This window comes from Streptomyces sp. BPTC-684, from assembly GCF_030028635.1.
GTDB classification, from domain to species: Bacteria; Actinomycetota; Actinomycetes; order Streptomycetales; family Streptomycetaceae; genus Streptomyces; species Streptomyces noboritoensis.
This window is the reverse complement of record NZ_CP124863.1, coordinates 4,309,288-4,424,630: the sequence shown is the minus strand read 5'-3', so window position 1 is coordinate 4,424,630 and position 115,343 is coordinate 4,309,288. Positions and strand designations below refer to the sequence as shown.

Sequence of the window (115,343 nt, the reverse complement as noted above, 5' to 3'; positions counted from 1 at the left end):
TTGCGCTCGCGCTCGCCCAGCGTGGACAGCACCGCCTCCAGGTGCTCGCGCAGGAGCAGGAAGGCCGCGGACTCCACGGGGGACGCCGCGTCGCCGTCCTCGATCAGGTCGCCGAGCGCGACGTCGTCCTCCTCGCCCACGGGCGCGTGCAGCGAGACCGGCTCCTGGGCGAGCCGCAGCACCTCGCTCACGCGCTCCGGCGCCAGGTCGAGGTGTGCGGCCACTTCCTCCGGCGTCGGCTCGTAGCCGCGCTCCTGGAGCATCCGGCGCTGCACCCGGACGACCCGGCTGATCAGCTCCACCACGTGGACGGGGACGCGGATCGTCCGGCCTGGTCGGCCAGCGCGCGGGACATGGCCTGGCGGATCCACCACGTCGCGTACGTGGAGAACTTGTAGCCGCGGGCGTAGTCGAACTTCTCACCGCGCGGATCAGTCCGAGGTTTCCTCCTGGACCAGGTCGAGCATGGTCAGCCCTCGCCCGACGTACCGTTTGGCGACGGAGACGACCAGGCGCAGGTTCGCCTCGATGAGGCGGCGCTTCGCCATCCGGCCCATGACCACCAATTTGTCGAGGTCCACGGCGAGTTGGGAGTCCAGGTCCGGGGTGTTGCTCAGTTTCTCCTCGGCGAACAGGCCCGCCTCGACGCGGCGGGCGAGCTCGACCTCCTCGGCGGCGGTGAGCAGCGGGATGCGGCCGATCTCGCGCAGATACTGCCGGAAGAGGTCGGACGACGGGCCGCCGGTGTCCACCCCCCGGCACCCGTTCGGGCGGCTCCGGCACGTCCACCACGTCGTCGACGAGCTCGACGGGGGCACTTCGGCCTCGGGGTGGAGCGCGGCCCGGGTCTGCGGTGGCACGGTGGCCACGACGTCGTTGTCGGTCAGGGTCTGGGTCTGCACGGGGGCGACCTCCAGGGTGATCGCTGCCGGATCGGGGCGTGCGGCAGCGGGACGGGGCGGCCGGGCCGCTGTCCGTCCCGTACACGATGAGCGGATCCGCGGGGGTGAGGTACCCACCTTCGGTGGGCCGGCCGCGCTCCGAGGACTCAGGCACCGCACCCCAGTGTGGGGTAAGACACATCTCCGCCACGAGGGGCGTGCGGTGATTTTTGAAGCCGGTCTGTGACCGGGCGGTTAACCGTGCGGCAGCGGTGGGGGCCGCGCTGGTACCGGTACCGGGCGGCCCGGCCAGGCCTCAGAGTGCTTCCGCGCCCCGGTTGCGCAGCGCCTGACCGTACTGCTGGAGGACCCACAACTCGTTCTGCACGGCGGCCAGTCGCTCCGGGTCGCCGTTCTGCCCGAGGCGCGCCAAGGTGCCCTGGATGTCGAGGAGGCGGCGGTCGACGGCGCGCCGGCGCACCGCGACGAGCTGCTCGCCCGCGTACGCCTCGTCGACCACGCGCGCGTGGATGGCCTCCACGGCGAGCTCGGTGACGAGCGCGCGGACCGTGTCGTCGGGGGCCGACTCCATGACCGCCGGGAGGTAGTCGGAGGGGGCGTCGGTGGCGCCGCCCGCGTCCATGACGCACTGGCGCACCGCCGCGTCGGCGGGGCCGTGAACTCGTCCACGCCGTACGCGTCGAAGGCCGGGGAGACCAGCTGCGGGTACTGGAGGGCGAGCTTGAGCGCGCTCGGTGCGGTGGGCTGGGCTGCGCAGGTTCAGCGCGGGCGGGCGGGCGGCGGCCGGGGCCTGCACCTCGCCGTACTCGCGGCGGCGGTCCGGGCCGGGCCCTTGCCGCCGCGGTCGCGGGCCCAACGGGCCAGCTGGGCCACGCGCTTGACCACGAACTGGGTGTTCAGGATGCCGAGGATGCCGGCCAGCTGGACGGCCACCTCGTGCTGGGAGGCGATGTTCTTGATGCGGGCGACGATCGGGGCGGCCTCGTCGAGGGCGGCCGCGCGGCCCGCCGGGGTCTCCAGGTCGTACCGCTGCACGATCTGGCGGATGGCGAACTCGAAGAGCGGGGTGCGGGGCTGGACCAGGTCCGCGACCGCCTCGTTGCCCTTGGCAAGCCGCAGCTCGCAGGGGTCCATGCCGTCGGGGGCGATGGCGATGTAGGTCTCGGCGGCGAACTTCTGGTCGTCCTCGAAGGCGCGCAGGGCGGCCTTCTGGCCCGCCGCGTCGCCGTCGAAGGTGAAGATCACGCGGGCGCTGCCGTTGTCCATCAGGAGGCGGCGCAGGATCTTGATGTGGTCACCGCCGAAGGCCGTGCCGCAGGTGGCGATGGCGGTGGTGACCCCGGCGAGGTGACAGGCCATCACATCGGTGTAGCCCTCGACGACCACCGCGCGGCTGGACTTGGCGATGTCCTTCTTGGCCAGGTCGATCTCGTACAGGACCTGCGACTTCTTGTAGATCGCGGTCTCGGGGGTGTTGAGGTACTTGGGGCCGTTGTCGTCGTCGCGGAGCTTGCGGGCGCCGAAGCCGACCACTTCGCCGGAGACGTCGCGGATCGGCCACATCAGCCGGCCGCGGAAGCGGTCGATGGGGCCGCGGCGGCCCTCCTGGGAGAGCCCGGAGAGGGTGAGCTCCTTGTCGCTGAAGCCCTTGCCGCGCAGGAAGCGGGTGAGGTGGTCCCAGCCCGCCGGGCTGTAGCCGACGCCGAAGTGGGCGGCGGCGGCCTGGTCGAAGCCGCGCTCGGCGAGGAACTTGCGGCCGACCTCGGCCTCGGGGCTGGTGCCCAGCTGCTCGATGTAGAACTGCGCGGCGATCTTGTGCGCCTCGACCAGGCGGATGCGCTCACCGCGCTGGTGGGAGGGTTGTAGCCGCCCTCCTCGTAGCGCAGGGTGATGCCCGCGGTGGCGGCCAGGCGCTCGACGGCCTCGGAGAACGACAGGTGGTCGATCTTCCGGACGAAGGCGATCGTGTCGCCGCCTTCCTGGCAGCCGAAGCAGTGGAAGAGACCCTTGCTGGGGCTGACCTGGAAGGACGGGGACTTCTCGTCGTGGAACGGGCAGAGGCCCTTGAGGTTGCCGCCGCCCGCGTTGCGCAGCTGGAGGTACTCGGACACGACGGCGTCGATCGGGACCGCGTCCCGTACCGCCTTCACGTCGTCATCGTTGATCCTGCCCGCCACGCGGCAAGTCTACGGGGAGGCGGTGACAGTCAGGACTGGTCGGGCAGCAGGTCTCCCAGGGGCACCGTGGGGTCCGCGAGCCGGTCGGGGTCCACCTGGACGCCCTTGGTTCCGCCTTGATCAGGTCCTGGATCGCCGCTGTGACGTCCCACACATTCACGTTCATCCCCGCCAGGACCCGCCGCTCCTTCAGCCAGAAGGCGATGAACTCGCGCTTGCCCGCGTCGCCCCTGAGCACCACCTGGTCGTAACTGCCGGGGGCGCCCAGCCCGAGTACTCCAGGCCCAGGTCGTACTGGTCGGAGAAGAAGTACGGCACGCGGTCGTACGAGACGTCCTGGCCCAGCATCGCGCGCGCGGCGGCCGGGCCGCCGTTGAGGGCGTTGGCCCAGTGCTCCACGCGCAGGCGGGTGTCGAGCAGCGGAGTGCCCCAGAGGGAAAGGGAGTGGCGGCCACGTCGCCGGCCGCGTAGATGTCCGGGTCGGAGGTGCGCAGCGAGGCGTCGACGGCGACGCCGCCGCCGTCGGCGCGGTCCACGAGGCGAGCCCGGCGTTCTCGGCGAGCACGGTGCGCGGGGCGGCGCCGATCGCGGCGAGCACGTCGTGCGCCGGGTGCTCCTCGCCGTCGTCGGTGCGGGCGGCGAGGACCATGCCGTCCTGGCCGGTGATCTCGGTGAGCTTGGCGCCGAAGTGGAAGCGGACGCCGTGCTCGGCGTGCAGATCGGTGAAGATCTGGCCCAGCTCGGGGCCGATGACCTGGTGCAGCGGGGTCGCCTCGGGCTCCACGACGGTGACCTCCGCCCCGTAGCCGCGCGCGGCGGCGGCGACCTCCAGGCCGATCCAGCCGGCCCCGGCGATCACCAGGTGGCCGTTGTCGCGGCCGAGTGCCTTGAGCATGCTGCGCAGCCGCTCGGAGTGGGCGAGGCGGCGCAGGTGGTGGACGCCCGCGAGGTCGGTGCCGGGGATGTCGAGGCGGCGGGGCTCGGAGCCGGTGGCGAGCAGCAGCTTGTCGTAGCCGATGAGGGTGCCGTCGCCGAGGCGGACGGTCCTGGCCTCGCGGTCGATGGCGGTGACGGTCTGGCCGAGGTGGAGCTCCACGTCGTTCTGCGCGTACCAGGCGGGCTCGTGGACGAAGACGCTGTCGCGCTCCTCCTTGCCGGAGAGGAACCCCTTGGACAGGGGAGGCCGTTCGTACGGGTGCTCCCGCTCGTCGCCGATGAGGATCACCCGGCCGTTGAACCCCTCGGCGCGCAGGGTCTCGGCGGCCTTGGCCCCGGCCAGTCCTCCACCGACAATGACAAATGTCCGGTCTGCGTCGACCACTTGATGCCTCCTCGTTGCTCAACCGCCATCTGCGAGCGTCCCGCACGGAGCGTGATGGGGGAAGGGGCTTGCTCCGTTGGGGGCGTCGAGTGGCCGGGCTTCATCGGTGCGTCATAGGCGTGTCATACGTGCGTCGTACGGGGTCGTACAGGTGCGAAAGCGCCTTCCACCGTGCCTCATCCGCGCCGGGCGGTGAGTCTGGCGTGCAGGGACAGGGCCGCCGCGTCGGTCAAGGACGCGATCTGGTCGACGATGACCCGTTTGCGGGCGCGGTCGTCGAGGGCGGTCGCGAAGAGCGCGCGGAACTGCGGGTCGAGCCCCTCGGCGGGGGCGCGCGCGGTGAGCGCTTCGGCCAGTTCGGCCAGAATGATGCGCTGGTCGGCGCGGAGCCGCTCCTGCTCGTCGCGCTGCATCACATAGCGGTCGGCCACCGCCTTGAGCACCGCGCACTCGTTGCGCGTCGCGCGCGGCACGACCAGCTCCGCCGCGTACCTGCTCAGCCGCCCTGTCCCGTGGCGCCCTCGGGTCGCCCCCTCGGCCGCCAGGCAGAACCGGCCGATGAGCTGGCTGGTGGCGTCCTTGAGGCGGGCCTGGGCGACCGCCGAGCCGTCGTACCCGTGCGGCCACCACTCCTCGTCGATCAGCCGGTCCAGCGCGTCCGCGAGCTCCTGCGGATCGGTGTCCGACGGCACGTACCGCCCGATCGCCACGCGCCAGATGTCCTGGCGCTCGGGCTCGGAGAAGAGCAGGTTGGGGTCGATGTGGCCGGCGTGCAGCCCGTCCTCGAAGTCGTGGACCGAGTACGCCACGTCGTCCGACCAGTCCATGACCTGGGCCTCGAAGCACTTGCGGTGCGGCTCGGCGCCCTGGCGCACCCAGTCGAAGACCGGCAGGTCGTCCTCGTAGACCTCGAACTTCACGGACTGCGGGTCGGTGGGGTGTCCGCCGCGCGCCCAGGGGTACTTGTTGGCCGCGTCCAGGGCGGCCGGGTGAGGTTGAGGCCGACGCTGACGGGCTCGCCGGTGTACTCGCCGCGCACGAAGCGCTTCGGTTCCAGGCGGGTCAGCAGGCGCAGCGACTGCGCGTTGCCCTCGAAGCCGCCGCAGTCCTTGGCGAAATCGTTGAGCGCCTGCTCGCCGTTGTGCCCGAAGGGCGGGTGGCCCATGTCGTGCGAGAGGCAGGCCGCCTCGACGAGGTCAGGGTCGCAGCCGAGGGCGGCGCCGAGCTCGCGGCCGACCTGGGCGCACTCCAGGGAGTGGGTGAGCCGGGTGCGCGGGCTCGCGTCCCACAACTGCCCGGTCACGCCGGGCGTCACGACCTGCGTCTTGCCCGCGAGGCGGCGCAGCGCCCTGGAGTGCAGCACGCGCGCGCGGTCGCGCTGGAAGGCGGTCCGCCCTGGCCGTTTGTCGGGCTCGGCGGCCCACCGCTCGACGTCGGACGGGTCGTACCCGGGGTGCTGTACCGCGATGCCTTCCATGCACCGACAGTAAACGCAAGCACTGACAAGCGGGGCAGGACGGACGATCAGGCCGTGGCGAGTTCGCGGTGTGGTGTGGCGAACGGCGCGGCGGCGAGCGCCTGGTCGTAGCGGTGGAGGACGAGGCGGGCGACGGCCGGGTGGGCGCCGAGCGGGGCCGCCGCGACACCGCGCGCGTGGGCGGCGCTCTGGGTGGCGAACCGGCCGGGCGCGGTGAAGTACGACGCGATCGCGACCCGGTGGCGGCCGCGCGCGGCGAGCACCCGCAGCGCCTCGGGGACGGTGGGGGGGCGGCCGAGGCGTAGGCGGGGACCACCGGCACCCCGCCGAGGCGCTCGCTCAGCATCGCGGCGGTGCGGCGGGTGTCGGCGGCCGACTCGGGGTCGCGCGACCCGGCCCCGGCGAGCACGACTCCCCGGCGCCACGCGCGTGGAGCGTCGTCCCACCCGGCCTCGACGAGCCGCTCGTACAGCGCCTCGACGAGCAGCGGTGCGGCCGGCCGCGCGACGCGGGTGCGCAGCCGGGGGCGTCGGCGACGGCGGCCGGGATGTCCTGCTTGACGTGGTAGCCGCGGCTCAGCAGCAGCGGTACGAGGACGGCCCGGCCCGCGCCGAGCTCCGCGAGCGCGGCGGGCAGCGCGGCTCGTCGATCTCGATGTGGCCGAGCCGACGTCGAGCCCGGGGGCAGGTCGCGGACCAGGTCGAGCAGGGCGGTGACGGTGCGCGGGCCAGGGTCGCGGCTGCCGTGCGCGACGGCGACCAGGGCGGGCCGGTCGGGGGCGGCCGGGCGGTCGTGGGCATCGGCTTGCGGCTCCGGTTCAGTCGTACGTGGCTGAGCTGGCTGCCCAGTTGGGCGGCGATGCGGATGACGAGTTCGGCCGTGCTGTCGAGCGGCAGCGACTGGTGGGCGGACGAGAACTGCGACTGAGTCTCCGGTTCCATCTCCGTCATGGACCGATCCTGCCGGGCCACATTGCCATGTCGTTGCGCCGTGGTGACGAGTGTTTTCCGCCGCCTCACGGGGGCGGGGCGGGCGCGGGGATCGCGGAGGACCCGCAGGAAGCGGGGCAGAACCGTCCGCCGCTCCCCTGCGTCCGATCACTCGAACACCGTCGAACCCAGGGGGACCCTCATGCGCCTGCCGCGCACTCGCGTACGGATCGGGCTGCCGCGCACCCGCACAGGGCAGCGCCGGACCGTGCAGGCGCTCGCGGCCGTGTGCACCCTCGCGCTGGCGCCGCCGCCTGGATGTTCACGGCCGCCGAGGGCAAGGTCGGGACCGTGGCACAGGCGCCCGCGTCCGGGGTCGCCGTGGTGTTCGGGGCCGGGCTGTGGGACGGCGAGCCGTCGCCGTACCTGGCGCACCGCCTCGACGCGGCGGTCGAGCTGTACCGGGCCGGGAAGGTGAAGGCGGTCCTGGTGACCGGGGACAACGGGCGGGCCGAGTACGACGAGCCGGACGCGATGCGCACGTACCTGGTGAAACACGGGGTCCCGGACCGGAAGGTCGTCAGCGACTTCGCCGGGTTCGACACCTGGGACTCGTGCGTACGGGCCAGGAAGATCTTCGGCGTGGAGCGGGCGGTGCTGGTCAGCCAGGACTTCCACATCCGGCGGGCCGTCGCGCTGTGCGAGGCCGCCGGGGTCGACTCTGCGGGTCGCGGTCGACGCCGTGCACGACGCCACCTGGTACTACGGCTCCACCCGCGAGGTGTTCGCGGCGGGCAAGGCCGCCCTGGACGCCGCCTTCAAGCCCGATCCGCGTTTCCTGGGACCGAAGGAGAGCGGGGTGGCGCAGGCGCTGGCCGACGGGCGGTGAGCCAGTCGCCGTCGGGCAGCGGTGTGCCGTGCGCCCGCAGCTCCGGCCAGCGGGGCCGCCGCCAGATAGACCCAGGCGCGGGCGGTGCCCCCGCCCGGCAGCTCGACGGTCCGCGCCACCCGGTCGTACAGGTTGCGGGGATCGCCCGGCCGTAGCACTCCTCCAACTGGTCGAGCACCCGCAGGACTTCGCCGTACGCCTCGGGGAGCGGCGCGATGAGCGTGCCGGTGACGATCCCGTCCCCCTCCGTCGCGTACGGATAGCCGGGCCCCTCGTACAGCACCGCCCCCGGCAGTCGCGCGGGCGCCTCGGAGGCGGTGCGGCCGGTCAGCAGGCGCAGGTGGTAGCGCTCGCCGGGGCGCAGGGTGCCGTAGACGAAGAACGGGAGGCCGACGTCTTCGGGCGGTCCGTCGGCCGGTGTCACAGGCGCTCTCCCTCGGGGTGCCTAGAGGCCTCGGCCTGGCCGAAAGTCCCTGTTCGGACGGCTGGTGCCAGGCGTACGCACAGCTGTTACACAGTGTCCCGGGTTCCGTGATGATCCGGTTCTACCGTTGATTGTCGCGGCCGGCGGATCCGGCCGGTCCTCCGCCCCCGCCCTCTGCCGCCAGGCCGTCCCGCCATGATCCTGAGCCTCCGCGCCACCGCGACCGTCGCCGTGCTCGCCGTCTGCGCCCTCGCGGTGAGCGGGTGCGGCGCGCCCACCAGGCTCGCCGACGGCAGCGCCGCGCCGCCCGCGGCCGCGCAGCCCACGCCGCAGCCGCTGTGGCCCAACTGGTCCCAGGGCGCCCGCAAGCGGCCCGCCGGCGACCCGGCCGGGAAGCAGCCGCCGCCGGCGCCGCTGGCCGACGGGCCCGAGGTGCCTGAGGCGGGGCTCGCTGCGGTCGACCCGTACGAGGTGCTGCGGGCCGATCCCCGTACCAAGCCGTTCGGCAAGCGCGAGAAGATCCACCGGCCGGGGCAGCCCGGCATCCGTCCGCCCGTCCTGCGCGATCTGACCGGCGACGGCTCGCCGAGCTGATCCTCTCCGCCGATCTGGAGAGCGGCCGCACCGTGATGGCGGTCTACACGGCCCGCGACGGCAAGGTGGTCCCCGTCCTCTACACCGTGGGCAAGCGGCTCGCGGTCGAGACCGTCGGCACCGATCTGGTGGTCCGCAGCGCCGCGGACGACGGCGCCGAGCAGGCCGTCCGCTACCGGTGGGACGGGGCGCGGCTTGAGTCGGTGAGCGACATCAAGACGTACAAGAGGGACGAGAGCGGCACCGTGGCGCCGGAGGACGGGCCGTGAGGGCCGCGCTGCCCGCCGAGGGCTGGTTCCGCGCGCCAGGGCCGTCGGCTCCGGGCCGCCCGCCGGACCCTCGCGTCGCGCCCCCGCGCGGCTCGCCGGTCGGCGTGGGCGGGCACGCGCGCCCTCGTCCGGCGCGTCCGCGCCTTCTCCCAGGGGCTCAGCCTGCGCTGGAAGATCGCCGCGGCGCTGGCCGGCGGGTGCGCGCTCGTGGCCGTCACCATCGGGCTCCTGATCCATCAGGCGCGGGCCGCGCAACTGGTGACGACGGCCCGCGAGTCGGCGACGGCGCAGCTGGTACGGGTGCGCCAGCTGTACGAGCTGACCGGCCAGGTCGACCAGAGCGACGCCGACGCGGCGGTGGACGACGGGCTGCCGTCCGCGCTGCGCGAGGCGGCGCTGGCGGCCGCCGCGGCACCTTCGTCGAGCTGGACGGGCCCGACCGCCGTGTGGGCGGCTCGGCCGATCGGCGGCCAGGTGCTGTCGGTACGGCTGCCGCTGGCGGCGACGGGCCGATCTGCGGAGTTCGACCGGGAGTTGGTCGCCGGGGGCGCTCGTGGTGGCGCTCGCGGCGCTCGGCGGGGCGGGTCCGAGCCGCCTCAGCCGGGCTGCGGCCGCGGCCACCGCGCGCCGGATCTCCAGGGGCGAACTCGACGCCCGGATCGGCCAGTCGGGGCCGCACACCGCCCGCAACGAGGTGGCGGAGCTGGCCGCGCGGTCGACACGATGGCCGCGTCGCTCCAGCGGCGCCTTGAGGCGGAACAGCGGTTCACGGCCGATGTGGCGCACGAGCTGCGTACGCCGCTGACGGGGCTGCACACCGCGGCCGAGCTGCTGCCGCCGAGCCGCCCCACCGAGCTGGTGCGCGACCGGGTCGCCGCGCTGCGCACGCTCACGGAGGACCTCCTGGAGGTGGCCCGGCTCGACGCGCGCGTGGAGCAGCCCGCGCTGGAGGTGCGGCCGTTGGGGGCGCTGGTCGAGGGGATCTTGCGGCGGTGTGGGTCGGCGGTGGCGCTGGCGGACGGGGGTGGTCGCGAGTCCACGCTGGTACGGACGGATCCGCGCCGTCTGGAGCGGATCGTGGCCAACCTGGTGGCCAACGCGCGCCGCCACGGGGCGGAGCCGGTCGAGGTCACGGTCCGCGGGACGACCGTGACAGTCCGGGACCATGGTCCTGGATTCCCCGCGGACGTCTTGCGTGACGGGCCGCAGCGGTTCGTCACGGGGTCGCGGGAGCGGGGCGGGGGTCTGGGCTGGGGTTGACGATCACACTGGGGCAGGCGGGGGTTATTGGGGCTCAGGTGACGCTGGGGAACGCGGAGTCGGGCGGGGCGGTGGCGACGGTGTCGCTGCCGCGCGGGTAGCCGTCGGGGCTGCGCCCCGAACCCCGCTGTTTGCCTGCGGACCGTGCTGGGCTGGTCGCGCAGTTCCCCGCGCCCTGAGATGCGCCCCTCGGGGCGCCCAGGGATGCCGCGCAGCGGCATTTTAAGGGGCGCGGGGAACTGCGCGAGCAACCACCCACCACCCGCAGACGAACCCCGACCCTATGGACACCACCTGTCATGTACCCCAAAACTGAGGCGGCATCAGCTTTACCCGAGCCGACCCCCATGACCGAGGAGCCCGATGAGACCGACACGGAACGCATCGCGCCTCACCACCGCCGGATAGCCGTCGCGGCCGGTGCCATGCTCGCCGCCGCGCCCCGTCTCCGCCGTGGCCGAACCCCGGCCGCAGGTTCCCTCCCGCGACACCGCCGTCCGCGACGCGAACAGCGCCGTCGCCGCGCACGCGGCCGCGCTCGCCGTGACCGCCGCCCAGGGCACGTCCGTACGGGACGTGATCGTGGACCCAGACGGCAGCCGGCACGTGCGCTACGACCGCACGTACCGCGGACTGCCCGTGCTCGGCGGCGACTTCGTCGTCCACCTCTCCCCCGCCGGGGCCTACCGCGGCGCCGACCGGGCCGTGGCGAACGACCTCGCCGTGCCCAGCATCACCCCCGCGCTCTCCGCGCCCCGCGCCGCCGGCCTCGCCTCCGCCGAGCTGCGCGCGGCCCACAAGGGAGTCAAGGCCTGACCGCCAAGCCCCAGCTCGTCGTGGACGCCTTGCACGGCGCGCCCAAGCTGGCCTGGCGCACCCAGACCGCCGCCCGGGACTCGCTGGGCAACCCGTCGCGCGCGTGGTCCTCACCGACGCCCGCACCGGCGCCCGCATCGACGCCTGGGACTCCATCGAGACCGCGTCCGGCGACGGCAAGTCCCTGTACAGCGGCACCGTGCCCCTGGAGACCACGCTGTCCGGGTCCTCGTACCAGCTCAAGGACCCCACCCGCGGCAACACGTACACCGGCGACGCGCAGAACCAGACCGACTTCTGCATCTTCGGCATCTGCCTGTGGCGCGCGCCCGCGAACCTCTTCACCGACGCCGACAACCACTGGGGCAGCGGCGCCAGCACCGACCGCGCCACGGCCGCCGTGGACGCCCAGTACGGCACCAACACGACCTGGGACTACTACAAGAACGTCCACGGCCGCAGCGGCATCGCCGGTGACGGGAAGAACTCGTACAACCGCGTCCACTACGGCAGCAACTACAACAACGCCTTCTGGGACGACAGCTGCTTCTGCATGACGTACGGCGACGGCGACGGCACCACGTTCGGCCGCTCGTCGCCCTCGACGTGGCCGGGCACGAGATGTCGCACGGCGTCACGTCCAAGACCGCGGCCCTCACCTACTCCGGTGAGTCCGGCGGCCTCAACGAGGCCACCAGCGACATCATGGGCACCATGGTCGAGTGGTACGCGGCCAACGCCGGCGACCAGGGCGACTACCTCATCGGCGAGAAGATCGCGAAGCCGGGCTTCGGCAAGCCCGCCCTGCGCTTCATGGACAAGCCCTCGACCGACACCAAGTCGGCGGACTGCTGGTACTCGGGCGTCGGCAACCTCGACGTCCACTACTCCTCCGGAGTGGCCAACCACTTCGCCTGTCTGCTCTCCGAGGGCAGCGGCGCCAAGGTGATCAACGGCGTCCCGTACAACAGCCCCACCTGCAACGGCTCCTCGGTCTCCGGCATCGGCCGCGAGAAGGTCGGCAAGATCTGGTACCGGGCCCTGACCGTCTACATGACGTCCTCCACCAACTACGCGGCCGCCCGCGCGGCGACCCTCAACGCGGCGAAGGACCTGTACGGCAGCGGCAGCGCGGAGCAGAACGCGGTCGCCGCCGCCTGGTCGGCGGTCGCCGTCGGCTGACCCGGCACCCCTCCGTCCGTACGCCGCGGCTCAAGCGGCGTACGGGCGGGTCTCCCTTGGCGTCCCGCAGCGTCCGCCCCCACCAGCCGAGCTGGTCGAGGAGCTGCTTGACGGCCGCCTCCGGCTCGGTGGGCTCGCGCAGCTCGCCGTCGGGCTCGAAGAGGCCGCGGGCGTGGTGGAAGCTGACCGTGTCCGGACCGTGACCGCGTGCAGCTCGGCGAAGACCTGGCGCAGGTGCTCGACGGCCCGCAGACCGCCCGAGATCCCGCCGTAGGACACGAGGCCGACCGGCTTGGCCTGCCACTGGTCGTAGTGCCAGTCGATGAGGTTCTTGATCGAGGCCGGGTAGGAGTGGTTGTACTCGGGGGTGAGGACGATGAAGGCGTCGGCCTGGGCGAGCTTGGGCGTGACGGTGTCCAGGACCGCCTTGACGGGCGGCGTCGGGTCGTACGAGATCGAGGTCGGCAGGGCGGTCTCGGCCAGGTCGATCAGCTCGACCTCGAAGTCGTCGCGCTCGCGCAGCCGGGCGAGCAGCCGCTGACCGACGACCGGGCCGAAGCGGCCCTCGCGGTTGGAGCCGATGATCACGGCGAGGCGGAGCGGGGCGGCGGAGGCGGTGGTGGGCTCCGTGACGGGAGCGGCGGTGATGTCCATGACCAGGAGCTTCGCACCTCAACTTACCTTCAGGTCAACCCCACTCGTACCCCTATTACGGTGGGCCCATGACGACTGCCTACGCCGAGATCAACGGCCGCCCCGCCGACGCGGAGAACCTCCGCATCCCCGCCCTGACCGGCGCGTACGGCCATTTCACCGCGATGCAGGTACGCGGCGGGCGGGTGCGCGGGCTCGCCTTGCACCTGGCGCGGCTCGACGCGGCGACCCGCGAGCTGTTCGGCCCCCCTCGACGGCGAGCGGGTCCGCGCGCTGGTCCGACAGGCCCTCAAAGCGACCGGCGCCGAGGACGCGGCGGTGCGCGTCTACGTGTACGGGCCGGACGAGGACCCCAGCGTCATGGTGACCGTACGGCCGCCGCTGGACATGTCGCCGGAGCCGCAGCGCCTGCTCTCCGTGCCGTACGAGCGGCCGGTCGCCCACGTCAAGCACCTCGGCGGCTTCGGCCAGGCCTACTACGGCCGGGTCGCCGCCCGCGAGGCTACACGGAGGCGCTCCTGACCGGTCCCGGCGGGGAGATCGCCGAGGGGGCGATCACCAACATCGCCTTCTGGGACGGGAGTTCGGTGGTGTGGCCGGACCGCCCGGCGCTGCTCGGCACGACCATGGCGCTGGTCGAGTCCCGGCTGCCGGGGTACGGCACGGCCACGGTCCGCCGCCCGGTCACCCTGGGCGGTCTCGGCGCGTACCGGGCGGCCTTCGTCACCAACTCGCAGGGCATCGCACCGGTGGCCGGGATCGACGACACCGCGTTCGCCGTGGACGCGGAGCTGATGGAGACGGTGTGGCGGCTGTACGCGGAGGTGCCCTGGGACGCGGTCTGAGGGGACGCGGTGCGCGGCGGGCGCGCGAACGGGTGACGCCCGCGCCGCCGCCGTCACCCTTTCGCCCCCGCCGGGGCGCGGGCGGCCGCGCGGGCCACTTACCTCGGAGGGAGAAGCAAGGCACCCCGCTCCCCGGAGGACCCATGCGTACTGCCCGCCTGCTGACCGGTTCCGCGCTCGCGGCCGCCCTGCTGGGCCTCGGCGGCGCACCCGCGTACGCCAACGACTTCGGCGGCGCGGGCCTGCAGGTCTGGCCGTCGTCGGCCGCGCCGGGCGCCACCGTCACCGTGAACACGACCGCGTGCGGCCGCGACGGCCATGCCACCGGGGACGCGCGGGCGGTGGGCGACGGGGAGTTCCCGCTCACCGCCTCCACCCGCAAGGACGTGCTAGCCGGACAGTTCACCGTGCCCCGCACCGCCAAGTCCAGGACCTTCGAACTCACGGTGACCTGCGACAACGGCAAGTCCGCCCGGGGGATCTGACGATCGCGGGCGGCGGCGGGAAGACCGACTGGGACCGGGGCGACCTCCACGACACCGGTGGGCACAGCGAGCCCAAGGGCCATGTGAAGACCGGCCTCGGCGGCAGCGCGACCACCTCCAACCGGACCGAGATCGCGGCCGGTGCGGCCGTCCTGGCCGTCACCGCCGTCACCGGCGGTCTGCTGCTGCGCCGCCGGGTCGACGGCCCGCAGGACCAGGGCTGACCGCTCTTGTCGACGCGCTCGGCCCAGGCGCTGCGGGACGCCCAGGCCGCCCGGCGGCGCAACGGCTGGCTGCTGTGCATCGCCGTGTGCGTCGGGGTCTGGCTGCTGCGGCAGGGCACCGGGACGACCGAGCCGCCGCAGCCGTCGCGGGCGGAGTCGTTCACGAGCACGGAGTCGTTCACGGGCGCGGCGAGCAGCGCCCGCCCTGCCCCGCGCGCGTGGGTGAAGCCCAGGCCGGCGGCGCCCTCGCGGGGGCGCCCTGCCGCCCTCCGAGCCGGTACGCGTGCGGATCCCGGCGATCCGGGTGGACGCGCCGGTGATCCGGCTCGGCCTGGCCCAGGACGGCAGCCTGGAGGTGCCGCCGCCGGGCCGCAGCGGGTCCGCCGGGTGGTACGAGGACGGCACCGCGCCGGGGGCCGACGGCACGGCCGTGATGGCCGGGCACGTCGACGACGCGCGCGGCCTGCCGTCTTCTACGCGCTGGGCGCGCGAAGAAGGGCAGCCGCATCGAGGTGGCCCGCGCGGACCGGCGCACGGCCGTCTTCACCGTCGACGCGGTCGAGGTGTACCCGAACGACGCCTTCCCCGACCGGCGCGTGTACGGCCCGGCCGGGCGCCCCGAGCTGCGCGTGATCACCTGCGGCGGCGGCTTCACCGAGAAGTCGGGCTACCGGGGGAACGTGGTGGTCTTCGCCCATCTGACCGGCGCGGCGTGAAGCGCCGGGGGCGGCCGTCGGCTCACGGCTGCCCCGAGCCCGTCTCCAGAACACTCACAGAGGTCCCTCCGCGGGGCTGAGCGGGCCGTTGCGCCGGGAAACCGGTCAGATCCGACCGGGAAACAGCCGCCTTGCAGGCTGCGGTCATGGGTTCGGACACCGTGACGACAGGCCCTGGCCCCCGCCGCACCCGCTCATCCACGACGGAGGGTTCCCACATGACCACACCCGCGCCCTCGGCCGCGGCCCGCACGATCGTCGTGGTCGGCCACGGCATGGTCGGCCAGCGGTTCCTGGAGGCCCTGGCCGAGAAGGGGGCCACCGACCACGCCCGCGTGGTGGTGCTCGGCGAGGAGCCCCGGCCCGCCTACGACCGGGTCCACCTCACCTCGTACTTCACCGGCACCACACCCGCCGAACTCTCCATGGTGGAGGACGGGTTCATCGAGAAGTACGGCATCGAGCTGCACCTCGGCGACCCGGCGCGGGCGTGGACCGGGCCGCCCGCACGGTCACCGCGCGCTCGGGGCGCGTCTTCGCGTACGACGTCCTGGTGCTCGCCACCGGCTCGTACCCCTTCGTGCCGCCGGTGCCCGGCAAGGACCTGGCGGGCTGTTTCGTCTACCGGACCATCGAGGACCTGCTCGCCATCGAGGAGTACGCCGCACCGCGACCACCGGCGCGGTGGTCGGCAGCAGGCTGCTCGACCTGGAGGCGGCGCGCTCCAGGGGCTCGGACTGGCCACGCACATCGTGGAGTTCGCGCCCCGGCTGATGCCCGCCCAGGTCGACGCCGGCGGCGGCGCGGCCCTCCTTCGCACCATCGAGAACATGGGCCTGTCGGTCCACACCGGCGTCGGCACCCAGGAGATCACCGGCGAGCGGGCCGTGGACGGCATGCTCCTGTCCGACGGCTCCCGCCTCGACACCGACCTCGTCGTCTTCTCGGCCGGGGTGCGCCCGCGCGACCAACTGGCCCGCGACTGCGGTCTGACGGTCGGCGAGCGCGGCGGCATCGTGGTCGACGAGCGGTGCCGCACCTCCGACCCGGCCGTCTACGCGATCGGCGAGTGCGCGCTGGCCTGCGACGGAAAGGTGTACGGCCTGGTCGCGCCCGGATACGAGATGGCGGTGGCGGTCGCCGACACCCTCGCCAGCGGCGGGGAGCGGCCGGAGAAGTCCTTCACCGGCGCCGACATGTCCACCAAGCTGAAGCTGCTCGGCGTGGACGTCGCCTCCTTCGGGGACGCGCACGGCACCGCCGAGGGCAGCCTCGACGTCGTCTACACGGACGCCCGTTCGGGCATCTACAAGAAGCTGGTCGTCTCCCCCGACGGCACCCTGCTCGGCGGCGTCCTGGTGGGCGACGCCGAGATGTACGGCACGCTGCGCCCGCTCACCGGCCACGTCCCGCCGATCCCCGCCGAGCAGCTGGTGCTGCCCGCGGGCCTCGGCGCGCCCGTCGCCCTGGGCCCGGAGGCGCTGCCCGACGACGCGGTGATCTGCTCCTGCCACAACGTCACCAAGGGCGCGATCACCCCGCTCGGCTCGCTGCCCGAGGTCAAGAAGTGCACCAGGGCCGGTACGGGCTGCGGCAGTTGCCTCAAGACCCGAGAGAAGCTGCTGCCGAAGACCGGCGACGGCGGCCTGTGCGACTGCTTCGCCCGCACCCGCCAGGAGCTGTACGAGATCGCGCTCGCGCTGCGGGTCCGCTCGTACCAGCAGCTCCTGGACGAGCACGGGCGCCCGGCCGCGCGCGGCGGCGACGGCTGCGAGATCTGCAAGCCCGCCGTCGCCTCCATCCTGGCGAGCCTCGGCGGCGGCCACATCCTCGACGGCGAGCAGGCCGCGCTCCAGGACACCAACGACCACTTCCTCGCCAACATCCAGCGCAACGGCTCGTACTCGATCGTACCGCGCATCCCCGGCGGCGAGATCACCCCCGACAAGCTGATCGTCATCGGCGAAGTGGCCCGCGACCACGACCTCTACACGAAGATCACCGGCGGCCAGCGCATCGACCTCTTCGGCGCGCGGGTCGACCAGCTCCCGGTGATCTGGGCGCGTCTGGTGGCCGCCGGGTTCGAGTCGGGCCACGCGTACGGCAAGTCGCTGCGCACGGTGAAGTCGTGCGTGGGACGAACCTGGTGCCGCTACGGAGTGCAGGACTCGGTGAAGATGGCGATCGACCTGGAGCTGCGCTACGGGGCCTGCGCTCCCGCACAAGCTGAAGGCGGCGGTCTCGGGGTGCGCCCGCGAGTGCGCGGAGGCCCAGTCCAAGGACTTCGGCGTGATCGCCACGGCCAGCAGCTGGAACCTGTACGTGGGCGGCAACGGCGGGCGACCCGCGCCACGCGGACCTGCTGGCCCAGGACCTGACAGATGACGAACTTGTCCGTCTGATCGACGATTCCTCATGTTCTACATCCGCACCGCCGACCGCCTGGAGCGGACCTCGGTGTGGCTGGAGCAGATCGAGGGCGGCCTCCAGCACGTCAAGGACGTGGTGGTCGACGACTCGCTCGGCATCTGCGACGAGCTGGAGGCGCTGATGGCCGGCCATGTCTCCGCGTACCGCGACGAGTGGGCCGAGACGGTCGAGGACCCCGAGCGCCTCGCCCAGTTCGTCTCCTTCGTCAACGCGCCCGGCACGCCCGACCCCACGGTGCGGTTCGTGCCGGAGCGCGGCCGATCAAGCCCGAACTGCCGGTCCTGGCCCTGGAGGTGGCCGCGCGATGAACGACGCCACGGCGAACGACGGCATCCGGCTCCGGCTGGACGACGGCTGGTTCGAGGTGTGCGAGCGCGCGCGGCTCATCCCGGGCCGGGGGTCGCCGCGCTGCTGCCCGACGGGCGCCAGGCGGCGGTCTTCACCGACCGCACCGGGCGCGCGTACGCGATCGACAACCGCGACCAGTTCACCGGCGCGTACGTCATGTCGCGCGGGCTGCTCGGCTCGGCGCACGGCCGGGCCTTCGTCGTCTCCCCGCTGCTCAAGCAGCGCTTCGACCTGGAGACGGGCCGGTGCCTGGACGACGAAGAGGTCTCCGTCCAGACATCGACCGACCATTCCAGATAGCCGTACTGTCGTCCTCGTGGCCAGGACCAAGGAATTCGATCCGGACGCCGCGCTCCAGTCGGCCATGACGCTGTTCTGGCGGCGCGGCTCCGAGGCGACGTCGATGGCGGACCTCGTCGAGTACCTCGGCATCGGTCGCGCCAGCATCTGCGCGACCTTCGGCAACAAGCACGAGCTGTATCTGAAGGCGCTCGACCGGTACGGCGAGACGTACAGCGCGATCCTGTTCCGCGAGCTGTCGGCGCCCGGCCCGGCGCTGCCCGCGGTGCGCGCCGTGGTCCGCCGCTTCGCCGCCGAGTCGGCGGCGAAGGAAACCCGTCTGACCGGCTGCTTCGTCACCAACACCGCCGCCGAGGTGGGGGCGCACGACACCGCCGCGGCCCGCCTGGTCGAGCACGCCTGGGAGCAGCTGGAGACGCTGCTGCACGCCGCGCTCGTACGGGCCGGGGCCAGGAGAACTGCCGCTGGAGCGCGACCGCGCGCGCTGGCGCGGCTGTTCCTGGCGTTCATGCAGGGCATGCGGGTGATGGGCAAGGTGTCCGACGACCCGGCCAGGCTGCGGGAGGCGGCGGAGGCCGCACTGACGCTGCTGGACTGAAACAAGCCGCTTGTGGGGCGCCCCACGAGGCGGTTTCCCTCATACCTTCATAACAGAACGATTGGTCAAGAAAATGTCTGCTCGCTTCACCGACAAGACCGTTCTCGTCACCGGCGCCGGATCCGGCATAGGCCGGGCGATCGCGCTCGCCTTCGCCGCCGAGGGGGCGCGGGTGGCGGTCGCCGGACGTACCGCTTCCCCCTCGACGAGACCGTGGCGCTGATCGAGGAGGCGGGCAGGGCGGCGGCGGCGTTCACGGCGGACGTGTCCCGCGCCGAGGACGTGCGCGCCCTGGTGGCGTCCGCCGTCGACCGGTTCGGCTCGCTCGACGTCGCCGTCAACAACGCCGGGGTGCTGCGCGGCAAGGGCGGCGCGGCCCTCGCGGACCTGGCGCCCGAGGACTGGCAGGCCATGCTCGACATCAACCTCACCGGCGTCTTCCTCGCCCTCCAGGCCGAGGTCGCCCAGATGCGCACCCAGGAGCACGGCGGCGCGATCGTCAACGTCGGCTCCAACCTCGGCGCCTACAAGCGGATCCCGGGCGCGGCCGGGTACCCCCAGGCCGCGGTCTCCGCGCCGACCGGGCCGCCGCCCTCGACCACATCCAGGACGGCATCCGCATCAACGCCGTCAGCCCCGGCGCCTCCGCCACCACGATGTCGCTGCGCGCGGGCGGGGCGGAGGCCGAGCGCGTGGTGCGGATGAAGACGGAGTCGCCGCTGGGCCGGGTCTCGACCACCGCCGAGATCGCGGCGGCGGTCCTCTATCTGGCCTCGGACGACGCGGCGTCGGCGGTGGGCACGGACCTGGTGATCGACGGCGGCTCGGCGGCCTGACCCCTAGGGTCTGTGGCCCCCTGCTGTCCGGACCTACCGGACGGTACGGTGGGCCGCATGACTCAGGGCTGGAGCGCGAGGACATCCCCGACCAGAGCGGCCGTACGGCGGTCGTCACCGGGGCGAACAGCGGCATCGGACTCGTCACGGCACGCGAACTGGCCCGCAAGGGCGCGCACGTGATCCTGGCGTGCCGGAGCGAGGCGCGGGGCAAGGAGGCGGAGGCGCTGATCAGCCGTCAGGTATACGGAGCGAACGTGGAGTCGCACCACTGGACCTGGCAGACCTGTCCTCGATACGCGGCTTCGCCGAATCGTTTCAGCACGCCCACCTGGACCTGCTGATCAACAACGCGGGCGTGATGGCGCTGCCGTACGGCAAGACGGCGGACGGCTTCGAGCGGCAGTTCGGGGTGAACCACCTGGGCCACTTCGCGCTGACGGGCCTGCTCCTGTCCCGGCTGCGGGCGGCTCCGGCGGCGCGGGTGGTCTCGGTCTCCAGCGGTCTGCACGCCCTCTCCAACATCGACCTCACCGACCTCAACAGCGAGCGCCGCTGCCGCCGCTGGATCGCGTACGCCCGCTCGAAGACGGCCAACCTCCTGTTCGTCCACGAGCTGGCCCGCCAGTTGCGGTCGGCGGGCTCGGCCGTGGTGGCCGCGGCCGCGCACCCCGGTTACGCCTCGACCAACCTCCAGACGGCCGGTGCCCGCATGGAGGGCCGCCGCGCCGCCGAACGCCTGGCGGAACTCGGCAACCGCCTCCGGCCCAGCCGGCCGAGTCCGGCGCCCTCCCCACCCTGTACGCCGCCACGGCCCCGTCCGTCCGCCCCGACTCCTTCACGGGCCCCCGCCTCCAGGGCTGGCGCGGCGCCCCCACGAGATCGGCCCGAGCGAAGTGGACCCTGGACGACGCGACGGGGGAACGCCTGTGGGTGGCATCTGAGCAGCTGACGGGGGTGCGGTACGGGTTGTAATTCCCGGGGTTGCGCCCCCGGATCCCCCGTTTGCCTGCGGACCGTCTGTGGCTGGTCGCGCAGTTCCCCGCGCCCCTAAAGGGGCACGGCAGCTCCAGCCCCGGGCGTTTGAGGAGCTGGTGCGAACCCTCTAGCCCCTCCGGCCCCTGAGGAGCGGAGCTCCCTAAGGGGCGCGGGGAACTGCGCGACCAGCCACAGACGGTCCGCAGACGAACGGGGCCGGGGGGCGTAGCCCTCGGGAGAGCCACCTCCCCCACCCACCCCCGAGGGTTTGGGGAAGGGGCGGGGGGGCTCCTCCCCCGTTAAGACCCCGTATGGAACCCACCCCCACCCGACAAGGCCCCGCCAATAAGCCCGGCAAGCCGGGCAGGCGCGGCGGACGATCAGGGGCATGCTGATCAAGTCGTCGATCCGGGCCGCCGACCCCGCGGCCGAGGAACCCCCGGAGCCGAACCCGGAGCCGACCGCCACCGCCTCACCGCGACCAGGGCCTCGCCGCCCTCTCCCTCGACGCCATGGCCTCCGTCGCGTACGGCCGGGAGGCCATCGTGCTGGTGCTGGCCGCCGCCGGGTCGTACGGGCTCGGATTCACCCTGCCCGTGACGCTCGCCATCGCCGCCTTGCTAGCCGTGCTCGTCGCCTCGTACCGCCAGGTCATCGCCGCGTTCCCGAACGGCGGCGGCTCGCACGCGGTGGCCCGCGCCCACCTCGGCCCCCGCACCGACCTGGTCGCCGCGGCCTCGCTGATCCTCGACTACGTACTGAACGTCGCCGTCTCCGTCACCGCCGGCGTCGCCGCGCTGACCTCCGCCTTCCCCGGCCTCTACGACGACCGGCTCCCCATCTGCCTGGGCGTCCTCGTCCTCGTCACCGCCGTGAACCTGCGCGGCATCGTCGAGTCCGCCAAGGCGTTCCTCGTGCCCACGGTCGTCTTCGTCGGCTCGATCCTGGCGATCGTCGTGGCCGGGCTCTTCCGCGACGGACCGGTCTCCACGGAGGCGGCCGACAGGCACGCCTCGGTGCTGACCGGCAACGCCACCAGCGTCGGCGCGCTGCTCCTGCTCAAGGCGTTCGCCTCCGGCTGCTCGGCGCTGACCGGCGTCGAGGCCGTCGCCAACGCCGTGCCGTCCTTCCGCGCCCCGGCCGCCAAGCGCGCCCAGCGCACCGAGGTCGCCCTCGGCGCCCTGCTCGGCGTGATGCTCATCGGGCTCTCGGTGCTCATCGGGCGCTTCCACCTCCAGCCGGTCGACGGCGTCACCGTCCTCGCCCAGCTCGCGGACGCCTCCCTCGGCCACAACTGGGCGTTCTACGTCGTCCAGTTCGCCACCGTCGTCCTGCTCGCGCTCGCCGCCAACACCTCCTTCGGCGGACTGCCCGTCCTCATGTCGCTGCTCGCCCGCGACAACTACCTGCCGCACGTCTTCGGCCTGAAGGCGGACCGCCAGGTGCACCGCCACGGCGTCCTCGCGCTCGCCACCGTCTCCGGCGCGCTCCTCGTCTTCTCGGGCGGCGACACCAACACCCTCGTACCGCTCTTCGCGATCGGCGTCTTCGTCGGGTTCACCATCTGCCAGACCGGCATGGTGCTGCACTGGCGGCGCGAGCGGTCCGAGCGCTGGCGCGCCAAGGCCGCGCTCAACGGCTTCGGCGCCCTGCTGACCGGGGTGAGCGCGGTCGTCGTCACCGCGACCAAGTTCACCGACGGCGCCTGGCTCGTCGCGATCGCGCTGCCGCTGCTCGTGTTCGTCTTCGAGGCGGTGCACCGGGCGTACGGCAGGATCAGCGAGCGCATCGGCCTCGGCCGCGTCCAGGAGCCGCCGCACCGCGACCGCTCCCTGGTCATCGTGCCGGTGTCCCATCTGTCCCGGCTCACCGGCGACGCGCTGAACGCGGCCGTGTCCCTGGGCGACGAGGTGCGGGCCGTCACCGTCACCCACCCCGACGAGGAGGACCGCCGGGCCACCGAGGCGCTGCGCCGCGACTGGCAACTGTGGAACCCGGGCGTGGAGCTGGTCGAACTGCACTCGCCGCACCGCACGGTGGGCCGCCCGGTCGCCGCGTACGTGGACCGTGTGCACCGCTACCACCCCAACACCCGGGTGACCGTGCTGATACCGGAGGTCGAGCCCGCCCACGTTCGGCAGCGGCTGCTCCAGAACCAGCGCGGCTCGGTCCTCGCGCACGCGGTGCGGCGCGACACGGACGCGGTGATCTGCCGTCTGCGGTTCCGGCTCTGACGGCGGCCCGGGCGGCAGCCGGAACCCACCGAGGACCCGCCGGGGAGCGGTGTTTCCGGCCACCCCCGGAGAGCCCCCGTACGCCCTACATCGTCGCCGGGGCGGGACGCTCCGCCATCACCGGCTGGCCGCCCCGCAGCAGCGCCGTCCCCAGCGGGGTCAGCGTGTGCAGCACCGCGCTCCCGTGCCGCAGGGTCACCAGCAGGCCGGCCTCCCGCAGGACGCCGGCGTGCTGGCTGGCCGAGGCGAGCGACACCCCGCCCGGCGGGCGAGTTCGCTCGTCGTGCAGCCGTGGCCTATCGACTGGAGCACCGCCGAGCGGGTGTGCCCGACGAGGCGGCCGAGGGTGGGCCGGGCGCGGTGCCCGCGCTCTGCCCCTCGTACGGCGTGTGCGTGTGCGTCACCGGATAGACCAGCACCGGCGGCAGCAGCGGGTCCTGGAGCGCCACCGGCGTACGGCGGCAGAAGAAGGACGGCTGCAGCAGCAGTCCGCGGCCCACCAGGTACAGGTCCCGGTCCACCGGGTAGTCCGCCTCCAGGACGGGGGCCCCAGCGCATCATCGGCGGGAGCGAGGCGAGGAGTTCGTCCGCCCCGCCGTCGAGGAGCGCGCGGCCGCGGGCGGCCCGGTCGGCGTCGACGCGGTTGGATGTGCGTCCAGTACGGCGAGATGGCGGCCCGGTGGTAGCTGCGCAGCACGCACAGAGACGATCCATCGGCTCGCTGCCGCCCTCGGCGAGCGCCCGCAGCCATCTGGGCAGCCCCCGGGGCCCCGCGACCCGGAAGAGCTCGTCGTAGAGCCGGTCCTGTCCCGTCTCGCGCACGGCCTCGAGCCCTGACTCGATGGTGTGCGGCCCTTCGGCGGGCGTGAGAAAGTCAGGGAAATAGCCGCGGCCCGGCACCACTGCGGAGAGCAGACGTGTTTCACCGTTCAACCGGGTACGCGTTTCCGTTCGCCATTCACCGAAGACAGGGCGCCCCGACGGTCTCTTAATCGATGAAAGCTGAGAATCGTTTCCCACAGCGCGTCCGGACCAGGCGCCATGCGCACCCCGGCCAGGTCCACGCCAGTGAAATGAATACGCAGCACCGAATCTCCACCTGTCTCGAATGTTGCAACATGTTGCATCGTGTTGCATCCGCAATCGTCCCGCCCCTGAGTATGCCTACCGTCACAGGCCGTGACCACCGGCCTTTCAGCCACGCGTGAAAGGCATCGCGAGCAGCCCGCGCATACCGAAAAGCTGTACGACGTCGGGCACGACACCGGGCCAACCGGAAAGACGTTGTGAGGACCGTGGGGGCTTTGCTTCGTCTGGCGGCGGTCGGCAAGGTGGCGGCTCCGTGCCCGGCGGGGATGACAGAGTGCGGTTCGCGGATGGGGATCCGTGAACCGCACTCTGCATTTAGCCAAGGCGCCGTTAAATGTCCGCACTTCAACAGGAATTAAGCGGACGCACACCCAGAAAACATCTGCGCGCGGCCCTAACAAGGGACGAAGGGCACGCGGACACGCGGAAGGGCGGCACCCCCACAGGGTGCCGCTCCTTCTGTGGATCCGGAGCCGCCACCGGATCGGTGTTGAGGGTCGGGGACCCGGTGGCGGCTCCGGGGTCTTATCGCGAGTCGCTGCCCTTCGACTCGGCCGCCGCGCGGCCCGCCTCCAGGCGCGCCACCGGGATGCGGAACGGGGAGCAGGAGACGTAGTCCAGGCCCACCTCGTGGAAGAAGTGCACCGACTCCGGGTCGCCGCCGTGCTCGCCGCAGACGCCGAGCTTGAGGTCCGGGCGGGTGGCCCGGCCGACCTGGACGGCGGAGCGCACCAGCGAGCCGACGCCGTCCTTGTCGATGGTCTCGAACGGCGAGACCCGAAGATGCCCTTCTCCAGGTACGCGGTGAAGAAGCTCGCCTCCACGTCGTCCCCCGAGAAGCCCCAGACCGTCTGCGTCAGGTCGTTGGTGCCGAAGCTGAAGAACTGGGCCGCCTCGGCGATCTGGCCCGCCGTCAGGGCGGCGCGCGGGAGCTCGATCATCGTGCCGATGGTGAGCTTGAGGTCGGTGCCGGTGGCCGCCTCGACCTCGGCGATGACCTGGTCGGCCTCCTCGCGGACGATCTCCAGCTCCTGGACCGTGCCGACCAGCGGAATCATGATCTCCGCACGCGGGTCGCCCTTGGCGTTGCGGCGCTCGGCCGCGGCCTCCGCGATGGCCCGCACCTGCATGGCGAACAGACCCGGGATGACCAGGCCGAGGCGTACGCCGCGCAGACCCAGCATCGGGTTCTGCTCGTGCAGCTTGTGCACGGCCTGGAGCAGGCGCAGGTCGTTCTCGTTGGCGTCCTTGCGGGACTCGGCGAGCGCGACGCGGACCGACAGCTCGGTGATGTCGGGCAGGAACTCGTGCAGCGGCGGGTCGAGCAGCCGTACCGTCACCGGCAGGCCGTCCATCGCCTCGAAGAGCTCGACGAAGTCCTTCTTCTGGAGCAGCAGCAAGGCGCTGAGTGCCGTCTCGCGCTCCTCGTCGGTGTCGGCGAGAATGAGGCGCTCGACCATCTCGCGGCGCTCGCCGAGGAACATGTGCTCGGTGCGGCACAGGCCGATGCCCTGGGCACCGAACCGCCGCGCCCGCAGGGCGTCTTCGGCGTTGTCGGCGTTGGCCCGTACGCGCAGCCGGCGTACCCGGTCCGCGTACGCCATGATCCAGTGCACGGCCGCGACCAGCTCGTCGGCGTCGTCGGCGCCCGCGTGCATCCGGCCCTCGAAGTACTCGACGACCGGCGACGGCACGACCGGGACCTCACCGAGGTACACCTTGCCGGTGGAGCCGTCGATGGAGACGACGTCGCCCTCCTCGATGACGATCCCGCCCGGGGCCGTCATCCGGCGCCGCTTGGTGTCGACTTCGAGCTCCTCGGCGCCGCACACACAGGTCTTGCCCATGCCGCGCGCCACGACCGCGGCGTGCGAGGTCTTGCCGCCGCGCGAGGTCAGGATGCCCTCGGCGGCGATCATGCCGTCCAGGTCGTCCGGGTTGGTCTCGCGGCGGATCAGGATGACCTTCTCGCCCGAGCGGGACCACTTGATCGCGGTGTACGAGTCGAAGACCGCCTTGCCGACCGCGGCGCCCGGGGACGCGGCGATGCCGCGGCCGAGCTGCTCGACCTTGGCCTGGTCGTCGAAGCGCGGGAACATCAGCTGGGCCAGCTGGGCGCCGTTGACGCGCTGGAGCGCCTCGGCCTCGTCGATCAGGCCCTGGTCCACCAGCTGGGTCGCGATCCGGAAGGCGGCGCCGGCGGTGCGCTTGCCGACCCGGGTCTGGAGCATCCAGAGCTGGCCGCGCTCGATGGTGAACTCGATGTCGCAGAGGTCCTTGTAGTGGGTCTCAAGGGTCTCCATGATCTGCATGAGCTGGTCGTACGACTTCTTGTCGATCGACTCCAGCTCGGCCAGCGGCACGGTGTTGCGGATGCCCGCGACGACGTCCTCGCCCTGGGCGTTCTGCAGGTAGTCGCCGTAGACGCCCTGGTGGCCGGAGGCGGGGTCGCGGGTGAAGGCGACGCCGGTGCCCGAGTCGGGGCCCAGGTTGCCGAACACCATCGAGCAGATGTTGACGGCGGTGCCCAGGTCGCCGGGGATGCGCTCCTGGCGGCGGTAGAGCTTGGCGCGGTCGCCGTTCCACGACTCGAAGACCGCCTTGACCGCGAGGTCCATCTGCTCGCGCGGGTCCTGCGGGAAGTCGCGTCCGACCTCGGTCTTGACGACCTTCTTGAAGTGCTTGACCAGCTTCTTCAGGTCGGCGGCGTCGAGGTCGGTGTCGACGGTGACCTTCTTGGCGGCCTTGGCCTCGTCGAGGGCGTTCTCGAAGAGCTCGCCGTCCACGCCGAGCACGGTCTTGCCGAACATCTGGATGAGGCGGCGGTAGGAGTCCCAGGCGAAGCGCTCGTCGCCGGACTGCTTGGCCAGACCGGTCACCGAGGCGTCCGAGAGCCCGATGTTGAGGACGGTGTCCATCATGCCGGGCATGGAGAACTTGGCGCCCGAGCGCACGGAGACGAGCAGCGGGTCGTCGGCCTGGCCGAGCTTCTTGCCCATCGTCTGCTCAAGGGCGTCGAGGTGTGCGCTGACCTCGTCGCGCAGCGCGGCCGGCCCCTCGCCGCTGTCGAGGTAGACCTTGCACGCCTCGGTGGTGATGGTGAAGCCGGGAGGAACCGGCAGGCCGAGGTTGGTCATCTCGGCGAGGTTCGCGCCCTTTCCACCGAGCAGGTCCTTGAGGTCCCTGTTCCCTTCGGTGAAGTCGTAGACGAACTTCTGGCTGTGCTGGAGGTCTTTGTCTTCCGACACGGGTCTCGACTCCTCGACGACTCGGTGGCTGCCCTGACGGCGAGGAACATACCCAGATCGAAGGTGTCTGGGTACGTCCACTTGCGCGTCATGGGGCCTTAACCACTCGTCCGCCAGCAGATCGAAAGTAACCAGGGTGTAACCGGGGCGATCTTGATGTGTTCACTTCCTGAACTCGGATTGACCAGAAACCCCGATTTTTCGCTCATCCGAGCGTGCATCTGTGCAAGTGAGTTCACTTCTTGAACATAGAATGGGTGGCACTCAGTGCCACCCATTCTAGAGATGCAGTCGCCTTGAAACCGCTCATCTGAGCGCAACCCCTATCAGGGGTGGCGAGAATCACGCCGCCGGACGGGCCGGAATTCCACGATCCGACCCTGGATCACGCCAACGCGAGACGGCGGAACCGCGTCCCGGTTCCGCCGTTTCCGACCAGTTGATACGGTTTTACCCGCCGGAGGTGTCCAGCTCGGCGTCCGCGCTGACGCCCGAGCAGTCGTACGGGTCCTTGAGCCAGCCGTCCGGCAGGACCACCCGGTTGTTGCCCGAGGTGCGCCCGCGCGGGCCGTCCGCGCCGTCCGGCCACGCCTGGTCCAGGTCGAGCTCGCTCAACTGAGCGCTCAGCTCGTCCAGGGACGAGGTGATCGCCAGCCGCTTGCGCATCTCCGAGCCGACCGCGAACCCCTTGAGGTACCAGGCCACGTGCTTGCGGAAGTCGATCACACCGCGCGACTCGTCGCCGATCCACTCGCCGAGCAGCGTCGCGTGCCGCACCATCACGTCCGCGACGGTGCGCAGGGTGGGGCGCGCATAGGAGTCCGTACCCTCGAACGCGGCCACCAGGTCGCCGAAGAGCCAGGGGCGGCCGAGGCAGCCGCGGCCCACGACCACGCCGTCGCAGCCGGTCTCCTTCATCATCCGCAGCGCGTCCTCGGCGGACCAGATGTCGCCGTTGCCGAGCACCGGGATCTCCGGGACGTGCTCCTTCAGACGCGCGATGGCGTCCCAGTCGGCGGTGCCGCCGTAGTGCTGGGCGGCGGTGCGGCCGTGCAGCGCTATCGCGGTGACGCCCTCCTCGACGGCGATGCGCCCGGCGTCCAGATACGTGATGTGGTCGTCGTCGATGCCCTTGCGCATCTTCATGGTGACCGGCAGGTCTCCCGCGTTGGAGACCGCCTCGTTGAGGATGGCGCGCAGCAGCGGCCGCTTGTAGGGCAGGGCCGATCCCCCGCCCTTCCGCGTCACCTTGGGGACCGGGCAGCCGAAGTTCAGGTCGATGTGGTCGGCCAGGTCCTCGTCGACGATCATCCGGACCGCCTTGCCGACGGTGACCGGGTCGACGCCGTACAGCTGGATCGAGCGGGGCGTCTCCGTCTCGTCGAAGTGGATCAGCTGCATGGTCTTCTCGTTGCGCTCGACCAGCGCCCGCGTCGTGATCATCTCGCTCACGAACAGCCCCTTGCCCCCGCTGAACTCGCGGCACAGGGTACGGAACGGGGCATTGGTGATGCCGGCCATGGGCGCCAGCACCACCGGAGGCTGCACGGCATGCGGGCCGATGTTGAGCGTGGTCATTCCGCCATTGTCTCGCATCGCGACGGTCATTAGTTAGCCGTACTACATGGACCAGGTCGTTAGTTAGGCGTACTATCCACGCATGTCCGACCTCAGCCCCCGGCGCCGCATACTCGTGCTGGCGATCTGCTGCATGAGTCTGCTGATCGTCGGCCTCGACAACACGATCCTGAACGTGGCGCTGCCGACCATGCAGCGCGAACTGCACACCACGGTCTCCGGGATGCAGTGGACGATCGACGCGTACACGCTCGTCCTCGCCTCCCTGCTGATGCTCTCCGGCTCGACGGCCGACCGGATCGGCCGCCGCCGGGTCTTCATGGCGGGCCTGATCGTCTTCACCCTCGGCTCGCTGCTCTGCTCGCTCGCCCCGAACCTCTCCTCCCTGGTCGCCTTCCGCACGGTCCAGGCGGTCGGCGGCTCGATGCTCAACCCGGTGGCGATGTCGATCATCACCAACACCTTCACGGACCCGCGCGAACGCGCCCGCGCCATCGGCGTGTGGAGCGGCGTCGTCGGGATCTCCATGGCGGCGGGCCCGATCGTCGGCGGCCTCCTGGTCGACTCGGTCGGCTGGCGCTCGATCTTCTGGATCAACCTGCCGGTGGGCCTGGCCGCGCTCCTGCTGACCTGGCGGTACGTGCCCGAGTCCCGCGCGCCGAAGCCGCGCCGCCCCGACCCCGTGGGCCAGCTCCTGGTCGTGGCGCTGCTCGGCTCCCTGACGTACGCGATCATCGAGGCGCCGAGCGCGGGCTGGACGTCGGCGCGGATCCTGTTCTTCTGCGCGCTCACGGCCGCGGCCCTCACCGGCCTCCTGCTCTACGAGCCCAGGCGCCGCGAACCGCTGATCGACCTGCGGTTCTTCCGCAGCGTGCCGTTCAGCGGGGCGACGGTGATCGCGGTCTCGGCGTTCGCCGCGCTCGGCGGCTTCCTCTTCGTCAACACGCTCTACCTGCAGAACGTACGCGGCCTGGACGCCCTGCACGCCGGGCTCTACATGGTGCCGATGGCGGCCGTCACCCTGGTCGTGGCACCGCTGTCGGGACGCCTGGTCGCGAGCCGGGGGCCACGGCCGTCGCTGCTGATCGCGGGCGTGGCGATGGCCGCGAGCGGGCTGGTGTTCGCGGCGTTCCGGGGCGAGTCGTCGACGCCGCTGCTCTTCACCGGGTACGTCCTGTTCGGCCTCGGCTTCGGCATGGTCAACTCCCCCATCACCAACACGGCGGTCTCCGGAATGCCCCGCGCCCAGGCGGGCGTCGCGGCGGCGGTGGCCTCCACCAGCCGCCAGACGGGCCAGACGCTGGGCGTCGCCGTGATCGGCGCGGTCCTCGCGGGCGGCCTGTCCGGCGCGGCCACGGGCGGCTACGCCGACGCCTTCCCGGACGCGGCCCGCCCGGCCTGGTGGATCATCACCGGCTGCGGCCTGGCCGTCCTCGTCATGGGAGCGGCCACGAGCGGCCGCCGGGCCCGTGAGTCGGCGCGACGGACGGCCGAGCGGTGGGAAGCGGAGACGGAAGTGGTGGGGGTGGGGGCGGGGGCGGGGGTCTCGTAACGGCGACCGCGTCTACGCGCGCGTGGGCGCGGTCGCGGCCCCACGCGCGCGTGGATCCCCTACGCCGGTGCGCCCTCCGGGACGGACATCTCCAGCAGCCGCTCAAGCCCCGCCCTCGATGCGGCGTCCAGCGGGACGTACGTCACCAGGCGCGGGCCCGAGGACGGGCCCAGCCACAGGTTGGTGTGCTCCAGGTGCAGCAGGCCCACATGGGCGTTGCGGATGTACTTCTCGCGGCCGCTCTGGTCGACCACCTCGTGGCGGGCCCAGATCTCGCGGAACTCGGGCGAGCCGTTCTCCAGCCGGTTCAGGAGCGTCTTCCAGGCGGGCTCGGCCAGGTGCTCGGCCATGGAGGCGCGGAACTTGGCGGCCATCATCCGGTTGACGTCCGGCAGGTCGGCGACCGCCGCGCGCCAGTCGTCGTTGGTGAAGGCCAGCCACATGCAGTTGCGGTCCTCGGGCGGCAGCGCGTCCAGGTCGCAGAGCAGCCTGGCGTACGTGCGGTTGTACGCCAGGATGTCGTACCGGCTGTTCTGGATGCAGGCGGGCAGCGGCTCCAGCTGGTCCAGCATCGCGCGCATCGACGGCGTCACCGTCGGGCAGGGCGCGTCGGGGTTCGGGTCGCTCGCACCCGCGAGGGCGAAGAGGTGGGTGCGCTCGCTGCGGTCCATCAGCAGGGCGTGCGCCAGCGCGTCCAGGACCTGTGCGGAGACCTGGATCTCCCGGGCCTGCTCCAGGGAACTGATCACCGCCTAGGACACCATGTATCCGGTGGGGTGCCCTACTCCAACGAACGGGACACCCCTTGGGATACAGGCCGTCCTAGGCCGTTCCCTGGAGCTGCGCCGTGCGTGTCGACCTTCCCACCCAAGCGAGCATGGACAACCCGACCACGTTCCGCACCCGTCCCGCGCCCGCCAAGATCGCCCCCGTCCGCGCTGAGCTGGCGTTCAGCCTCCGACTGTCCCGCGCCTCTGACGAGTCTTCCTCGTTCGACGTCCAGCTACGCGCCTGCCGCCTCAAAGCTGAAGCTCTGGGCTTCGACGAGGAAACGATCGCTCACGCTTCCGCCAACGCCTACGTCGACGATGGGGTGAGTGGCGGGTCCAAGCTGGAATCGCGAAAAAAGGGCATGGCCCGGATCATGGCGGACCGGCCGAAGGTCGTCATCGCGTGGAAAATGGACCGATTCGCCCGCAGTGTCCGGGAGTTCCAGAAACTGATGGACTGGGCAGACGGCAACAGTGTCCGGCTGGTCACGTCCGACAACCTGTTGGACTCCACCGACAAGAGCGGCACAGGACGGCTGATCGCCACGATCATCGCGGCCGTCGCCGAATGGGAACTGGGCATAATAACGGACCGGTCCGAGTCCGCTCACGAGGAACGCCGGACACAGGGCCGGTGGATCTCGGGTAAGGCCCCTTGGCCCTACAGGCTCGAACGGCGCGATGGTAAGGCGTACTTGGCTGAGGATCCCGAGGCGTTTGAGCTGTGCCGCAAGCAGATAGACGCGCTTCTCGCTGGTGGGAAGGGTGGCACGTTGGCCGCCACGTCCAAGCCTCTGCCGATCGGCCGTTACCAGTGGCGGAAGCTCCTTCGCAGTGTGGTCCTGCGTGGCTGGCGGAACCACAACGGGGAGCTGGTCACCGAAGCAGACGGCGTCACACCTGTCCAGTTCGGCCCGGAGGTCATCGACGCGACAAAGGCCCAGCGAGTGAAGGACCGGTTGAAGGAGCTTGAGGCCGGGGAGCGCGCCGAACGCAGTGACGCGCCATGGTTGGCCGGGTTCGTCGGGTGCTACTGCGGCACTAAGTACAACGGCGGGCTCTCCTCCCGGAAGCGACCCCTCTATAAGGGGGCGTGCGGCCACGGATCGATCATGGCCGATCGGGTTGAACCCCTCGTTTACGAGCGATTTCGGGAAGAGCGCGGGGACCAGCCCTTGTACCAAGTGACGTACTCGGGAGGCGTTGACAACAGCGGAGAGCTCGCCGACTTGGCCGAGGCCCGTAAGCGCGTCACGGAAGCACTGGCGAAGGTGAACGGCCCCGCCGTGGAAACCCTCGCGGCCAAACTTAACGAGGTAGAGGCCACGTACGCCCGTCTGAGCGCCGAGCACGATCCCAAGGTGACCGAGACGTGGGTCAAGACGGATACGCAGATGTGGGAGGCATGGGACAGCGCCACGGACGACGAACGGCGCGTGATGCTCGCCAACGCGGGGTGCCGCATCGTCGTGTATCCGGCGAACCATCCTGGCGGGCGGATCTCCATCACGTGGCACAAGACCAACCGGCCTGCCGAGAGTGACGACTTCGAGACCGCTGCATAGCCCCGCACGAGAAGAGCCCTGTTTCTGCCCTGACCGGCGGGAGCAGGGTTTTTTCATGCCCTCATTATTTCAACGGGTTTCGACCTTTCCACGTACTTGGGAGGAGGAAGCAGCAAGGATCCCCCCTGAGAGGAACCCGAGAAATGACCGAAGCAGAAAAGCAGCGCGCCCGCGTAGATGCACTCATTGTGTGGGTTGAGGAACAAATAGAGCTGTTGAACTACTACGGGGTCGGGGCGCTGGCCGCCGACCAACTGATATTTCCCGACCCGCACCGAACGGCCGACGCCCCCGAAAGCACACCGCGACGAGACCGAAACTCCCGTAACACCGCCGCCGCACTCGCATTCCTGGAGAACGACAAGTGACCTTCGACGACAGCTATTGGGTACGACAGCGCGAACTACTCAGCGTTGACCCCGAGGTTCGGCACGTGAACTTTGCGCGGTTCGTCGCCGATCAGTGCGGGCACGAATTGCGGCACGTACAGCACGTCGGTTGGTACCGCTGGAACGGCCGTATCTGGGAAGCGACCGGCGATGACGGGGCGGCCATGCAGGCTGTCACGGACGGCGCAAAGGCCCTCATGCGGCGCGGTGTCGAGAACTCTGCCGACATGGGCTGGGCAGCAGCGGCAGCGAACAAGATGCTCGTCAACCATCAGCGGCGCGCCATGGTCGCTGAAATGGCCGTCCTACCCCAACTCCGCGCGACCGTCGATGAACTCGACTCACAGCAGCATCTACTAACGTTCCAGAATGGCACAGTTGATCTCCGCAGTGGTCAACTCAAGCCTCACAATCCCGCCGACATGCTCACGCAGTGCACCAATGTCGATTACACACCCGACGCCGAATGCCCGCGCTGGCTCCGATTCGTAGAAGAAATCTTCCCCGCCGACGAGGAACTACAGCGGTACTACCAAACCTTTCTCGGAATGGCGATTACCGGCGAAGTCCGTGACCATGCCCTAGGCGTCTGGTACGGCGAACATGGCCGGAACGGCAAGGGCACCACCATTCGCACCATGCAAAAGGTGTTCGGGCACGACGTAGTGCACGAAGTACCATTCACCATCTTTGAGAACATGCGCGGGCAGGCCGTCCACACCGAGCAGATTGCAGCACTACGAGGAAAGCGGCTCGTTGTCGCACAGGAAGGCAACCAGGGTGTGCCAATGAATACGGCGCTACTCAAGAACCTGTCCGGCGGAGACCGAATCAGCACCCGGCACCTTCACGGCAAGGTGTTCTCATTCGACCCCACATTTACGATCGTCCTCGCAACCAACTACCTACCCGAATTCGGCTCGGGCGGTGCTGCACTGTGGGCGCGCACAAAGGCAGTCCTCTTCGGGCAGTCCTTTGCCGACCGGCGCGACCCCGACCTAGAGCCGACCATTCAGGGACCGGAACGGGAAGGCGTAGCCGCATGGATTGTTGCGGGCGCACGCCGCTACTACAGCGAGGGACTACGCGACCCGCTGAGCGTCGTTGCAGCGACCGAGCACCACAAGGACGAGGTAGACCCACTCAAGCCGCTTATCGGGGAGGTCTTCAACTACGACGGAGACAGCGAGGTAAGGCGATCTGACTTCAACCGGGAGCTAAGGGACTGGCGCGAGGATAACGGCGACAAGTCCGCCAAGTTCTCGCCGAGCAATGTCAAGAATCATCTCAAGACGAACGGCGTCACCGAGGTTCAGCGCAAGGGCAAGGGCTGGATGTACAGCGGGATTTACCTGCTTTCTGATCCGCCCTCGCACCTAGCCGAGCCGTATGGCCCCGGCATTCTCGACCAGACGCAGCGCTGACAGCGGAAAGGCTGCTTTAGCAGGTGAGTGGTCATAGATTTCTGTGTCCCTGTAGGTTCTTTCCATATACGTATAGGGGGAATCTACAGGTCACAACAAATCTATGACCCCCTCGCTTGCGCGCTTCCCGCTGTCTGCGGCCCGCCAGACCTGCCAGGGTCGCCATGATCGATGACCGTCCTTCACGCTGCCTGCCAGCGGTAGTCAGACGGCGCCAGAGGAGCGGCCTAGAGGATGGTTGAGTGTTGGAGTGTAGGTAGAAAACACCTCTACACATCTCTATAGAGAACTCTTAAGGATAAGCAGGATCGGGCTTCTTCATCTGCACTCGACACGGGGCGCTGCTTCCGGCGCCGAGGGGGGTTCCGACCTTTCCTCTCACTATGTTGACGGGGGGCCATAAGGGGTTTCCCTCGCATGTGAGCGGGAAGTCCTTTTTGAACCACGCAGATATAGCAATAACCGCTTTCGCTGCTCGTGACGAAGCAACGCGCAAGCTCAAGGCGCTGACCGATGGCGCCATAAGTCGCTCGCTGACTCCGGGCGAACGCAAGCGGGAAAAGGAACTGATTGGTGATATAGCCGAACACGACGCGTCCGCGAAGCGTCACATGATCGCCGCTGCCACTGAGGCATCCGCGATGCGGGCACATTCCCCGCTTGACACTCTGGGCACCACGCGGGGCTCGGGGGCTGCTGAGGACCGTAAGGCCACCCCGGGCGAGCTCATGGCACGCTCGCTGGAAACGGCCCGGGGCATCACGACCACGGGCACGGGTAAAGCATTCTCGCCCGAGCAGACGGCCGCACAGTTCGTTGACCTGCTGGCGCCTCAGTCTGTCGTAATGGAAAGTGGTGTTTCGCGGGTTAACACGGCCAGCGAGACGTATTCGTTCCCAGTGGTGCGCTCGGATTTCTCCGCTGGTTTCATCGGTGAACTCGATGACCTCCCGACGGGCGGTTTCGGTGCCGACCCGCTCAAGGTTACGCCGAAGAAGGTTGCGGCCGCCGACCTGATCGCCAACGAGCTTGTGCAGGATGGGGGCTCAGGTTTCCTCAATCCCATGGCAAAGTCGCTTATGCGGTCTGTGGCGCTGGGTTTTGACCGTGAAGCCCTAGTGGGTACCGGCGCCGGGAAGGGGTTCGTGGGAATTTCCAAGACGCCGGGAATCCAGGCGCACGCCGTGACGGGCGGGCTAAAGGACCTTGATCCGTTCATTGCTGCTTTCGGGAAGCTTGAAGCGGCTCACGCAGAGGCTACCGCCGTTGTAATGCACCCGAAGACTTGGGCTGGGCTGATGGCTCTGCGTGAGACTACCGGATCTCTCAAGCCTCTTCTTAGCGAGTCGGCCGGGGCGCCCACGTCGAACATCAAGCGGGCAATTCTCGGGGTCAATGTATGGCTGTCATCGTTCCTGCCTGAGAACGAGATTCTGACGTACGAGGCTGAGCAGATTTTCGCCGTATTCCGAAAGGATGCCGGGTTTCAGACATCTGATCAGTACGGCTTCCTCAAAGACGGCATGGCCGTGCGCGCGATTGCTCGTGCTGCTATCGCCGTGCCGAACGTATCCGCCGTTTGCAAGATTACCGTTACCGCATAGAGGAGATTCATCGAATGACTACTACCATTGAGAACAAGCCGACCGTAAACGTTCGCATGATCGGCCGCCTTACCTTCGGCCCGACTAGCCGTTACGGTATTCCGGCGCGAGTGCTGGAGATGGGCGAGACCTACCGACTGTCGGCGCGTGAGGCTGCATGGCTCGTCGACATCGACATGGCTGAACTCGCCTGACTGCGTTGATAGTTGAGCTACTTGCCGGGGTCTCCATCGACGGGGCCCCGGCAGGGACTGGCATGCGTGTGAGTGTTCCCTCGGATCTCGCCGACTACCTGACCGGGCGAGGCTGGGCACGTGCCGCCGCAAGCCCTCATCACGTAGGCAACGGCCGTCACCTCCTGGCCCTGCGTGCACATCGCATGCCGAGCATTGATACCGCGCCAAGCGAATGGCCGACATGGGCACGGCCAGCGTGGACGAGACCAGACGGGCGCATCGCCCTGAGTGGCGACAATCGCCCGTGGACTCCCGTGCGCTGCCCGACCTGTTCCGTGTGTGGCTACATGCTAAACGAGCGATTGCCTGATGATTGTCAGCGTGACTTGCAATCGGATGCTCGACTATTGGAGTGTCGACGCTGCCGGAAATCCTGATCGGGTAGGGGTGAGCCGGTCGAAAGCTCCTGGCCGTATCCGCTCCCGACCCTGGCAACAGCTTTCCGTACGCACCCTGGGTGTCCGCTCGTTTTTTAGGTGGCCGACCCTTGTGATTGCTGGCCAAACCCCGGTTTAGACCCGCGCGAAAGGCGCCTATTGATGGGCGAATGAGGCCCCAAAGGAGGGGTAAACCAGCGTCAATCCACGCACCGTTGCACTGAACCCGCCCCCGGTTGCTGGCCCTCGTCAAGTCGGCCGCCGGGGGCTTTAGTCGCATCCGGTACAAGGAAGCCCCGCTGCTCAGAAAGGAGAGCAACGGGGCCGGTAGAGGATAGGTCAGTTCTTGAGGCTGTCCACGAACGACTGCCAAGCGGCCGACGAGGGGGCAAGCTGGGGGCCGTTGGGGCGCTTGCTGTCGCGGACCGGCACGGCGTTGAGGGTGGCGGACGCGGGAGACCATTCGACGCAGTCGCCGCCCTGTCCGTCGCTGTAGGACGACTTGACCCATGTCATCCCCGGGCCGTGGGTGCTGCTCATGTGCGGTACTCCTCAATAATCTTGGCAATCAGGCGTACAGATCGAGCGGGGGGTTCCGCCTCCGCGCAAAGCCGCTCGAAAACCGCCGTCCAGTGGCGTACGTCTTCAACCGCATCGGTTATGTGGCCACGCCCGGCCGACTCCGCGTAGTGGTAGGTCGTGTCCCCGCCCATGGACAGCAGCGTAAACGGAAGCCCCGAGGCTGGCACAGCGGCTTGAAACGGGTACACCTGCACCGTTACGTGTGGGACCTCAGCTAGCGCCACGAGGTATTCAAGTTGGCCCGCCATGACGGTGGATGAGCCCACGATCATTCGCAGCGCCGCTTCGTGGACGACTAGCCATACCAGTGGGGGCAACGGTCGTTCGAGGATCTTGCGCCGCTTCATGCGCTCCTCGACCCGCGCCGCGATGTGCTCTGGCGCCTCGTGAGGATGTGCGCCACGGAAGGCGGCGTTGGCATAGGCGGGTGTCTGCACTAGCCCCGTCAAGAAGGTTGTCGCGTACCCCCTGATCTTGGCCGCTTGGGGTTCGAGTGTCAGGAACGGCGCAAACCACGAGGGCGAGACGCCGTCCACCATCCGCTCAAAGCTGCGGCCGATCATGCCACCCGTACCGAAGACGCGATCGCACCCCTCCACAAAGCGTGGACTTGGCTTGACCTTCCCGGCTTCCACCTTGCTCACGTACGACTCGCTGTAGCCAACGGCCAGCCCGAGAGCCTTCATGGTGATCCCCCGAGCCTCCCGGAGCTTGGCTAGATCCCTGCCGAAGACTTGAAGCGGATTCATAGCCTGCGGCTCTAACTCGTCACTCACGCTCACAACCTCCCACGATGCACCGTAGTCCAACTGTCATACCAGGAAGCCAACTTGAAGACTGGCGTTCAAGTCGCTCAAGTTGAGTGGCGAGGTGGTTCGCTAGCTACGAACGATCGAATCTCACGCTGAGAGAGGCACCCCCATGCCTAGATCACGTCAGCCAACTGCCGGACCTGCCCCAGAGCTCAGCCGTGCGGCTCAGGTCGACGTGGCCGAACTGGTCGCGCGCATAAGGGAGTTCGGCCCCTGGGGACTGCTGGCGTGGCGTCCGCGCGGCGGATTCGCCCACCGGGACACCGTGGACCTTCGAGCCGTTGAGGCCGGACTCAGGCGGAAGCTGTGAGCGCCCCTCAGGCGGCCCGGCAGCCCGTGCCCCTGATCAAGGTCGGGACCACCGTCTACGACACGGCCACGGGCCGCACAGGACGCGTGATGGACCTCCCGTGGGCGCCGCGCGTCGTGCTCCGCCCACTCAAGGGGGGCCGGGAATGGTGGGCCGACTCTCGAACCCTTCGCCCCCACGCCAACACCACTGAAACCAAGGGGAACTGACCCATGCCCATGGACATGCAGGAATGGCGCGACAGCAACGCCACAGCCGACGACGCCGCCAACGCGTTCCGCGAAATGCTGAGACTGGCGGACGCACCGGACCGGACGATCAACAGCATCCGAGGCGCGGCTACCCATCGGGGCGACGCTGTGGTGTACGTGGGCCACTTGCCCGCTGACGTGGTAGAGCGGCTGGCCGAGCGCGTGCGGTTGGCGGTGACGCCGTGAGCGTCTTAAAGGATCTCTGCCTCGCCGCTGGCGGTGCACTCATGCTGATGATGATCAGCGGAACCGCTGGCGCGTATGTCGGCATGGCGTTCATGACCCGCTGACACCTGAACCCCCGCGCCTCTTGATCGATCTCGGCGCGGTATGGCCCGACCCTATGGCCCCTGTGCTCTTCCTTCCGGGGCTGTCGGGCCAGCGATGGGCCCCGGCTGTCAGAGTCGAGACTGACGGCCGGGACCCGTTGTAACTCAGACTCCGCCCCTGCCAACGCCGAACCACCATTTTTCCTCGGACCACGGCAGGGGCGGGCACAACCCCCGTCCCATTCGGGGCAGACGGCACAACACCGATTCCCATTCGGACAGAAGGGCAGAACTATATGAGTACGCCCAACCCGAACCCTCAGCCCCAGCCGGTGTGCCCGCGCTGCAAGCAGTACCACTGTTCTTGTCCGCAACTGTAGGAGGATGGGGGCATGCAGCTACCCGAGGTCACGGAGCACCAGTGCACGAACTGCGGAAACGCGGTGAAAGGGCTCTTCGGTCGCTGGTCGTGCCCCGAGTGCAAGACAAGCTCGCCGTACATCGAGCCGCCCGAGGAGTACACGGCCCAGCTCGTGAACACTCCCTTCCGGGCAGGCGAGCGACCACACCACGTCTGCGGTGAAGTGCACTGCGTGTGCCCGAGGCTCGACGCTCCGCGTCGCCGGAAGTGAGCCATGCGTAACGGCCCCGCTCGAACTGTCCCTCAAGGCAGCCGGGCGGGGCTTCCGGCTGTCTAGGCGAACGGCACCCGGTACGTATCCCAAGGGGTGTACCGTTCCAGCCAGGTGTACCAGGTGACGCCGACGGCGGAGAGGTGGGCGACCTCCTCGCGGCGCAGCCCGGGGGTGCGCCGGCGGCGGCCGTGCGGCAGGCCGACCTGCTCGGGCGTGATGCGCTCGCGGCGGCTGCGCAGGAACTCCGCCAGCTCGTGCCTGCGGACGTCGGACTCCGGGGCCACAGTGGTCATGGAACCAGGATGCCGCTCCGCCCACCCCATTGCCAGGTAGTGCATGTACCAGGATAAAGAGACTCTGGTACCAGGCTGAGCGAAGGACGATCGTCTTCTGCGTGAGCAATGACGTGAGTACTTCCGGATCCACCTCCACGGCCGAGGCCGCCGTCCCGGTCATCCGCCACGGCGGCACGGCGATCGGCTCGCTCGGGCTGTTCACCGTACTGCTCGGCGCGGCCCTGCCCCTGATCGACTTCTTCATCGTCAACGTCGCCCTGCCCGCCATGGAGAAGGACCTCTCGGCGGGCCCGGCCACGCTGGAACTGGTCGTCGCGGGCTACGGCGTCGCGTACGCCGTCCTGCTCGTCCTCGGCGGCCGGCTCGGCGACACCGCCGGGCGGCGCCGGCTCTTCCTGATCGGCATGGCCGCCTTCGGCGTGACCTCGCTGGCCTGCGGCCTGGCGCCGACCGCCTGGACGCTCGTCGCGGCCCGGGTCGCCCAGGGCGCCGCGTCCGCGCTGATGCTGCCGCAGGTCCTCGCCACCATCCAGGCCACCACGGCCGGCCCGCGCCGGGCCCGCGCGATGAGCCTGTACGGGGCGACCGCTGGGCTCTCCATGGTCGCCGGGCAGATCCTCGGCGGCGTGCTGGTCGCCGCCGACATCGCGGGCAGCGGCTGGCGCGCGGTCTTCCTGGTCAACGTGCCGGTGGTGGTCGTCGGGCTGCTGCTCGCGGTCCGCAGCGTGCCGGAGACCCGCTCGGACCGGCCCGCCTCGGTGGACGTGCCCGGCACGCTGCTGCTCGCGCTCTCGCTGATCAGCCTGCTGCTGCCGCTGACCGAGGGGCGCGCGGCCGGGTGGCCGCTGTGGACCTGGGTCTCGCTCGCGGTCTTCCCGTTCGCCGCCTTCGCGTTCTTCCGGACCGAGCAGCGGGCCGACCGCCGGGGCGGTACGCCGCTGGTCCCGCCGAGCCTGCTGAAGCTGCCCTCGCTGCACCGGGGCCTCGTCATGATCGTCCCGTTCTCGGTCGGCTTCAGCGGCTTCATGTTCGTGATCGCGGTCGTCCTCCAGCAGGGGCTCCAGATGGGGCCGGTGTCGGCCGGGCTCGCCCTGGTGCCGATGGCGGTGGCGTTCTTCGCCGCGTCGCTCGCCGGGCCGCGGCTGATCGGCCGGTACGGGAGCCGGGTCGTCACCACCGGCGGCCTCATCCAGGGCGTCGGCATCACGGTCCTGGTGCTCACCGTCTGGAAGGGCTGGTCCGGCCTCGGGATAGCCGAGCTGGCGCCGGGCGTCGCGCTCGCCGGGCTCGGTCAGGGCCTCCAGCTGCCGGTGCTGTTCCGGATCGTGCTCTCCGACGTCCCGACCGACCGCGCGGGCGTGGGCAGCGGCGTCCTGGTCACCACCCAGCAGTCCGCCCTCGCCCTCGGCGTCGCCACCCTCGGCAGCCTCTTCCTCTCTCTGCTGCCCTCGATGGGCACGCGGGACGCGCTGGTGGTGACCTTGCTGGTGCAGCTGGCGGCGGTGGTCCTCACGGTGCTGCTGAGCCTGCGGCTGCCGAGGACGGTGGGGTGACGACAAGGGCGGATGGCGCAGACCGCGGGGGTAGCGACTGACAGATGACAAGTAACAGATGACAGATATTGAAATCTGTCATCTGTTATGCGAAAGTGGGTAGCACACCCCCCCCCACCCCTCAAGGAGTGACCAGTCATGCGCACCCGCACCCTCGGCACCACCGGCCCCCAGGTCTCCGCTCTCGGCCTCGGCTGCATGGGCATGTCCGCGCTGTACGGCGAGGCCGACCGGGCCGAGTCGATCGCCACCATCCACGCCGCGCTCGACGCGGGCGTGACCCTGCTCGACACCGGCGACTTCTACGGCATGGGCCACAACGAGCTGCTGATCGGCGAGGCGCTGCGCGGCGCGCCCGCCGCGGCCCGCGAGAAGGCGCTCACCAGCGTCAAGTTCGGCGCCCTGCGCGACCCGGACGGCGGCTGGGCCGGCTACGACGGCCGCCCGGCGGCGGTGAAGAGCTTCGCCGCGTACTCGCTCCAGCGGCTCGGCGTCGACCACATCGACGTCTACCGCATCGCCCGGCTCGACCCGGACGTCCCGGTCGAGGAGACCGTCGGCGCCATCGCGGAGCTGGTCGAGGCCGGTCACGTACGGCACATCGGGATGTCCGAGGTCGGCGCGGACACCCTGCGCCGGGCCGCCGCGGTCGCCCCGATCTCCGACCTCCAGATCGAGTACTCGCTGATCTCGCGCGGCATCGAGGACGAGATCCTGCCGACCGCGAAGGAGCTGGGCATCGGCATCACCGCGTACGGCGTGCTCTCGCGCGGTCTGATCAGCGGCCACTTCACCCGCGACCGGCAGCTGGCGGCCAACGACTTCCGCGGGATGAGCCCGCGCTTCCAGGGCGAGAACCTCGACCGCAACCTGGACCTGGTGGAGGCGCTGCGGAAGGTCGCCGAACACCAGGGCGTCTCGGTCGCGCAGATCGCGATCGCCTGGGTGATCGCGCAGGGGGAGCGGTTCGGCGCGGACGTGGTGCCGCTGGTCGGCGCCCGCCGCCGGGACCGCCTCGCCGAGGCGCTCGGTGCCCTGGACGTCACGCTGGACGCCCGTGACCTGGCCGCGATCGAGGCGGCGGTCCCGGCGGGCGCGGCCGCGGGCGAGCGCTACCCGGCGGCGCAGATGGCGCATCTGGACAGCGAGCACTGAGTTGTCCACAGGGCCGGGCACCGGGTCGGACACGGCGGGTAACGTCAAGGTCATGAGTACGGAACCACTGACCGCCGAGCGCATCCTCGAAGCGACCGAGGAAGTGCTGCGCCGACACGGCCCGGCGAAGGCCACGGTCGTCGATGTCGCCCGCCAGCTCGGCGTCAGCCACGGCAGTGTGTACCGCCACTTCCGTACGAAGTCGGCGCTGCGGGAGGCCGTCACCAAGCGCTGGCTGGACCGCACGACGCGCGAGCTGAGCTCCATCGCGGACGACGAGCCCAAGGACGCCGAGGCGGCGCTGCGCGCGTGGCTGGCGGGGCTCTTCGAGGCCAAGCGCCGCAAGGCGGGCGACGACCCCCAGCTGTTCGCGACGTACGAGGTGCTGCTCGCGGAGAACAGCGAGGTGGTCGAGGAGCACATCACCGAACTGGTCGCGCAGATCGAGCAGATAGTGCACTGGGGCGTGGAGCGCGGCCAGTTCACGGCCCTGGGGCCGGACGAGCGGGTGGCCCGCGCGGTCTTCGACGCCACGAGCCGCTTCCACGACCCGGCGTACGCGCCGCAGTGGCTGAAGCCGGAGATCCTGGTGGAGTTCGAGGCCGTGGTCGACCTGGTCCTGGGCGGCCTGCGGCTCGCCCGGGACTAACGCCAGCTGGTGTAGTCGAGGGTCGCGGTGCCCGAGCCGGAGGACACCTTGATGAGGCGGTCCGAGGCCGGGTCGCGCAGGGAGTCCTCGATGTCGCGTGTGCCCGAGCCCTTGGTGCCCTCGACCCGGTAGTGGGAGCCCGCGGGGACGCGGAGGTCGACGCTGCCCGAGCCGGTGGAGGCGGTGACCCGGCGGGGCGGGGTGACGAACTCCAGCTCGGCCTGGCCGGAGCCGGAGTGCACCTCGGCCTCGGTGGAGCCGATCGCGGCGCCACTGAAGGAGCCGGAGCCGACGGAGGCGTCGATCGGGCCGCGTACGCCGTAGAGCTTGACGCTGCCGGAGCCGCCGTCGACGTCGACCGGTCCGGTGAGGCCGCTGACCCGGACGGTGCCGGAGCCGCTGTTCACCTTGAGCGCGACCCCGGCGGGCACGGTGAGGTCCAACTGGACGGAGCAGCCGAGGCTGGTGAGGGCGAACGTGCCGTCGCACTCGGGCCGCAGTTTGAGGGTGTCGCCGTCCCACTCCTTGGCGACCTTGGGCTTGCGCAGCGACCAGGAGAGCCGCTCCTGGATGCGGACCTCGCCCTCGGCGCCCGGCTGCACGGTCAGCTCGGCGCTGCCCGAGTCCACCTGGATCGTCTTGACCGGGTGGCGGTCGCTGGTCGCGACGCTGGTCTCGCTGTGGGTCTGGCGGGCGAACTGCGCGTACACCTCGATGCCCAGCGGCGCGACCACGAACAGCGCGCTGAGCACGGCGGCCAGGATCCACAGCCCCCGGTGCCGGGGCCGCTCGCCACCGGGCCCGGGGCCGCTGGGGGCGGCACGCACCTGCGTGTCCGTGCTCATGAGCCGCCGTCCAGGAACCGCAGGACCGCGAGGACACGGCGGTGGTCGCCGTCGGCGACGGGCAGGTCGAGCTTGGCGAAGATGTTGTTGATGTGTTTGGCGACGGCGCTCTCGCTGACGACCAGCTGCTCGGCGATGCCCGCGTTGGAGCGGCCCTCGGCCATCAGGGCGAGGACCTCGCGTTCGCGCGGGGTGAGGCGTTCCAGCGGGTCGGTGCCGCCGCCCCGGCGCAGCAGCAGCTGGGCGACGACCTGCGGGTCGAGCGCGGTGCCGCCGCCCGCCACCCGCTTGAGGGCGTCGATGAACTCCTCGACGTCGGCGACCCGTTGCTTGAGGAGGTAGCCGATGCCGCCGGTCCGGGCGGTGAGCAGATCGGCCGCGTACCGCTCCTCGACGTACTGGGAGAGGAGCAGGACGGCGGTGTCCGGCCACTGCTGACGGATCATCAGGGCGGCTCGTACGCCCTCGTCGGTGAAGCCGGGCGGCATCCGGACGTCCACCAGGGCCAGCTCGGGCCGGTGTTCCTCGACGGCGGCGAGCAGCCCGTCGGCGTCCTCCGCCTCGGCGGCGACGTCGAACCCCGCCATCTCCAGGACCTTGACGAGTCCTATCCGCAGCAGCACCGAGTCCTCGGCGATCACAGCCCGCACGGCAGCTCCACAGTGATGGCGGTCGGGCCCCCGAGGGGGCTGTTGATCCGGATGGTTCCGTCCACGGACCCTACGCGTTTGGCGAGGCCCCGCAGTCCGGTGCCGCCGGCGGCGTCGGCGCCGCCCGACCCGTTGTCGGAGACGGTGAGGCGGAGCAGGTCGCCGCGGCGGCCGACCTGGACGGAACAGCGCGTCGCCCGGGCGTGCTTGGCGACGTTGGCCAGCGCCTCGGAGACGACGAAGTAGGCGACGGCCTCGACCGTGGGGGACGGGCGGCGGTCGATGTCGACGGTGAGCTCGACGGGCAGCGGGGCGCGGGCGGCGATGCCAGACAGGGCGGCGTCCAGGCCCCGGTCGTCGAGGACGGCCGGGTGCAGCCCGCGCACCAGGTTGTTGAGCTCCTCGATGGCCTCCTTGGCCTCGCGGTGCGCCTCGTCGATGACGGCCCGGGCCTCGGGCGGCAGATCGGTGAGGGTGGCGCGGGCCAGGCCCAGGTTCATGGCGAGGGAGACCAGGCGCTGCTGGGCGCCGTCGTGCAGGTCGCGCTCGATGCGGCGGCGCTCGGCGTCGGCGGCGTCCAGGACCCCGGCACGGCTCTCGGCCAGCGTCTCCACGCGCCGCTCCAGTTCCTTGGCCCGGTTGGGGCCGAGCAGGGCGGCGGCCGCGTGGCCGTCGAGCCGGGCGGCGGCCGCCGCGAACCAGGGGGTGGTGAGCAGGAGCAGCCCCCCGCCGACGGCGAACAGGACGTACGCGTTGGTCCAGTGCGGGAGCCGGGCGTTCAGCGGCAGCGCCCACAGCCAGGACAGCACGAAGGCGCACACGAAGCCCGTCACCCAGGCGCAGACCACCAGGACGGCCGCCGTCGCGGCGAGCGGGGCGACGAGGAGGTGGTAGCCGTACTGCCGCCAGGTCGACTCCGACCGCAGCCGCTCGACAAGGCCGCGCCAGCTCAGTCGGCGGCTGCGCCAGGTGATGCCGGGCACGTCGAGGCCGAGCAGCGACCAGAAGCGGCTGCGCTGCAGCGCGGTGAGGAGCGGGCTGAGGACGAGCACGAAGAGCAGGGCGCTGGGGGTGTGTCCCGGCGCCATGACCATGTACGTGAAGGAGCCGGCGGCGGGCAGCGCGAGCGGTATGCCCGCCACCGCGAAGGTGGTGTTGCGCCAGGCCCACGCCGACCACGGGGCGTGCGCGGCGGCCCAGTCGAACGCGCGCCGCAGCGGGCCGGGAGTTGCCATGCCCATACGGTAAACGCCCAGCTCGGAGCGGTGCCATCACGCTACTGCCCGCCCGGGGGTATAGCTGGCACCACCCCCGGATCGGACAGTCGCGCTACTGATCTCAACCGTCCGGCGGGCGAAGCTTGTTGCCGTGCCCGGGGGAACCACCTCCGGCCGGAAGGAGACCCGCCGCCATGACCCTCGTCGCCCCGCAGATCCGCATCCGCCGGCCGCGCCTCGCGACGCTGCTGACGGGGGCGGGGATCGCCCTGGTGCCGTGGATGGCGGTCCTCGCGCAGACCCTGCCGCAGACCGTCGAGGTCTCCAACTGGCCCGCGGCGTGGATCGGCCTCGACGCGGGGCTCACCGTGGGGCTCGTGGGGACCGGGGTGCTGCTGCGGCGCGGGGACCCGCGGGTGTCGCCCGCGGCGGCTGCGACGGGGGCGCTGCTGTTGATGGACGCGTGGTTCGACGTCACGACCGCCGCGGCCGGTCCCGAGCTCGCGACCGCCGTCGCGCTCGCCGTGCTTGCGGAGTTGCCGCTTGCAGTGGCGTGCGGGGTGGTTGCGGGGCGGCGCGCGTAGGACTACGACTGCGGACCGTGCTGGGCTGGTCGCGCAGTTCCCCGCGCCCCTAAAGGCCTGGCCCCGTACCGCATCCTCATGCGGTACGGGGCCAGGCCTTTTGCCTTAAGGGGCGCGGGGAACTGCGCGAGCAACCACAGATCACCCGCAGACGAACCAGCAGCCCGTCGCGGGGCGCGGGGAACTGCGCGACCAGCCACCCACCACCCGCAGACGAACTAGCAGCCCAGAAGCCGCGCGCCCAGGTACGACTGGATCTGGTCCAGCGACACCCGCTCCTGCGACATCGTGTCCCGCTCGCGAACGGTCACCGCGTTGTCGTCCAGCGTGTCGAAGTCGACCGTGACACAGAACGGCGTACCGATCTCGTCCTGGCGACGGTAGCGGCGACCGATCGCGCCCGCGTCGTCGAACTCGATGTTCCAGTTCTGCCGCAGGTCCGCCGCCAGCCCCTTCGCCTTCGGCGACAGCTGCGGGTTGCGCGACAGCGGCAGGACCGCGACCTTGACCGGCGCCAGGCGCGGGTCGAGGCGCATCACGGCGCGCTTCTCCATGACGCCCTTGGCGTTGGGCGCCTCGTCCTCGTTGTAGGCGTCGAGGAGGAAGGCGAGCATGGAGCGGCCGACACCGGCGGCGGGCTCGATGACGTACGGGGTCCAGCGCTCACCGGCCTCCTGGTCGAAGTACGACAGGTCGCTGCCGGACGCCTTGGCGTGCGCCGAGAGGTCGTAGTCGGTGCGGTTGGCGACACCCTCAAGCTCGCCCCACTCGCTGCCGCCGAACTGGAAGCGGTACTCGATGTCGGCGGTGCGCTTGGAGTAGTGGGAGAGCTTCTCCTTCGGGTGCTCGTACCAGCGCATGTTCTCCTCGCGCAGGCCGAGGCCCGTGTACCAGTTCCAGCGCTCCTGCATCCAGTACTCCTGCCACTGCTCGTCCTCGCCCGGCTTGACGAAGAACTCCATCTCCATCTGCTCGAACTCGCGGGTGCGGAAGATGAAGTTGCCGGGCGTGATCTCGTTGCGGAAGGACTTGCCCATCTGCGCGATGCCGAAGGGCGGCTTCTTGCGCGAGGTCTGCTGGACCTGGCCGAAGTTGGTGAAGATGCCCTGCGCGGTCTCGGGGCGCAGGTAGGCGACGGAGCCGCTGTCCTGGGTCGGGCCGAGGTGGGTGGAGAGCAGACCCGAGAAGTTCTTGGGCTCGGTGAAGGTGCCCTTGTTGCCGCAGTTGGGGCAGTTGAGCTCGGCGAGGCCGTTCGCGGGCTCCTTGCCGTGCTTCTCCTCGTACGCCTCGATCAGGTGGTCCGCGCGGAACCGCTTGTGGCAGGAGGTGCACTCGGTGAGCGGGTCGGTGAAGGTGGCGACGTGGCCGGAGGCCTCCCAGACCTCGGTGGCCAGGATCACCGACGAGTCGATGCCGACGACGTCCTCGCGCGAGGTGACCATGTAACGCCACCACTGGCGCTTGAGGTTCTCCTTCAGCTCGACACCCAGCGGCCCGTAGTCCCAGGCGGCGCGCTGACCACCGTAGATCTCACTGCAGGGGTAGACGAAGCCACGGCGCTTGCTCAGGTTGACGATGGTGTCGATCTTGTCGGCGGCCACGGTGCTCTCTTCATTACGACGACGACGAACGGCGAATGCCCCAGATTAGCGGCGGCCTCCACCCCTGGATCAAATCGGTATCCCCGCACCGCCCGGAGCACCGCTCGGAGGACGGCTCGGACCGCCGGCCGGACAGGTGCCCCCACCACACCTTGTTGACAATCGTTTCCACTTTTGTTGAAAATGACTGTCATGAACGTACGACGCCTCATACCCGCCGCCGCCCTCTCCGCCGCCGCAGTGCTCGGCCTCAGCGCCTGCTCGGGCTCCTCCACCTCCGCGGCCACGAAGGACGGCAAGCTCGACGTGGTGGCGTCGTTCTACCCGATGCAGTACCTCGCGGAGCGCATAGGCGGCGACCACGTCTCCGTACGCAACCTCACCAAGCCGGGCGTAGAGCCGCACGACCTGGAGCTCAGCCCCAAGCAGACCGCCTCCCTCGGCGAGGCCGGCCTGATCGTCTACCTCAAGGGCATCCAGCCCGCCGTGGACAAGGCCATCGCGCAGTCCGGTGCCAAGCACACCGTCGACGCCGCCGGCCTCACCAAGCTGGAGGACCACGGCACCGAGGTCGGCCACGACCACGAGGGCGAGGAGCACCACGGCGAGAGCGAGGCCGGCGCCGACCCGCACGTCTGGCTGGACCCGGTCAAGTACGCCGAGGTCGCCCAGGGCGTCGGCAAGGCCCTCCAGAAGGCCGACCCCGACCACGCCGCGGACTACAAGAAGAACACCGACGCCGTGGTCAAGGACCTGGGGACGCTGAACGAGAAGTTCGCGGCGGGCCTGAAGAACACCGCCACCAAGACCTTCATCACCACCCACTCCGCCTTCGGCTACCTCGCCGAGCGCTACGGCCTGACCCAGGAGGGCATCGCCGGCATCGACCCCGAGGCCGAGCCGAGCCCCGCCCGGGTCAAGGAGCTCCAGTCCATCGCGAAGAAGGACCACGTCGACACGGTCTTCTTCGAGACACTGGCCAGCGACAAGACCGCCAAGACCCTCGCCAAGGACACCGGCCTGAAGACGGACGTCCTGGACCCGCTGGAGGGCATCACCAAGAAGTCCAAGGGCGAGGACTACCTCAAGGTGATGGAGTCCAACCTGGCCGCGCTCCAGAAGGCGCTCGGCGCGAAGTGACCCGTTCCGATTCCCTGGAGGCCCGAGCGATGGATCCCCTCATAGATCCGGCCAACGACGATCCCGTCATATCCCTGCGCGGAGCCACGGCGACCCTCGGCTCGCGCCCGGTGCTGCGCGGCATCGACCTCACCGTCCGGCGCGGCGAGGTCGTCGCCCTGCTCGGCGCCAACGGCTCCGGCAAGTCCACCGCCGTGCGCTCGGCGATCGGCCAGGTGCCGCTCACCGGGGGCAGCATCGAGCTGTTCGGTACGGAGCTGAAGCGCTTCCGGGACTGGGCGCGCGTCGGCTACGTGCCCCAGCGCACCACCGCCGCCAGCGGGGTCCCGGCGACCGTCCGCGAGGTCGTCGCCTCGGGGCGGCTCTCCCGTACGAAGCTGGGCCTGCTCGCCAAGGCGGACCGGGCGGCCGTGGCCCGGGCCATCGAGCTCGTGGGCCTCGCCGACCGCGCCAAGGACTCGGTGAACGCCCTCTCCGGCGGCCAGCACCAGCGCGTCCTGATCGCCCGCGCGCTCGCCTCCGAGCCCGAGCTGCTGATCATGGACGAGCCGATGGCGGGCGTCGACCTGGCCAGCCAGGAGATCCTCGCCGCGACCCTGCGCGAGCAGGTCGCGGGCGGCGCGACCGTGCTGCTCGTGCTCCACGAGCTCGGCCCGCTGGAGCCCTTGATCGACCGCGCGGTGGTGCTGCGCGACGGCTGCGTCACCCACGACGGCCCGCCGCCCAAGGCCACCGGCCAGCACGCGCTGCCGGGCCACGACCACGTCCACCCCCACTCGGCCGCCGAGCCGATCCGTACAGGACTGCTGACCTGATCATGGAAATCCTCCAGACCGCCTTCATGCAGCGGGCGCTCATCGCGGCCGTCCTGGTCGGCATCACCGCGCCCGCCGTCGGCATCTACCTGGTCCAGCGCCGCCAGGCCCTGATGGGCGACGGCATCGGCCACGTCGCCATGACCGGCGTCGGCCTCGGCTTCCTGCTCAACAGCAGCCCGGTGTGGATGGCCACGCTCGTCTCCGTCGTCGGCGCCGTGACGATGGAGCTCATCCGGGCGTACGGCAAGACGCGCGGCGACATCGCGCTCGCCATGCTCTTCTACGGCGGTATGGCGGGCGGTGTGCTGCTGGTCAACCTCTCGGACACCGGCTCCAACGCCAACCTCTCCTCGTACCTCTTCGGCTCGCTCTCCACCGTCTCGGACTCGGACGTCACCTCGATCTGCGTGCTCGCCGCGTTCGTGGTGCTGGTCACGGTCGGGCTGCGGCGGCAGCTGTTCGCGGTGAGCCAGGACGAGGAGTTCGCGCGCGTGACCGGCCTTCCGGTGCGGGCCCTGAACCTGCTGATCGCGGTGACCGCGGCGATCACCGTCACGGTCGCGATGCGGGCGGTGGGGCTGCTGCTCGTCAGCGCGCTGATGGTGGTCCCGGTGGCGGCGGCCCAGCAGATCTCCCGCTCCTTCGCGGTGACGTTCGTCCTCGCGGTGGTCATCGGCACCACGGTCACGCTGGCCGGAACGGTCACCTCGTACTACCAGGACGTACCGCCCGGCGCCACGATCGTGCTGCTCGCGATCGGCGCGTTCATCGCCCTGACCGCGCTCGCCGCCCCCTTGGCGCGCAGGCGTGCGCGGGCGGCCGAAACCGCCGCGGAACAGTGCACCCTGGAGGTGCCGGGGTCGCGTACCGCGGCCGACGGGGCCACGGTCTGACCCCGAGCTGGCAGAATGGCCCGACGATGTGAGCGGGCGACGGTTAGAGGGAGGCACCTGTGGCGACGGCTGGACCACCCGTACGCGGCCGGTCGACCAAGCAGCGGGCCGCCGTGGCGGCGGCCCTCGACCAGGTGGACGAGTTCCGCAGCGCGCAGGAGCTGCACGACATGCTCAAGCACCGGGGCGACTCGGTGGGGCTGACCACGGTCTACCGCACCCTGCAGTCGCTCGCCGACGCCGGCGAGGTCGACGTGCTGCGCACCAGCGACGGCGAGGCCGTCTACCGGCGCTGCTCGTCGGGCGACCACCACCACCATCTGGTCTGCCGGATGTGCGGCAAGGCCGTCGAGGTCGAGGGCCCGGCGGTGGAGAAGTGGGCCGAGGCGATCGCCGAGCAGCACGGCTTCGTCAACGTGGCGCACACCGTGGAGATCTTCGGCACCTGCGCGGAGTGCGCGGCGGCCGCGGAGAAGTAGGCACGCGGAACGTACGTGGAGGGGCCCCGGGACTCGTTCCCGGGGCCCCTTTCCCATGCCCGAAAGCGGACTGACAGAGCACCACTTGCAGACCGGGTGTCCCGTTCGTAGGGCGCGGAGGGCCCTGATCCGGCCGTAGGCGTCCGGCTGGATCCAGCCGTCAGAACGTACGCCAATGTCGCCCTTTCACGCCTGAAGCGCAGGTCAGCGAGGCGCAGTGCGGGCTGGTTCGGACCACCCGGATAACACTTTGGGCCACACTCAAGCAGGACTAAAGAAACCGTCGGGTTGGTTTCTATAGAATCCTTCCTTGGCTCCTGTCCTCCAGAAGCCCCCTCCTTCAGCGCGACAACGGAGTTACACCATGAGCAAGCAGCAACGGGCTGAGCGGACGCGGCAGACGCTGATCCTGGCCGCGGCCGAGGTGTTCGACACGGACGGCTTCGCACCGTCCTCACTGACCACGATCAGCACCCGGGCAGGCGTCAGCAACGGGGCCCTGCACTTCCACTTCGTCAGCAAGAACGCCCTGGCCGAGGCCGTCGGCGACCACGCCATGGCGTCCCTGCGGCAGATCGCGCGCCCGCGCGAGGCCGGGCAGGGCCGGGCGCTCCAGCTCCTCGTGGACACCACGCACGCGCTGGCGTTCCGGCTCGGCGACGACGTCATCCTGCGGGCCGGGTTCGGGCTCAGCTCCGACGCGACCTGGAAGGGGTCGACGGACCTGCGCCAGTACTGGGTCGACTGGGTCGGCGACGTGCTGGCCGGGGCCGCCGCCGAGGGCGCGCTCGCCGAGGGGGTCGCGGTGGAGGACGCCAAGGCGGTCATCGCGGCGACCACCGTCGGCTTCGAGGCGATGGGGCGCAGCCAGCCGCGCTGGTTCTCGCGGCAGATGTTCGGCAAGTTCTGGGGGCTGCTGCTGCCCCGGCTGGCCCGGGCCGACGCGCTCGGCTCGCTGAAGCCGGACGGCAGCCCGGGGCTGGTGGCGGCGCTGCCGCTGTAGTCGCCGCGGAGGCTGTCGGCGGATCTCGTCCGCACTTCGGAGGCCCTGCACGCCGTGACCGCGAGGGCGTGCGGGGCCGAGAGGCCGGATCCCGCCGCACAGGGCTCTGCCACGCGCCGACAAACGCGTTCGGGCGCCGAGGTGAGTACGTGTCCCGCCCCCCGACGGGACACGTACTCACCTCGGCGCCCGAACGCGTCGACGGCTAAAGGCCTACGGGGCCTGCGGGCCCACCGGCGGTCAGGCCCCGATCCGCCGGGGCGGCCGCGCGAAGGGCGCGGAGTACGCGGCACCAGCCGCGGCCGAGCCCGGCCTGGCGTACACCTCGCGCACCCGCCAGACCCGCGGGGAGCCGTCGGCCGGGCCGTAGGAGACCTCGGGTCCCGCGGCCAGCCGCGCGGCCTCGCAGGCGATGATCTCGCCGGGCGCGGCCAGCGTCAGCAGCCGCTGGCAGAGGTCCAGGAGCGTCCCGTTGACGGACTGCGGGGTACCGGGGTCGCCGGGCGCGAAGCGCACCAGCGCCTGGCCGGTCGCCACGGCCGCGTGCAGGGTCAGGCCCCGTTCGGCGGGCGAGCGGTGGCCGGCGGTCCGGCCGGGCGGGGCCACCGCGTCGCGTACGGCGGCGGCGGCCCGGAGCGCGCGCAGGGCCGCGTCGCCCACCCGGCCCGTACCGTCCCCGCCGTCCTCCTCGTGCTGGAAGAGGCCGAGCGAGAACGGGCCGATGGAGCCCACCACGCGGCCGCCGAAGTGCTCGATCCGGGCGCGCGCCGTCGCACTGACCCGCTCCAGCGTCTCGTCCAGGTCGACCACCTCGTCCAGGTCGAGGGCCGGCCCCCCGGCCGCGGCCCCGACTCCGCCCCACGTCCCGAAGGGCGGAACAACCGGACCGGGGGTGACCCTGGTCTGCAGGAGAAGCACGGTCAGCGACCGGCGCTGGATCACGTCCGGCCGCACCACGGCCCGTTGGGGCGAGCCCGCCGCGCGCGAGGGCGCCTGCTCGGGGACGTGGGCGTGCCTGCGGTGGCTGGAGACGGCGGTCAGGGTGCGCCGCCGGTCACCGCGCTCGCACGGCTGCTCGGCGGCGGGCACGGGCGCGAGCACCGTCGGCTGCGCGGGGGCGGCTGCCGGGCGCGGGGCCGCGAGGCCCAGGGACGGGTCGTGGGCGAGGATCGCCCGCTGGAGGCCGCGCAGCTCGTGGCCGGGCTCCAGGCCGAGGTCCTCGACCAGGGTGGCGCGCAGACGGTTGTAGACGGCGAGCGCGTGGGCCTGCCGCCCGCAGCGGTACAGGGCCAGCATCAGCTGGCCCGAGCTGCGCTCGCGCAACGGCTCGGCCTCGACGGCGGCTTCCAGCTCGCCGAGGACCTCGTAGTGCTGCCCGCACGCCAGCTTCGCCTCGAAGTAGTCCTCCAGGACGTCGAGCCGGGCGTTCTGCACGGCCGTCAGCTCGGGCCACATGATGCCGGTCTCGGCGAGGTCGGCGAGCGCCGGGCCGCGCCACAGGCCGAGCGCCGCGCCGAGCGAGGCGACGGCCGCCTCGGGCCGCCCGCCCGCGAGTTCGGCCCGCCCCTCGCCGACCCGGCGGCGGAAGACGTTCAGGTCGATCTGGTCGGGGTCGGTGCGGATCAGGTACCCGGGTGCCCGGGTGACCAGCTCGGCCGCGCCCCCGTCGCCGTCGGGGCCGCCCTCGGCGAGGATCCCGCGCAGCCCCCACACCGCGTTCTGCAGGATCTTCCGTGCCGTGACGGGCGTGTTGTCCGCCTGCCAGAGCACGGACAGCAGTCGGCTCGTCGGGACGACCTGGTTGGCCTGCAGCAGCAGATAGCCCAGCGTCGCCCGCTGCTTGGTCCCCCCCAACGGGACCTGCCGGCCGCCGGACATCACCTCCAGCGGGCCCAACATACGAAAGCGCATAGCTCTCCCCCCGGTCCTGTGTGCACAGTGCGTGCTGCAATGACTTGTTGAAGAGATTACAAACCGGTATCCCGGTTTGTCAAAGCTATGAAAAGGGGTGAATCACCCAAAAGCTTCGGCCGATTTCTGAGTCTTCCTCGGCACGTAACCAACGGAACAGTACGACAGGTCGGTTTTAGCGTGTCTTACGGGGTCGGTCGTCCCGCCTTGCACGGGGTTACCCCCGGAAAGACCCGCGCGCGAGGTGAACCCTGGTGGGCTTCGCCACACCGCGGCGGGCTACGGTGTGGCGCCGGTCACTGCGGCGCGATGCCCACGGCCCCCGTCGGAATCCCTCACAAAGGCCGTGCCGACCGGGGAAGTTGCGTGAACCGCGAGGCAGCGGCCTTGGTCGCCGGACCTGTTGAAGAACAGGGGTGGGGAATTCCCGGATTCCGGAAGCCGCGATCCGGAATGAATTCCCTCGGCCACGCGCCGGACGGGACCGAAGTCAACCCCTGAAGTGATATCCGGCAATTCCCTGTGGTGGCAGGCCACTCGGGGGTACGCCATGGGCTGCACGGCCACGACTCCCGGAAGCGGTAGGGGTCTTGGGGTGGGCGCGGTTCCGGAACCCGCAGCGCCCGGTTTGGTTACCGGACGGTGGACAACTGCGGAGTAACGCCGGATACGGTCCCTCCAGGATGCTTCGAGAGTGGCGCTGTACAAACCACTCGGCGTTTCGTTCTCGATCTTTCCGCTTCAGCACCCGCAAGTTGAGGAGCAGTCGTCGTGCGCAAGGTGCTCATCGCCAACCGTGGCGAAATCGCTGTCCGTGTCGCCCGTGCTTGCCGGGATGCCGGGATCGGGAGCGTAGCGGTCTACGCCGATCCGGACCGGGATGCTCTGCATGTCCGGGCGGCCGACGAGGCGTTCGCTCTGGGCGGTGACACCCCGGCCACCAGTTACCTGGACATGGGCAAGGTCCTGCAGGCGGCCGCCGACTCGGGCGCGGACGCGATCCACCCGGGTTACGGCTTCCTGTCCGAGAACGCCGAGTTCGCGCAGGCGGTTCTGGATGCCGGTCTGGTCTGGATCGGCCCGCCGCCGCAGGCGATCCGCGACCTGGGCGACAAGGTCGCCGCCCGCCACATCGCCCAGCGTGCCGGCGCCCCCCTGGTCGCGGGCACCCCGGACCCGGTCTCCGGTGCCGGCGAGGTCGTCGCCTTCGCCGAGCAGCACGGTCTGCCGATCGCCATCAAGGCGGCCTTCGGCGGCGGCGGCCGTGGCCTCAAGGTCGCCCGCACCCTGGAGGAGGTGCCGGAGCTGTATGAGTCGGCGGTGCGTGAGGCGGTGGCCGCGTTCGGGCGCGGGGAGTGCTTCGTGGAGCGCTACCTGGACCAGCCGCGCCACGTCGAGACGCAGTGCCTGGCCGACAGTCATGGCAACGTGGTGGTCGTCTCCACCCGCGACTGCTCGCTGCAGCGCCGCCACCAGAAGCTGGTGGAGGAGGCCCCTGCCCCGTTCCTGAGCGAGGCGCAGAACGCGGAGCTGTACGCCGCCTCCAAGGCCATCCTCAAGGAAGCCGGCTACGTCGGCGCGGGCACGGTGGAGTTCCTGGTCGGTACCGACGGCACGATCTCCTTCCTGGAGGTCAACACCCGCCTGCAGGTCGAACACCCCGTCACCGAAGAAGTCACCGGCATCGACCTGGTGCGCGAGATGTTCCGCATCGCGGACGGCGAGGCGCTGGGCTACGGCGACCCCGAGATCCGCGGGCATTCCTTCGAGTTCCGCATCAACGGCGAAGACCCCGGCCGGGGCTTCCTGCCCGCCCCCGGCACCGTCACCACCTTCGCCCCGCCCACCGGCCCGGGCGTGCGCCTGGACGCCGGGGTTGAGTCCGGCTCGGTCATCGGCCCCGCCTGGGACTCCCTCCTCGCCAAACTCATCGTCACCGGCGCCACCCGCGAACAGGCCCTGCAGCGCGCCTCCCGCGCCCTGGCCGAGTTCAAGGTCGAGGGCATGGCCACCGCCATCCCCTTCCACCAGGCCGTCGTGGTCGACCCCGCGTTCACCGCCGACCCGTTCCGCGTCCACACCCGCTGGATCGAGACCGCATTCGTCAACGAGATCCCGGCGTTCGTCCCCCCTGCGACCGACGGGGACGACGAGGCGCCCATCGAGCGGGAGTCGGTGGTGGTCGAGGTCGGCGGAAAGCGCCTCGAAGTCTCGCTGCCCTCGTCCTTGGGCATGTCACTCGCTCGTACGGGCCTGGCGGCCGGGGCCAAGCCCAAGCGCCGGGACAAGAAGAAGACGGGCTCCGCCATTTCGGGTGACGCGCTGGCGTCTCCGATGCAGGGCACGATCGTCAAGGTCGCCGTCGAAGAGGGCCAGGAAGTCCAGGAAGGCGACCTCGTCGTCGTCCTCGAAGCCATGAAAATGGAACAGCCCCTCAACGCCCACCGCTCCGGCACGATCAAGGATCTCGCCGCGACAGTGGGCGCGTCCGTCACGTCCGGCGCCACCATCTGCGAAATCAAGGGTTGAGGAGCCACTCAATGCTGAAAGAAGTCAAGCGCCTTGATCGGGTGATCATCCGTTTCGCGGGTGACTCGGGTGACGGGATGCAGCTCACGGGTGACCGGTTCACCTCGGAGACCGCCTCGTTCGGCAACGATCTCTCGACCCTGCCGAACTTCCCCGCCGAGATCCGCGCCCCCGCCGGCACCCTGCCCGGCGTCTCCAGCTTCCAGCTGCACTTCGCCGACCACGACATCCTCACCCCGGGCGATGCACCCAACGTCCTGGTCGCCATGAACCCCGCCGCCCTCAAAGCCAACCTCGCGGACGTGCCGCGCGGCGCGGACATCATCGTCAACACCGACGAGTTCACCAAACGCCCCATGGCCAAGGTCGGCTACACCACCAGCCCGCTCGAAGACGGCACCCTGGACGCCTACAACCTCCACCCCGTGCCGCTGACCACCTTGACGGTGGAAGCACTCAAGGACTTCGGGCTCTCGCGCAAGGAAGCCGAACGCTCCAAGAACATGTTCGCCCTCGGCCTGCTGTCGTGGATGTACCACCGGCCCACCGAGGCCACCGAAGCGTTCCTGCGGCAGAAGTTCGCCAAGAAGCCGGAGATCGCCGAGGCGAACGTGACCGCGTTCCGGGCGGGCTGGAACTTCGGCGAGACCACCGAGGACTTCGCCGTCTCCTACGAAGTCGCCCCCGCCACCCGCGCCTTCCCCACCGGCACCTACCGCAACATCTCCGGCAACCTCGCCCTCGCCTACGGCCTGATCGCCGCCTCCCGCCAGGCCGACCTGCCGCTGTATCTGGGCTCGTATCCGATCACTCCGGCCTCCGACATCCTGCACGAGCTGTCCAAGCACAAGAACTTCGGCGTGCGCACCTTCCAGGCCGAAGACGAAATCGCCGGCATCGGCGCCGCCCTCGGAGCCGCCTTCGGCGGATCCCTGGCCGTCACCACCACCTCCGGCCCCGGCGTCGCGCTGAAGTCCGAAACCATCGGCCTCGCCGTCTCCCTGGAACTGCCGCTCCTCATCGTCGACATCCAGCGCGGCGGGCCCTCCACCGGCCTGCCCACCAAGACCGAGCAGGCCGACCTGCTGCAGGCGATGTACGGGCGCAACGGCGAAGCCCCGGTCCCGGTGGTCGCGCCGAAAACCCCGGCGGACTGCTTCGAGGCGGCCCTGGATGCGGCGCGGATCGCGCTGACGTATCGCACCCCGGTGTTCCTGCTCTCCGACGGCTACCTCGCCAACGGATCCGAGCCCTGGCGCATCCCCGACACCGACGAACTCCCCGACCTGCGCGTCCAGTTCGCCACCACCCCCAACCACACCCTCGCCGACGGCACCGACGTCTTCTGGCCCTACAAACGCGACCCCCAGACCCTGGCCCGCCCCTGGGCCATCCCCGGCACCCCGGGCCTGGAACACCGCATCGGCGGCATCGAGAAGCAGGACGGCACCGGCAACATCTCCTACGACCCCGCCAACCACGACTTCATGGTCCGCACCCGCCAAGCCAAAATCGATGGCATCCACGTCCCCGACCTGGACGTCGACGACCCCGACGGCGCGCGCACCCTCGTCCTCGGCTGGGGCTCCACCTACGGGCCCATCACCGCCGCCGTCCGCCGCCTGCGCACCCAGGGCGAACCCATCGCCCAGGCCCACCTGCGCCACCTCAACCCCTTCCCGGGGAACCTGGGCGAGGTCCTGAAGCGTTACGACAAGGTCGTCATCCCCGAGATGAACCTCGGCCAGCTCGCCACTCTCATCCGCGCGAAGTACCTGGTGGACGCGCAGTCCTACACCCAGGTCAACGGCATGCCGTTCAAAGCCGAGCAGCTCGCCACGGCCCTCAAGGAGGCCATCAATGACTGAGACGACGGCACGCACCCTGCTCTCCCTGGTCCCCAAGGCCGAGGCCCCGCAGTCCATGAAGGACTTCAAGTCGGACCAGGAAGTGCGCTGGTGCCCCGGCTGCGGCGACTACGCCGTCCTCGCCGCCGTACAGGGCTTCATGCCCGAACTCGGCCTCGCCAAAGAAAACATCGTCTTCGTCTCCGGCATCGGCTGCTCCAGCCGCTTCCCGTACTACATGAACACCTACGGGATGCACTCCATCCACGGCCGCGCCCCCGCCATCGCCACCGGCCTCGCCACCAGCCGCCAAGACCTCTCCGTCTGGGTCGTCACCGGCGACGGCGACGCCCTCTCCATCGGCGGCAACCACCTCATCCACGCCCTCCGCCGCAACGTCAACCTCAAGATCCTCCTCTTCAACAACCGCATCTACGGGCTGACCAAGGGCCAGTACTCCCCCACCAGCGAAGTCGGCAAGATCACCAAATCGACGCCGATGGGATCCCTGGACGCGCCCTTCAACCCGGTCTCCCTCGCACTCGGAGCCGAGGCCTCCTTCGTCGCCCGCACCATCGACTCCGACCGCAAACACCTCACCGAGGTACTGCGACAGGCCGCCGACCACCCCGGCACCGCCCTGGTGGAGATCTACCAGAACTGCAACATCTTCAACGACGGCGCCTTCGAAGCCCTCAAAGACAACGACCAGGCCCAGAACGCCGTCATCCGCCTCGAACACGGACAACCCATCCTCTTCGGCACCGACCACACCAAGGGCGTCATCCGCGACCCCGCCACCGGCGACCTGCGGGTCGTCGAGGTCACGCCGGAGAACGCGTCACAGATCCTGGTCCACGACGCCCACGCCGCCTCCCCCACCACCGCCTTCGCCCTCTCCCGCCTCGCCGACGCCGACACCCTGCACCAGACCCCGATCGGCGTCCTGCGCAGCGTGACCCGGCCGGTGTACGACACCCAGATGGCCGACCAGCTGGAACAGGCCATCGAGCAGCGCGGCAAGGGCGAGCTCGGCACCCTCCTCGCGGGCAACGACACCTGGACCGTCGCGGGCTAGTCCAGGTCGTACACCTCAGGAACACTCAGAGCACAACCCAGGATCCCCGGTGGTAAACCGGGGATCCGGTTTTGTTAATGTCCTCTCCGTCCGAGCATCTGGGGGGAGGACACATGAGCGTACGGCTGTATTCCGTCGTGAGTGACGGTCGCGCGGGGCGCGCGTCCAGCCATGCCGTGGTGCCCTCCGCCGTGGACGATCCGCTCTTCCTCCCCGGCCGCCGCTGCCCGGGACCGCGCTCGATGACCGGCCGGATCGACGGCCTCGGCAGGTGTCCCACCGTCGGGAGCGCGTCAGGGAACGGCACCCGCATCGACGTACATCTCCCTTTGCGCCGACAGTAGTCGGCACAGAACACACGTCCCCACCGCCCTTACGGAGCACCTCCATGCCCCAGCAGCAATGCCCGTTCGCCATCGACGCCGCCGGTACCGACATCCACGGCGAGATCGCCCGCATCCGCGAGCACGGCCCGGTCGCCCGGATCGAGCTGCCGGGCGGCGTGGCCGCCTGGTCGGTCACCAGCGCCGAGGCCGCCAAGAGCCTGATGACCGATCCGCGCGTCTCCAAGGACGCCGAGCAGCACTGGCCCGCCTGGATCAGCGGCGAGATCCCCCGGACCTGGCCGCTCGCCATCTGGATATCGGTCCGCAGCATGATCACCGCGTACGGGGACGAGCACAGCCGACTGCGCAAGCTGACGTCGAGGGCGTTCACCGCACGCCAGACGGCGGCGCTGCGCCCGACCATCGAGCGGATCGTCTCCGACCTCCTCGACAAGCTCGCGGACACCCCGAAGGGCCAACCGGTCGATCTGCGCAAGGCGTTCGCGAGCCCGCTGCCCGTCCAGGTGATCTGCGAGCTCTTCGGCGTCCCGGAGGACGCCCGCGACCGGCTCTGCCGCCTCATCGACATCACCTTCCTCACCGAGGTGACCGCCGAGGAGGCCGAGGCGACCGGGCGCGAACTGTACGTGGCGCTCAACGAGTTCATCGCCTTCAAGCGCGCCAACCCCGGCAACGACATGGCCAGCGATCTGATCGCCACCCGCGACGAGAGCGACGGGAGCGGCCTGACCGAGGTCGAGCTCGTGGACACCCTGCTGCTGATGATCTCGGCCGGGTTCGAGACCGTGGTCAATCTGATCGACCAGGCCGCGTACGCGCTGCTCACCCACCCCGAGGAGCTGGCCCGTGTCCGGCGCGGCGAGGTCACCTGGGACGACGTGGTCGAGGAGACCCTGCGCTGGGAGCCGCCGGCCGCCCACGTGCCGCTGCGGTACGCCGTGGAGGACATCGAGATCGGCGGCGTGGTGATCCCCCGGGGCGAGCCGATCCTGGTCGCGCTCGCCGGGCCCGGCCGCGACCCCGAGGTGCACGGCGAGGACGCCGACCGCTTCGACCCGTCGCGCCCGCTGCGCCGCGAGCACCTGGCCTTCGGGCACGGCGTCCACTACTGCCTGGGGGCCCCGCTGGCCCGCCTGGAGGCGACGGCGGCGCTGTCGGCCCTCTTCGAACGCTTCCCGGACCTGGCCCTCGCCGCCCCGGGCGAACAGCTCGCCCAGCTCCCGTCGTTCATCTCCAACGGCCACCGGGAACTGCCGCTCCTGCTGAACGCCTGACCTTCCACACAGGAGAGGGGCCTTGCCGGACACTTCCGGCAAGGCCCCTTACGTACGTAGTACGTAGATGAACGTGACGCGCCTCAGGCGAAGGCCGCCACGTGGTCGCGGGCCCACTCGGCGTACGAGCGCGCGGGGCGGCCCGTCAGCTCCTGGACGGTGTGCGACACCTCGGTCTTCGCCCCGGCCCGCTGGCGTTCGGCGCTGTGCAGCAACGCCTCGGCCACCGGCTGCGGATAGCGCGCGAGGAGTGCGGCACGCGCGCGTTCGGGGCCCAGCTCCTCGAACCGGAGCGGCCTGCCCAGGGCGTCGCCGAGGAGCGCGGTCTGCTCGGCGGCGGTGACGGCCGCAGGGCCCGAGAGCGCGTACGCGCGGCCCTCGTGGGCGCCCGGCTCCGTGAGTGCCTTCACCGCCACCTCGGCGATGTCGCGCGGGTCCACGGTCGCGTTGGGCGCGTCCCCGTGGAGCGCGCGCACCACGCCCTCCTCGCGCACCGAGCGCGCCCAGGACAGGGTGTTGGTCATGAACGCGCGGGGCCGCAGCAGGGTCCAGGCGAGCCCGGACTCCCGTACGGCCGTCTCGTTCTCGCGCTGGCGGCCGGTGATGAGGTCGTCGGCGGCCGGGTCGGTGACGGCCAGTGCGGAGAGCTTCACCAGATGGCGCACCCCGGCCGCGCGGGCCGCCTCCACGAACCGGATGTCATCGGGGTCGCCGACGCTGCTGGTGACCAGGAACGCCGCCCGTACGCCCTTGAGCGCGCGGTCGAGGCTGTCGCGGTCGGCGTACTCGCCGGCGACCACCTCGACGGCCGGTCCTGTGGCCGTCACCCGCTCCGGCCGTCTGGCCAGGATGCGCAGCGGGTGGGCGGCCGCGAGCAGCCGGGCGACCTCGCCCCCCACGGTTCCGGTCGCCCCGGTCACCAGAATCATCGTCGTCCCCTTCTCCCTTGCCGCGCCGGTCAGTCGGCGCGCGGCGCCGACAGCGTGGCGAGGAAGACCAGGCTCTCGTCCTGGTGGCCGGTGACCTGCACACTGGCCATGCCGGGGCGCCGGGGCGCCGCGTCGGTGACCTGTATCCAGCACGGGCTGTCGAACTCCGCGTACCGGTGGAACGCTATGTCACCCGCGACCGGGACGACCGGCGCGGGCCCCAGGGCCGCGCTCGCCGCCTGCCGGGCCGCCTCCAGCAGGAGCATGCCGGGCACGTGGTCGTTGGGGCGCTGGAAGAGCGTGGGGTGCGTGGTGTCCGCCCGCAGCCGCCAGACGCGCTCCTGCGGGCTGGCCGCGAGCACCACGTCGGCGGCGCGGCTGCGGCCCGCCAGGTCGGCGGGGACGGGCAGCGGGAGGCATCCGGTGGTGTCGCCGGGGGCCGTCCGTTCGCCGCGCAGCCGCCGGTAGACGCCCGGGCTCAGGACGCGGGCCTGGCCGGAGCCGGTGGCGACGAGCCGGCCGAGGCGGCGCAGCACCCAGCGGACCTTGAGCCGCGAGAGCTTGCCGCCGCGCCATTCGAGCCGGGAGAACTCCAGCTCCACGTCGATGAGCGCGGGCTGTCCGCCGACGTCCAACTGGGTGGGGTTCGCGGTGTATTCGAGGTCGGTGAGCATGAAGTGCCAGTCCAGCGGCACCCCGTAGCCCGCGTGCACTATCAGCATCGCGGACTGCCGCATCGTCTCGACGACCAGCAGCGGGTCGTGCAGATCGCCCGCGACGGGCTCGAAGAACACGTGGTTGTGCGGCCAGTGCGCGGTGACCGAGAACGTGTGCTCGTCACGCTGTCGCCAGCCGTGCGGAAAGGCGTCGGCCGGCCTGGCCCGATGGACCAGTTCCGGCGAGACGGGGTGCGATTGCGTCATGTTGGTGGGCCCGGCACCGGTTATGGGTATGGCGCTGGTCAATACTGCTGCTGTTTTGGACATGGCTCCCCCCGAGGCATGTACGAAGAACATAGTCCTGCGTCCCACTGTTAAGATACAAACTAGACGGTTTTTTTCAAGACAGGGGAGCAGGCGGCCCCAGAAGTTCACGGCGTCGACACCGCGGCGCAACACGAGGAGGCAGCGTGGCGAAGCAGGACCGTGCGATCCGCACCAGGAGGGCGATCCTGGAGGCCGCGGCCATCGTCTTCGAGAAGCAGGGGTTCCAGGCCGCCACGATCACGGACATCCTCAAGATGGCCGGGGTCACCAAGGGCGCGCTCTACTTCCACTTCCAGTCGAAGGAAGCGCTCGCGCACGGGGTTCTGAACGAGCAGGGCTCCGGCCCCTCGCTGCCGCCGCAGCCCGTCAAGCTCCAGGAGCTGATCGACTCCGGCTCGGTGCTCGCGCACCGGCTCCGCACCGACCACCTGGTCCGGGCCAGCATCCGGCTGACCCTGGACCAGCAGGCGACCGGACTCGACCGCACCGGCCCGTTCCGGCACTGGAGCGAGGTGAACGTCGAGGTGCTGACCCTGGCCCAGCAGCACGGCGAGCTGATGCCCAACGTGGTCATCTCCGACACGGCCGAGCTGTACGTGGGGGCCTTCGCCGGGCTCCAGATGATGTCCCAGACGCTCAGCGACTACCAGGACCTCTCGCACCGCCACTCGGTCCTCCAGCGCCATGTGATGTCCAGCATCGCCGTGCCGTCGGTGCTCGCGGCCCTGGACTTCTCCGAGGACCGCGGCGCCCGGCTCACCGCCGAGATGGAGGCGGTGGCCGACGCCGAGTGCGCGGCGGCCGCGGTCTGACGACCCGGCCGCCCCGCCCCGGCAAAGGGAGTTACTCGCCGGCCTCGGCGCCGTCCTGCCGGGGAATGTCGAGGTTGGGGACGGCCCCGCCGAAGCGGCGGTCGCGCTGCGCGTACTCCAGGCAGGCGCGCCACAGGTCGCGGCGGTCGAAGTCCGGCCACAGCACGTCCTGGAAGACCATCTCGGCGTAAGCGCTCTGCCAGAGAAGGTAGTTGGAGGTGCGCTGCTCGCCGCTGGGCCGCAGGAACAGGTCCACGTCCGGCATGTCGGGGTAGTAGAGGTACTTGGCGAAGGTCTTCTCGCTGACCTTCGACGGGTCGAGCCGGCCCGCCTTCACGTCCTCGGCCAGCGCCTTCGCCGCATCCGCGATCTCCGCCCGGCCGCCGTAGTTCATGCAGAAGTACAGCGTGAGCCGGTCGTTGTCCTTCGTCTGCTCCTGGGCGATCTGGAGCTCCTTGGCCACCGAGCGCCACAGCTTGGGCATACGGCCCACCCAGCGCACCCGGATGCCCAGCTCGTCGAGCTGGTCGCGGGTCTTGCGGATGAAGTCGCGGTTGAAGTTCATCAGGAAGCGCACCTCGTCGGGCGAGCGCTTCCAGTTCTCGGTGGAGAACGCGTACAGCGAGATCGAGCCGACCCCCATCTCGATCGCGCCCTGGAGCACGTCGAGGACGCGCTCGGCGCCGACCTTGTGGCCCTCGGTGCGCGGCAGCCCGCGCTCCTTCGCCCAGCGCCCGTTGCCGTCCATGACGACCGCCACGTGCTTGGGGACCAGCTCGCCGGGGATCTTCGGCGGGCGCGCACCCGAGGGGTGCGGCTCGGGGGTCGTGTACTCGCGCCGGGACCGGCCGCCCAGGATTCCGCGTCGTGCCATGTGGAGCTCTTCTCCCTCAGTTCTTCTCTACGTACCGCAGTGAGCGCAGGCCGCGCTCCAGATGCCAGTGCAGATAGGCCGACACGAGGCCGCTGCCCTCGCGCACGTGCCTCGGCTCGCTCGCGTCCGCCGTCGCCCAGTCCCCCGTGAGCAGCGCGCTGAGCAGTCCGACCGCCTCCGCAGAGGGTACGACGCTGCCGGGCACCCGGCAGTCGGCGCAGACCACACCGCCGCTCGCGATCGAGAAGAACCGGTTGGGCCCGTGGATGCCGCACTTGGCGCAGTCCTCGAAGCTGGGCGCGTAGCCGTTGACGGCGAGCGAGCGGAGCAGGAAGGCGTCGAGGATCAGGTGGGGGGCGTGCTCGCCGCGCGCGAGCGTGCGCAGCGCGCCCACGAGCAGCAGGTACTGCTGCACGGCGGGCTCGCCCTCGTGGTCGGTGAACCGTTCCGCCGTCTCCAGCATCGCGGTGCCGGCGGTGTACCGGGCGTAGTCCGTGACGATCGCGCCACCGTACGGAGCGATCGTCTCACTCTGGGTGCACAACGGCAGGCCGCGCCCGACCAGTTCGCTGCCGCGCGCGAAGAACTGCACGTCCACGTGCGAGAAGGGCTCAAGGCGGGCCCCGAACTTGGATTTGGTGCGGCGCACCCCGCGGGCGACGGCGCGCACCCGCCCGTGCCCGCGGGTCAGAAGCGTGATGATCCGGTCGGCCTCACCGAGCTTCTGGGTCCGCAGCACGATGCCGTCGTCCCGGAACAGACTCATGAGCCTATTGTTTCACCGCTGCGGACCGGGTCCGTCAGGACGGCGTCCGCGCCGCCGCCAGCAGCCGGGCCACGTCGTCCGCGCACAGCTGGAGCGCGCCGCCCACCGTGGTGAGGACCTCGCGCTCGGCCGGGCTGTACGGGCCGTCGGCGAGGGCGATGCGGGCGCCCTGGAGCAGGATCGACTCCCGGCCGGCCGGGGCGAGGTGCGGGGCCAGCGGCTCCAGGGACTCGTGGAGCTCGATGGCGAGGGCCGCGCCGCACGGGTCGGCCTCGGTGTCGGTGAGGAACCGCCCGGTGTCGGCCGCGAGCGCCTCGATCAGGGTGATCAGCTGCTCCTCGGTGCAGTCGTCGTACCCGGCGGCGCGGACCGTGGCGACCGCGGCCGAGGTGACCGTGCGGGAGGAGGTGCCGCCCGCGGCGAGGACGGCGAGGGCGACGGTGTGCACGGCGTCGCGCAGCATCGCCGAGAAGCGGGTGGTGGTGGGGTGGTCGAGGGCGTCCGTCCCGAAGTGGGTCTCACAGGCCGCGCACTCCACGACGGGCCCGGCGGCCCCGCGCGACAGCAGCGGGACGCCGAGCACGGCCAGGCGCCGACGGCCGGTGCGGCGGCGGAAGTTGCGGTCGCCCCCGCACTCCGGGCAGAAGAACTCCCCGTCCCCGACGGTGGTCCAGGACGTACGGGTCGTCCAGATTCGTTCGAGGATGCCCACGGCGCGAGGCTTCGTCCCGTTCTGTCCTCGGCCTTGCACCACCGCGCACCTCCGTAACGGACCGGCAACATTGCCGCGTTGACGTGATGTTAGCCACATCGATGATGTGACGTCAGCACCCCGTCAGGAGGAGTGGCGCAAAGACGGCGCCCCACCGGCCGCGAGGGGCAGGTGGGGGGCGGTGCACCGCCTGTGGGGCTACTGGCGGGCCGAGCGGTTGACGGCGGAGATGACCGCCTTCAGCGAGGCGCGCGTGGTGTTGGCGTCGATGCCGATCCCCCACAGGACCTGCCCGTCGATGGCGCACTCGATGTACGAGGCGGCCTGCGCGGACGCGCCCTCGCTCATCGTGTGCTCCTGGTAGTCCAGCAGCCGGGCGTCCACGCCGATCGCGGCCAGCGCCGCGAAGAAGGCCGAGATCGGACCGTTTCCGCTGCCGGTCAGGACCGTGTCGGCGCCGTCCACGACCGCCTCGACGGTCAGCGTGTCCCGGCCGTCCTGGTCGGTCGTGGTCTGGCCGGATCGCAGCTGGAGGCGGCCCCACTGGTTGGCCGGATTCGGCAGGTACTCGTCCTGGAAGACCGACCAGATCTGGCCGGGAGTGACCTCGCCGCCCTCGGCGTCGGTCTTCGCCTGGATGATCCGGGAGAACTCGATCTGCATCCGGCGCGGCAGGTCCAGCTTGTGGTCGTTCTTCAGGACGTACGCGATACCGCCCTTGCCCGACTGCGAGTTGACCCGGATGACGGCCTCGTAGGAACGGCCGACGTCCTTCGGGTCGATCGGCAGGTACGGGACGGCCCACTCGATGTCGTCGACGGTGACGCCCTTGGCGGCCGCGTCGGCCTCCATGGCGTCGAAGCCCTTCTTGATGGCGTCCTGGTGGGAGCCGGAGAAGGCGGTGTAGACCAGGTCGCCCGCGTAGGGGTGGCGCGGGTGGACCTCCATCTGGTTGCAGTACTCGCTGGTGCGGCGGATCTCGTCGATCTGCGAGAAGTCGATCTGCGGGTCGACGCCCTGGCTGAACAGGTTCATGCCCAGGGTGACCAGGTCGACGTTGCCGGTGCGCTCGCCCTGGCCGAACAGACAGCCCTCGATGCGGTCGGCCCCGGCCATGATCGCCAGCTCGGCCGCCGCCACCGCCGTACCGCGGTCGTTGTGCGGGTGCACGGACAGGCAGACGAACGCGCGGCGGGTCAGGTTGCGGCTCATCCACTCGAACCGGTCCGCGTGCGTGGACGGCGTCGAACGCTCCACCGTGGCGGGCAGGTTGAGGATGATCTCGCGGCCCTCCTCGGGCTGCCAGACGTCGCAGACCGCCTCGCAGACCTCCAGGGCGAAGTCCAGCTCGGTGTCGGTGAAGATCTCCGGGCTGTACTGGTAGCCGAAGGTGGTCTCCGGGCCCAGGATCTTCTCCGCGTACTCCATCACCAGCCGGGTGCCGTCCACCGCGATCTGCTTGATGTCGTCCTTGGAGCCGCGGAAGACGACCCGGCGGAAGGTCGGGGCGGTGGCGTTGTACAGGTGCACGGTGGCGCGGTGGGCGCCGCGCAGGGACTCCACGGTCCGCTCGATCAGGTCCTCGCGGGCCTGGGTCAGTACGGAGATGGTGACGTCGTCCGGGATCGCGCCCTCTTCGATGATCGACCGTACGAAGTTGAAGTCGGTCTCGCCGGAGGAGGGGAAGCCGACCTCGATCTCCTTGTAGCCCATGCGCACCAGCAGGTCGAACATCTCGCGCTTGCGGGCGGGGCTCATCGGGTCGATCAGCGCCTGGTTGCCGTCGCGCAGATCGGTGGACAGCCAGCGCGGCGCCTTGGTGATCCGCTGCTCGGGCCAGGTGCGGTCGGGGATGTCCACGGCCTCGTACGAGCCGTACTTGTGGATCGGCATCCCGGAGGGCTGCTGGGTGTGGGTCGCGTTGGTGACGGGCGTCGGGCGACCGACGGACACGGAGTTCTCGGACATTTGCGTAGGGCTCCTCGGGTCCTTCGATTAGGACGGCCGACTGAGTCGAAGCAGCACCAGATCCCGCGGGGAGGGGGTCGGCCTACGACTACAGGCCCTCGCCGCGGCAGCTAAGGAGAAGCAGCCCGAAACGCATGATGTGCCGCAGCCTAGCCGAGGGGCGCCGAAAGCGCCGGTCCCGTTTCAGTATGCGGGACGTGGCAGAAGGGACCAGGGACCAAAGTCCCCGGCGGCCGTGGCGCGGGTGGCTTGGAACCAATCATGGTGGCGAGTAGTGACAGCCTCGTGACCCGGTGCCACATTGTCGCGACATGAACGCGCATACACCCGTCTTCTGCACCATCGTGCCACCCCACGTCCTCGACAAACTGGTCACCGCCGAGGACCCCGCGCTGTCCGACATCGCGCGCAAGACGCTCGTCGCGGACGCCGCCCAGCGCACCGCCCGCCGGCTCACCACGGTGCTCGGCGCGCCCACGGTCGCCCCGCCCGCCGGAGCCATCGAGGGACAGCCGCACCGCACCATCTACGACTGCCGGCACGGCACCGCGCTGCCCGGCCGCAAGGTCCGCGGCGAGGGCGACAAGCCGGTCAAGGACGCCACCGTCAACCGCGCGTACGCCGGGCTCGGCGCGACCTTCGAGCTCTACCTCAAGGCGTACGGCCGGAACTCCATCGACGGCGGCGGCATGCCGCTCGACGCGTCCGTCCACTTCGACGCCCACTACAACAACGCCTTCTGGGACGGCGAGCAGATGGTGTTCGGGGACGGCGACGGCCAGATCTTCCTGGACTTCACGATCCCGGTCGACGTGATCGGGCACGAGCTGACGCACGGCGTCACCCAGCACACGGCGAACCTGACGTACTTCGGCCAGCCGGGCGCGCTCAACGAGTCGATGTCGGACGTCTTCGGCTCGCTGATCAAGCAGTACACGCTGGACCAGGACGCCCAGCAGGCCGACTGGCTGATCGGCCAGGGCCTGCTCGCCCCCGCCGTGACCGGTACGGCGCTGCGCTCGATGAAGGCGCCCGGCACGGCGTACGACGACGACGTGCTCGGCAAGGACCCGCAGCCCGCGACGATGGACCACTACATCACCACCGGCCGCGACAACGGCGGCGTCCATCTGAACTCGGGCATCCCCAACCACGCCTTCTACCTCGTCGCGGAGGCGCTCGGCGGCAAGGCGTGGGAGCGGGCCGGGCAGATCTGGTACGACGTGCTGACCGGCGGCGAGCTGTACAAGCAGGCCCTGTTCGCGGACTTCGCCCGGCTGACGGTCGCGGCGGCACGCACCCGCTACGGGGACGGCGAGGAGTACCAGGCGGTCCTCAAGGCCTGGTCCCAGGTCGGCGTGCCGACCGGCTGACGCGGGGGCGGTGCGCTGCTACACAGGGAGCATGCGCATCCAGGTGACCCGCACAGGAGGATTCGCCGGCATCGAGCGCCGGGCCGAGGTCGACACCTCGGGCCGGCCCGACGCGGCGGAGTGGCAGGCCCTGGCCGCGGCGGCCCTCGCCGACGGCCGGGGCGAGCCGTCCCTCGGCGTACCCGACGGCTTCCACTACGAGATCACGGTCGACGGCCGCACCGTCCACTGCGCCGACCCGCAGCTGTCCCCGGCCCAGCGGACGCTGGTGTCGCGGGTGCTGAAAGAGGGTGCGTAGGGGGCGGCCGTCTTGCTTTCATTCACAGCATGACGACCTCTGGACTCGCCCTGCTGGAACGCTATTACGACGCGGTGCCGCGCACCTCGGCCCGCGCGGAGGACTTCGGTCCGCTGACGCTGTTCGTACGGGAGGGTGCGGGCTGGCCGTTCTACGCCCGGCCCACGCTCGGCCACGCCGGGCCGGTGTCGGTCGCCGACGTGGACAAGGTGCGGGCGCGCCAGCGGGAGCTGGGGATACCGGAGGCGTTCGAGTGGGTGGACGAGGTGTCGCCCGGGCTGCGGGCGGCCGTCGAGTCGTCCGGCCTCGCGGTCCACGCCCACCCGCTGATGGTGCTGGCCCCGGACGCGCCCGCGCCCCGGACGCACCCGCTGGTCCGCGTCCTGGACGCGGACGACCCGCTGCTCCACGCTGCCCTGGTGGTGCCCCACCTGGCGTTCGCGGCGCCCGGTACGGCCGTGGGGGCGGCGGGCCCCGCCGAGCTGGCCGCCGAGATCACGGCCCGGGCGGGCGACGGCCGCGCGCCCCAGGTCGCGGAGCGCATCCGCACCGGCGCGACGGCGGTGGCGGCGGCCGTCGAGAACGGCCTCCCGCTCTGCTCCGGCATGCACAACCCGGTGGGCCCGGTGACGGAGATCGTGGGCGTCGGCACGGTGCCGGCGGCGCGGCGGCGGGGCCTGGGGGAGGCGGTGACGTCCGCCCTGGTCACGGACGCGCGGGCGCGGGGCGCGTCGACGGTGTTCTTGTCGGCGGGGGACGACGCGGTGGCGCGGATCTATGGGCGTCTGGGGTTCGTACGGGTCGGGACGGCGCTGATAGCCGAGGCGTGAGCTTTCCCCACCCCGCCCCTTCCCTAAACCCTCCGGGGGTGGGGGTGGGTTGAGGTGGTCTTCCGGGGCTGTGCCCCGGACCCCGCTCTTTGCCTGCGGACCGTGCTGGGTTGCTCGCGCAGTTCCCCGCGCCCCTTAAATGCGCCCCTTCGGGGCGCCCCCCAGGGGCGCGGGGAACTGCGCGACCAGCCCCCACCGGCCCGCAGCCAGACGAACCCGGCCGCCCGCCAGAGGGCTTTCGGGAAGGGGCGGGGAGGGGCCTAAAAGCCCAGCTTGCGCAGCTGCTTCGGGTCCCGCTGCCAATCCTTCGCGACCTTCACATGAAGGTCCAGGAACACCGGCGTCCCCAACAGCGCCTCGATGTGCTTGCGCGACTTCATCCCGACTTCCTTGAGCCGCTTGCCCTTGGGACCGATGATGATCCCCTTCTGGCTCGGCCGCTCGATGTACACGTTCGCGTGGATGTCGAGCAGCGGCCGGTCCGCAGGACGGTCCTCGCGCGGCAGCATCTCCTCCACCACCACCGCGATGGAGTGCGGAAGCTCGTCCCGTACCCCCTCCAGCGCCGCCTCGCGGATCAGCTCGGCCACCATGACCTGCTCGGGCTCGTCCGTGAGGTCGCCCTCGGGGTAGAGGGCCGGGCCCTCGGGCAGCAGGGGGACCAGGAGGTCCGCCACCAGCTGGACCTGCTGGTCGCCGACCGCCGAGACCGGCACGATCTGCGCCCACTCGAAGCCCAGCTCGTCCCCGAGCCGCTGCACGGCGAGCAGCTGCTCGGCCAGCGCCTTGGAGTCGACGAGGTCCGTCTTCGTCACGATCGCGATCTTCGGGGTCTTCTTGATCCCCGCGAGCTCCTTGGCGATGAACTTGTCGCCGGGCCCGAGCTTCTGGTCCGCGGGCAGGCAGAAGCCGATCACGTCGACCTCGGCCCAGGTCGTACGGACGACGTCGTTCAGCCGCTCGCCGAGCAGCGTGCGCGGCTTGTGGAGGCCCGGCGTGTCGACCAGGATCAGCTGGGCGTCGGGGCGGTGCACGATGCCGCGGACGGTGTGCCGCGTCGTCTGCGGACGGTTGGAGGTGATCGCCACCTTCTGTCCGACCAGAGCGTTCGTGAGGGTGGACTTGCCCGCGTTGGGGCGGCCGACGAAGCAGGCGAAGCCGGCCCGGTGGGGGGCGTTGTTCTCAACAGTACGAGCGCTCATGCCGCCCATTCTCCCCGATCCGAACGGCCCCGCTGTACGCGCGGCCCCCGCGCTCGGCCCCGCCGCCCCCGGACCCGCCGCAGCCTCCATCCCGCGACCCCCGCCGCCAGGGCCGCCACCAGCACTCCGAGGCCCAGCCAGGGCAGGGCGAGGAAGGACGCGCCGCCCGACCCGGTGACGCCCTTGGCGCTGGCCGTGAGCCGTACGTCGCCCCGGTCCAGCTGCGGCGAGCCCGCCCACGGCTCGGTCAGGCGGACCTTCTGGCCGGGCAGCAGCTCGGCCGGGATCCTGGTCAGCGCGCGGCTCAGCAGCGTACGGCCGAACAGGCCCGTCGCCTTCAGCTGGACCTTCGGGTCGAGCGTGACGTTGCCCCGGTTGTGGAGCGTGTAGGAGATGACGGTCCGGCTGCTGCCGGTGCCGGGCACCAGCGGGCGGTGCTGGGCGAGGGAGACGTCCTCGACGCCGAGCGCGGGCACGGCGGGGCCGGTGACGCGCAGATAGACCCGCGCCCCCACCGCCTGCTGCACTCCCATGGCCAGCTCCCCCTGCCCGGCCGCGACCTTCTCGTCCAGGGCGACCAGCGCCCCGGGGTGGTCGCCGGGCTCCGCGTCGGCCGGGACGGTCACGGTGAACGGCACGGTGACCGAGGCGTGCGCGGGGACGGTGACCGCCGTCCGGTCGGGCCTGGTCCAGGCGCCCACGCCGTGCTGCGGCTCGCGCCGGGTGCGCACGGCGAACCCGCCGTCGCGCTCGGTGTTGTACGCGTCGGCCCCGTACAGCCGGAAGGCCATGGGCGCGGCCGTCTTGTTGGTGACGGTGACCTTGTCGGTGAGGGTGGTGCCGGGGTCGGCGGAGAGGTAGAAGTACGGGCGCCGGTCCGCGCCCGTGGAGGCAGGGAAGACGGCCCAGTTGCCGTTGTCGGCGGCACGGGCGGGCGTACCGAGGAGCAGGACGGCCGCGGCGAGGAGGAGGACGTACAGCTTGCGCACGGTGCGGAACCCCCGGGGACGGGTGGGCCGGCCGGGTGCGCGCCCGGCCCACGGGTGGATCAGGCCAGCGTGAGCGTCAGCACACCGGAGTACGCGCCGGGGGCGGTGAACGCCGGAACGTTCAGCGAGACCCGGGCGTCGACGGTGAACTCGCCGCCGGTGAGCGCCGCGTTGGGCGTGGTCGCGAGGGTCGCGCCCGCGCTGCCCACGGTGCCCGGCGAGCCCGCCGCGCAGGTCGACGGGGAACCGGCCTTGGTGGCGCAGGCCGGGGTCCAGCCGAGCTTCGAGGCGTCGATCTTCGCCCCGCCGGGGCCGGTGAAGTCGGTGACCTTGCCGGTCAGGGACCAGCCCGCGGGGCCGCCGCGGAAGTCCTGGACCGTCACCGTCTTCAGCGAGCCGTTGGAGGCGCCGCCCTTGCCGAAGTCGACGGCGTCCATGGAGACGGCGTCACCGGCCTGGGCCATGGAGAGCGTGCCCGCCTTGACCGAGGAGTTGAGCTTCTGGCTGTTCGGCGGTGCCGGGGTGTCGTCGACGACGCTGTACGTGGCCGGGCCCGCGCCCTTGTCGTCGCTCCAGCCGGCTCCCTCGTAGGCGACGATGCCGCTGGTCGCCTTGTCGTTGACCGTCAGGGCGGTGGAGAACGCGCCCTGCGCGTCCGCCGTCACGGTCGTCCTGTCGGCCGTCTCGGCGGCCCCGGCCCGGCCGACGACCGTCACGGTCGCGCCCGCGGTGAACTTCGACCCGGTGACGGTGACGCTCGCGCCGGGCTTGCCGGAGGCCGTGCCCAGCTGGACGGCCCGCTGGTTGGTCTGGCCGCCGCCGGTCGCGGTGACCGTCTCGGAGACGGGCGCGGGCGGGTTGGTGACCGTGCAGGGGGTGTCCAGCTCCATGATGTAGCTGGTGTGGATGTTGTAGTCGCCGGGCGACAGGGTGATCGCGCCGGGTGCGGTGACGGTGAACGTACCGGTCATGGAGAACGGCGGGAACGCGCCCTTCCCCGGCACCGGGTCGTTCTTCTTGGGTCCGGCGACCGTGACGGCGCCGGTCTGCGCGCCGCCGACGGTGACCTTTCCGGTGGGGGTCATGATGTCGGCGGGCAGCGCCAGGTCCACCGGGTTGCCGGCGGCGGGCTTGGTGACGGTGTACGTGACGGTGACCGTGTCGCCGACCTTGGGCGTGGCGTTGTCGACGGTGACCTGGGCGGTCGTGGTGCCGTCGATCGCCGGGATGCCCGCGATGGGCGGCGGTACGCAGTGCGTGGCGAAGTCGACGGGCGTCGCGGCCAGGGCCTGCGCGGGCGCGACGAGCGCTCCGGTCCCGGCCATGAGCGCCGCGGCTCCCAGTACGGCGGCCCAGTGGCGCCGTCTTCGTGCTGAAGGCATGACTGCCCCCTCTGCGGTTGTGGCGCAGCAGCGGCTCGGCTGCGCCGGCAGGGAGTCATTGACCTGGGGCCGCGAAAAGAAGTCAATGGAATCGAAATCCCCCGACTGATGGCCCATCAGATACTGTCAAGATCCGCGTTCCCGCAGGTCAACCGTGCGGACCGTGCTGGGTTCTCGCGCAGTTCCCCGCGCCCCTAAGGAGATGCCGCGCAGCGGCATTTAAGGGGCGCGGGGAACTGCGCGACCAGCCCGCCACCGGCCCGCAGACGAACACCGGGCGCAAAAGGTGGTCAGCCCGCCTCGACCCTCGCGCGGACCTCGCCGTCCGGCCCCGCCACCAGGACCGGGGTCGCCGCGCCACCCAGGTCCCGCACCGCCGCCCGGTCCTCGGCGCACGCCGTCTCCGCCTCGGTCACCACCGCCGCCGCCTCCAGCGACTTCGCCCCGCTGGCCACGGCCATCGCGACCGCCGTGCGCAGCGCGGAGAGCTTGAGCGAGTCCAGCTCCACGGTCCCGGCGACGTACGTGCGCCCGGTCTCGTCCCGTACGGCCGCGCCCTCGGCCACCCCGTTGCGGGCCCGGGCGCTGCGCGCCAGGGTGATGATCTTGCGGTCCTCGGGGTCGAGTTCGGTGCTCAGAGTCATACGACGAGCATAAGGAGTGCGCCCGGAGCGGCCCGCGCGCAACCCCCCGCGCTCAGCCCGCCACCGGGTACATCGACCCGCGCCGCCCCTCCGGCGAGGCCAGCCACTCCAGCTTCGCGGCCGTGTCGGTCTCCGGCAGCGGGTTGTGCAGCACGATCGCGAGGTCCGGGCGGGCGGGCACCCGCAGCTGGGTGGACTCGACGAACAGCGTGCCCACCACCGGGTGGTGGAACTCCTTCTCGGTCTGGCCGCCGGGCAGGATGTCCCGCTGCTTCCACAGCTCCGCGAACTCCGCCGAGAGCCGGGACGCCTCCTCGACGACCTCCTGGAACCCCTCGTCACCGGGCCGCTCCGAGCAGGCCGCCCGGTACTGGGCGACCACCTTCGCGGCGGTCTCCTCCCAGCTCTTGGCGCGGGAGCGGTAGACCGGGTCGGTGAAGAACGCGATCAGGCAGTTCTGCACGATCTCGGGGCGCATGCCGAGCACCATGGCGGCCGCGTCGTTGTACATCACCGTGTTCCAGTACGCGTCCATGATGTGCGCGGGGAACGGCATCCAGGCGTCGATCAGCCGCTGCAGGCCGTGGCGCATGTCGGCGTTGGCCGGGTCGACCTCGGGCGCGGGCGGGTTGAGCCCGGCCAGCACGTACAGATGCCGGCGCTCGGCGCTGGTGAGCTGGAGGACCCGGCCCACCGAGTCCAGGACCTGCGGCGACACCGTGATGTCGCGGCCCTGCTCCAACCACTGGTACCAGGAGACGCCCACCCCGGCGAGCACGGCGACCTCCTCGCGGCGCAGCCCCGGGGTGCGGCGGCGGGCGCCGCCGTCGGGCAGCCCGGCCGCGGTGGGGCTGATCCGGCCCCGCCGGTTCATCAGGAACTCGCGCAGTTCGGTGCGCCGCAGCGACTTGTCGATCGGCGTGGCCACGTACGTACTCCCCCTCGTCGACTACCGGTCGGCGCCTCAGGGCCTGTCCGGCGGATCTGGTCGGCCGCTGCCTGGTGGTGCCGCCAACAGGATAAGTTCCCACTCTCCACGGCCATTCCCGGACAGCCAGGCTGTGGCCATGGCAATCGACACCCACACCGCACCGGCCACGCCGGTCGCCGCACAGGCCCCGCAGGACGGCCGGCTCTCGGGCCGGGCGAAGCTGGTCCTGTTCGTGCTCTGCGCCGCCCAGTTCATGGTGGCGCTCGACTTCTCCGTGCTGAACGTGGCGCTGCCCGTCCTCGGCGACGACCTGGGCCTGAGCCGGTCCGCGCTCCAGTGGGCGGTCACCGCGTTCGCGCTGCCGTCCGGCGGCTTCCTGCTCCTGTTCGGCCGGATCGCCGATCTGTACGGCCGCAAGAAGCTGTTCCTGACCGGGCTCGCCCTCTTCGGCGCGGCCTCGCTGCTCGCCACCCTCGCCTGGGACCCGGCGTCGTTCCTGACCGGCCGCGCCCTGCAGGGCCTGGGCGCCGCGGTGATCGTGCCGACCGGCATGTCCCTGCTGACCACCACCTTCCCCGAGGGCCCGCAGCGCGACCGGGCGCTCGGCATCAGCGGCACCCTGCTCTCGCTCGGCTTCACCGTCGGCATGGTGCTCGGCGGGGTCATGACGGACACCCTGGGCTGGCGCTCGACCATGGGCCTGCTCGCGGTCGCCGCGGTGATCGTCCTCGCCCTGGCCCCCGGCCTGCTGCCCGAGTCGCGCACCCCGGACCGCCCGCGCCTTGACGTGCCCGGCGCGATCACCGTCACCGGCGGTCTGCTCGCCCTGATCTACTCCCTGTCGACGGCGGCCCAGCGCGGCTTCGGCGGCGCGGACGTGTGGGGCACCCTGGTGGTCGGTCTGGCGCTGCTCGCGGCGTTCGTCGTGGTCGAGTCGAAGGCCCCGGCCCCGCTGGTCTCGCTGCCGATGCTGAAGCGCCGCACGGTGGCGTGGGGCAACCTGGGCGGTCTGGTCACCTTCTCGATGATGTCGACGGTCATCTTCGTGCTGACCCTCTACCTCCAGGAGATCCTGGGCCTGTCGTCCTTCAGGACCGGTCTCGTCTTCGGCGTCCAGGGCGTCATGTCGGTGCTCGCCGGCAGCTACGCCGCCAAGGTCATCGGCCGCTTCGGCGCCCGCCGCACCCTGGTCGGCTCGCTGCTCGGCCAGGGCCTGCTCACCGCCGTGCTGCTCGCGGTCGGCAGCGAGTCGGGCGCGCTGCTCGCCACCGTCGCCGTCTCGCTGGCCAGCATGTGCCACCTGGGCGCGATCATCTCGTACGGACTGACCGTCACCAGCGGTGTCCCCGACGAGGAGCAGGGGCTGGCGACCGGTCTGGTCACCACCACCCAGCAGGTCGGCCTCACCATCGGCATCCCGCTGCTCGGCGTGCTCGCCACCACTCGGAGCGACCTCTTCCACGGCGTGCGCACCGTGCTGCTCGTGGACGCGGTGATCCTGGTCGCGGCCGCGGCGCTGGTGGCGGTCGGCCTTGGCCGCCGGAAGGCGTAGGGGGTCAGGGCCGGTCGAGCCGGAGCCGCTCGGCCTTCGGGAGACCGGCCACGACCAGGTCGTACGAATCCTCGATCAGCTCCCGGACCAGCCGGTCCGGGAGCTGGTCCACGTCCACCGTGTTCCAGTGGCGCTTGTTCATGTGCCAGCCGGGCACGATCGCCGGGTACTCGGCGCGCAGCCGCACCGCGTCGTCCGGGTCGCACTTGAGGTTGGCGGTGAGCGGGCTGCCGCCCAGGTTGCTCAGCGCGAACATCTTCCCGAGGACCTTGAAGACCGAGGTCTGGGAGTCGAACGGGAACTCCTCGGTCGCGGCGTTGAACGCCAGGCAGAAGGCCCTGAGCTCCTGGGGTGTCACGCCTCTTCCTCCTCCTTGACCGGCACCGGCTCCACGAGCACGGTCACGATCTTGTTCCGGCGGCCCGCCGGGGACTCGGCCGTCAGCCGCAGCGCCCGCCCGTCCGGCAGGTCCACGGCCGCCGTGGCGCCCGCGATCGGCACCCGCCCGAGCGCCTTGGCGAGCAGTCCGCCGACCGTCTCCACGTCCTCGTCGTCGAACGCGTCGAGCCCGAACAGCTCGCCCAGGTCGCCGATGTCGAGCCGTGCGGTGACCCGGAAGCAGCCGTCCGCCAGCTCCTCGACCGGCGGCAGCTCCCGGTCGTACTCGTCGGTGATCTCGCCGACGATCTCCTCCAGGATGTCCTCGATGGTGACGATGCCGGCCGTGCCGCCGTACTCGTCGATGACGACGGCGACGTGGCTGCGGTCCTGCTGCATCTCGCGCAGCAGGTCGCCCGCGTTCTTGGTGTCGGGCACGAAGGCCGCCGGGCGCATCGCGGTGGAGACCAGATCGGCCTCGGAATCGCGGTTGATGTGCGTCTTGCGGACCAGGTCCTTGAGGTAGACGACGCCGACGATGTCGTCCTCGTTCTCGCCGGTCACCGGGATCCGGGAGAAGCCCGAGCGCAGCGCGAGGGTGAGCGCCTGGCGGATGGTCTTGTAGCGCTCGATGCAGACGAGGTCGGTGCGCGGCACCATCACCTCGCGCACCAGCGTGTCGCCGAGTTCGAAGACCGAGTGCACCATCCGGCGCTCGTCGTCCTCGATCAGCGACTCCTGCTCGGCGAGGTCGACCATCGCGCGCAGCTCGGCCTCGGAGGCGAACGGGCCCTTGCGGAAGCCCTTTCCGGGCGTGAGCGCGTTGCCGAGGAGGATGAGCAGCTGCGGCACCGGGCCCATGATCCGGGCCAGCGGCAGCAGGACGTACGCGGCGGCCGTCGCCGTGTTCAGCGGGTGCTGGCGGCCGATGGTGCGCGGCGAGACGCCGACGGCGACGTACGAGACGAGCACCATCACCGCGATGGCGACGAGCAGCGCCGTCCAGGTCTCGTCGAAGTCCTCCAGGCACACATAGGTGACGAGGACCCCGGCCGCCATCTCGCAGGCGACCCGGACGAGCAGGGCCACGTTGAGGTAGCGGGTGGGGTCGGCGGCCACCTGGGCGAGCTTGGCGGCGCCGCGCCGCCCGGACCGCACGGCCTCGGCCGCGCGGAACGAGGACGTACGGGCGATGCCGGCCTCCGCGCAGGCGGCCAGCCAGGCGACCACGACCAGGGCGACGGCGCCGAAGAGCAGCTGCCCGGTCATGAGACGGTCGGCGCCGGGGAGGGGCCGGTGTGGCCCTTCTCCGCCCGCCAGCCGTCGACGATGGCCGCCTGCAGACCGAACATCTCGGCCTTCTCGTCCGGCTCCTCGTGGTCGTACCCCAGCAGGTGCAGCACTCCGTGGACGGTCAGGAGCTGGAGCTCCTCGTCCATGGAGTGCTGCGTCGGCGCGTCCTCGCCCTGCTTCTCGGCGACCTCGGGGCAGAGCACGATGTCACCGAGGAGCCCCTGGGGGGGCTCCTCGTCGTCCTTCATCGGCGGACGCAGCTCGTCCATCGGGAAGGACATGACATCCGTCGGACCCGGCAGGTCCATCCACTGGATGTGCAGCTGCTCCATGGCGTCGGCGTCCACGACGATCACCGAGAGCTCGGAGAGCGGGTGGATCCGCATCCGCGTGAGCGCGTAGCGGGCGATGTCGAGGATCGCCTGCTCGTCGACCTCGGTTCCGGACTCGTTGTTGACGTCGATCGACATGGTGCGCTCTGCTCTACTTCCGGTTTCGGCCGCTCTGGCCGTTCTGGTCCTGCTGGCTGTCGTACTTCTCGTACGCGTCGACGATACGGCCGACGAGCTTGTGCCGGACGACGTCCTGGGACGACAGCCGGGAGAAGTGGACGTCCTCGACACCCTCCAGGATGTCCTGGACCTGGCGCAGACCGCTCTTCGTCCCGTTCGGCAGGTCGACCTGGGTGATGTCACCCGTGATGACGATCTTCGAGTCGAAGCCGAGGCGGGTGAGGAACATCTTCATCTGCTCGGCGCTGGTGTTCTGCGCCTCGTCCAGAATGATGAACGCGTCGTTCAGCGTGCGTCCGCGCATGTACGCCAGGGGGGCGACCTCGATCGTGCCGGCCGCCATCAGGCGGGGGATCGACTCGGGGTCGAGCATGTCGTGCAGCGCGTCGTAGAGCGGGCGCAGATACGGGTCGATCTTCTCGTAGAGCGTGCCCGGCAGGAAGCCGAGGCGCTCGCCCGCCTCCACGGCGGGCCGGGTCAGGATGATCCGGGTGACCTGCTTGGACTGCAGGGCCTGGACCGCCTTGGCCATGGCGAGATAGGTCTTTCCGGTACCGGCGGGGCCGATGCCGAAGACGATCGTGTGCTTGTCGATCGCGTCGACGTACCGCTTCTGGTTGAGGGTCTTGGGGCGGATGGTGCGACCGCGGCTGGAGAGGATGTTCTGCGTGAGCACGTCGGCCGGCGTCTCGTGGCCGTCCTCCCCCTTGCCGTTCTCGCTCGCCCTGAGCATGGCGATCGAGCGTTCCACTGCGTCCTCCGTCATCGGCTGACCGGTGCGGAGCACCAGCATCATCTGGTCGAACAGGCGTTGGATGAGCGCGACTTCCGCCGGGGTCCCCGTGGCACTGATCTCATTGCCCCGGACGTGGATGTCGGCCGCCGGGAAGGCCTTCTCGATCACGCGCAGCAGCGAGTCGCCGGATCCGAGCAGCATCACCATCGGGTGCTTGGCAGGGACCTTGATCTGGGCACTCGCCTGCGGCTGTGTGGGTGTCTGAGTCATGGGCCGGCTCTGTGGCCTGCACATACCTCCCGTTGCAGGGTTCTCGCTGCTCGACAACCTCTGGAATACCAAGCGTACGACCTGGCACTGACAGTGCCGAGGGGTTTTACCGGGTGGTCGTCTGCGGGCCGGTGGTGGGCTGGTCGCGCAGTTCCCCGCGCCCCTAGGGGGCTGTGGCTGAGCTGGGTTCTCCGGCTGCGGCCGACTGCCTAAGGGGCGCGGGGAACTGCGCGACCAGCCCACCACGGTCCGCAGCCGAACGATCGCCCCACCGGGACGCTCACGCCGGGCTGCGGAAGCCGATCGTGGGGACCGCCCGACGCAGGGGCCACGCACGGGCCGCACCGGGCAGCAGGTCCTCCAGGAACTCGTAGCGGTGCAGGGCCTCGGGGTCCTGCCCGGACCGGGTGCGGACGGCCTGCCACCACGCGGCGATCTCCGCCCAGCCGGGCGCGGAGAGCGAGCCCCCGAACTCCTGCACAGACAGCGCGGCCGTCAGCCCGGCGAAGGCGAGGCGGTCCGCCAGCGGCCACCCCGCGAGCGTGCCGGTGACGAACCCGGCCACGAACACGTCGCCCGCGCCCGTCGGGTCGAGCGCCTCCACGGCGATCGCGGGCACCTCGGCGGTCTCGCCGGTCGAGCCGTCCACCGCGTACGCGCCCTCCGCGCCCAGGGTGACCACCGCGACCGGCACCTTCTCGGCCAGGGCGCGGGCGGCCGCGCGCGGGCAGTCGGTACGGGTGTAGCGCATCGCCTCGCCCGCGTTGGGCAGGAACGCCTCGCAGTGTTCGAGGCCGGTCAGGCCCGCCAGGTCCCAGTGCCCGGTGTCGTCCCAGCCGACGTCCGCGAAGATCCGCGAGCCGTGCCGGGCGGCGTCGGCGATCCACTCCTCGGTACGCCCGGGCTCCAGCGAGGCGATCGCGGCACGCGCGCGTGGCGGGGCAGCGGGCGTGGACTCCTCCGGGGGCGCCTCGTGGCCGTGCGAGACCATGGTCCGCTCGCCCTCGTACGCCATGGAGACGGTGACCGGCGAGTGCCAGCCGGGCACGGTCCGCGACAGCGACAGGTCGATGCCCTCGCCCTGCTCCAGGGCGTCCCAGCAGTACTCGCCGTAGTGGTCGTCGCCGAAGGCCGCCGCCAGCGAGGTGCGCAGCCCGAGCCGGGCGAGCGCGATGGCCATGTTGGCGACCCCGCCGGGGCTGGAGCCCATGCCGCGCGCCCAGGACTCCGTGCCGCGCACCGGCGCGGAGTCGAGGCCGGTGAAGATGATGTCCAGGAAGACCGTGCCGGTCAGGAAGACGTCGCACTCCGGGTCGCGGGGCCGGCGCACCCTGCCCAGCGGGTCGACGCCCGCGGTGTGGCCCCACCGGCCGGCGCGGTCCTGCTGCTGCTCTCTGCTGGATGTGGTCACGGCGGACTCCCCGTTCGCGTACGGATCAGGCCAGTGTGCCCGATCCGTACGACAACGAGGGCCTCCCTACCAGCGCGGCAGGGTGGGCGTACGCCACTGTTCGTACCCGGGGGCCAGCCTCATCGCGGCGGCGTCGTCGCGGTCGCGCAGGGTGCCGTCGTCGGCGAGCCAGCGCCGGTGGAGGCGGTCGAGCGCGTCCGGGTCGAGGGTGACGCCGAGGCCCGGGGCGTCGGAGACGGCGAGCCGCCCGTCCCGGAAGGCAGGGCGATCCACGACGACGTCCTCGCTCTGCCAGGGGTAGTGGCTGTCGCAGGCGTAGTCGAGGTTGGGCACGGTCGCGGCGACGTGGGTCATCGCGGCGAGGCTGATGCCCATATGGGTGTTGGAGTGCATGGAAAGCCCCACCCCGAAGGTGCGGCAGATCGCGGCCAGCTCCCGGGTGTTGCGCAGCCCGCCCCAGTAATGATGATCGCTGAGGACGACCTGCACGGCGTCGCGGAGAAAGGCCTCCCGGACCTCCCCGAAGGTGGTCACGCACATATTGGTGGCGAGCGGAACGTCCGTACCCGCCGAGACCTCCGCCATCGCGCGCGTGCCGGACGCCGGGTCCTCCAGATACTCCAGTACGTCCGCGAGCTCGGCGGCGACGCGCAGCGAAGTGGCCGCGCTCCAGCCGCCGTTCGGGTCGAGCCGCAGCGGATGCCCCGGGAAGGCCTCGGCGAGCGCCCGGATCGCGGCGACCTCCTGCTCGGGCGGGAAGACGCCGCCTTTGAGCTTGAACGAGCCGAACCCGTACTCGCGCACGAACCGCCGGGCCTGCGCCACGATCCCGGCGGGGTCGACGGCAGCCCCCCAGTCGTCCTTCTCGCTCGCCCCTCCCGGGTGTTCGGCCCACCGGTAGAAGAGATAGGCGCTGTACTCCACGCTGTCGCGGACCTTGCCGCCGAGGAGCGTGTGCACGGGCAGGCCGAGCGCCTTGCCGAGCGCGTCGAGGCAGGCGACCTCGAAGGCGGAGACGACGGAGAGCCGCAGCTTGTCGGCGCTCTGCACCCCGCGCAGCCCGCCGACGTCCACGGAGTGATCGACGCGGGCCTCGTCCACAGGCAGATTGTTCATAAGCGTGAACAGCCCGTTGAGGTCGGAGAGGTCGTGCCGGGCGGCGAGGAGGGAGGCGGCGTACGGCCGGGCGAGTTCGAGGTACTTGGTGTCGCCATAGGTCTCTCCCACGCCGGTGACGCCGCTGTCCGTGACGACTTCGACGACGAGGCGGGGGGTGTACGGCTGGTGCACGCCCTGGACGTTGAGGAGCGGGGGGTCGGAGATGAGGACGGGGGTGAGCCGGATGTCGACGATGGCGTGCCGCTGCGGATGTGCATCCATGGGATTGGAGACTAGATATGTGAACGAGAGGGGGTCAAGGGGATGGCCGGGAGCGCAGGCAGGGGGAGTGGGGGTCACCCACTCCCCCTCCCACCAAACAAAATATGACCTAGATCACCAATCCACGGCTTTCGCGCACTCGGGGTGCTTGATACAAGTTGGGCCGCGTTCCCGTACGTGACAACACCGGGCGCATCCCCCCTCTTTGAACTTTCTCCGCACCTTCTGCCCGTTCGGGCACCGCTCCCTGGAACGCCCATGTCCGCACGCCCTCGTGCCGCCTGGCCGCTGGTCGCCGTCTTCACGGCCGGCTACCTCGCCGCGTATCTGCTCCCGACCGTCGTGGGCCGCCTCTCCTCGGGCCTCGGCCTCTCCCCCACACAGGCCGGACTCATCGGCTCCACGCTGCTGTTGAGCTCGGCGGCGGCGGGCTTCGCGACGGCCGGGGCGCTGTATCTGACGATCCCGCGCCTCGGGGGCGGGCACGGGGTCCCGTTCGCGGCGATCGGGATGGTGGCGGGGTTGGCGTGGCCGGCGACGACGCGCCTGCCGGGTCCGGCCCCGGTCCACGCCACCGGGCGTGGCGAGATCCTGTGGAACGTCTTCTACCCGGTGGTGCTCTCGTACTTGCTGGCCTTGGCGGCGTCCCTGGACCCCCGCGGCCGCTGGGCGGTCCTGGCGCTGGGGGTGGCGTGCGGGCCCCTGACGGGGAGCGTGCTGTCGTCGGCGGCGGGGTTCGGGGGGATGGGGGCGGTGCTGGGGGCACTGCTGCTGGCTGTGGCCGCACCACTGACGCTACTGGCGTCCCGCCCGCGCCGGGCGCGGGTGGTTCGGCCTGGGGGTGGGGAGTTCGGCCTGTCGGTGTGAGGGGTTACGGGGGTGCGGGGGTGCAGCCCCCGGGAAAACCACCTTCACCCTTCCCCACCCCCGGAGGGTCTAGGGAAGGGGCGGGGTGGGGAACTCGTACGCCTCGACCTCCGCCAGGTACCCCTCCCGCACCCCCTCCTCCCCCTCCAAAAACGCCGCCAGGAACGAGTTCCGAGCGAGGACCCGCAGGTCCTCCGAAGACAGCCCCAGCGCCTTCCCGACCGCGTCGAACGTATCCCCCACGTACCCCCCGAAATACGCCGGATCGTCAGAGTTCACCGTGCACAGAAGCCCCGCATCCATCATCCGCCGCAACGGATGCGCCGACAGCTCGGACACCGCCCGCAGCCGCACGTTCGAGAGGGGGCACAGCGTCAGCGGGATCCGGTCGCGGACCAGGCGGGCGACCAGCGACGGGTCCTCCAGGGCCCGCAGCCCGTGGTCCACCCGCTCCACCCCCAGCACGTCGAGCGCCTCGGTGATGTACGACGGCGGCCCCTCCTCCCCCGCGTGCGCCACCTTCCGCAGCCCCAGCGAGTCCGCCACCGCGTACACCTCGCGGAACTTCGCCGGCGGATGCCCGACCTCCGCCGAGTCGAGGCCGATGCCCACGATCCGGTGCAGATACGGCCGCGCCGCCTCCAGCGTCTCCAGGGCGGACTCGGCCGACTGGTCGCGCAGGAAGCAGAGGATCAGCCGAGTGGAGATGCCGTGGCGCTCCTGACTCCGGTCCAGGGCCCGGCCGAGCCCCTCCACCACCGTCCCGATCGGCACGCCGCGCGCCGTGTGCGCCTGCGGGTCGAAGAAGATCTCCGCGTGCCGCACCCCCTGCGCCGCCGCCCGCGCCAGATACGCCTCCGCCAGCGCCTCGAAGTCGTCCTCCGTACGCAGCACCGCCATCAGCGAGTAGTACAGGTCGAGGAAGGACTGCAGGTCGTCGAAGAGGTACGCCTTGCGCAGCTCCTCGGTGTCCGCGTACGGCAGCCGCACACCGTTGCGCGCGGCCAGTTCGAAGGCGAGCTCGGGTTCGAGGGTGCCTTCGATGTGGAGGTGGAGTTCGGCTTTGGGGAGGGGCATGGGTGCACTTTCCTGAAAGGAGCAAAGGGGCTACGGCGAAATCCGCTCGGACAACGCAACTACGGCGCACGTCTCGGCAACGGCACCCGCATCAGATCCGCCGCGATCGTCAGCTCCCCCTCGAACCCCGCCCCCCGCGCCTGCCGCTCGAACTCGGCCGGGTCCGCGTACCGCTGCGAGAAGTGGGTGAGGACGAGGTGGCGGACCCCCGCGTCCCGGGCCACCACAGCCGCCTGACCTGCCGTCAGATGCCCGTGGTCCTCCGCCAGCCGTACGTCCTCGTCCAGGAACGTCGACTCGATCACCAGCATGTCGCAGCCCTCCGCCAGCGCGGGCACGCCGTCGCAGAGCCGGGTGTCCATGACGAAGGCGAACCGCTGTCCGCGCCGCGTCTCGCTGACGTCGTCGAGCGTGACCCCGCCGAGCGCGCCCTCGCGCTGGAGGCGGCCCACGTCCGGCCCGGCGATGCCGTGCTCGGCCAGGAGCGCGGGCAGCATCCGGCGCCGGTCCGGCTCGGTGATCCGGTAGCCGTACGACTCGACCGGGTGCGAGAGCCGCCGCGCTTCGAGCGTGTACGCGTCGGTCGCGGCCGGCACCGCCCCCTCGCCGTCCACCGGCACCTGCGCCAGCTCGACCGTCTCGCGGTAGGCCGTGGCGTACCGCAGCCGGTCGAAGAAGTGCTGCCCGCTCGCCGGATAGTGCGCGGTGACCGGGTGCGGCACGCGGTCGAGGTTGATCCGCTGGATCACCCCGGCGAGCCCCAGCGAGTGGTCGCCGTGGAAGTGCGTGACGCAGATCCGGTCGATGTCGTGCGCGGCCACACCGGCCCGCAGCATCTGCCGCTGGGTGCCCTCGCCGGGGTCGAAGAGGATGCCCTCGCCGTCCCAGCGCAGCAGATAGCCGTTGTGGTTGCGGTGCCGGGTCGGGACCTGGCTGGCGGTGCCGAGCACCACCAATTCGCGTACGGACACGTGCGGTTACCGGTCCTATCCCGGCGGCCACTGCAGGCCGCGCCCGCCGAGCAGGTGGGCGTGCGCGTGGAAGACGGTCTGGCCCGCGCCGCTGCCGGTGTTGAAGACGATCCGGTACCCGCTGCCGTCGATCTTCTCGGCGGCGGCGATCTCCCCGGCCTCGCGCAGCAGATCGGCGGCGATCGCCGGCTCGGCCGCGGCGAGCGAGGCGGCGTCGGGGTGGTGGACGCGCGGGATGACGAGGATGTGCGTCGGCGCCTGGGGGTTGATGTCGCGGAACGCCACGACGGTCTCGGTCTCCCGGACGACGGTCGCCGGGACGTCCCCCGAGACGATCTTGCAGAACAGGCAGTCCGCCTGCGGCTCTCCGGCCACGGTCCTGAGCTCCTCGGTCGCGGTGGAACAGTGGATCAGTCACAGGCATGCTACTGACGTCCGCCCGCCGATCCCCACTCGCCCCGTACTCATCCGTCCCGGTTCGTCACTTGCCCTTGAACGACTCCGTCACGGTCACCGTGACCGTCACCGTCGGGCGGCTGCCCGGTTTGCCCGGGGGCCTGGGCGTGTTCTTGGTGGGGAGCGGGGCGTTGCAGTCGCCCAGGACGCTCGCGTGGAAGACCGTGCGGTCCGCGACCTTCGCCGTCAGGTCGCCGCGTACGCAGCGGTCCTCGCGCTCCTCCGTGACCTTGCCGGTGACGTTGATCTTCTTGTTGTCGTCGGTGCGGCCCCGGCAGTCGACCGTGGCGACCGAGCGGGTCGAACCGGCCGACGGGGTACGGGTCGAGGTGCCGCCGCCGTCGATCTTCGCCGTGCACGTCAGGTAGCGCACCTTGACGCCGTCGTGCTCCAGCTTGCTCGTCGCGACCTTGTCGGTGGTCACCGAGACGGTGACCGAGCTCATGCCGCCGACCGGGTCGCAGGCCGCGGCCCCGACGGCGGCCGCCCCGGCCAGACCGAGCGCGGCGAGCGCGCGCCGGTGGCGCAGCGGCAACGTTGCGTATCTCCTTGCCCCCATACGCGCCAGCGTCCCACCACCGCGCCGGGCGCGGTAGACGGCTTTACGACGTCACGACCAGCGGCCGGTGCGCCCCATCAGCAGTGCGGCCGCCGCCGTGCCCGCCGTGGAGGTGCGCAGAACGCTCGGGCCGAGCCGGTACGGCTGGGCGCCCGCCTGCGCGAAGGCCGCCAACTCCTCGGGGGAGACGCCCCCTTCGGGGCCCACCACCAGGACGATCTCCCCGTGGTCGGGAAGCCCGGCCGTGGCCAGCGGCTCGCTCGGGGCGTCCCGGTCCTCGTGCAGCACGGCGGCGAAATCAGCCGTGGCCAAAAACGCGACAACCTGCTTGGTCGTCATCGCGTCCCGTACCTCCGGGAACCGCACCCGGCGCGACTGCTTGCCCGCCTCCCGGGCCGTGGCGCGCCACTTGGCGAGGGACTTGGCGCCCCGGTCGCCCTTCCACTGCGTGATGCAGCGCGAGGCCTGCCACGGCACCACGGCGTCGACGCCGGTCTCGGTCATCGTCTCGACCGCGACCTCGCCCCGGTCGCCCTTGGGCAGCGCCTGGACGACGGTGATCCGCAGCTCGGGCTCGGGCTCCTGCATCACCGAGTCGAGCTGGACGATCAGGCGGTCCTTGCCCTCGGTCTCCAGGACCACGCAGTCCGCCCAGTTCCCGAGCCCGTCGGTGAGCACCACGTCCTCACCGGGGTTGAGCCGCTTCACGGAGACGGCGTGCCGCCCCTCGGGCCCGTCCAGGACGTACCGGCCGCCCGGCCCGGACTCGCGGAAACGGTCGACGACGAAGACCGGGGCGGTCATGACGCACTCCTCATGTGTTTCGGTTTCTCGATGCGGCGGCCAACGCGGCGAGCGCCGCGTCCAGTTCGGCCGCCAGGACCTCCACCAGCTGCCCGGCAGGCAGCTCCCGCGCCAGCCGGTGCCCCTGGCCCGCCCACAGCGCCATGCCCTGGGCGTCGCCCGCCGCCGCGGCGGCCCGCCGCAGCCCGGCGGTGAGCTGGTGCACCTCCGGATAGGCGGCCGGGGCGTACGGCCCGTGCTCGCGCATGAAACGGTTCACCAGGCCGCGGGCCGGGCGTCCGGAGAACGCCCGCGTCAACTCCGTACGGACGAAGAGGGGGTTGGTCAGCGCCTGCTTGTGCAGCGCGTGCGCGCCGGACTCGGGGCAGGCCAGGAACGCCGTGCCGAGCTGCGCCGCGTCCGCGCCCGCCGCGAGCACCGCCGCGATCTGGGCGCCGCGCATCAGCCCGCCGGCCGCGATGACCGGAAGCCGTACGTTCTCGCGGACCTGGGTGATCAGGGAGAGCAGCCCGATGCCGGAGCCGTCGGCCTGCGGGTCGTCGCGGTGGGTCGACTGGTGCCCGCCGGCCTCTATCCCCTGCACGCACACGGCGTCGGCCCCGGCGCCCTGCGCGGCCAGCGCCTCGTCGGCGGTGGTCACGGTGACGACGGTGTACGTGCCGAGCGCGGCGAACGCGGCGAGCACCTCGCGCTCGGGGCAGCCGAAGGTGAAGGAGACGGCCGCGACCGGGTCCTCGCGCAGGATCGCCAGCTTGGCCTCGTAGCCGTCGTCGCCACCGGAGTCGGCGTCGCCCAGCGGCGTCTCGTACCAGGTGGCCTCGCCCGCCAGCTGGCTGCGGTACACCTCGATGACGGCCGGGTCGGTGTGCGGCGGCTGCGGCATGAACAGGTTGACCCCGAACGGCCGCCCGGTGAGCCCGCGCAGCTGCTTGATCTCCTGGTACATGCCGTCGGCCGTCTTGTAGCCGGCGGCCAGGAACCCGAGTCCGCCGGCGTCGCCGACCGCGGCGGCCAGACCGGGGGCGGAGACGCCACCGGCCATGGGAGCCTGCACGATCGGATACCGGCAGAGATCGGTCAAAGCCATGCCCGCATCGTGCCACGGGCACGCTCCGGCACCGAATCGCCCGCCCTCCCTGGGCTCCGCCCCGGCCCCTCTTGACCTGCGGGCCGGTGAGGGCTGGTCGCGCCCACGCGGCGGAGCCGCAAATCGATACAGCCCCGCGCCCCTGACTACCTAGGGGCGCGGGGAACTGCGCGAGCAACCCAGCACGGTCCGCAGCCGACAGGCCTCAGCGACCGTTGAACGCGTCCTTCAGCCGGGAGAACAGACCCTGCTGACCCGGCTGGAACTGGCCCAGGGGGCGCTCCTCGCCGCGCAGCTTGGCCAGCTGGCGGAGCAGGTCCTCCTGCTGCGGGTCCAGCTTGGTCGGCGTGGTGACCTCGACGTGGACGATCAGATCGCCCCGGCCGCCGCCGCGCAGATGCGTCACACCGCGCCCGTGCAGCGGGATGGACTGGCCCGACTGCGTGCCCGGGCGGATGTCCACCTCCTCCATGCCGTCCAGCGTCTGCAGCGGCACCTTGGTGCCGAGCGACGCCGCCGTCATGGGGATCGTCACCGTGCAGTGCAGATCGTCGCCACGGCGCTGGAAGACGTCGTGGTTGAGCTCGTGGATCTCCACGTACAGGTCACCGGCGGGGCCGCCGCCGGGGCCGACCTCGCCCTCGCCCGCGAGCTGGATCCGGGTGCCGTTGTCGACACCGGCCGGGATCTTGACCGTGAGCGTGCGGCGCGAGCGGATGCGGCCGTCGCCGGCGCACTCCGGGCACGGCGTGGGCACGACGGTCCCGAAGCCCTGGCACTGGGGGCAGGGCCGGGAGGTCATGACCTGACCCAGGAAGGAGCGGGTGACCTGCGACACCTCACCGCGGCCGCGGCACATGTCACACGTCTGCGCCGAGGTGCCGGGGGCAGCGCCCTCGCCGGAGCAGGTCGTACACACCACCGCGGTGTCGACCTGGATCTCCTTGGTCGTGCCGAAGGCCGCCTCGTTGAGGTCGATCTCCAGGCGGATCATGGCGTCCTGGCCCCGGCGGGTGCGCGAGCGCGGGCCGCGCTGCGCCGCGTTGCCGAAGAACGCGTCCATGATGTCCGAGAAGTTCCCGAAGCCGCCCGCGCCGAAGCCGCCCGCGCCACCGCCGCCGGAGGACGACAGGGGGTCGCCGCCGAGGTCGTAGACCTGCTTCTTCTGCGGGTCCGAGAGGACCTCGTAGGCGGCGTTGATCTCCTTGAAGCGCTCCTGCGTCTTCGGGTCCGGATTCACATCCGGGTGGAGTTCGCGCGCCAGGCGCCGGAACGCCTTCTTGATCTCGTCCTGCGATGCGTCGCGGCGTACGCCCAGTACGGCGTAGTAGTCCGTGGCCACTTACGACTCCGCCAGGATCTGTCCGACGTAACGTGCCACTGCGCGTACCGCTCCCATCGTTCCGGGGTAATCCATGCGGGTCGGTCCGACCACGCCGAGTTTTGCGACGGCTTCGCCGCCCGAACCGTAGCCGACCGAGACGACGGACGTGGAGTTCAGCCCTTCATGGGCGTTCTCATGCCCGATTCGTACGGTCATGCCCGATTCCTTGGCCTCGCCGAGCAGCTTGAGGAGCACCACTTGCTCCTCCAGCGCCTCCAGCACCGGCCGGATGGTCAGGGGGAAATCGTGCCCGAAGCGGGTGAGATTGGCGGTGCCGCCGATCATCAGCCGCTCCTCGGTCTCCTCGACCAGGGTTTCGAGCAGGGTGGAGAGCACCGTCGAAACGGTTCCTCGGTCCTCCGGTTCGAAGGACTCCGGCAGGTCCTGCACCAGCTGCGGGACGTCCGCGAAGCGGCGCCCCACCACCCGGCTGTTGAGCCGGGCCCGCAGGTCCGCCAGCGAGGTCTCGCCGAACGGCGCCGGGCAGTCGACCAACCGCTGCTCGACCCGCCCGGTGTCCGTGATGAGCACCAGCATCAGTCGGGCCGGGGCCAGCGACAGCAGCTCCACGTGCCGCACGGTGGACCGCGTCAGCGACGGGTACTGCACGACGGCGACCTGCCGGGTCAGCTGCGCGAGCAGCCGCACGGTCCGCGCCACCACGTCGTCGAGGTCGACGGCCCCGTCCAGGAAGTTCTGGATGGCCCGCCGCTCCGGCGACGACAGCGGCTTGACGCCCGCGAGCCGGTCGACGAACAGCCGGTAGCCCTTGTCGGTCGGGATGCGACCCGCGCTGGTGTGAGGCTGGGCGATGAAGCCCTCCTCTTCCAGCACGGCCATGTCGTTGCGCACGGTCGCCGGGGAGACGCCCAGCGCGTGCCGCTCGGTCAGGGCCTTCGAGCCCACCGGCTCCTCGGTCCCGACGTAGTCCTGGACGATGGCGCGCAGGACCTCAAGTCTGCGTTCACTGAGCACCGCGCACACCTCCAGCTGTCGTCCCTAGGCGCTCTGCCTGGCACTCTGTGCGTTCGAGTGCCAGCAATCCCCCGGTCAGTGTACGGCCGACCGGTACACCCCTAGCAAGGGCGGCCGCCCGTGACGCTCGCGGCGCGGTGGAGCGGCGCGGCCGGGCGCTGTCCCCGACCGCCCGGGATAGCGTCACGTCATGGACGTCAGATGGGAAGAGTTCGGCTGGGAGCGGCTCGGCGACGGCGTGGGCCGCCGCAGGCTTCCGGGGTGGGACGCGACGGTGGGCCTGGTCGTCGGCGACGACGCGGTCCTGCTGTACGACACGGGGTCGACCCTGCGCGAGGGCGCCGAGCTGCGCGCCCAGGCGCAGGCGCTGCTCGGGCGCCGGGTGACGCACATCGCACTCAGCCATCCGCACTTCGACCACGTGCTCGGCACGGCCGCGTTCTCCGGGGTGGAGGTGTACGGGGCGGTGGGCATCGACCGAGTGCTCGACGGCGACGCCCTGCGCACCGACGCCGTCTCGCAGGGGGTGCCGGCCGCGCAGGCCGCCGAGGCCGCGGACCTGCTGGTGCGCCCGCACCACTTCGTGACGGGCGAGTGGACGCTGGAGCTGGGCGGGCGGCAGGTGCTGCTGGCGAACGTGGGCCCGGGCCACTCGGGCCACGACCTGGCGGTCCTGGTCCCGGGCTCCTCGGGGTCGCCGGAGATCGTCTTCTGCGGCGACCTGGTCGAGGAGTCCGGCGAGCCGCAGGCGGGCCCGGACGCGGTCCGCACCCGCTGGCCCGCCGCGCTCGACCGGCTGCTCGACCTGGGCGGCGAGGACGCGGTGTACGTGCCGGGGCACGGGGCGGTGGTGGACGCGGCGTTCGTACGGGCGCAGCGGGGCCAACTCGCGGCGAAATTCGGCGTGTCGTAGCGCCGTACACCCATATGGCCACATGAACCGCCCGTATTCTCATCCGAATGCGCAGCTACAGCCCGGATCTGACCCCGCCCTGGAAGAAGGGGACCCCGGCCCCCGAGGTGCCCGCCGAGCTCGACCTGGTCGTCGAGGAGGTGACGACCGGGTTCTGCGGGGCGGTGCTCCGCTGTGAGGCGGGGACGGTGACGCTGGAGGACCGCTTCGGCAAACAGCGCGTGTTCCCGCTGGCGGCCCGTGGGTTCCTGCTTGAGGGGAAGGTGGTCACGCTGGTACGCCCGCCGGTGCCCGCGCCTTCGCGCCCGGCGCGCACGGCGTCGGGCTCCGTGGCGGTGCCGGGGGCGCGGGCGCGGGTGGCGCGCGCGGGGCGCATCTATGTGGAAGGGCGCCACGACGCGGAGCTGGTGGAGAAGGTCTGGGGCGACGACCTGCGGATCGAGGGGGTCGTCGTCGAATACCTCTCGGGCATCGACGACCTCCCGGCGATCGTCGCGGACTTCGCCCCCGGTCCCGACGCGCGCCTCGGCGTCCTGGTCGACCACCTGGTCCCCGGCTCCAAGGAGTCCCGGATCGCGGCGGCGGTCACGGGCTCGCACGTGCTGGTGGCCGGGCATCCGTACATCGATGTGTGGGAGGCGGTGAAGCCGGGGTCGGTGGGGATCGGGTCGTGGCCGGTGGTGCCGCGGGGGGAGGACTGGAAGACGGGCGTGTGCCGGGCCTTGGGCTGGCCCCCGAACACGGGGGCGGCATGGCAGCGGATCCTGTCCGGGGTCCGCTCCTACCGGGACCTGGAGCCGACCCTGCTGGGCAGAGTGGAGGAGCTGATCGACTTCGTCACAGCCCCCACCCCGCCCCTTCCCTGAACCCTCCGGGGGTGGGTGGGGGTAAGGGTGGCATCCCGGGGGCTACGCCCCCGGACCCCCCGGGCGGGGCCTGCGGCCCCTGCACCCCGCTTCGTTCGTCTGCGGACCGTCCTGGGTTGCTCGCGCAGTTCCCCGCGCCCCTTGAATGCCGCTGCGCGGCATCCCCTGGGCGCCCCGCAGGGGCGCATTCAGGGGCGCGGGGAACTGCGCGACCAGCCCCCACCGGTCCGCAGACGAACCCCGCCCCTCCCGGAGGGCTCCGTGGGGCGGGGACACGACAGGTCAGTCCACCAGGTCCCGTACCACCCCGTCCGCCAGCAACCTCCCCCGCAGCGTCAGCACCGCCCGCCCCTCCCCGTACGGCCCGGGCTCCAGCAGCCCGTCCGACAGGGCGCGGCGGGACGCCGCAAGGCCCGCCGGGTGCAGGAGGGACAGCGCGCAGCCGTCGCGGAGGCGCAGCTCCAGGAGGATGCGCTCGACGCGGCGGTCCGACAAGGACAGGACCTCGCGGCCCGCGCCCGGCGTGCGCCCACCCGCCAGCGCCGCCGCGTACGCCCCCGGATGCTTCACGTTCCACCAGCGGACCCCGCCCACGTGGGAGTGGGCCCCCGGCCCCGCCCCCCACCAGTCCGCGCCCCGCCAGTACAGCTCGTTGTGCAGGCAGCGCCCCGCCTCCGTGGTGGCCCAGTTGGACACCTCGTACCAGTGGAAGCCCGCCGCCTCCAGCACCGAGTCCGCGATCAGATAGCGGTCCGCGTGGACGTCGTCGTCCGTCATCGGGACCTCGCCGCGGCGGATCCGGCGCGCCAGCTGGGTGCCTTCCTCGACGATCAGGGCGTAGGCGGAGATGTGGTCGGGGCCCGCCCCGACGGCCGCCGCCAGCGACTCCCGCCAGTCCTCGTCCGTCTCCCCCGGCGTCCCGTAGATCAGGTCGAGGTTGACGTGGTCGAAGCCCGCCGCCCGCGCCTCGGCGACGCACGCCTCGGGGCGACCCGGCGTGTGCGTACGGTCCAGGATCTTCAGGACGTGCTGCTTCGCGCTCTGCATGCCGAAGGAGACGCGGTTGAAGCCCCCGGCGCGCAGCTCCTCCAGATACGCCCGGTCCACCGACTCCGGGTTCGCCTCCGTCGTCACCTCCGCGTCGTCCGCCAGGCCGAACTCCTCGCGTACGGCGGACAGCATGCGGACCAGGTCGGACGCCGGCAGCAGCGTCGGCGTGCCGCCGCCCACGAAGACCGTGCGGACCGGGCGGGGGTCGTCCCCGAGCACCTTCCGGGCGAGGCGGACCTCGTCGATCAGCGTGGCCGCGTAGTTGTCCCGGGACGCCAGGACGCCGCCCGAGCCGCGCAGCTCGGTGGCGGTGTACGTGTTGAAGTCGCAGTACCCGCAGCGCGTGGCGCAGTACGGAACGTGCAGGTAGAAGCCGAGCGGCCGCTCCCCCGCGCCCTCCAGGGCGGAACCGGGCAGCGCCCCGTCCTCGGGCATGGGCTCACCATCGGGCAGTACGGAAGGCATGCCCCCATTGTCCGCCACCTTGGGGCAAGCCCTCACCGGGCCTGGAGCACGAGCAGGGCCAGGTCGTCCTCGGGCGGCGTCGTGCCGAACGCGTACACCGCCCGCTTGACGCTCTCCGCGACCCCCGTCGCCGTCATCCCCACACACCCCGCGAGCACCGTCGCGAGCCCGTCGCCGTCGTCGAACATCTGCCGCCCCGAGCGGCGCTCGGTCACCCCGTCCGTGACGCACAGCAGGGTGTCCCCGGGCATGAGCCGGAAGCTCTCGCTCTCGTACGCCGCCCCCTCCACCACTCCGATCAGCACCTGCGGCACCGCCGCCGCCCGTACCGACCCCTCGGGCCGCAGCAGCAGCGGCAGCGGGTGCCCGGCGCTCGCCAGGGTGCACACGACGCCGCCGCCCTGCTCCTGCGGCACCGGCACCAGCTCCCCGTACAGGAGGGAGAGGAAGCGCGACTGCGGGCCCTCGGCCACCTCGCGGCCGCCGGCCGCCGCGACCATCCGCGCGGCCGCCTCCGCCGCCTCGACCCCGTCGTCGACGAGCAGCTTGTTGAGGCGGTCGAGCACGTCGTGCACCGCGTACCCCTCGCGGGCGAGCAGCCGCAGCCAGGGCCGCACCAGGCCGGTGACGACCGCCGCCTCGGGGCCGCTGCCCTGGACGTCGCCGAGCGCGAAGCACCAGCGGCCGTCGGCGCCGGGGAACAGGTCGTAGAAGTCGCCGCCCGCGACCCCCTCGCCGCTTGGCTGGTAGACCAGCGCGCTGTCGACGCCCGGGATCTCCGCCACGCTCGCGGGCAGCAGCCCGCGCTGGAGCACCCGGCTGATGGTGACCTGGCGGGTGTACTGGCGCGCGGCGCCGATCGCCAGCGCCACCCGGCGCACGAAGTCCTCGACGAGCCCGGTGACCTCGTCGGGGATGCGCGCCATCCCGCCCCGCCCCAGCATGAGCACGCCGACGGCCCGGCCGCCCGCCACCATCCGGTACGCCAGCGCCGCCCCGTCGTCGCCGTCCCGCGGGCCCGGCCACGGCATCGGGACCGGGCCGCCGCGCGCCGACTCCGGCAGCCGGGGCGGTTCCTTCTCCAGGACCGCCCGCAGCTCCTCGATCCCGGACTCGCGGGCGTGCCACACCCGGGCGAGGCGGGGCTCGCCGACCGGGCCGCCCGCCTCCGGGTCGAGCCAGATCGCGCACCAGTCGCAGAGCCGGGGCACCAGGAGCTGTCCGGCGAGCGCCGCGATCATGTCCTCGTCGAACTGGCCCGCCAGCAGGTCGGACGCCTCCGCCAGGAAGGAGAGGGCGCCCCGGTTCACCCAGTCGCGGTCCGGCCCGGAGGGGGCGCCGCGCGGCGGGGTGGCCAGTATCTCGGCGGCGCGCAGGCCGCGTTGGAGCCGCTCGTCGGAGCCCGGGTCCCCGTCGGAGCGGGAGGCGTCGTCCACGTCGAGGAGCAGCCGCGCCCACACCGTCTTCAGTCCGGTGCGGTAGGTGATCCCCCAGCACTCCGCGAGCGCCGCCACCAGGTGCAGCCCCCGCCCGTACTCCGGTGCGCCCGGCTCGCGCGCCCCGCGCGGCTCGTTGCGTACGACCCTGGAGGGGTGGTGGTCGGAGACCTCGATCACCACCGCGCCCGGCTCGTCCCCGGCGGGCGGCTCCAGGCGGCAGACCAGCTCGACGGTGGTGCCGGCGTGCACCACGGCGTTGGTGACCAGCTCGTTGACGAGTATCGCCGCGTCGTCGACGGCCCGGTCGTCGAGCCGGGCCACGCCGGGCGCCCCCTGGGCCGTCCAGTCGGCGAGCGCGGCCCGCACGAAGCGGCGGGCGGCGGACGGGGCGAGCGGGTTGCCGGGCAGACTGGTGCGGGCGGCGGACCCGCTCCCGCGCTCCGCGGCGTCGGGGGAGGGCGCCGGACGGAGTGGGCGGTTCACGCTCTCCCGCTGCGTTGGAATGGACCCCACGGTGCGGCTCCTGATCGGTTCTCACATTGCGCACCTCATGACACCGACAGAGTGACAGACTGAGCGTGCCCATAAGCGCCGAGTCACCGAAGTGGGCCGAGATGAACAGAGACAGTGCCGTGCCTTCCGGGGGCGGAGACTGGATCCGCGCACTGGAGTTACGCCCGCTGCTTGCCGCGATGACCGCGCTGCGCGACGGCGACTTCGGGGTCCGGCTCCCGGAGACCCACGAGGGCATACCCGCCGAACTGGCGGCGATCTTCAACCAGGTCGCCGTGCGCAACCAGCACCTCACCGACGAGCTGCTGCGGGTGCGCCGCGAGGTGGTCCGCCACGGGCGCCTGGACGAGCGGCTGGCGGCCAGCCCCGGGCAGGGCGCCTGGCAGGCCGGGGTGACGAGCGCGAACACACTGATCGACGCCCTGGTCGTACCGGCGGCGAACGCCACGCGCGTCCTGGACGCGGTGGCGGGCGGCGATCTGACCCAGCGGGTCGATCTCCACGACGGCAACCGCCAGTTGCGCGGCGATCTTCGCCGCCTCGGCCGGGCCGTCAACAAGATGGTGGACCAGCTCTCCCTGTTCACCGGCGAGGTGACCCGGGTCGCCCGCGAAGTCGGCACCGAGGGACGGCTGGGCGGACGCGCCAAGGTGCAGGGCCTGAGCGGCAGTTGGCGGGACGTGACCGAGGCCGTCAACACCATGGCCTCCCGGCTGACCGCGCAGGTCCGCGACATCGCCGCGGTGACCACGGCGGTGGCGCGGGGCGATCTGACCCGTACGGTGACGGTCGAGGCGACCGGCGAGCTGCTCGAACTGAAGCTCACCGTGAACACGATGGTCGACCAGCTCTCCGCGTTCGCGGACGAAGTCACCCGCGTCGCCCGCGAGGTGGGCACCGAGGGTCAGCTGGGCGGGCGCGCCCAGGTCCGGGGCGTCTCCGGGGTCTGGAAGGACCTCACCGACAACGTCAACTTCATGGCGTCGAACCTCACTTCCCAGGTCCGCAACATCGCCCAGGTGACGACGGCCGTCGCCAACGGCGACCTCTCCCAGAAGATCACCGTCGACGCCCAGGGCGAGATCCTGGAGCTGAAGTCGACCATCAACACGATGGTCGACCAGCTCTCCGCCTTCGCCGACGAGGTCACCCGCGTCGCCCGCGAAGTCGGCACCGAGGGCAATCTGGGCGGGCGCGCCCAGGTCCGGGGCGTCTCCGGGGTCTGGAAGGACCTCACCGAGAACGTCAACTTCATGGCGGACAACCTGACCTCCCAGGTCCGCAACATCGCGCTCGTCTCGACGGCGGTGGCCCAGGGCGACCTCGGCAAGAAGATCACCGTCGAGGCGAAGGGCGAGATCCTCGAACTCAAGTCGACCATCAACACGATGGTCGACCAGCTCTCCGCCTTCGCCGACGAGGTCACCCGGGTCGCCCGCGAGGTCGGCACGGAAGGCAACCTCGGCGGCCAGGCGCAGGTCCGCGGAGTGTCCGGGGTGTGGAAGGACCTCACCGACAACGTCAACTTCATGGCGTCGAACCTCACTTCCCAGGTCCGCAACATCGCCCAGGTGACGACGGCCGTCGCCAACGGCGACCTGTCCAAGAAGATCACCGTCGACGCGCGCGGCGAGATCATGGAGCTCAAGGACACCGTCAACACGATGGTGGAGCAGCTGCGCGCGTTCGCGGACGAGGTCACCCGCGTCGCCCGCGAGGTCGGCACGGACGGACGGCTCGGCGGGCGCGCCCAGGTCCTCGGCGTCTCCGGCGTCTGGAAGGACCTCACCGACAACGTCAACTACATGGCGGACAACCTCACTTCGCAGGTCCGCAACATCGCCCAGGTGGCGACCGCGGTGGCCCAGGGCGACCTCTCCAAGAAGATCGACGTGGACGCGCGCGGCGAGATCCTGGAGCTGAAGACCACCATCAACACCATGGTCGACACGCTCTCCTCGTTCTCCTCCGAGGTCACCCGGGTCGCCCGCGAGGTCGGCTCGGAGGGCCAGCTGGGCGGCCAGGCCCGGGTCGAGGGCGTGTACGGCACGTGGAAGCGCCTGACCACCAACGTCAACGAGCTCGCCCTCAACCTCACCACCCAGGTCCGCGCGATCGCGGAGGTCGCCTCGGCGGTGGCCCAGGGCGACATGTCCCGCTCGATCACCGTGGAGACCCGGGGCGAGGTCTCCGAGCTCAAGGACAACATCAACCTGATGGTGTCCAACCTGCGCGAGACGACCCGCGCCAAGGACTGGCTGGAGTCGAACCTGGCCCGCCTCGCGGGTCTGATGCAGGGCCACCGCGACCTGATGGAGGTCGCCGACCTGATCCTGCGCGAGCTGACGCCGCTGGTGAACGCGCAGTACGGCGCGTTCTTCCTGGCCGACCCGGACAACGAGGGCACCCCGTCGCGTACGACGTCGACGACCAAGGGGCTCGCCTTCATCGCGGGGTACGGCTCGGCGCAGGGCGCGACCGTCGACACCACCGGCATGCCCGGCCACGGTCTGGTCCGCCAGGCGGCCCTGGAGAAGAAGCGGATCCTGTTCGAGGAGGCGCCGCCCGACTACATCAAGATCAGCTCGGGTCTCGGCGAGGCGTCCCCGGCCAGTGTCGTGATCATCCCGATCCTCTTCGAGGACAAGCTCCTCGGCGTGATCGAACTGGCCTCCTTCTCCCGCTTCTCCGACGTCCACCTGGCGTTCTTCGACCAGTTCGTGAACACCATCGGCGTCGCGATCAACACCATCATCGCCAACTCCCGTACCGAGTCGCTGCTCAGCGAGTCCCAGCGGCTCGCCATCCAGCTCCAGGAGCGCTCCGACGAACTCCAGCGCCAGCAGGCCGAGTTGCAGCGCTCCAACGCCGAGCTGGAGGAGAAGGCCGCGCTGCTGGCGACCAGCTCCCAGTACAAGTCGGAGTTCCTGGCGAACATGTCGCACGAGCTGCGCACCCCGCTCAACTCGCTGCTCATCCTGGCCCGGCTGCTCTCCGACAACCCGGACGACCACCTCTCCGACCAGGAGGTCCAGTTCGCCACCACGATCCACCGCTCCGGCTCCGACCTGCTCCAGCTGATCAACGACATCCTGGACCTGTCGAAGATCGAGGCCGGCCGGATGGACGTACGGCCCAAGAAGCTGCCGCTCATCAAGGTGCTCGACTACGTCCACGCCACCTTCCGCCCGATCACCCTCGACCGGGACCTCGCCTTCGAGGTCGCGGTGGGCGAGGACGTGCCGCGCGAGATGTACTCGGACGAGCAGCGGCTCCAGCAGATCCTGCGCAACCTCCTCTCCAACGCGATCAAGTTCACCTCCACCGGCCGCGTCGAACTCCGCGTCAGCCGGATCAAGGACCCGGACGACGGGGTGCTGGGCGGCGCGGACGACCTGATCGCCTTCGCGGTCACCGACACGGGCATCGGCATCGCACCGGAGAAACTCCCGGTGATCTTCGAGGCGTTCCAGCAGGCCGACGGGACGACCAACCGCAAGTACGGCGGCACCGGCCTCGGCCTCTCCATCAGCCGCGAGATCGCGGGCCTGCTCGGTGGCCGGATCATCGCCGAGAGCGAGCCGGGCCGCGGCTCCACCTTCACGCTGTACGTGCCGGTGCTCTACCCCGGCCATGTGACGGGCGACTTCGACCAGCCCCCGGAGCTCGACGCCGACCCGGCCGAGCCGCTCTCCTCCGAGCACGTGCTGCTGCCCGACCAGGACGACGACTGGCCGACCAGCACCAAACTGGAGGAGTGGAAGGAGGGCCGGGCGGGCCAAGTGCTGCCGGGGCGGCGGGTGTTGATCGTCGACGACGACATCCGGAACGTCTTCGCGCTCACCCATGTGCTCGGCCGCGTCGGCATGCCCGTGCTGTACGCGGAGAACGGCCGCGAGGGCATCGAGACCCTGGAGCGCAACCCGGAGGTCGAGCTGATCCTGATGGACATCATGATGCCGGAGATGGACGGGTACGAGACGATCGAGGCCATCCGCCGCAGCCCCCTGTGGACCGATCTGCCGATCGTCGCCCTCACCGCGAAGGCGATGCCCGGCGACCGCGAGAAGTCGATCGCCCGGGGCGCCAACGAATACGTGCCCAAGCCCGTCGACGTGGACCGGCTGCTCACCGTGGTCTGCGCCCTGCTCGACCCGGAGGGCGACGGGGGCTCGGGGCCGGGGAGCGCGTCCGTACCGGAGCAGTCGAGCGGCGCCGGGGAGCCCGCCGCCTCTCCGCCGACCACGTAAGGCGACACGATGAGCACAGCGGCACCGCCCGACGAACGGGCGAGCATCCTCCTCGTCGACGACATGGAGGACAACCTGATCGCGCTGGAGGCCGTCCTGGGGTCGCTCAACGAGCCGCTGGTACGGGCGCGTTCGGGCGAGGAGGCGATGAAGGCACTGCTGCGGCAGACGTTCGCGGTGGTGCTGCTCGACGTAAGGATGCCGGGGATGGACGGCTTCGAGACGGCGTCCAACATCAAGCGGCTCGACCAGACGAAGGACGTGCCGATCATCTTCCTGACCGGCAACGACGGCGACAGCGGCTATGCGTTCCGGGGGTACGCCACGGGCGCGGCGGACTTCCTCACCAAGCCGTTCGACCCCTGGGTGTTGCGCGCCAAGGTGAACGTGTTCCTGGAGCTGCACCGCAAGAACCGCCAGCTGGAGCGGCTGCTGGCGCGCGAGCAGAAGCAGCTCGGCGAGATCGCGGAGCGGCTGGCGGAGATCGAGGCGGAGCTGGCGCGCGGCTGCCTGGCCGGGGCGAGCGACCTGCACCACCAGCTGATGACCCTGGAGGAGATCATCCGGGACATGAGAAGGGGGCGCGGCTGAGCGCGTTCGGGGGCGCGGGCGGCTTCGTCCGCACCCCGGACCGTACCGGCTACGCCTCCTTGGCCCCCGAGCTGCATTCTCCCGGGGGATAACCCCCGTACCCCCAGCCGGTCCCCGGCGCGCCCCGGACCGTACCGGCTACGCCTCCTTGGCGCCCGAGTACATGCCGTCGATGAGCTCCTTGTACTGGCGCTCCACGACCGGCCGCTTCAGCTTGAGGCTGGGCGTCAGCTCGCCGTGCTCCACGTCGAGGTCGCGCGGCAGCAGCCGGAACTGCTTGATGGTCTGCCAGCGCTGAAGGCCCTCGTTCAGGCGCTTCACATAGCCCTCGATCAGCGCCACGGTCTCCTGGTCGGCGACCACTTCGGCGTACGAGCCGCTGACCCCGTGGTCCTTGGCCCAGCCCAGGATCGCGGGCTCGTCGAGGGCGATCAGCGCGGTGCAGAAGTTCCGGTCGGCGCCGAGCACCAGGATGTTGGAGACGAACGGGCAGACCGCCTTGAACTGGCCCTCGACCTCGGCCGGCGCGATGTACTTGCCGCCGGACGTCTTGATCAGGTCCTTCTTGCGGTCGGTGATCCGCAGATAGCCGTCGGGCGAGAGCTCGCCGATGTCCCCGGTGTGGAACCACCCGTCGGACTCCAGGACTTCGGCCGTCTTCTCGGGCAGCTTGTGGTAGCCCTCCATGATGCCGGGGCCGCGCAGCAGGATCTCGCCGTCGTCGGCGATGCGCACCTCAAGGCCGGGCAGCGGCTTGCCGACCGTGCCCGTGCGGTAGGCCTCGCCCGGGTTCACGAAGGAGGCGGCGCTGGTCTCGGTGAGCCCGTACCCCTCCAGGATGTGGATCCCGGCGCCCGCGAAGAAGAAGCCGATCTCGGGCGCCAGCGCGGCCGAGCCCGAGACGGCGGCGCGCAGCCGCCCGCCGAAGGCCTCGCGGATCTTCGCGTACACCAGCGCGTCCGCGACCTTGTGCTTGGCGCCGAGGCCGAACGGCACCGAAGCCTTGCCGGTGCGCCGGAAGTTGTCCTGGCTGACCTTGGCGTACTCCCGGGCCACCTCGGCCGCCCACTGGAAGATCTTGTACTTGGCGCCGCCGGCCTCCCGCGCCTTGGCGGCGACCCCGTTGTAGACCTTCTCGAAGATCCGGGGCACGGACGCCATGTACGTCGGCTGGACGACCGGCAGATTCTCGATGATCTTGTCGACCCGGCCGTCGACGGCCGTCACATGCCCGACTTCGATCTGCCCGGAGGTCAGCACCTTGCCGAAGACGTGCGCGAGCGGCAGCCACAGGTACTGCACGTCCTCGCCGCTGATCAGCCCGGTCGCCGCGATGGCCTTCGCCATGTACGACCAGTTGTCCTGCGGCAGCCGTACGCCCTTGGGGCGGCCGGTCGTGCCCGAGGTGTAGATCAGCGTGGCGAGCTGGGTGGAGGTGATGGCCGCGATCCGCTCCTTGATCGCGTCCGGGTTCTTCTCCAGATAGGCGGCGCCGCGCGCCTCCAGCTCGGCGAGGGTGAGCACCCAGCCCTCGGGGTCGCCCTCGATCGGCTCGGCGCCCGCCGCGTCGAAGACCACGACGTGCTGGAGCTCCGGCAGCTCGGCGCGGCGCTCGCGCGCCTTGGCCAGCTGGGCCGCGTTCTCCGCGAAGAGCACCCGGCTCTCGGAGTCGCCCAGGATGTACGCCGACTCCTCGGCGTTGGTCTGCGGGTAGATGGTGGTGGTCGCGCCGCCCGCGCACATCACGCCGAGGTCCGCGAGGATCCACTCGATGCGGGTGGAGGAGGAGAGCGCGACGCGCTGCTCGGAGGTCACGCCGAGATCGGCGAGCCCGGCGGCGATCGCGTAGACCCGCTCGGCGGCCTGCCCCCAGCTCAGCGACTTCCACTCGTCAGGACCCTGGCCGCCGGCGGCCGGGACCGGATGGCGATAGGCCTCCAGGTCCGGGGTGGCTTCCACCCGCTGGACGAAGAGGGCCGCCACGGACGGTGGCCGGTTCTCGATCAAGGTCTGTGTGTCGCTCACGACGTCCTCCGGGCTGGCCTGCGGCAGGGCTGCGGCTGCTTCTTGTTTAACTGGCGAGTAACCATCGGGCCGTGATCAGAGTAAAGCGCTCCCGCCCCCCGCGTAAGGGGCAGTGGAAGGTGGTTTCATAACGAACGGACCCCCACTCCGAAGAGCGGGGGTCCGTCGTGGCACAGGGGGCTACTCGCCGGTCACTTCTTCTTGCTCGCAGAGTCGTCGCTGGACAGCACCGCGATGAAGGCCTCCTGCGGAACCTCCACGGAACCGACCATCTTCATCCGCTTCTTGCCTTCCTTCTGCTTCTCGAGCAGCTTCCGCTTACGGGAGATGTCACCGCCGTAGCACTTGGCGAGGACGTCCTTGCGGATGGCGCGGATGGTCTCGCGGGCGATCACCCGGGAGCCGATCGCGGCCTGGACCGGCACCTCGAAGGCCTGCCGGGGGATGAGCTCGCGCAGCTTGGCGACGAGCCGCACGCCGTACGCGTACGCCGCGTCCTTGTGGCAGACGGCGGAGAAGGCGTCGACCTTGTCGCCGTGCAGCAGGATGTCGACCTTGACGAGGCTGGCGGACTGCTCGCCGGTGGGCTCGTAGTCGAGCGAGGCGTAGCCCCGGGTCTTGGACTTCAGCTGGTCGAAGAAGTCGAAGACGATCTCGGCGAGCGGCAGCGTGTAGCGGATCTCGACGCGGTCCTCGGAGAGGTAGTCCATGCCGAGCAGGGTGCCGCGCCGGGTCTGGCAGAGCTCCATGATCGAGCCGATGAACTCGCTGGGCGCGAGGATCGTGGCGCGCACGACCGGCTCGTACACCTCCGAGATCTTCCCCTCGGGGAACTCACTCGGATTGGTGACGGTGACTTCCTTGCCGTCTTCGAGAACGACCCGGTAGACGACGTTCGGCGCGGTGGCGATCAGGTCGAGCCCGAACTCGCGCTCCAGCCGCTCGCGGATGACGTCGAGGTGCAGCAGCCCGAGGAAGCCGACGCGGAAGCCGAAGCCCAGCGCGGCGGAGGTCTCCGGCTCGTAGACGAGCGCGGCATCGTTGAGCTGGAGCTTGTCGAGGGCCTCGCGCAGGTCCGGGTAGTCCGACCCGTCCAGCGGATACAGACCCGAGAAGACCATCGGCTTCGGGTCCTTGTACCCGCCGAGCGCCTCGGTGGCGCCCTGGTGCAGGGAGGTGATGGTGTCACCGACCTTGGACTGCCGGACGTCCTTCACACCGGTGATGAGGTATCCCACTTCACCGACACCCAGCCCGTCGGCGGGCAGCATCTCGGGCGAGTTGGTGCCGATCTCCAGGAGCTCGTGGGTGGCGCCGGTGGACATCATCCGGATCCGCTCGCGCTTGTTGAGCTGACCGTCGACGACACGGACGTACGTGACGACGCCCCGGTACGAGTCGTAGACCGAGTCGAAGATCATCGCGCGGGCGGGCGCGTCGGCCACGCCGACGGGCGCGGGCACATCGCGCACCACGCGGTCGAGCAGCGCGTCCACGCCGATACCGGTCTTGGCGGAGACCTTCAGCACGTCCTCGGGCTGGCACCCGATGAGGTTGGCCAGCTCCTCGGCGAACTTCTCGGGCTGCGCGGCGGGAAGGTCGATCTTGTTGAGCACGGGAACGATGGTGAGGTCGTTCTCCATGGCGAGGTACAGATTCGCCAGGGTCTGGGCCTCGATCCCCTGGGCGGCGTCGACGAGGAGGACGGTCCCCTCGCAGGCGGCGAGCGATCGCGACACCTCGTACGTGAAGTCCACGTGCCCGGGGGTGTCGATCATGTTCAGGATGTGTGTCCGGCCCTGGTCCGGCCCCTCGCTGGGAGCCCACGGCAGACGAACGGCCTGAGACTTGATCGTGATGCCACGCTCACGCTCGATGTCCATGCGGTCGAGGTACTGGGCGCGCATCTGCCGCTGATCGACCACACCGGTCAGCTGGAGCATCCGGTCGGCAAGGGTCGACTTGCCGTGGTCGATGTGCGCGATGATGCAGAAATTGCGGATCAGAGCCGGGTCGGTACGGCTCGGCTCGGGCACGTTGTGAGGCGTCGCGGGCACGCAGGGTCCTGATTCTTGAGACGCGGGGCGTCTCGTCTCGGGCGATGTCGGATCGATACGTAGCCCCTATCGTCCCATGGGAACGGGACTGCGCTCGGTTTGGGCCGCCAGGTGGACGGCTGGTAACCTGGGCAGCTGTGCCTCGTCCGCCCTCTCAGCGGCGAGTGTCACAACCATCTGATACATCGAACCTGAAAAGGCTCTTTCGTGGCGAACATCAAGTCCCAGATCAAGCGGAACAAGACCAACGAGAAGGCGCGCCTGCGTAACAAGGCCGTCAAGTCCGAGGTCAAGACCGCGATCCGCAAGGCCCGCGAGGCTGTCCTGGCCGGCGACGTCGAGGCGGCCGACACGGCTGTCCGCACCGCCTCCAAGAAGCTGGACAAGGCCGTCAGCAAGGGCGTCATCCACAAGAACGCCGCCGCCAACAAGAAGTCGGCGCTGGCCACCAAGGTTGCCGTCCTCAAGGCTGCCTAATTCTGTCCGGCCGGTCTCTTAGTGGCTGACCACTTGATACACCACCGGTAGGGACCCAGCGGGCCCTCTCTTCCGCTCCCGACCGGTACCTGCACCACCGCCGCACGCGGCCTGCGTTCGCCACGCGGGTGCGGCGAACAGCTTGAACAGCTGAACAGCTTGAGCAAGACCCCGTTTCCGTCCGGCTGGGCGGGGGCGGGGTTTTGTGTTGGGGGGGCGGGGCTTCACGGGGGTGCAGGGGCCACGGGCCCCGCCCCTCCAGGGGCGCGGGGAACTGCGCGACCAGCCACAGCCAGCCCGCAGACGAACGGGGCCGGGCGGAGCCCAGTGAGCGGGGTGCAGACGAACGGGCCGGGGCGCAGCCCAGAAGCGGGGTGCAGGGGCCGCAGGCCCCGCCAGGGGTGCAGGGGGCGGAGTCCCCGAGCACGGGGTCCCGGGGGCGCAGCCCCCGGGAAACCACCTCCACCCCACCCCCGGAGGGTTTAGGGAAGGGGCGGGGAGGGGCTCAGCGCCGCGCCCGAGCCGCCCGCGCCACAGCCACAACCGCCTTCTCCAGCGCGTACTCGGGATCGTCCCCCCCGCCCTTCACCCCGGCATCGGCCTCAGCCACCGCCCGCAGGGCGAAAGCAACCCCATCCGGCGTCCACCCCCGCATCTGCTGCCGCACCCGGTCGATCTTCCACGGCGGCATCCCCAGCTCCCGGGCGAGATCGGCGGGCCGCCCGCCCCGGGCCGACGACAGCTTCCCGATCGCCCGCACCCCCTGAGCCAGCGCACTCGTGATCATCACCGGCGCCACCCCGGTCGACAGCGACCACCGCAGCGCCTCCAGCGCCTCCGCCGCCCGGCCCTCCACCGCCCGGTCCGCGACCGTGAAGCTCGATGCCTCCGCCCGCCCGGTGTAGTAGCGCCCGACGACCGCCTCGTCGATCGTGCCCGCCACGTCCGCGCACAGCTGCGACACCGCCGAGGCGAGCTCCCGCAGATCGCTGCCGATCGAGTCGACCAGCGCCTGGCACGCCTCGGGCGTGGCCGAACGCCCCAGCGCCCGGAACTCCGACCGCACGAACGTCAGCCGCTCCGCCGGCTTCGTCGTCTTGGGGCACGCCACCTCCCGCGCCCCCGCCTTGCGCGCCGCGTCGAGCAGCCCCTTGCCCTTGGCCCCGCCCGCGTGCAGCAGCACGAGCGTGATCTCCTCGGCGGGCGCGTCGAGATACGCCTTCACGTCCTTGATCGTGTCCGCCGACAGATCCTGCGCGTTCCGTACGACCACGACCTTGCGCTCGGCGAACAGCGAAGGGCTGGTCAGCTCGGCCAGCGTGCCGGGCTGGAGCTGGTCGGAGGCGAGGTCGCGCACATCGGTGTCGGCGTCGGCGGCCCGTGCGGCCGCCACCACCTGCTGCACGGCGCGGTCGAGCAGCAGGTCCTCCTGGCCCACGGCGAGCGTGAGCGGGGCGAGCGGATCGTCGGTGGAATTCTTCCTGGTGGCCATCGCTGTCCAGCATCCCACGCGCCACTGACAGGACCCCACTGCCAGCGCCCCTGGCAGCCCGCGACGCCCCCCCGGAAGCCCCCGGAAGCCCTCGGAAGTCGAAGGCAGCCGCCCGGGGGCCGTTCCCCCTCACCCCTCCCCGTACCGGAGAATGTCCAGGTGAGCGATGTGACCCGACACGTACTGGTGCTGCCCGACCGCGACGCCGCCGACGAGGTGGCCGAGGAGCTCCCCGCCCGCTTCGGCCTGGCCGAAGAGCCCCAGCTCGTACGCGACGCCCTGGCCGGCGAGGACGACGCTGAGGACGCCCAGTGGCTGGTCGTCGTCGAGGACCCGGACCGCCGCCTCGACCCGGCGGCCCTGAACGAACTCGCGGAGGAGTACGAGGGCTGGCTGGAGGCCCCGTAGCCCGCTCAGCCCGCACCCCGCGAGCACGACCGGGGCTCACCCGCTGGCGGGCACGACCTGCGGCCGGCTCACCCGCTGCCGGCACGGCCTGCGGCTGGCTCACCCCGCCTTGGGCAGGACCTACGGCTCAGCCGACCTTCGGCAGGACCTGAATGTCCATCTCGATGGAGATCGACGACCCGATCGCCGCGATCCCCCGCGCCAGCATGGTCTGCCACGTCAGCGTGAAGTCCTCCCGGTGCAGCTCCGTCGTCGCCCGGCAGGCCGCCCGCGTCTCGCCCTCCAGCCCCGTACCGAGGCCGAGGTACTGCGTGTCCAGCGTGACCGTACGGCTCACCCCGTGCAGCGTCAGCCCGCCGATGACCGCCCAGCGGCTGCCGCCCCGGTGCACGAACCGGTCGCTGTAGAACTCCAGCGTCGGGCAGCGCTCCACGTCCAGGAAGTCCCCGGACCGCAGATGGTCGTCGCGCATCCGGACACCGGTGTCGATGGACGCCGCGTCGATGACGACGTGCATCGCGGACTCCTCCATCCGCTCCCCGATCCGGATGACCCCGGCGAACGTGTTGAACCGCCCGTGAATCCGCGCCAGCCCGATGTGCCGTGCGGTGAAGCCGATCTGGGAGTGCATCGGGTCGAGCTCCCACTCGCCCGGCTCGGGCAGCGCGGGCGGCTCCGCGAGCTGGAGCTTGACGTCACCCAGCCCGGCGAGCGTGCTCTCCGCCACCACGGCGTTGCTGTGGAACGGCGTGTACCCCTCCGCCGTCACCGCCAGCCGGTACTCCCCCGCCGGCACCGTCGCCATGACACTGCCGTACGGATCGGTCTCCCCCGCGAGGACCTTGCGGCCCGCGCTGTCGCTGACCACGAACTCGGCCTGCCGGACCGGCTCGCTGACCGGGTCCAGGACCCGGCAGCTGAGCACCCCGGCCGTCGGCGGAACGGCGACCGCCGCGAGAGGGCCGCTCCGGACCGTACGGGCCGCACGGCCAGTACGAGCCGTACCGGCCGTACGGGAAGAGTCGGTCGAACGCCTGCCGGGCCAGCGGCTGAACACGGTGCACACACTCCCGTGCGAGAAGGAACTTCCGGACCGCGCACGGCCAGGACATCCTCGTCACGGCAGGACTTGCGGCCCTTGACGAAGATGCATTCGATCACTGTTGACCCGTTCGAGGCAAACGAGACCCATGTGACGTGTTGAGCAACACTGTCCGGAGAGGCCCGAATTGCTACCCCGGGTTACACCGCACGGCCGACCACGGGATCCCCTCCCACAGGGGCACGCCATGCCGGGGCACGACCGAACTCCCACGCTGCGGCCCGGGCCCCACCCTCCCCCACCCGTCCTCATGGCCCGCGCCCCAGCGGCACCGCCATCAGCCCGCTCCCCGCCCCGCTCCCCCTCCCCGTCACCGCGATCGCGCCGTCCGTGTCCGTACGCAGCACCCGCGCCCCGGACGCGGCGAGCAGGGACACCGTGGCGGGCGCCGGGTGGCCGTACGGGTTGCCCCTCCCCGCCGAGATCAGCGCCAGCCGGGGCCGGATCGCACGCAGCAGGGCCGGGTCCTGGTGGGCCGAGCCGTGGTGGGCGACCTTGAGGACGTCCACCGGCGGCAGCTCGGGACGGGCCCGCAACAGGGCCTGCTGGGCGGGCGGTTCGAGGTCGCCGGGGAGCAGCAGGGTCAGCCCTCCGGCCCGGACGAGCAGCGTGACGCTGGCGTCGTTCGGCCCGTCCGGCGTGACCGTCGGCGGAGGCAGCGGCCACAGCGCCTGCCAGGTGAGGCCGCCCACCGCACGCCGCTCCCCCGGCTCCACCGGGACGACCGGCACCCCCGCCTCGGCCGCGGTCCTCCGTACGAACCGGGCCTGTTCCGGCGGCTCTTCGAACGTCGCCGTCTCGATCACCCCGACGGCCCGCCCCCGCAACACCCCGGCAAGACCGGCCACATGGTCGGCGTGGAAGTGGGTGAGCAGGAGCAGCGGGATCCGGGTGACACCCAGGGCCCTGAGGCACCGGTCCGCCGGAACGGGGTCGGGCCCCGCGTCGACCACCACCGCCGTTCCCTCCCCCGCCGCCAGCACCGTGGCGTCGCCCTGCCCGACATCGCACATCGCGAACGCCCAGCCCGGCGGCGGCCAGCCGGTGACGACCCTGGTCAGCGGCGCGGGCCGCACCACCACGAGCAGCAGGAGCACCGCGCACCCGGCGGCCACCCACGGATGGCGGGGCAGCCGTCTGGCCAGGAACACCGCGCCGACGGTGACTCCGGCGAGCAGGGCCCCACCGCCCCAGCCGCCCGGCCATCCCGTCTGCGCCCCCGGCAGTGCCGCCCCGGTCCGGGCGATGTCCGCGATCCACCCCGTCGGCCGGCCCGCACACCACGCCAGCAGCTCGGCGACCGGCATCGCGACCGGCGCCACGGCCAGCGCCGCGAACCCCAGCACCGTGGCCGGGGCCACCGCCAGCTCCGCCAGCAGGTTGCACGGGACGGCCACCAGACTCACCCGCGCCGCGAACACCGCCACCACCGGCGCGCACACCGCCTGCGCCGCACCCGCCGCCGCCAGCACCTCCGCGAGCCCGCCCGGCACCCCGCGCCGCCGCAGCGCCTCACTCCACCCCGGGGCGATCGTGAGCAGCGCCCCCGTGGCCAGGACGGAGAGGAGGAACCCGTAACTCCCCGCCAGCTCCGGTGCGTACAGCACCAGGACCAGTACGGCGGCGGCCAGCGCCGGAATCAGCGATCTGCGGCGGCCCGTGGCGATGGCGAGCAGCGTGACGAGTCCGCAGGCCGCCGCGCGCAGCACGCTCGGCTCCGGCCGGCACACCACCACGAACGCCACGGTGATCATCCCGCCGAGCAGCGCCGTCGCCCGCAGCGAGATGCCGAGGCGCGGGGCCAGACCGCCCCGCTCGGCCAGCGAGGCCCGGCCGGGCGGTCCGATCAGCAGCACCAGGACGATCACCAGGTTGCTGCCCGACACCGCCATCAGATGCGTGAGGTCGGTCTCCTCGAAGGCGTCCCGCAGCTCGGGCGTGACCCGCGAGGTGTCCCCGACGACCAGCCCCGGCAGCAGCGCCCGGGCGTCCGGGCTGAGCCCGTCGGCCGCCTCCCGCAACCCGGCCCGCAGCCCACCCGCCGTACGCTGCAGGGCGGTCGGCTCCCCCACGACCTGCGGCGCCACCCTCCCGGGCACCCGCACCACGGCGGCCGCCCACTTGTCGTCCGGCCTCGGTGGCGCGAGCCGGGTGGACACGCGCACCCGCGTCGAGGGCAGCAGACCCTGCCACGACTCCGGGGCGGTCACCAGGACCGGCGTCCGCACCCGGCTGGCGCCGCCGTCCGGTCCGACGACCCGGGTGACCACCGCCTGGATCACCACCGACCGCCCGCCCCACGCCGCCCGCGCCCGGACCGGCCTCGGGTCGGAGGTCAGGGTCAAGTCGACGGTGGCGTGCGCGTATTGCCGCGCAAGCCCGGGAACCGGCCCCCGCTGCCCCTCAGCGACGTGCAGCATGCTCGCGGTGGCCCCGGCGGCCGCGCACAGCAGTACGGCGGCGACGGCAACCCGGTTCGCCCACCAGGACCCGGCGGCCCGATGCGCCGCGGACAGGGGCGGTGCGGGTCCAGCCCTCTGCTCCGCGGCCACAGTTGGCGCGGGTCCGGCCCAGTGCGCCGCGGCCGCAGGTGGTGCGGGTCCGCCCCCGCCCCGTGGACCGGCCCTGCCTCCCACTCCGCTCCCCCAGCGCCGGATCGTCGGCCCCAGCAATACCCCTGCCACCACCAGGAACGCCACGATCCCCCAAATCACCCACCCCGCAGGGGCATTGAGCGCCACCGCGGCAGCAGCCCAGGCGCCGATCGCGGGCGGGACCAGGCGGAGGTCCGGCGGGCCCTCCTGGTGGGGGTTGGCGGCGCCTAGCGGATTGCCGGACTCGACGTGGACTCCGGGGCGGTTCATGGCCGCACCAGGGGGCGGAGGTCCTCGAACCGGCGGTCACCGATCCCGTTGACCTCCCGCAACTCGTCGACGGACCGGAATCCGCCGTGCTGGGTGCGGTAGTCGACGATGTGCTGGGCGAGCACGGGCCCCACCCCCGGCAGGCCGTCCAGCTGATCCACCGTGGCGGAGCTCAGACTGACCGGCGCCCCGCCGGCCCCGGCGCTCCCTCCACCGCCTGCCACCGGTGCGGCGCCGCCCGGCACCGCACCGGGCACGCCCACGACCACCTGCTCGCCGTCCATGAGCACCCGCGCCCGGTTGAGTCCGGTGACATCCACCCCGTCCCGTACCCCACCTGCCGCAGCCAGCGCGTCCGCGACCCTGGACCCCTGCGGTAGCCGGTGGATCCCCGGTCGCCGCACCTTGCCGCTGACGTCGACCACGATGCCCCCGCTCGGAGACGGCCTGGGTGCCCCACTCACCCCAGCCACGGTCACCCCGGCCACGGTCACCGGGCTCGGCGTCGGCCCCGGACCGGAGCTCACCGCGCGAACGGGAGGCGCCGGTCCCGTCACCCTTTCCGGGGCGCGCACGGGCTCGGGCCGCCCCGCCCAGAAGTGCTGCACGGCGAACCCCACGGCCACGATCAGCACCACGCTCAGCGCGGCCAGACTCCTCGGCGTGAGCCCGCACCGCACCTGCACCCACACGGGCAGCCGCTCCCGCAGCGCCGCCCAGACCCGCTCCCGTACGCCTGGAAAGCCGCCGCCAGTGGCCGGAGTTGGCTCCGCTGACGGCGTCGGGGCGGGCGCGGGCGGACTTGGTCGATCTGGCGTAGGTGGCGGATCTGGCGGAACTGACTGCGGAGGCGCGGGTGGAGGCGCGGGCGGCGGGGACGCGGGCGGACCAGTCGGCGCGGCCCCGGGGGCCAGGGCGCGTGAATCGGCCGGCGAGGGCGCCGGGAGCAGCGCCTCCGCCCGCCGCCGCGCGGCCGTTCCGGCGGAGGCCCGGACCTGGGCACCGCGTGTGCGACGACCGTGACCATGGCGGGCACGGCCGTCCGAACCCGGTGCTCGGCCCGGCCCGCTCGTTGCGATGCGTGGTGATCGGATAGCCATGCCACGACGGTAGGCAGCTCCGGCCGACCTCGCTGAGCAGGCCCAATTCCCGTGGATAACCCAGTGGTTGTGGATATCTCCGTCACTCGTACGGGTAACTCACGCCGGTCGGCCGCCCCCAACGAACGGCCCGGCCGACGGGCCACACGTCCGACCGTCAGACCACACATCCGGCCGTCACAGACCACGCGTCCGACCAGCCGAGCGTCCGACTTCGCGTCCGGCCACCGACCTCAGCGCGGCGAGACCACCGCGCCCAGCAGCCCGGGCCCCGTGTGCGCCCCGATCACCGCGCCGACCTCGCTGACATGCAGGTCCGCAAGGCCCGGCACCCGCTCCCGCAGCCGTTCCGCGAGCGCCGCCGCGCGCTCGGGCGCGGCGAGGTGGTGCACGGCGATGTCCACCCGGCTCGCCCCGGCCCGGTCGACGACGATCTCCTCCAGCCGGGCGATGGCCTTCGAGGCCGTGCGCACCTTCTCCAGCATCTCGATGCGGCCGCCCTCCAACTGGAGCAGCGGCTTGACCGCGAGCGCCGAGCCGAGGAGTGCCTGCGCCGCCCCGATCCGGCCGCCCCGGCGCAGATAGTCGAGCGTGTCCACGTAGAAGAAAGCGGAGGTGCCCGCCGCGCGCTTCTCGGCCGCGGCCACCGCCTCGTCGAGCGTGCCGGCCGCCTCGGCCACCTCCGCGGCCGCCAGCGCGCAGAAGCCCAGGGCCATCGCGACCATCCCCGTGTCCACCACCCGTACCGGCACCGGTGCGCTCTTCGCCGCCAGCACGGCGGCGTCGTAGGTACCCGAGAACTCGGCCGACAGGTGCAGTGAGACGATCCCGGTGGCACCGGCTTCGGCCGCGGCCCGATAGGCGGCGGCGAACACCTCGGGGCTGGGCCGCGAGGTGGTCACGGAGCGGCGTTTCTGCAGGGCCAGGGCGAGGGAGCGGGCCGAGATCTCGGTGCCCTCCTCCAGCGCCTGGTCGCCGAGGACGACGGTCAGCGGCACCGCGGTGATGCCGTGCCGCTCCATCGTCTGCGGCGGCAGGTAGGCCGTTGAATCGGTGACGATCGCGACATGGCGGGACATGAGCGGGAGGTTACCCGCCGGGGCCGCCGCACGGCAGCCCGGCCTCGGTCCAATGATCAGTTTGGACCCCCCTTGACCGGTTCGGACGTGTGCCCGCGCCCGGGCGACGGCGGGCCGTCACGAACCCCCGGGCCCAGTTCCCACCGGCCCCGTTCTCATGCCTCAGTTCGTCGTCTCCGGCTTGGCCGCCTTCTGCCACGGATACACGGGCGCGGGCTGCGCCGCGCCGATCGCCTGTGGGGCGTCCGCCGCCGTCCCGGCCGCCGCGTCGAAGGCCGATCCGGGTATCCCGCCCGGCACATCCGTGGGTACCCCCGTGGTCGGCCCCTTCGTCGCCCAGTCCCGCAGCGCCCCCGACTCGACCTCGATCTCCGCGCTCAGTGCCGCCAGGTCGTCGTCGGCGAACTGCCGGGCCCGATCGCGGGCCGCCCAGCGCAGTGAGTCCGCCGCGTGCGTGATCCGCTCCGTACGCTCGCGCAGCTCCGGCATCCGCTCGCCCACGCGCAGCTTGTCGGGCTCGCGCTCCAGACGCTTGAGCTCGTCGTCCAGCTCATGGCCATGGCCGCTCAGCCGCTCGAAGAGGCTCAGCGACTCCTTCAGGGACTCGTCCTGCTCCACGCGTGCGTGCAGCGAGTCCTGGGTGGCCCGCATCGAGGTGCGCAGCGAGAGCCGCAGCTGTGCGAGCTCGCCAGCCACACCGACCTGGCCCATGCTCTTGGCCCGGAGCGTCGTGTCCTCGACGGCCTTGCGGGCCTGCGTGACCGTACGCTCCACTCCTCGCCTGGCGGCGCCGACC

General features: G+C 71.2%; 84 protein-coding genes and 17 pseudogenes (2 of these 101 only partly in view). 47 read left to right on the top strand and 54 right to left on the bottom strand.

Going from position 1 to position 115,343, the window contains the following annotated elements; all coding sequences use genetic code 11:
* The 5 pseudogenes from QIY60_RS19445 to QIY60_RS19425 all read right to left on the bottom strand — a co-directional run.
* Nucleotides 1-923: pseudogene (locus QIY60_RS19445) on the bottom strand (RNA polymerase sigma factor) (it extends 168 nt beyond the left edge of the window).
* Between the two features lie 274 nt (nucleotides 924-1,197).
* Nucleotides 1,198-3,079, bottom strand: a pseudogene (gene dnaG, locus QIY60_RS19440) (DNA primase).
* 29 nt (nucleotides 3,080-3,108) lie between these two features.
* Nucleotides 3,109-4,400 (bottom strand): annotated as a pseudogene (locus tag QIY60_RS19435) (FAD-dependent oxidoreductase).
* A 176-nt stretch (nucleotides 4,401-4,576) separates the two neighbouring features.
* Nucleotides 4,577-5,877 (bottom strand): annotated as a pseudogene (locus QIY60_RS19430) (deoxyguanosinetriphosphate triphosphohydrolase).
* A gap of 47 nt (nucleotides 5,878-5,924) precedes the next feature.
* A pseudogene (locus tag QIY60_RS19425) lies at nucleotides 5,925-6,827 on the bottom strand (CbiX/SirB N-terminal domain-containing protein).
* Between the two features lie 181 nt (nucleotides 6,828-7,008).
* On the opposite strand from QIY60_RS19425, the pseudogene QIY60_RS19420 reads away from it, so the two are divergent.
* A pseudogene (locus QIY60_RS19420) lies at nucleotides 7,009-7,695 on the top strand (ElyC/SanA/YdcF family protein).
* Here the strand turns inward: QIY60_RS19420 and QIY60_RS19415 are convergent.
* Nucleotides 7,625-8,119: pseudogene (locus QIY60_RS19415) on the bottom strand (gamma-glutamylcyclotransferase family protein). The pseudogenes QIY60_RS19420 and QIY60_RS19415 overlap by 71 nt on opposite strands.
* Nucleotides 8,120-8,314: 195 nt before the next feature.
* On the opposite strand from QIY60_RS19415, the gene QIY60_RS19410 reads away from it, so the two are divergent.
* From QIY60_RS19410 to QIY60_RS19395, 4 genes and pseudogenes are all read left to right on the top strand, one after another.
* Nucleotides 8,315-8,713 carry a hypothetical protein gene (locus tag QIY60_RS19410; protein WP_283143590.1) on the top strand — a complete coding sequence of 133 codons (399 nt, stop codon included), beginning with the start codon at nucleotides 8,315-8,317 and terminating at the stop codon, nucleotides 8,711-8,713.
* 35 nt (nucleotides 8,714-8,748) lie between these two features.
* On the top strand, nucleotides 8,749-8,982 hold the full coding sequence (locus QIY60_RS19405) for a hypothetical protein (RefSeq protein ID WP_283143589.1): 234 nt from the start codon (nucleotides 8,749-8,751) through the stop codon (nucleotides 8,980-8,982).
* Nucleotides 8,983-9,189: 207 nt separating this feature from the next.
* The gene (locus QIY60_RS19400) at nucleotides 9,190-10,242 is read left to right on the top strand and encodes a HAMP domain-containing sensor histidine kinase (RefSeq protein ID WP_349253934.1); all 1,053 of its coding nucleotides are present in this window, start codon (nucleotides 9,190-9,192) and stop codon (nucleotides 10,240-10,242) included.
* Between the two features lie 420 nt (nucleotides 10,243-10,662).
* Nucleotides 10,663-12,240 (top strand): annotated as a pseudogene (locus tag QIY60_RS19395) (M4 family metallopeptidase).
* Nucleotides 12,241-12,295: 55 nt separating this feature from the next.
* Here QIY60_RS19395 and QIY60_RS19390 read toward each other — a convergent pair.
* A pseudogene (locus QIY60_RS19390) lies at nucleotides 12,296-12,894 on the bottom strand (NAD(P)H-dependent oxidoreductase); the annotation flags it as partial.
* Between the two features lie 68 nt (nucleotides 12,895-12,962).
* On the opposite strand from QIY60_RS19390, the gene QIY60_RS19385 reads away from it, so the two are divergent.
* The 10 genes and pseudogenes from QIY60_RS19385 (at nucleotide 12,963) to QIY60_RS19345 (ending at nucleotide 22,888) form a co-directional block, all read left to right on the top strand.
* Entirely contained in the window at nucleotides 12,963-13,739 is a 777-nt protein-coding gene (locus QIY60_RS19385; protein ID WP_349253933.1) for an aminotransferase class IV, read from the top strand.
* Between the two features lie 143 nt (nucleotides 13,740-13,882).
* The gene (locus tag QIY60_RS32775; protein ID WP_349253932.1) at nucleotides 13,883-14,224 is read left to right on the top strand and encodes a hypothetical protein; all 342 of its coding nucleotides are present in this window, start codon (nucleotides 13,883-13,885) and stop codon (nucleotides 14,222-14,224) included.
* Between the two features lie 83 nt (nucleotides 14,225-14,307).
* Entirely contained in the window at nucleotides 14,308-14,448 is a 141-nt protein-coding gene (locus QIY60_RS32770) for a hypothetical protein (protein ID WP_349253931.1), read from the top strand.
* A 30-nt stretch (nucleotides 14,449-14,478) separates the two neighbouring features.
* Nucleotides 14,479-15,164 (top strand): annotated as a pseudogene (locus tag QIY60_RS19375) (class F sortase).
* Between the two features lie 218 nt (nucleotides 15,165-15,382).
* Nucleotides 15,383-17,902, top strand: a pseudogene (gene nirB / locus QIY60_RS19370) (nitrite reductase large subunit NirB).
* A gap of 58 nt (nucleotides 17,903-17,960) precedes the next feature.
* The gene (locus QIY60_RS19365; RefSeq protein WP_283143588.1) at nucleotides 17,961-18,242 is read left to right on the top strand and encodes a nitrite reductase (NAD(P)H) small subunit; all 282 of its coding nucleotides are present in this window, start codon (nucleotides 17,961-17,963) and stop codon (nucleotides 18,240-18,242) included.
* A 16-nt stretch (nucleotides 18,243-18,258) separates the two neighbouring features.
* Complete coding sequence (locus tag QIY60_RS19360; protein ID WP_283143587.1) at nucleotides 18,259-18,840, top strand: helix-turn-helix domain-containing protein; 582 nt, start codon at nucleotides 18,259-18,261, stop codon at nucleotides 18,838-18,840.
* Between the two features lie 73 nt (nucleotides 18,841-18,913).
* Nucleotides 18,914-19,676, top strand: a pseudogene (locus QIY60_RS19355) (SDR family oxidoreductase).
* A 68-nt stretch (nucleotides 19,677-19,744) separates the two neighbouring features.
* Nucleotides 19,745-20,651, top strand: a pseudogene (locus QIY60_RS19350) (oxidoreductase).
* A 391-nt stretch (nucleotides 20,652-21,042) separates the two neighbouring features.
* Nucleotides 21,043-22,888, top strand: a pseudogene (locus QIY60_RS19345) (APC family permease).
* Between the two features lie 121 nt (nucleotides 22,889-23,009).
* Here QIY60_RS19345 and QIY60_RS19340 read toward each other — a convergent pair.
* The 3 genes and pseudogenes from QIY60_RS19340 to dusB all read right to left on the bottom strand — a co-directional run.
* A pseudogene (locus tag QIY60_RS19340) lies at nucleotides 23,010-23,976 on the bottom strand (winged helix-turn-helix domain-containing protein); the annotation flags it as partial.
* 526 nt (nucleotides 23,977-24,502) lie between these two features.
* Nucleotides 24,503-27,225: pseudogene (gene ppdK / locus QIY60_RS19335) on the bottom strand (pyruvate, phosphate dikinase).
* 450 nt (nucleotides 27,226-27,675) lie between these two features.
* Nucleotides 27,676-28,821, bottom strand: a complete 1,146-nt coding sequence (dusB, locus tag QIY60_RS19330; protein WP_101388214.1) for a tRNA dihydrouridine synthase DusB — start codon at nucleotides 28,819-28,821, stop codon at nucleotides 27,676-27,678.
* A 64-nt stretch (nucleotides 28,822-28,885) separates the two neighbouring features.
* On the opposite strand from dusB, the gene QIY60_RS19325 reads away from it, so the two are divergent.
* A complete protein-coding gene (locus tag QIY60_RS19325) occupies nucleotides 28,886-30,355 on the top strand; it encodes an MFS transporter (RefSeq protein ID WP_283143586.1) in 1,470 nt (489 codons plus the stop codon).
* Nucleotides 30,356-30,414: 59 nt separating this feature from the next.
* Here the strand turns inward: QIY60_RS19325 and QIY60_RS19320 are convergent, their stop codons facing one another.
* Complete coding sequence (locus QIY60_RS19320) at nucleotides 30,415-31,104, bottom strand: XRE family transcriptional regulator (protein ID WP_283143585.1); 690 nt, start codon at nucleotides 31,102-31,104, stop codon at nucleotides 30,415-30,417.
* A gap of 128 nt (nucleotides 31,105-31,232) precedes the next feature.
* Here QIY60_RS19320 and QIY60_RS19315 point away from each other — a divergent pair, with 128 nt between their 5' ends.
* From QIY60_RS19315 to QIY60_RS19295, 5 genes are all read left to right on the top strand, one after another.
* Entirely contained in the window at nucleotides 31,233-32,690 is a 1,458-nt protein-coding gene (locus QIY60_RS19315; RefSeq protein WP_283143584.1) for a recombinase family protein, read from the top strand.
* 143 nt (nucleotides 32,691-32,833) lie between these two features.
* A complete protein-coding gene (locus QIY60_RS19310) occupies nucleotides 32,834-33,058 on the top strand; it encodes a hypothetical protein (RefSeq protein WP_283143583.1) in 225 nt (74 codons plus the stop codon).
* Entirely contained in the window at nucleotides 33,055-34,503 is a 1,449-nt protein-coding gene (locus tag QIY60_RS19305) for a phage/plasmid primase, P4 family (protein WP_283143582.1), read from the top strand. Before QIY60_RS19310 ends, QIY60_RS19305 begins: the two co-directional genes overlap by 4 nt.
* Before the next feature lie 419 nt (nucleotides 34,504-34,922).
* The gene (locus QIY60_RS19300) at nucleotides 34,923-36,107 is read left to right on the top strand and encodes a phage major capsid protein (RefSeq protein WP_283143581.1); all 1,185 of its coding nucleotides are present in this window, start codon (nucleotides 34,923-34,925) and stop codon (nucleotides 36,105-36,107) included.
* Between the two features lie 14 nt (nucleotides 36,108-36,121).
* On the top strand, nucleotides 36,122-36,301 hold the full coding sequence (locus tag QIY60_RS19295) for a hypothetical protein (protein ID WP_283143580.1): 180 nt from the start codon (nucleotides 36,122-36,124) through the stop codon (nucleotides 36,299-36,301).
* 758 nt (nucleotides 36,302-37,059) lie between these two features.
* On the opposite strand, the gene QIY60_RS19290 is transcribed toward QIY60_RS19295, so the two are convergent.
* Both QIY60_RS19290 and QIY60_RS19285 read right to left on the bottom strand, forming a co-directional pair.
* Nucleotides 37,060-37,260 (bottom strand): DUF397 domain-containing protein, encoded by a 201-nt coding sequence (locus QIY60_RS19290; protein WP_283143579.1) that lies wholly within the window; start codon nucleotides 37,258-37,260, stop codon nucleotides 37,060-37,062.
* On the bottom strand, nucleotides 37,257-38,078 hold the full coding sequence (locus QIY60_RS19285; RefSeq protein ID WP_283143578.1) for a helix-turn-helix transcriptional regulator: 822 nt from the start codon (nucleotides 38,076-38,078) through the stop codon (nucleotides 37,257-37,259). The genes QIY60_RS19290 and QIY60_RS19285 overlap by 4 nt, the downstream gene beginning before the upstream one ends.
* Nucleotides 38,079-38,636: 558 nt before the next feature.
* Here QIY60_RS19285 and QIY60_RS19280 point away from each other — a divergent pair.
* Nucleotides 38,637-38,861, top strand: a complete 225-nt coding sequence (locus QIY60_RS19280; RefSeq protein WP_283143577.1) for a hypothetical protein — start codon at nucleotides 38,637-38,639, stop codon at nucleotides 38,859-38,861.
* 816 nt (nucleotides 38,862-39,677) lie between these two features.
* On the opposite strand, the pseudogene QIY60_RS19275 reads toward QIY60_RS19280, so the two are convergent.
* Nucleotides 39,678-39,902 (bottom strand): annotated as a pseudogene (locus tag QIY60_RS19275) (XRE family transcriptional regulator); the annotation flags it as partial.
* Nucleotides 39,903-40,033: 131 nt separating this feature from the next.
* Here QIY60_RS19275 and QIY60_RS19270 point away from each other — a divergent pair.
* From QIY60_RS19270 to QIY60_RS19260, 3 genes are all read left to right on the top strand, one after another.
* Nucleotides 40,034-41,428, top strand: coding sequence for an MFS transporter (locus QIY60_RS19270; RefSeq protein WP_283146004.1), 1,395 nt, complete (start codon nucleotides 40,034-40,036; stop codon nucleotides 41,426-41,428).
* Nucleotides 41,429-41,566: 138 nt separating this feature from the next.
* Nucleotides 41,567-42,583, top strand: coding sequence for an aldo/keto reductase (locus tag QIY60_RS19265; protein ID WP_283143576.1), 1,017 nt, complete (start codon nucleotides 41,567-41,569; stop codon nucleotides 42,581-42,583).
* A 52-nt stretch (nucleotides 42,584-42,635) separates the two neighbouring features.
* On the top strand, nucleotides 42,636-43,232 hold the full coding sequence (locus QIY60_RS19260; protein WP_283143575.1) for a TetR family transcriptional regulator: 597 nt from the start codon (nucleotides 42,636-42,638) through the stop codon (nucleotides 43,230-43,232).
* Here the strand turns inward: QIY60_RS19260 and QIY60_RS19255 are convergent.
* Genes QIY60_RS19255 through QIY60_RS19245 form a run of 3 tightly spaced genes read right to left on the bottom strand, consistent with a single transcriptional unit; the run spans nucleotide 43,229 to nucleotide 45,962 of the window.
* Nucleotides 43,229-44,077, bottom strand: a complete 849-nt coding sequence (locus QIY60_RS19255) for a DUF4097 family beta strand repeat-containing protein (RefSeq protein WP_283143574.1) — start codon at nucleotides 44,075-44,077, stop codon at nucleotides 43,229-43,231. The genes QIY60_RS19260 and QIY60_RS19255 overlap by 4 nt on opposite strands.
* A complete protein-coding gene (locus tag QIY60_RS19250; protein WP_283143573.1) occupies nucleotides 44,074-44,727 on the bottom strand; it encodes a response regulator transcription factor in 654 nt (217 codons plus the stop codon). The genes QIY60_RS19255 and QIY60_RS19250 overlap by 4 nt, the downstream gene beginning before the upstream one ends.
* Entirely contained in the window at nucleotides 44,715-45,962 is a 1,248-nt protein-coding gene (locus QIY60_RS19245; protein WP_283143572.1) for a sensor histidine kinase, read from the bottom strand. Before QIY60_RS19245 ends, QIY60_RS19250 begins: the two co-directional genes overlap by 13 nt.
* Before the next feature lie 176 nt (nucleotides 45,963-46,138).
* Between QIY60_RS19245 and QIY60_RS19240 the strand changes: the two genes are divergently transcribed.
* Complete coding sequence (locus QIY60_RS19240; RefSeq protein WP_283143571.1) at nucleotides 46,139-46,528, top strand: hypothetical protein; 390 nt, start codon at nucleotides 46,139-46,141, stop codon at nucleotides 46,526-46,528.
* 218 nt (nucleotides 46,529-46,746) lie between these two features.
* On the opposite strand, the gene QIY60_RS19235 is transcribed toward QIY60_RS19240, so the two are convergent.
* Nucleotides 46,747-48,129, bottom strand: coding sequence for a glycine--tRNA ligase (locus tag QIY60_RS19235; RefSeq protein WP_283143570.1), 1,383 nt, complete (start codon nucleotides 48,127-48,129; stop codon nucleotides 46,747-46,749).
* Nucleotides 48,130-48,321: 192 nt separating this feature from the next.
* On the opposite strand from QIY60_RS19235, the gene QIY60_RS19230 reads away from it, so the two are divergent.
* The 5 genes from QIY60_RS19230 (at nucleotide 48,322) to QIY60_RS19210 (ending at nucleotide 52,462) form a co-directional block, all read left to right on the top strand.
* Nucleotides 48,322-49,269, top strand: a complete 948-nt coding sequence (locus tag QIY60_RS19230) for a metal ABC transporter substrate-binding protein (RefSeq protein WP_283143569.1) — start codon at nucleotides 48,322-48,324, stop codon at nucleotides 49,267-49,269.
* A gap of 29 nt (nucleotides 49,270-49,298) precedes the next feature.
* Entirely contained in the window at nucleotides 49,299-50,084 is a 786-nt protein-coding gene (locus tag QIY60_RS19225) for a metal ABC transporter ATP-binding protein (RefSeq protein WP_283143568.1), read from the top strand.
* 2 nt (nucleotides 50,085-50,086) lie between these two features.
* On the top strand, nucleotides 50,087-50,980 hold the full coding sequence (locus QIY60_RS19220) for a metal ABC transporter permease (RefSeq protein WP_283143567.1): 894 nt from the start codon (nucleotides 50,087-50,089) through the stop codon (nucleotides 50,978-50,980).
* Nucleotides 50,981-51,039: 59 nt separating this feature from the next.
* Nucleotides 51,040-51,459 carry a transcriptional repressor gene (locus QIY60_RS19215; RefSeq protein ID WP_101388227.1) on the top strand — a complete coding sequence of 140 codons (420 nt, stop codon included), beginning with the start codon at nucleotides 51,040-51,042 and terminating at the stop codon, nucleotides 51,457-51,459.
* Nucleotides 51,460-51,823: 364 nt separating this feature from the next.
* Entirely contained in the window at nucleotides 51,824-52,462 is a 639-nt protein-coding gene (locus QIY60_RS19210; RefSeq protein ID WP_283143566.1) for a ScbR family autoregulator-binding transcription factor, read from the top strand.
* A gap of 240 nt (nucleotides 52,463-52,702) precedes the next feature.
* On the opposite strand, the gene QIY60_RS19205 is transcribed toward QIY60_RS19210, so the two are convergent.
* Nucleotides 52,703-54,361: an AfsR/SARP family transcriptional regulator gene (locus QIY60_RS19205; protein ID WP_283143565.1), complete on the bottom strand. Its 1,659-nt coding sequence runs from the start codon at nucleotides 54,359-54,361 to the stop codon at nucleotides 52,703-52,705.
* Nucleotides 54,362-55,144: 783 nt separating this feature from the next.
* Here QIY60_RS19205 and QIY60_RS19200 point away from each other — a divergent pair.
* The 4 genes from QIY60_RS19200 to QIY60_RS19185 all read left to right on the top strand — a co-directional run bounded on the left by QIY60_RS19200 (nucleotide 55,145) and on the right by QIY60_RS19185 (nucleotide 61,448).
* A complete protein-coding gene (locus tag QIY60_RS19200) occupies nucleotides 55,145-56,902 on the top strand; it encodes a biotin carboxylase N-terminal domain-containing protein (protein WP_283143564.1) in 1,758 nt (585 codons plus the stop codon).
* An 11-nt stretch (nucleotides 56,903-56,913) separates the two neighbouring features.
* On the top strand, nucleotides 56,914-58,770 hold the full coding sequence (locus tag QIY60_RS19195) for a 2-oxoacid:acceptor oxidoreductase subunit alpha (RefSeq protein WP_283143563.1): 1,857 nt from the start codon (nucleotides 56,914-56,916) through the stop codon (nucleotides 58,768-58,770).
* Entirely contained in the window at nucleotides 58,763-59,827 is a 1,065-nt protein-coding gene (locus tag QIY60_RS19190; RefSeq protein ID WP_283143562.1) for a 2-oxoacid:ferredoxin oxidoreductase subunit beta, read from the top strand. The genes QIY60_RS19195 and QIY60_RS19190 overlap by 8 nt, the downstream gene beginning before the upstream one ends.
* Before the next feature lie 388 nt (nucleotides 59,828-60,215).
* The gene (locus QIY60_RS19185) at nucleotides 60,216-61,448 is read left to right on the top strand and encodes a cytochrome P450 (protein WP_283143561.1); all 1,233 of its coding nucleotides are present in this window, start codon (nucleotides 60,216-60,218) and stop codon (nucleotides 61,446-61,448) included.
* Nucleotides 61,449-61,531: 83 nt separating this feature from the next.
* Here QIY60_RS19185 and QIY60_RS19180 read toward each other — a convergent pair whose 3' ends face one another.
* Both QIY60_RS19180 and QIY60_RS19175 read right to left on the bottom strand, forming a co-directional pair.
* The gene (locus tag QIY60_RS19180; RefSeq protein WP_283143560.1) at nucleotides 61,532-62,377 is read right to left on the bottom strand and encodes an SDR family oxidoreductase; all 846 of its coding nucleotides are present in this window, start codon (nucleotides 62,375-62,377) and stop codon (nucleotides 61,532-61,534) included.
* Nucleotides 62,378-62,406: 29 nt separating this feature from the next.
* A complete protein-coding gene (locus QIY60_RS19175) occupies nucleotides 62,407-63,300 on the bottom strand; it encodes a ScbA/BarX family gamma-butyrolactone biosynthesis protein (protein ID WP_283143559.1) in 894 nt (297 codons plus the stop codon).
* A gap of 206 nt (nucleotides 63,301-63,506) precedes the next feature.
* On the opposite strand from QIY60_RS19175, the gene QIY60_RS19170 reads away from it, so the two are divergent.
* On the top strand, nucleotides 63,507-64,175 hold the full coding sequence (locus QIY60_RS19170) for a ScbR family autoregulator-binding transcription factor (protein ID WP_283143558.1): 669 nt from the start codon (nucleotides 63,507-63,509) through the stop codon (nucleotides 64,173-64,175).
* Between the two features lie 31 nt (nucleotides 64,176-64,206).
* Here the strand turns inward: QIY60_RS19170 and QIY60_RS19165 are convergent, their stop codons facing one another.
* The 4 genes from QIY60_RS19165 to leuA form a co-directional block, all read right to left on the bottom strand.
* The gene (locus QIY60_RS19165; RefSeq protein ID WP_283143557.1) at nucleotides 64,207-65,049 is read right to left on the bottom strand and encodes an isoprenyl transferase; all 843 of its coding nucleotides are present in this window, start codon (nucleotides 65,047-65,049) and stop codon (nucleotides 64,207-64,209) included.
* Between the two features lie 16 nt (nucleotides 65,050-65,065).
* Complete coding sequence (recO, locus tag QIY60_RS19160; protein ID WP_190092522.1) at nucleotides 65,066-65,815, bottom strand: DNA repair protein RecO; 750 nt, start codon at nucleotides 65,813-65,815, stop codon at nucleotides 65,066-65,068.
* Nucleotides 65,816-65,849: 34 nt separating this feature from the next.
* Nucleotides 65,850-66,569 (bottom strand): TerB family tellurite resistance protein, encoded by a 720-nt coding sequence (locus QIY60_RS19155; RefSeq protein ID WP_283143556.1) that lies wholly within the window; start codon nucleotides 66,567-66,569, stop codon nucleotides 65,850-65,852.
* A 156-nt stretch (nucleotides 66,570-66,725) separates the two neighbouring features.
* A complete protein-coding gene (gene leuA, locus QIY60_RS19150) occupies nucleotides 66,726-68,495 on the bottom strand; it encodes a 2-isopropylmalate synthase (protein ID WP_283143555.1) in 1,770 nt (589 codons plus the stop codon).
* Between the two features lie 311 nt (nucleotides 68,496-68,806).
* Between leuA and QIY60_RS19145 the strand changes: the two genes are divergently transcribed.
* Genes QIY60_RS19145 through QIY60_RS19135 form a run of 3 tightly spaced genes read left to right on the top strand, consistent with a single transcriptional unit; the run spans nucleotide 68,807 to nucleotide 70,996 of the window.
* Nucleotides 68,807-69,868 (top strand): M4 family metallopeptidase, encoded by a 1,062-nt coding sequence (locus QIY60_RS19145; protein WP_283143554.1) that lies wholly within the window; start codon nucleotides 68,807-68,809, stop codon nucleotides 69,866-69,868.
* 31 nt (nucleotides 69,869-69,899) lie between these two features.
* Entirely contained in the window at nucleotides 69,900-70,166 is a 267-nt protein-coding gene (locus QIY60_RS19140; RefSeq protein ID WP_283143553.1) for a protealysin inhibitor emfourin, read from the top strand.
* Nucleotides 70,167-70,195: 29 nt separating this feature from the next.
* A complete protein-coding gene (locus QIY60_RS19135; RefSeq protein ID WP_283143552.1) occupies nucleotides 70,196-70,996 on the top strand; it encodes a GNAT family N-acetyltransferase in 801 nt (266 codons plus the stop codon).
* A gap of 260 nt (nucleotides 70,997-71,256) precedes the next feature.
* Here the strand turns inward: QIY60_RS19135 and era are convergent, their stop codons facing one another.
* The 5 genes from era to QIY60_RS19110 form a co-directional block, all read right to left on the bottom strand.
* Nucleotides 71,257-72,198 (bottom strand): GTPase Era, encoded by a 942-nt coding sequence (gene era / locus QIY60_RS19130; RefSeq protein ID WP_190092516.1) that lies wholly within the window; start codon nucleotides 72,196-72,198, stop codon nucleotides 71,257-71,259.
* Entirely contained in the window at nucleotides 72,195-73,187 is a 993-nt protein-coding gene (locus tag QIY60_RS19125) for a DUF916 domain-containing protein (RefSeq protein WP_283143551.1), read from the bottom strand. The genes era and QIY60_RS19125 overlap by 4 nt, the downstream gene beginning before the upstream one ends.
* Before the next feature lie 59 nt (nucleotides 73,188-73,246).
* Nucleotides 73,247-74,569 (bottom strand): beta-xylosidase, encoded by a 1,323-nt coding sequence (locus tag QIY60_RS19120; protein ID WP_283143550.1) that lies wholly within the window; start codon nucleotides 74,567-74,569, stop codon nucleotides 73,247-73,249.
* Between the two features lie 290 nt (nucleotides 74,570-74,859).
* Nucleotides 74,860-75,213 carry a cytidine deaminase gene (locus QIY60_RS19115; protein WP_283143549.1) on the bottom strand — a complete coding sequence of 118 codons (354 nt, stop codon included), beginning with the start codon at nucleotides 75,211-75,213 and terminating at the stop codon, nucleotides 74,860-74,862.
* 52 nt (nucleotides 75,214-75,265) lie between these two features.
* The gene (locus tag QIY60_RS19110) at nucleotides 75,266-76,087 is read right to left on the bottom strand and encodes a helix-turn-helix transcriptional regulator (RefSeq protein ID WP_283146003.1); all 822 of its coding nucleotides are present in this window, start codon (nucleotides 76,085-76,087) and stop codon (nucleotides 75,266-75,268) included.
* A gap of 193 nt (nucleotides 76,088-76,280) precedes the next feature.
* Here QIY60_RS19110 and QIY60_RS19105 point away from each other — a divergent pair, with 193 nt between their 5' ends.
* On the top strand, nucleotides 76,281-77,696 hold the full coding sequence (locus QIY60_RS19105; protein ID WP_283143548.1) for an MFS transporter: 1,416 nt from the start codon (nucleotides 76,281-76,283) through the stop codon (nucleotides 77,694-77,696).
* A gap of 4 nt (nucleotides 77,697-77,700) precedes the next feature.
* On the opposite strand, the gene QIY60_RS19100 is transcribed toward QIY60_RS19105, so the two are convergent.
* The 6 genes from QIY60_RS19100 to QIY60_RS19075 form a co-directional block, all read right to left on the bottom strand.
* Nucleotides 77,701-78,054 carry an MmcQ/YjbR family DNA-binding protein gene (locus QIY60_RS19100; protein ID WP_283143547.1) on the bottom strand — a complete coding sequence of 118 codons (354 nt, stop codon included), beginning with the start codon at nucleotides 78,052-78,054 and terminating at the stop codon, nucleotides 77,701-77,703.
* Nucleotides 78,051-79,343, bottom strand: a complete 1,293-nt coding sequence (locus QIY60_RS19095) for a hemolysin family protein (RefSeq protein ID WP_283143546.1) — start codon at nucleotides 79,341-79,343, stop codon at nucleotides 78,051-78,053. The genes QIY60_RS19100 and QIY60_RS19095 overlap by 4 nt, the downstream gene beginning before the upstream one ends.
* Entirely contained in the window at nucleotides 79,340-79,837 is a 498-nt protein-coding gene (ybeY, locus tag QIY60_RS19090; RefSeq protein ID WP_283143545.1) for an rRNA maturation RNase YbeY, read from the bottom strand. Before ybeY ends, QIY60_RS19095 begins: the two co-directional genes overlap by 4 nt.
* Nucleotides 79,838-79,850: 13 nt before the next feature.
* A complete protein-coding gene (locus tag QIY60_RS19085; RefSeq protein ID WP_283143544.1) occupies nucleotides 79,851-80,885 on the bottom strand; it encodes a PhoH family protein in 1,035 nt (344 codons plus the stop codon).
* Between the two features lie 280 nt (nucleotides 80,886-81,165).
* Complete coding sequence (locus QIY60_RS19080) at nucleotides 81,166-82,296, bottom strand: PfkB family carbohydrate kinase (protein WP_283143543.1); 1,131 nt, start codon at nucleotides 82,294-82,296, stop codon at nucleotides 81,166-81,168.
* Nucleotides 82,297-82,362: 66 nt separating this feature from the next.
* Entirely contained in the window at nucleotides 82,363-83,676 is a 1,314-nt protein-coding gene (locus QIY60_RS19075) for a glucarate dehydratase family protein (RefSeq protein WP_283143542.1), read from the bottom strand.
* Between the two features lie 258 nt (nucleotides 83,677-83,934).
* Between QIY60_RS19075 and QIY60_RS19070 the strand changes: the two genes are divergently transcribed.
* Nucleotides 83,935-84,543, top strand: coding sequence for a hypothetical protein (locus QIY60_RS19070; protein ID WP_283143541.1), 609 nt, complete (start codon nucleotides 83,935-83,937; stop codon nucleotides 84,541-84,543).
* A 69-nt stretch (nucleotides 84,544-84,612) separates the two neighbouring features.
* Here the strand turns inward: QIY60_RS19070 and QIY60_RS19065 are convergent, their stop codons facing one another.
* From QIY60_RS19065 to hrcA, 8 genes are all read right to left on the bottom strand, one after another.
* On the bottom strand, nucleotides 84,613-85,620 hold the full coding sequence (locus QIY60_RS19065) for an adenosine deaminase (protein ID WP_283143540.1): 1,008 nt from the start codon (nucleotides 85,618-85,620) through the stop codon (nucleotides 84,613-84,615).
* 59 nt (nucleotides 85,621-85,679) lie between these two features.
* On the bottom strand, nucleotides 85,680-86,591 hold the full coding sequence (locus tag QIY60_RS19060; RefSeq protein WP_283143539.1) for a ribonuclease Z: 912 nt from the start codon (nucleotides 86,589-86,591) through the stop codon (nucleotides 85,680-85,682).
* A 15-nt stretch (nucleotides 86,592-86,606) separates the two neighbouring features.
* Entirely contained in the window at nucleotides 86,607-86,966 is a 360-nt protein-coding gene (locus QIY60_RS19055; protein WP_283143538.1) for a histidine triad nucleotide-binding protein, read from the bottom strand.
* A 106-nt stretch (nucleotides 86,967-87,072) separates the two neighbouring features.
* Complete coding sequence (locus QIY60_RS19050; protein ID WP_229848856.1) at nucleotides 87,073-87,582, bottom strand: hypothetical protein; 510 nt, start codon at nucleotides 87,580-87,582, stop codon at nucleotides 87,073-87,075.
* A 75-nt stretch (nucleotides 87,583-87,657) separates the two neighbouring features.
* Complete coding sequence (locus QIY60_RS19045; RefSeq protein ID WP_283143537.1) at nucleotides 87,658-88,410, bottom strand: 16S rRNA (uracil(1498)-N(3))-methyltransferase; 753 nt, start codon at nucleotides 88,408-88,410, stop codon at nucleotides 87,658-87,660.
* A 10-nt stretch (nucleotides 88,411-88,420) separates the two neighbouring features.
* Nucleotides 88,421-89,497 carry a nitronate monooxygenase gene (locus QIY60_RS19040; protein WP_283143536.1) on the bottom strand — a complete coding sequence of 359 codons (1,077 nt, stop codon included), beginning with the start codon at nucleotides 89,495-89,497 and terminating at the stop codon, nucleotides 88,421-88,423.
* A 205-nt stretch (nucleotides 89,498-89,702) separates the two neighbouring features.
* Complete coding sequence (gene dnaJ, locus QIY60_RS19035; RefSeq protein WP_067158864.1) at nucleotides 89,703-90,839, bottom strand: molecular chaperone DnaJ; 1,137 nt, start codon at nucleotides 90,837-90,839, stop codon at nucleotides 89,703-89,705.
* A complete protein-coding gene (gene hrcA / locus QIY60_RS19030) occupies nucleotides 90,840-91,856 on the bottom strand; it encodes a heat-inducible transcriptional repressor HrcA (protein WP_190092499.1) in 1,017 nt (338 codons plus the stop codon).
* A gap of 190 nt (nucleotides 91,857-92,046) precedes the next feature.
* Between hrcA and QIY60_RS19025 the strand changes: the two genes are divergently transcribed.
* Nucleotides 92,047-92,769 carry an MBL fold metallo-hydrolase gene (locus tag QIY60_RS19025; protein WP_283143535.1) on the top strand — a complete coding sequence of 241 codons (723 nt, stop codon included), beginning with the start codon at nucleotides 92,047-92,049 and terminating at the stop codon, nucleotides 92,767-92,769.
* Nucleotides 92,770-92,816: 47 nt separating this feature from the next.
* The gene (locus QIY60_RS19020; protein WP_283143534.1) at nucleotides 92,817-93,635 is read left to right on the top strand and encodes a DUF3097 domain-containing protein; all 819 of its coding nucleotides are present in this window, start codon (nucleotides 92,817-92,819) and stop codon (nucleotides 93,633-93,635) included.
* Between the two features lie 282 nt (nucleotides 93,636-93,917).
* On the opposite strand, the gene hemW is transcribed toward QIY60_RS19020, so the two are convergent.
* Together hemW and QIY60_RS19010 are read right to left on the bottom strand one after the other, a co-directional pair.
* The gene (hemW, locus tag QIY60_RS19015; protein WP_283143533.1) at nucleotides 93,918-95,150 is read right to left on the bottom strand and encodes a radical SAM family heme chaperone HemW; all 1,233 of its coding nucleotides are present in this window, start codon (nucleotides 95,148-95,150) and stop codon (nucleotides 93,918-93,920) included.
* 32 nt (nucleotides 95,151-95,182) lie between these two features.
* Nucleotides 95,183-97,072 (bottom strand): SpoIIE family protein phosphatase, encoded by a 1,890-nt coding sequence (locus QIY60_RS19010; RefSeq protein WP_283143532.1) that lies wholly within the window; start codon nucleotides 97,070-97,072, stop codon nucleotides 95,183-95,185.
* Nucleotides 97,073-97,281: 209 nt separating this feature from the next.
* On the opposite strand from QIY60_RS19010, the gene QIY60_RS19005 reads away from it, so the two are divergent.
* A complete protein-coding gene (locus tag QIY60_RS19005; protein ID WP_283146002.1) occupies nucleotides 97,282-101,352 on the top strand; it encodes a HAMP domain-containing protein in 4,071 nt (1,356 codons plus the stop codon).
* Between the two features lie 9 nt (nucleotides 101,353-101,361).
* Nucleotides 101,362-101,943, top strand: coding sequence for a response regulator (locus QIY60_RS19000; RefSeq protein WP_283143531.1), 582 nt, complete (start codon nucleotides 101,362-101,364; stop codon nucleotides 101,941-101,943).
* A gap of 138 nt (nucleotides 101,944-102,081) precedes the next feature.
* On the opposite strand, the gene QIY60_RS18995 is transcribed toward QIY60_RS19000, so the two are convergent.
* Both QIY60_RS18995 and lepA read right to left on the bottom strand, forming a co-directional pair.
* Nucleotides 102,082-103,968, bottom strand: coding sequence for a long-chain fatty acid--CoA ligase (locus QIY60_RS18995; protein ID WP_283143530.1), 1,887 nt, complete (start codon nucleotides 103,966-103,968; stop codon nucleotides 102,082-102,084).
* A 191-nt stretch (nucleotides 103,969-104,159) separates the two neighbouring features.
* Nucleotides 104,160-106,025: a translation elongation factor 4 gene (gene lepA, locus QIY60_RS18990; RefSeq protein WP_283143529.1), complete on the bottom strand. Its 1,866-nt coding sequence runs from the start codon at nucleotides 106,023-106,025 to the stop codon at nucleotides 104,160-104,162.
* A 207-nt stretch (nucleotides 106,026-106,232) separates the two neighbouring features.
* Here lepA and rpsT point away from each other — a divergent pair, with 207 nt between their 5' ends.
* A complete protein-coding gene (gene rpsT, locus QIY60_RS18985) occupies nucleotides 106,233-106,502 on the top strand; it encodes a 30S ribosomal protein S20 (RefSeq protein ID WP_283143528.1) in 270 nt (89 codons plus the stop codon).
* Nucleotides 106,503-107,007: 505 nt separating this feature from the next.
* Here rpsT and holA read toward each other — a convergent pair.
* On the bottom strand, nucleotides 107,008-107,994 hold the full coding sequence (gene holA, locus QIY60_RS18980; protein WP_283143527.1) for a DNA polymerase III subunit delta: 987 nt from the start codon (nucleotides 107,992-107,994) through the stop codon (nucleotides 107,008-107,010).
* Between the two features lie 159 nt (nucleotides 107,995-108,153).
* Between holA and QIY60_RS18975 the strand changes: the two genes are divergently transcribed.
* A complete protein-coding gene (locus tag QIY60_RS18975; RefSeq protein WP_283143526.1) occupies nucleotides 108,154-108,402 on the top strand; it encodes a hypothetical protein in 249 nt (82 codons plus the stop codon).
* Nucleotides 108,403-108,529: 127 nt separating this feature from the next.
* On the opposite strand, the gene QIY60_RS18970 is transcribed toward QIY60_RS18975, so the two are convergent.
* From QIY60_RS18970 to QIY60_RS18950, 5 genes are all read right to left on the bottom strand, one after another.
* Nucleotides 108,530-109,327 carry a YceI family protein gene (locus QIY60_RS18970; protein ID WP_283146001.1) on the bottom strand — a complete coding sequence of 266 codons (798 nt, stop codon included), beginning with the start codon at nucleotides 109,325-109,327 and terminating at the stop codon, nucleotides 108,530-108,532.
* A 425-nt stretch (nucleotides 109,328-109,752) separates the two neighbouring features.
* Nucleotides 109,753-112,368, bottom strand: a complete 2,616-nt coding sequence (locus QIY60_RS18965; RefSeq protein ID WP_283143525.1) for a ComEC/Rec2 family competence protein — start codon at nucleotides 112,366-112,368, stop codon at nucleotides 109,753-109,755.
* Complete coding sequence (locus QIY60_RS32765; protein ID WP_349253928.1) at nucleotides 112,365-113,060, bottom strand: helix-hairpin-helix domain-containing protein; 696 nt, start codon at nucleotides 113,058-113,060, stop codon at nucleotides 112,365-112,367. The genes QIY60_RS18965 and QIY60_RS32765 overlap by 4 nt, the downstream gene beginning before the upstream one ends.
* Nucleotides 113,061-113,701: 641 nt before the next feature.
* Complete coding sequence (locus tag QIY60_RS18955; protein WP_283143523.1) at nucleotides 113,702-114,547, bottom strand: DegV family protein; 846 nt, start codon at nucleotides 114,545-114,547, stop codon at nucleotides 113,702-113,704.
* A gap of 162 nt (nucleotides 114,548-114,709) precedes the next feature.
* On the bottom strand, nucleotides 114,710-115,343 hold the 3' portion of the coding sequence (locus tag QIY60_RS18950) for a hypothetical protein (protein ID WP_283143522.1). Its footprint extends 77 nt past the window's final position; only the last 634 of its 711 coding nucleotides appear in the window; the start codon falls outside the window, past its right edge; it ends in the stop codon at nucleotides 114,710-114,712.

What these genes read in the sequence shown, in the direction of transcription:
- QIY60_RS19410 (WP_283143590.1), top strand. Translation starts at nt 8,315, where the DNA reads ATGATCCTGAGCCTCCGCGCCACCGCGACCGTCGCCGTGCTCGCCGTC.
- QIY60_RS19405 (WP_283143589.1), top strand. Translation starts at nt 8,749, where the DNA reads ATGGCGGTCTACACGGCCCGCGACGGCAAGGTGGTCCCCGTCCTCTAC.
- QIY60_RS19385 (WP_349253933.1), top strand. Translation starts at nt 12,963, where the DNA reads ATGACGACTGCCTACGCCGAGATCAACGGCCGCCCCGCCGACGCGGAG.
- QIY60_RS32775 (WP_349253932.1), top strand. Translation starts at nt 13,883, where the DNA reads ATGCGTACTGCCCGCCTGCTGACCGGTTCCGCGCTCGCGGCCGCCCTG.
- dusB (WP_101388214.1), bottom strand. Translation starts at nt 28,821, where the DNA reads ATGCGAGACAATGGCGGAATGACCACGCTCAACATCGGCCCGCATGCC.
- QIY60_RS19325 (WP_283143586.1), top strand. Translation starts at nt 28,886, where the DNA reads ATGTCCGACCTCAGCCCCCGGCGCCGCATACTCGTGCTGGCGATCTGC.
- QIY60_RS19315 (WP_283143584.1), top strand. Translation starts at nt 31,233, where the DNA reads ATGGACAACCCGACCACGTTCCGCACCCGTCCCGCGCCCGCCAAGATC.
- QIY60_RS19310 (WP_283143583.1), top strand. Translation starts at nt 32,834, where the DNA reads ATGACCGAAGCAGAAAAGCAGCGCGCCCGCGTAGATGCACTCATTGTG.
- QIY60_RS19295 (WP_283143580.1), top strand. Translation starts at nt 36,122, where the DNA reads ATGACTACTACCATTGAGAACAAGCCGACCGTAAACGTTCGCATGATC.
- QIY60_RS19290 (WP_283143579.1), bottom strand. Translation starts at nt 37,260, where the DNA reads ATGAGCAGCACCCACGGCCCGGGGATGACATGGGTCAAGTCGTCCTAC.
- QIY60_RS19280 (WP_283143577.1), top strand. Translation starts at nt 38,637, where the DNA reads ATGCCCATGGACATGCAGGAATGGCGCGACAGCAACGCCACAGCCGAC.
- QIY60_RS19265 (WP_283143576.1), top strand. Translation starts at nt 41,567, where the DNA reads ATGCGCACCCGCACCCTCGGCACCACCGGCCCCCAGGTCTCCGCTCTC.
- QIY60_RS19260 (WP_283143575.1), top strand. Translation starts at nt 42,636, where the DNA reads ATGAGTACGGAACCACTGACCGCCGAGCGCATCCTCGAAGCGACCGAG.
- QIY60_RS19255 (WP_283143574.1), bottom strand. Translation starts at nt 44,077, where the DNA reads ATGAGCACGGACACGCAGGTGCGTGCCGCCCCCAGCGGCCCCGGGCCC.
- QIY60_RS19245 (WP_283143572.1), bottom strand. Translation starts at nt 45,962, where the DNA reads ATGGCAACTCCCGGCCCGCTGCGGCGCGCGTTCGACTGGGCCGCCGCG.
- QIY60_RS19240 (WP_283143571.1), top strand. Translation starts at nt 46,139, where the DNA reads ATGACCCTCGTCGCCCCGCAGATCCGCATCCGCCGGCCGCGCCTCGCG.
- QIY60_RS19230 (WP_283143569.1), top strand. Translation starts at nt 48,322, where the DNA reads ATGAACGTACGACGCCTCATACCCGCCGCCGCCCTCTCCGCCGCCGCA.
- QIY60_RS19225 (WP_283143568.1), top strand. Translation starts at nt 49,299, where the DNA reads ATGGATCCCCTCATAGATCCGGCCAACGACGATCCCGTCATATCCCTG.
- QIY60_RS19220 (WP_283143567.1), top strand. Translation starts at nt 50,087, where the DNA reads ATGGAAATCCTCCAGACCGCCTTCATGCAGCGGGCGCTCATCGCGGCC.
- QIY60_RS19210 (WP_283143566.1), top strand. Translation starts at nt 51,824, where the DNA reads ATGAGCAAGCAGCAACGGGCTGAGCGGACGCGGCAGACGCTGATCCTG.
- QIY60_RS19205 (WP_283143565.1), bottom strand. Translation starts at nt 54,361, where the DNA reads ATGTTGGGCCCGCTGGAGGTGATGTCCGGCGGCCGGCAGGTCCCGTTG.
- QIY60_RS19195 (WP_283143563.1), top strand. Translation starts at nt 56,914, where the DNA reads ATGCTGAAAGAAGTCAAGCGCCTTGATCGGGTGATCATCCGTTTCGCG.
- QIY60_RS19190 (WP_283143562.1), top strand. Translation starts at nt 58,763, where the DNA reads ATGACTGAGACGACGGCACGCACCCTGCTCTCCCTGGTCCCCAAGGCC.
- QIY60_RS19185 (WP_283143561.1), top strand. Translation starts at nt 60,216, where the DNA reads ATGCCCCAGCAGCAATGCCCGTTCGCCATCGACGCCGCCGGTACCGAC.
- QIY60_RS19180 (WP_283143560.1), bottom strand. Translation starts at nt 62,377, where the DNA reads ATGATTCTGGTGACCGGGGCGACCGGAACCGTGGGGGGCGAGGTCGCC.
- QIY60_RS19175 (WP_283143559.1), bottom strand. Translation starts at nt 63,300, where the DNA reads ATGACGCAATCGCACCCCGTCTCGCCGGAACTGGTCCATCGGGCCAGG.
- QIY60_RS19165 (WP_283143557.1), bottom strand. Translation starts at nt 65,049, where the DNA reads ATGGCACGACGCGGAATCCTGGGCGGCCGGTCCCGGCGCGAGTACACG.
- recO (WP_190092522.1), bottom strand. Translation starts at nt 65,815, where the DNA reads ATGAGTCTGTTCCGGGACGACGGCATCGTGCTGCGGACCCAGAAGCTC.
- leuA (WP_283143555.1), bottom strand. Translation starts at nt 68,495, where the DNA reads ATGTCCGAGAACTCCGTGTCCGTCGGTCGCCCGACGCCCGTCACCAAC.
- QIY60_RS19145 (WP_283143554.1), top strand. Translation starts at nt 68,807, where the DNA reads ATGAACGCGCATACACCCGTCTTCTGCACCATCGTGCCACCCCACGTC.
- QIY60_RS19140 (WP_283143553.1), top strand. Translation starts at nt 69,900, where the DNA reads ATGCGCATCCAGGTGACCCGCACAGGAGGATTCGCCGGCATCGAGCGC.
- QIY60_RS19135 (WP_283143552.1), top strand. Translation starts at nt 70,196, where the DNA reads ATGACGACCTCTGGACTCGCCCTGCTGGAACGCTATTACGACGCGGTG.
- era (WP_190092516.1), bottom strand. Translation starts at nt 72,198, where the DNA reads ATGAGCGCTCGTACTGTTGAGAACAACGCCCCCCACCGGGCCGGCTTC.
- QIY60_RS19120 (WP_283143550.1), bottom strand. Translation starts at nt 74,569, where the DNA reads ATGCCTTCAGCACGAAGACGGCGCCACTGGGCCGCCGTACTGGGAGCC.
- QIY60_RS19115 (WP_283143549.1), bottom strand. Translation starts at nt 75,213, where the DNA reads ATGACTCTGAGCACCGAACTCGACCCCGAGGACCGCAAGATCATCACC.
- QIY60_RS19110 (WP_283146003.1), bottom strand. Translation starts at nt 76,087, where the DNA reads ATGAACCGGCGGGGCCGGATCAGCCCCACCGCGGCCGGGCTGCCCGAC.
- QIY60_RS19105 (WP_283143548.1), top strand. Translation starts at nt 76,281, where the DNA reads ATGGCAATCGACACCCACACCGCACCGGCCACGCCGGTCGCCGCACAG.
- QIY60_RS19095 (WP_283143546.1), bottom strand. Translation starts at nt 79,343, where the DNA reads ATGACCGGGCAGCTGCTCTTCGGCGCCGTCGCCCTGGTCGTGGTCGCC.
- ybeY (WP_283143545.1), bottom strand. Translation starts at nt 79,837, where the DNA reads ATGTCGATCGACGTCAACAACGAGTCCGGAACCGAGGTCGACGAGCAG.
- QIY60_RS19085 (WP_283143544.1), bottom strand. Translation starts at nt 80,885, where the DNA reads ATGACTCAGACACCCACACAGCCGCAGGCGAGTGCCCAGATCAAGGTC.
- QIY60_RS19075 (WP_283143542.1), bottom strand. Translation starts at nt 83,676, where the DNA reads ATGGATGCACATCCGCAGCGGCACGCCATCGTCGACATCCGGCTCACC.
- QIY60_RS19070 (WP_283143541.1), top strand. Translation starts at nt 83,935, where the DNA reads ATGTCCGCACGCCCTCGTGCCGCCTGGCCGCTGGTCGCCGTCTTCACG.
- QIY60_RS19065 (WP_283143540.1), bottom strand. Translation starts at nt 85,620, where the DNA reads ATGCCCCTCCCCAAAGCCGAACTCCACCTCCACATCGAAGGCACCCTC.
- QIY60_RS19045 (WP_283143537.1), bottom strand. Translation starts at nt 88,410, where the DNA reads ATGACCGCCCCGGTCTTCGTCGTCGACCGTTTCCGCGAGTCCGGGCCG.
- QIY60_RS19040 (WP_283143536.1), bottom strand. Translation starts at nt 89,497, where the DNA reads ATGGCTTTGACCGATCTCTGCCGGTATCCGATCGTGCAGGCTCCCATG.
- QIY60_RS19025 (WP_283143535.1), top strand. Translation starts at nt 92,047, where the DNA reads ATGGACGTCAGATGGGAAGAGTTCGGCTGGGAGCGGCTCGGCGACGGC.
- QIY60_RS19020 (WP_283143534.1), top strand. Translation starts at nt 92,817, where the DNA reads ATGCGCAGCTACAGCCCGGATCTGACCCCGCCCTGGAAGAAGGGGACC.
- hemW (WP_283143533.1), bottom strand. Translation starts at nt 95,150, where the DNA reads ATGCCTTCCGTACTGCCCGATGGTGAGCCCATGCCCGAGGACGGGGCG.
- QIY60_RS19005 (WP_283146002.1), top strand. Translation starts at nt 97,282, where the DNA reads ATGACCGCGCTGCGCGACGGCGACTTCGGGGTCCGGCTCCCGGAGACC.
- QIY60_RS19000 (WP_283143531.1), top strand. Translation starts at nt 101,362, where the DNA reads ATGAGCACAGCGGCACCGCCCGACGAACGGGCGAGCATCCTCCTCGTC.
- holA (WP_283143527.1), bottom strand. Translation starts at nt 107,994, where the DNA reads ATGGCCACCAGGAAGAATTCCACCGACGATCCGCTCGCCCCGCTCACG.
- QIY60_RS18965 (WP_283143525.1), bottom strand. Translation starts at nt 112,368, where the DNA reads ATGAACCGCCCCGGAGTCCACGTCGAGTCCGGCAATCCGCTAGGCGCC.
- QIY60_RS18955 (WP_283143523.1), bottom strand. Translation starts at nt 114,547, where the DNA reads ATGTCCCGCCATGTCGCGATCGTCACCGATTCAACGGCCTACCTGCCG.